General features: G+C 69.9%; 104 protein-coding genes (1 of these 104 cut by a window edge). 53 read left to right on the top strand and 51 right to left on the bottom strand.

Annotation, left to right across the window (positions count from 1 at the left end):
• From ACS5PM_RS09640 to ACS5PM_RS09615, 6 genes are all read right to left on the bottom strand, one after another.
• Positions 1-732: the 5' portion of a prolipoprotein diacylglyceryl transferase family protein gene (locus ACS5PM_RS09640; RefSeq protein WP_439387393.1), read on the bottom strand. 27 nt of this gene lie to the left of the window's left edge; the window shows 732 of its 759 coding nt (coding positions 1-732); its start codon is at positions 730-732; the stop codon falls past the left edge of the window.
• On the bottom strand, positions 729-1010 hold the full coding sequence (locus ACS5PM_RS09635; protein WP_439387392.1) for a hypothetical protein: 282 nt from the start codon (positions 1008-1010) through the stop codon (positions 729-731). Before ACS5PM_RS09635 ends, ACS5PM_RS09640 begins: the two co-directional genes overlap by 4 nt.
• The gene (locus ACS5PM_RS09630) at positions 1007-2950 is read right to left on the bottom strand and encodes an MFS transporter (RefSeq protein ID WP_439387391.1); all 1944 of its coding nucleotides are present in this window, start codon (positions 2948-2950) and stop codon (positions 1007-1009) included. The genes ACS5PM_RS09635 and ACS5PM_RS09630 overlap by 4 nt, the downstream gene beginning before the upstream one ends.
• 75 nt (positions 2951-3025) lie before the next feature.
• Positions 3026-3811 carry a DUF2145 domain-containing protein gene (locus ACS5PM_RS09625; protein ID WP_439387390.1) on the bottom strand — a complete coding sequence of 262 codons (786 nt, stop codon included), beginning with the start codon at positions 3809-3811 and terminating at the stop codon, positions 3026-3028.
• Positions 3808-4251 carry a hypothetical protein gene (locus ACS5PM_RS09620; RefSeq protein WP_439387389.1) on the bottom strand — a complete coding sequence of 148 codons (444 nt, stop codon included), beginning with the start codon at positions 4249-4251 and terminating at the stop codon, positions 3808-3810. Before ACS5PM_RS09620 ends, ACS5PM_RS09625 begins: the two co-directional genes overlap by 4 nt.
• A gap of 25 nt (positions 4252-4276) precedes the next feature.
• Positions 4277-4753, bottom strand: a complete 477-nt coding sequence (locus ACS5PM_RS09615) for a YiaA/YiaB family inner membrane protein (protein WP_439387388.1) — start codon at positions 4751-4753, stop codon at positions 4277-4279.
• Positions 4754-4950: 197 nt separating this feature from the next.
• Between ACS5PM_RS09615 and ACS5PM_RS09610 the strand changes: the two genes are divergently transcribed.
• Positions 4951-5925, top strand: a complete 975-nt coding sequence (locus ACS5PM_RS09610; protein WP_439387387.1) for a hypothetical protein — start codon at positions 4951-4953, stop codon at positions 5923-5925.
• Complete coding sequence (locus tag ACS5PM_RS09605; RefSeq protein ID WP_439387386.1) at positions 5925-6668, top strand: helix-turn-helix domain-containing protein; 744 nt, start codon at positions 5925-5927, stop codon at positions 6666-6668. The genes ACS5PM_RS09610 and ACS5PM_RS09605 overlap by 1 nt, the downstream gene beginning before the upstream one ends.
• 15 nt (positions 6669-6683) lie before the next feature.
• Here ACS5PM_RS09605 and ACS5PM_RS09600 read toward each other — a convergent pair whose 3' ends face one another.
• From ACS5PM_RS09600 to ACS5PM_RS09575, 6 genes are all read right to left on the bottom strand, one after another.
• Positions 6684-7601: an intradiol ring-cleavage dioxygenase gene (locus ACS5PM_RS09600; protein ID WP_439387385.1), complete on the bottom strand. Its 918-nt coding sequence runs from the start codon at positions 7599-7601 to the stop codon at positions 6684-6686.
• 40 nt (positions 7602-7641) lie between these two features.
• Positions 7642-7806, bottom strand: coding sequence for a hypothetical protein (locus ACS5PM_RS09595; RefSeq protein WP_439387384.1), 165 nt, complete (start codon positions 7804-7806; stop codon positions 7642-7644).
• A gap of 91 nt (positions 7807-7897) precedes the next feature.
• On the bottom strand, positions 7898-9106 hold the full coding sequence (locus ACS5PM_RS09590; protein WP_439387383.1) for an ATP-binding protein: 1209 nt from the start codon (positions 9104-9106) through the stop codon (positions 7898-7900).
• Complete coding sequence (locus ACS5PM_RS09585) at positions 9103-9822, bottom strand: response regulator transcription factor (protein WP_439387382.1); 720 nt, start codon at positions 9820-9822, stop codon at positions 9103-9105. Before ACS5PM_RS09585 ends, ACS5PM_RS09590 begins: the two co-directional genes overlap by 4 nt.
• A 52-nt stretch (positions 9823-9874) precedes the next feature.
• Positions 9875-11818, bottom strand: a complete 1944-nt coding sequence (locus ACS5PM_RS09580; RefSeq protein WP_439387381.1) for a M61 family metallopeptidase — start codon at positions 11816-11818, stop codon at positions 9875-9877.
• Positions 11819-11935: 117 nt separating this feature from the next.
• Positions 11936-13018 (bottom strand): TIGR03118 family protein, encoded by a 1083-nt coding sequence (locus ACS5PM_RS09575; RefSeq protein ID WP_439387380.1) that lies wholly within the window; start codon positions 13016-13018, stop codon positions 11936-11938.
• A gap of 167 nt (positions 13019-13185) precedes the next feature.
• Between ACS5PM_RS09575 and ACS5PM_RS09570 the strand changes: the two genes are divergently transcribed.
• The gene (locus ACS5PM_RS09570; protein ID WP_439387379.1) at positions 13186-14319 is read left to right on the top strand and encodes a hypothetical protein; all 1134 of its coding nucleotides are present in this window, start codon (positions 13186-13188) and stop codon (positions 14317-14319) included.
• A gap of 4 nt (positions 14320-14323) precedes the next feature.
• On the opposite strand, the gene ACS5PM_RS09565 is transcribed toward ACS5PM_RS09570, so the two are convergent.
• Together ACS5PM_RS09565 and ACS5PM_RS09560 are read right to left on the bottom strand one after the other, a co-directional pair.
• The gene (locus ACS5PM_RS09565) at positions 14324-15106 is read right to left on the bottom strand and encodes an anti-sigma factor family protein (protein ID WP_439387378.1); all 783 of its coding nucleotides are present in this window, start codon (positions 15104-15106) and stop codon (positions 14324-14326) included.
• Between the two features lie 13 nt (positions 15107-15119).
• Entirely contained in the window at positions 15120-15614 is a 495-nt protein-coding gene (locus tag ACS5PM_RS09560; protein WP_439387377.1) for an RNA polymerase sigma factor, read from the bottom strand.
• A 66-nt stretch (positions 15615-15680) separates the two neighbouring features.
• Between ACS5PM_RS09560 and ACS5PM_RS09555 the strand changes: the two genes are divergently transcribed.
• Together ACS5PM_RS09555 and ACS5PM_RS09550 are read left to right on the top strand one after the other, a co-directional pair.
• Complete coding sequence (locus ACS5PM_RS09555) at positions 15681-17000, top strand: S8 family serine peptidase (protein ID WP_439387376.1); 1320 nt, start codon at positions 15681-15683, stop codon at positions 16998-17000.
• Positions 17001-17104: 104 nt separating this feature from the next.
• On the top strand, positions 17105-17620 hold the full coding sequence (locus ACS5PM_RS09550) for a hypothetical protein (protein ID WP_439387375.1): 516 nt from the start codon (positions 17105-17107) through the stop codon (positions 17618-17620).
• Positions 17621-17634: 14 nt separating this feature from the next.
• Here ACS5PM_RS09550 and ACS5PM_RS09545 read toward each other — a convergent pair whose 3' ends face one another.
• Complete coding sequence (locus ACS5PM_RS09545) at positions 17635-18522, bottom strand: 23S rRNA (adenine(2030)-N(6))-methyltransferase RlmJ (protein WP_439387374.1); 888 nt, start codon at positions 18520-18522, stop codon at positions 17635-17637.
• A 130-nt stretch (positions 18523-18652) separates the two neighbouring features.
• On the opposite strand from ACS5PM_RS09545, the gene ACS5PM_RS09540 reads away from it, so the two are divergent.
• Complete coding sequence (locus tag ACS5PM_RS09540; RefSeq protein WP_439387373.1) at positions 18653-19765, top strand: alkene reductase; 1113 nt, start codon at positions 18653-18655, stop codon at positions 19763-19765.
• 125 nt (positions 19766-19890) lie between these two features.
• On the opposite strand, the gene ACS5PM_RS09535 is transcribed toward ACS5PM_RS09540, so the two are convergent.
• Positions 19891-20349 carry a BON domain-containing protein gene (locus ACS5PM_RS09535; protein WP_439387372.1) on the bottom strand — a complete coding sequence of 153 codons (459 nt, stop codon included), beginning with the start codon at positions 20347-20349 and terminating at the stop codon, positions 19891-19893.
• A 233-nt stretch (positions 20350-20582) separates the two neighbouring features.
• Here ACS5PM_RS09535 and ssuE point away from each other — a divergent pair, with 233 nt between their 5' ends.
• The 6 genes from ssuE to ACS5PM_RS09505 all read left to right on the top strand — a co-directional run bounded on the left by ssuE (position 20583) and on the right by ACS5PM_RS09505 (position 26005).
• The gene (ssuE, locus tag ACS5PM_RS09530) at positions 20583-21206 is read left to right on the top strand and encodes an NADPH-dependent FMN reductase (RefSeq protein ID WP_439387371.1); all 624 of its coding nucleotides are present in this window, start codon (positions 20583-20585) and stop codon (positions 21204-21206) included.
• Positions 21207-21337: 131 nt separating this feature from the next.
• Positions 21338-22336 (top strand): sulfonate ABC transporter substrate-binding protein, encoded by a 999-nt coding sequence (locus tag ACS5PM_RS09525; protein WP_439387370.1) that lies wholly within the window; start codon positions 21338-21340, stop codon positions 22334-22336.
• 24 nt (positions 22337-22360) lie between these two features.
• Positions 22361-23554, top strand: coding sequence for an FMNH2-dependent alkanesulfonate monooxygenase (gene ssuD / locus ACS5PM_RS09520; RefSeq protein WP_439387369.1), 1194 nt, complete (start codon positions 22361-22363; stop codon positions 23552-23554).
• A gap of 9 nt (positions 23555-23563) precedes the next feature.
• Positions 23564-24343: an aliphatic sulfonate ABC transporter permease SsuC gene (gene ssuC / locus ACS5PM_RS09515; RefSeq protein WP_439387368.1), complete on the top strand. Its 780-nt coding sequence runs from the start codon at positions 23564-23566 to the stop codon at positions 24341-24343.
• Positions 24344-24360: 17 nt separating this feature from the next.
• Positions 24361-25281 (top strand): ATP-binding cassette domain-containing protein, encoded by a 921-nt coding sequence (locus ACS5PM_RS09510; RefSeq protein WP_439387367.1) that lies wholly within the window; start codon positions 24361-24363, stop codon positions 25279-25281.
• 22 nt (positions 25282-25303) lie between these two features.
• A complete protein-coding gene (locus ACS5PM_RS09505) occupies positions 25304-26005 on the top strand; it encodes an MBL fold metallo-hydrolase (protein WP_439387366.1) in 702 nt (233 codons plus the stop codon).
• Here the strand turns inward: ACS5PM_RS09505 and ACS5PM_RS09500 are convergent.
• From ACS5PM_RS09500 to ACS5PM_RS09470, 7 genes are read right to left on the bottom strand one after another with little or no spacing between them, the layout of a single operon-like run.
• Entirely contained in the window at positions 25992-27014 is a 1023-nt protein-coding gene (locus ACS5PM_RS09500; protein WP_439387365.1) for a HEAT repeat domain-containing protein, read from the bottom strand. The genes ACS5PM_RS09505 and ACS5PM_RS09500 overlap by 14 nt on opposite strands.
• Complete coding sequence (locus tag ACS5PM_RS09495) at positions 27011-27820, bottom strand: ABC transporter ATP-binding protein (protein WP_439387364.1); 810 nt, start codon at positions 27818-27820, stop codon at positions 27011-27013. The genes ACS5PM_RS09500 and ACS5PM_RS09495 overlap by 4 nt, the downstream gene beginning before the upstream one ends.
• Positions 27817-28677, bottom strand: a complete 861-nt coding sequence (locus tag ACS5PM_RS09490) for an ABC transporter permease (RefSeq protein WP_439387771.1) — start codon at positions 28675-28677, stop codon at positions 27817-27819. The genes ACS5PM_RS09495 and ACS5PM_RS09490 overlap by 4 nt, the downstream gene beginning before the upstream one ends.
• 57 nt (positions 28678-28734) lie before the next feature.
• Positions 28735-30159, bottom strand: a complete 1425-nt coding sequence (locus ACS5PM_RS09485) for an ABC transporter substrate-binding protein (RefSeq protein WP_439387363.1) — start codon at positions 30157-30159, stop codon at positions 28735-28737.
• A gap of 16 nt (positions 30160-30175) precedes the next feature.
• Positions 30176-30409, bottom strand: coding sequence for a 4Fe-4S dicluster domain-containing protein (locus ACS5PM_RS09480; protein WP_439387362.1), 234 nt, complete (start codon positions 30407-30409; stop codon positions 30176-30178).
• The gene (locus ACS5PM_RS09475) at positions 30406-32154 is read right to left on the bottom strand and encodes a fumarate reductase/succinate dehydrogenase flavoprotein subunit (RefSeq protein ID WP_439387361.1); all 1749 of its coding nucleotides are present in this window, start codon (positions 32152-32154) and stop codon (positions 30406-30408) included. The genes ACS5PM_RS09480 and ACS5PM_RS09475 overlap by 4 nt, the downstream gene beginning before the upstream one ends.
• Positions 32151-32960 carry a GntR family transcriptional regulator gene (locus tag ACS5PM_RS09470; protein WP_439387360.1) on the bottom strand — a complete coding sequence of 270 codons (810 nt, stop codon included), beginning with the start codon at positions 32958-32960 and terminating at the stop codon, positions 32151-32153. The genes ACS5PM_RS09475 and ACS5PM_RS09470 overlap by 4 nt, the downstream gene beginning before the upstream one ends.
• Positions 32961-33291: 331 nt before the next feature.
• Here ACS5PM_RS09470 and ACS5PM_RS09465 point away from each other — a divergent pair, with 331 nt between their 5' ends.
• Positions 33292-34848 (top strand): methyl-accepting chemotaxis protein, encoded by a 1557-nt coding sequence (locus tag ACS5PM_RS09465; protein WP_439387359.1) that lies wholly within the window; start codon positions 33292-33294, stop codon positions 34846-34848.
• Here ACS5PM_RS09465 and ACS5PM_RS09460 read toward each other — a convergent pair.
• Positions 34845-35993 (bottom strand): sigma-54 interaction domain-containing protein, encoded by a 1149-nt coding sequence (locus ACS5PM_RS09460; protein ID WP_439387358.1) that lies wholly within the window; start codon positions 35991-35993, stop codon positions 34845-34847. The genes ACS5PM_RS09465 and ACS5PM_RS09460 overlap by 4 nt on opposite strands.
• A gap of 162 nt (positions 35994-36155) precedes the next feature.
• On the opposite strand from ACS5PM_RS09460, the gene ACS5PM_RS09455 reads away from it, so the two are divergent.
• The gene (locus ACS5PM_RS09455; RefSeq protein WP_439387357.1) at positions 36156-37610 is read left to right on the top strand and encodes an FAD/NAD(P)-binding protein; all 1455 of its coding nucleotides are present in this window, start codon (positions 36156-36158) and stop codon (positions 37608-37610) included.
• 21 nt (positions 37611-37631) lie between these two features.
• Here the strand turns inward: ACS5PM_RS09455 and ACS5PM_RS09450 are convergent, their stop codons facing one another.
• Together ACS5PM_RS09450 and ACS5PM_RS09445 are read right to left on the bottom strand one after the other, a co-directional pair.
• A complete protein-coding gene (locus ACS5PM_RS09450; RefSeq protein ID WP_439387356.1) occupies positions 37632-38576 on the bottom strand; it encodes a CysB family HTH-type transcriptional regulator in 945 nt (314 codons plus the stop codon).
• Between the two features lie 139 nt (positions 38577-38715).
• Complete coding sequence (locus ACS5PM_RS09445) at positions 38716-39297, bottom strand: MOSC domain-containing protein (protein ID WP_439387355.1); 582 nt, start codon at positions 39295-39297, stop codon at positions 38716-38718.
• Positions 39298-39546: 249 nt separating this feature from the next.
• Between ACS5PM_RS09445 and ACS5PM_RS09440 the strand changes: the two genes are divergently transcribed.
• The 6 genes from ACS5PM_RS09440 (at position 39547) to ACS5PM_RS09415 (ending at position 49621) form a co-directional block, all read left to right on the top strand.
• The gene (locus ACS5PM_RS09440; RefSeq protein WP_439387354.1) at positions 39547-42123 is read left to right on the top strand and encodes a S8 family peptidase; all 2577 of its coding nucleotides are present in this window, start codon (positions 39547-39549) and stop codon (positions 42121-42123) included.
• A gap of 139 nt (positions 42124-42262) precedes the next feature.
• Complete coding sequence (locus ACS5PM_RS09435) at positions 42263-43306, top strand: trypsin-like peptidase domain-containing protein (protein ID WP_439387353.1); 1044 nt, start codon at positions 42263-42265, stop codon at positions 43304-43306.
• Between the two features lie 19 nt (positions 43307-43325).
• On the top strand, positions 43326-45041 hold the full coding sequence (locus ACS5PM_RS09430; RefSeq protein WP_439387352.1) for a molecular chaperone HscC: 1716 nt from the start codon (positions 43326-43328) through the stop codon (positions 45039-45041).
• A 6-nt stretch (positions 45042-45047) separates the two neighbouring features.
• A complete protein-coding gene (locus ACS5PM_RS09425) occupies positions 45048-46403 on the top strand; it encodes a hypothetical protein (protein WP_439387351.1) in 1356 nt (451 codons plus the stop codon).
• A 10-nt stretch (positions 46404-46413) separates the two neighbouring features.
• Positions 46414-47457: a hypothetical protein gene (locus ACS5PM_RS09420; RefSeq protein WP_439387350.1), complete on the top strand. Its 1044-nt coding sequence runs from the start codon at positions 46414-46416 to the stop codon at positions 47455-47457.
• A gap of 301 nt (positions 47458-47758) precedes the next feature.
• The gene (locus ACS5PM_RS09415) at positions 47759-49621 is read left to right on the top strand and encodes a phosphoenolpyruvate carboxykinase (GTP) (RefSeq protein ID WP_439387349.1); all 1863 of its coding nucleotides are present in this window, start codon (positions 47759-47761) and stop codon (positions 49619-49621) included.
• A gap of 64 nt (positions 49622-49685) precedes the next feature.
• On the opposite strand, the gene ACS5PM_RS09410 is transcribed toward ACS5PM_RS09415, so the two are convergent.
• Positions 49686-51887, bottom strand: a complete 2202-nt coding sequence (locus ACS5PM_RS09410; protein ID WP_439387348.1) for a prolyl oligopeptidase family serine peptidase — start codon at positions 51885-51887, stop codon at positions 49686-49688.
• A gap of 203 nt (positions 51888-52090) precedes the next feature.
• On the opposite strand from ACS5PM_RS09410, the gene ACS5PM_RS09405 reads away from it, so the two are divergent.
• Positions 52091-53035, top strand: coding sequence for a CysB family HTH-type transcriptional regulator (locus tag ACS5PM_RS09405; protein WP_439387347.1), 945 nt, complete (start codon positions 52091-52093; stop codon positions 53033-53035).
• Positions 53036-53269: 234 nt separating this feature from the next.
• Here ACS5PM_RS09405 and ACS5PM_RS09400 read toward each other — a convergent pair whose 3' ends face one another.
• Genes ACS5PM_RS09400 through cysT form a run of 4 tightly spaced genes read right to left on the bottom strand, consistent with a single transcriptional unit; the run spans position 53270 to position 56702 of the window.
• Complete coding sequence (locus tag ACS5PM_RS09400) at positions 53270-53908, bottom strand: glutathione S-transferase family protein (protein WP_439387346.1); 639 nt, start codon at positions 53906-53908, stop codon at positions 53270-53272.
• A gap of 9 nt (positions 53909-53917) precedes the next feature.
• The gene (locus tag ACS5PM_RS09395; protein ID WP_439387345.1) at positions 53918-54943 is read right to left on the bottom strand and encodes a sulfate/molybdate ABC transporter ATP-binding protein; all 1026 of its coding nucleotides are present in this window, start codon (positions 54941-54943) and stop codon (positions 53918-53920) included.
• 19 nt (positions 54944-54962) lie between these two features.
• A complete protein-coding gene (gene cysW / locus ACS5PM_RS09390; protein WP_439387344.1) occupies positions 54963-55865 on the bottom strand; it encodes a sulfate ABC transporter permease subunit CysW in 903 nt (300 codons plus the stop codon).
• A gap of 3 nt (positions 55866-55868) precedes the next feature.
• Positions 55869-56702, bottom strand: coding sequence for a sulfate ABC transporter permease subunit CysT (gene cysT, locus ACS5PM_RS09385; protein ID WP_439387343.1), 834 nt, complete (start codon positions 56700-56702; stop codon positions 55869-55871).
• Between the two features lie 160 nt (positions 56703-56862).
• Here cysT and ACS5PM_RS09380 point away from each other — a divergent pair, with 160 nt between their 5' ends.
• On the top strand, positions 56863-57588 hold the full coding sequence (locus ACS5PM_RS09380) for a hypothetical protein (RefSeq protein WP_439387342.1): 726 nt from the start codon (positions 56863-56865) through the stop codon (positions 57586-57588).
• A 10-nt stretch (positions 57589-57598) separates the two neighbouring features.
• Here ACS5PM_RS09380 and ACS5PM_RS09375 read toward each other — a convergent pair whose 3' ends face one another.
• From ACS5PM_RS09375 to ACS5PM_RS09360, 4 genes are all read right to left on the bottom strand, one after another.
• Positions 57599-58609, bottom strand: a complete 1011-nt coding sequence (locus ACS5PM_RS09375) for a sulfate ABC transporter substrate-binding protein (protein ID WP_439387341.1) — start codon at positions 58607-58609, stop codon at positions 57599-57601.
• Between the two features lie 160 nt (positions 58610-58769).
• Complete coding sequence (locus tag ACS5PM_RS09370; protein WP_439387340.1) at positions 58770-59378, bottom strand: RBBP9/YdeN family alpha/beta hydrolase; 609 nt, start codon at positions 59376-59378, stop codon at positions 58770-58772.
• Positions 59379-59386: 8 nt separating this feature from the next.
• Entirely contained in the window at positions 59387-59605 is a 219-nt protein-coding gene (locus ACS5PM_RS09365) for a TOBE domain-containing protein (RefSeq protein WP_439387339.1), read from the bottom strand.
• Positions 59606-59640: 35 nt separating this feature from the next.
• Positions 59641-59937 carry a hypothetical protein gene (locus ACS5PM_RS09360; protein ID WP_439387338.1) on the bottom strand — a complete coding sequence of 99 codons (297 nt, stop codon included), beginning with the start codon at positions 59935-59937 and terminating at the stop codon, positions 59641-59643.
• 144 nt (positions 59938-60081) lie between these two features.
• Here ACS5PM_RS09360 and ACS5PM_RS09355 point away from each other — a divergent pair, with 144 nt between their 5' ends.
• The 3 genes from ACS5PM_RS09355 to ACS5PM_RS09345 all read left to right on the top strand — a co-directional run bounded on the left by ACS5PM_RS09355 (position 60082) and on the right by ACS5PM_RS09345 (position 64510).
• Positions 60082-61791: a hybrid sensor histidine kinase/response regulator gene (locus ACS5PM_RS09355; RefSeq protein WP_439387337.1), complete on the top strand. Its 1710-nt coding sequence runs from the start codon at positions 60082-60084 to the stop codon at positions 61789-61791.
• A 2-nt stretch (positions 61792-61793) separates the two neighbouring features.
• A complete protein-coding gene (otnI, locus tag ACS5PM_RS09350) occupies positions 61794-62609 on the top strand; it encodes a 2-oxo-tetronate isomerase (RefSeq protein ID WP_439387336.1) in 816 nt (271 codons plus the stop codon).
• Positions 62610-62674: 65 nt separating this feature from the next.
• Positions 62675-64510, top strand: a complete 1836-nt coding sequence (locus tag ACS5PM_RS09345) for an ABC transporter ATP-binding protein (protein WP_439387335.1) — start codon at positions 62675-62677, stop codon at positions 64508-64510.
• Positions 64511-64564: 54 nt separating this feature from the next.
• On the opposite strand, the gene ACS5PM_RS09340 is transcribed toward ACS5PM_RS09345, so the two are convergent.
• From ACS5PM_RS09340 to ACS5PM_RS09325, 4 genes are all read right to left on the bottom strand, one after another.
• Positions 64565-65320: a carbonic anhydrase gene (locus ACS5PM_RS09340; RefSeq protein WP_439387334.1), complete on the bottom strand. Its 756-nt coding sequence runs from the start codon at positions 65318-65320 to the stop codon at positions 64565-64567.
• 162 nt (positions 65321-65482) lie between these two features.
• The gene (locus tag ACS5PM_RS09335; protein WP_439387333.1) at positions 65483-67075 is read right to left on the bottom strand and encodes a GMC family oxidoreductase; all 1593 of its coding nucleotides are present in this window, start codon (positions 67073-67075) and stop codon (positions 65483-65485) included.
• 156 nt (positions 67076-67231) lie between these two features.
• On the bottom strand, positions 67232-67645 hold the full coding sequence (locus ACS5PM_RS09330) for a hypothetical protein (protein ID WP_439387332.1): 414 nt from the start codon (positions 67643-67645) through the stop codon (positions 67232-67234).
• A gap of 89 nt (positions 67646-67734) precedes the next feature.
• The gene (locus ACS5PM_RS09325) at positions 67735-69843 is read right to left on the bottom strand and encodes an ATP-binding protein (RefSeq protein WP_439387331.1); all 2109 of its coding nucleotides are present in this window, start codon (positions 69841-69843) and stop codon (positions 67735-67737) included.
• A gap of 39 nt (positions 69844-69882) precedes the next feature.
• Here ACS5PM_RS09325 and ACS5PM_RS09320 point away from each other — a divergent pair, with 39 nt between their 5' ends.
• Entirely contained in the window at positions 69883-70635 is a 753-nt protein-coding gene (locus ACS5PM_RS09320) for a response regulator (RefSeq protein ID WP_439387330.1), read from the top strand.
• Between the two features lie 2 nt (positions 70636-70637).
• On the opposite strand, the gene ACS5PM_RS09315 is transcribed toward ACS5PM_RS09320, so the two are convergent.
• The 3 genes from ACS5PM_RS09315 to ACS5PM_RS09305 all read right to left on the bottom strand — a co-directional run bounded on the left by ACS5PM_RS09315 (position 70638) and on the right by ACS5PM_RS09305 (position 73249).
• The gene (locus tag ACS5PM_RS09315; protein WP_439387329.1) at positions 70638-72248 is read right to left on the bottom strand and encodes a Do family serine endopeptidase; all 1611 of its coding nucleotides are present in this window, start codon (positions 72246-72248) and stop codon (positions 70638-70640) included.
• Positions 72249-72269: 21 nt separating this feature from the next.
• Complete coding sequence (locus ACS5PM_RS09310; protein WP_439387328.1) at positions 72270-72731, bottom strand: hypothetical protein; 462 nt, start codon at positions 72729-72731, stop codon at positions 72270-72272.
• Positions 72732-72841: 110 nt separating this feature from the next.
• Positions 72842-73249 (bottom strand): thioredoxin family protein, encoded by a 408-nt coding sequence (locus tag ACS5PM_RS09305; RefSeq protein WP_439387327.1) that lies wholly within the window; start codon positions 73247-73249, stop codon positions 72842-72844.
• 134 nt (positions 73250-73383) lie between these two features.
• Here ACS5PM_RS09305 and ACS5PM_RS09300 point away from each other — a divergent pair, with 134 nt between their 5' ends.
• Together ACS5PM_RS09300 and ACS5PM_RS09295 are read left to right on the top strand one after the other, a co-directional pair.
• On the top strand, positions 73384-73989 hold the full coding sequence (locus ACS5PM_RS09300; protein ID WP_439387326.1) for a methylamine utilization protein: 606 nt from the start codon (positions 73384-73386) through the stop codon (positions 73987-73989).
• Positions 73986-76418, top strand: a complete 2433-nt coding sequence (locus ACS5PM_RS09295) for a putative bifunctional diguanylate cyclase/phosphodiesterase (protein WP_439387325.1) — start codon at positions 73986-73988, stop codon at positions 76416-76418. Before ACS5PM_RS09300 ends, ACS5PM_RS09295 begins: the two co-directional genes overlap by 4 nt.
• Before the next feature lie 3 nt (positions 76419-76421).
• On the opposite strand, the gene ACS5PM_RS09290 is transcribed toward ACS5PM_RS09295, so the two are convergent.
• Positions 76422-76712, bottom strand: coding sequence for a metal-sensing transcriptional repressor (locus tag ACS5PM_RS09290; RefSeq protein ID WP_439387324.1), 291 nt, complete (start codon positions 76710-76712; stop codon positions 76422-76424).
• 199 nt (positions 76713-76911) lie between these two features.
• Between ACS5PM_RS09290 and ACS5PM_RS09285 the strand changes: the two genes are divergently transcribed.
• Positions 76912-77271: an ArsR/SmtB family transcription factor gene (locus ACS5PM_RS09285; RefSeq protein WP_439387323.1), complete on the top strand. Its 360-nt coding sequence runs from the start codon at positions 76912-76914 to the stop codon at positions 77269-77271.
• A 28-nt stretch (positions 77272-77299) separates the two neighbouring features.
• Here the strand turns inward: ACS5PM_RS09285 and ACS5PM_RS09280 are convergent, their stop codons facing one another.
• Positions 77300-80128, bottom strand: a complete 2829-nt coding sequence (locus tag ACS5PM_RS09280; RefSeq protein WP_439387322.1) for a TonB-dependent receptor — start codon at positions 80126-80128, stop codon at positions 77300-77302.
• Positions 80129-80440: 312 nt separating this feature from the next.
• Between ACS5PM_RS09280 and recQ the strand changes: the two genes are divergently transcribed.
• Positions 80441-82327: a DNA helicase RecQ gene (gene recQ / locus ACS5PM_RS09275; RefSeq protein WP_439387321.1), complete on the top strand. Its 1887-nt coding sequence runs from the start codon at positions 80441-80443 to the stop codon at positions 82325-82327.
• Positions 82328-82361: 34 nt separating this feature from the next.
• Positions 82362-82679 carry a YciI family protein gene (locus ACS5PM_RS09270; RefSeq protein ID WP_439387320.1) on the top strand — a complete coding sequence of 106 codons (318 nt, stop codon included), beginning with the start codon at positions 82362-82364 and terminating at the stop codon, positions 82677-82679.
• Positions 82680-82743: 64 nt separating this feature from the next.
• Here ACS5PM_RS09270 and ACS5PM_RS09265 read toward each other — a convergent pair whose 3' ends face one another.
• Entirely contained in the window at positions 82744-82905 is a 162-nt protein-coding gene (locus ACS5PM_RS09265; protein WP_439387319.1) for a hypothetical protein, read from the bottom strand.
• A gap of 219 nt (positions 82906-83124) precedes the next feature.
• Here ACS5PM_RS09265 and uvrA point away from each other — a divergent pair, with 219 nt between their 5' ends.
• The gene (gene uvrA, locus ACS5PM_RS09260; protein WP_439387318.1) at positions 83125-86019 is read left to right on the top strand and encodes an excinuclease ABC subunit UvrA; all 2895 of its coding nucleotides are present in this window, start codon (positions 83125-83127) and stop codon (positions 86017-86019) included.
• 255 nt (positions 86020-86274) lie between these two features.
• Positions 86275-88785, top strand: coding sequence for an ATP-binding protein (locus ACS5PM_RS09255; RefSeq protein ID WP_439387317.1), 2511 nt, complete (start codon positions 86275-86277; stop codon positions 88783-88785).
• Positions 88786-88880: 95 nt separating this feature from the next.
• Here the strand turns inward: ACS5PM_RS09255 and ACS5PM_RS09250 are convergent, their stop codons facing one another.
• Positions 88881-89309, bottom strand: a complete 429-nt coding sequence (locus tag ACS5PM_RS09250; protein WP_439387316.1) for an SWIB/MDM2 domain-containing protein — start codon at positions 89307-89309, stop codon at positions 88881-88883.
• 353 nt (positions 89310-89662) lie between these two features.
• Between ACS5PM_RS09250 and ACS5PM_RS09245 the strand changes: the two genes are divergently transcribed.
• The 13 genes from ACS5PM_RS09245 to ppk2 all read left to right on the top strand — a co-directional run bounded on the left by ACS5PM_RS09245 (position 89663) and on the right by ppk2 (position 100635).
• Entirely contained in the window at positions 89663-90016 is a 354-nt protein-coding gene (locus ACS5PM_RS09245) for a phage holin family protein (protein ID WP_439387770.1), read from the top strand.
• Positions 90017-90106: 90 nt separating this feature from the next.
• Positions 90107-90970: an aldose 1-epimerase gene (locus ACS5PM_RS09240; RefSeq protein WP_439387315.1), complete on the top strand. Its 864-nt coding sequence runs from the start codon at positions 90107-90109 to the stop codon at positions 90968-90970.
• A 13-nt stretch (positions 90971-90983) separates the two neighbouring features.
• Positions 90984-91895, top strand: a complete 912-nt coding sequence (locus ACS5PM_RS09235; RefSeq protein ID WP_439387769.1) for an SMP-30/gluconolactonase/LRE family protein — start codon at positions 90984-90986, stop codon at positions 91893-91895.
• Between the two features lie 139 nt (positions 91896-92034).
• A complete protein-coding gene (locus ACS5PM_RS09230) occupies positions 92035-92610 on the top strand; it encodes an ATP synthase subunit I (RefSeq protein ID WP_439387314.1) in 576 nt (191 codons plus the stop codon).
• Positions 92611-92632: 22 nt separating this feature from the next.
• The gene (gene atpB / locus ACS5PM_RS09225) at positions 92633-93505 is read left to right on the top strand and encodes a F0F1 ATP synthase subunit A (RefSeq protein WP_439387313.1); all 873 of its coding nucleotides are present in this window, start codon (positions 92633-92635) and stop codon (positions 93503-93505) included.
• A gap of 71 nt (positions 93506-93576) precedes the next feature.
• Positions 93577-93855, top strand: coding sequence for a F0F1 ATP synthase subunit C (gene atpE / locus ACS5PM_RS09220; protein ID WP_374565116.1), 279 nt, complete (start codon positions 93577-93579; stop codon positions 93853-93855).
• A gap of 88 nt (positions 93856-93943) precedes the next feature.
• A complete protein-coding gene (locus ACS5PM_RS09215; protein WP_439387312.1) occupies positions 93944-94414 on the top strand; it encodes a F0F1 ATP synthase subunit B in 471 nt (156 codons plus the stop codon).
• A 2-nt stretch (positions 94415-94416) separates the two neighbouring features.
• The gene (locus ACS5PM_RS09210) at positions 94417-94950 is read left to right on the top strand and encodes a F0F1 ATP synthase subunit delta (protein ID WP_439387311.1); all 534 of its coding nucleotides are present in this window, start codon (positions 94417-94419) and stop codon (positions 94948-94950) included.
• Positions 94951-95010: 60 nt separating this feature from the next.
• Positions 95011-96564 carry a F0F1 ATP synthase subunit alpha gene (gene atpA / locus ACS5PM_RS09205; RefSeq protein WP_439387310.1) on the top strand — a complete coding sequence of 518 codons (1554 nt, stop codon included), beginning with the start codon at positions 95011-95013 and terminating at the stop codon, positions 96562-96564.
• Positions 96565-96599: 35 nt separating this feature from the next.
• A complete protein-coding gene (gene atpG / locus ACS5PM_RS09200; RefSeq protein ID WP_439387309.1) occupies positions 96600-97484 on the top strand; it encodes a F0F1 ATP synthase subunit gamma in 885 nt (294 codons plus the stop codon).
• A gap of 58 nt (positions 97485-97542) precedes the next feature.
• Complete coding sequence (gene atpD / locus ACS5PM_RS09195) at positions 97543-98949, top strand: F0F1 ATP synthase subunit beta (RefSeq protein WP_439387308.1); 1407 nt, start codon at positions 97543-97545, stop codon at positions 98947-98949.
• A gap of 116 nt (positions 98950-99065) precedes the next feature.
• Positions 99066-99485, top strand: coding sequence for a F0F1 ATP synthase subunit epsilon (locus ACS5PM_RS09190; protein ID WP_439387307.1), 420 nt, complete (start codon positions 99066-99068; stop codon positions 99483-99485).
• A gap of 292 nt (positions 99486-99777) precedes the next feature.
• Complete coding sequence (gene ppk2 / locus ACS5PM_RS09185; protein ID WP_439387306.1) at positions 99778-100635, top strand: polyphosphate kinase 2; 858 nt, start codon at positions 99778-99780, stop codon at positions 100633-100635.
• Positions 100636-100668: 33 nt separating this feature from the next.
• Here the strand turns inward: ppk2 and ACS5PM_RS09180 are convergent, their stop codons facing one another.
• From ACS5PM_RS09180 to ACS5PM_RS09165, 4 genes are all read right to left on the bottom strand, one after another.
• Positions 100669-101187 carry a hypothetical protein gene (locus ACS5PM_RS09180; RefSeq protein WP_439387305.1) on the bottom strand — a complete coding sequence of 173 codons (519 nt, stop codon included), beginning with the start codon at positions 101185-101187 and terminating at the stop codon, positions 100669-100671.
• A gap of 165 nt (positions 101188-101352) precedes the next feature.
• Entirely contained in the window at positions 101353-101895 is a 543-nt protein-coding gene (locus ACS5PM_RS09175; protein ID WP_439387304.1) for a TPM domain-containing protein, read from the bottom strand.
• On the bottom strand, positions 101895-102836 hold the full coding sequence (locus ACS5PM_RS09170) for a TPM domain-containing protein (protein ID WP_439387303.1): 942 nt from the start codon (positions 102834-102836) through the stop codon (positions 101895-101897). The genes ACS5PM_RS09175 and ACS5PM_RS09170 overlap by 1 nt, the downstream gene beginning before the upstream one ends.
• Positions 102837-102859: 23 nt before the next feature.
• Positions 102860-103510 carry a LemA family protein gene (locus tag ACS5PM_RS09165; RefSeq protein WP_439387302.1) on the bottom strand — a complete coding sequence of 217 codons (651 nt, stop codon included), beginning with the start codon at positions 103508-103510 and terminating at the stop codon, positions 102860-102862.
• A gap of 142 nt (positions 103511-103652) precedes the next feature.
• Between ACS5PM_RS09165 and hemE the strand changes: the two genes are divergently transcribed.
• Positions 103653-104771 (top strand): uroporphyrinogen decarboxylase, encoded by a 1119-nt coding sequence (hemE, locus tag ACS5PM_RS09160; RefSeq protein ID WP_439387301.1) that lies wholly within the window; start codon positions 103653-103655, stop codon positions 104769-104771.
• A gap of 356 nt (positions 104772-105127) precedes the next feature.
• Positions 105128-107221 (top strand): primosomal protein N', encoded by a 2094-nt coding sequence (locus tag ACS5PM_RS09155; RefSeq protein ID WP_439387300.1) that lies wholly within the window; start codon positions 105128-105130, stop codon positions 107219-107221.
• Positions 107222-107290: 69 nt separating this feature from the next.
• Here the strand turns inward: ACS5PM_RS09155 and ACS5PM_RS09150 are convergent, their stop codons facing one another.
• A complete protein-coding gene (locus ACS5PM_RS09150) occupies positions 107291-107770 on the bottom strand; it encodes a GNAT family N-acetyltransferase (protein WP_439387299.1) in 480 nt (159 codons plus the stop codon).
• Positions 107771-107815: 45 nt separating this feature from the next.
• Between ACS5PM_RS09150 and ACS5PM_RS09145 the strand changes: the two genes are divergently transcribed.
• The 5 genes from ACS5PM_RS09145 to ACS5PM_RS09125 all read left to right on the top strand — a co-directional run bounded on the left by ACS5PM_RS09145 (position 107816) and on the right by ACS5PM_RS09125 (position 111504).
• Positions 107816-108673: an EamA family transporter gene (locus tag ACS5PM_RS09145; protein ID WP_439387298.1), complete on the top strand. Its 858-nt coding sequence runs from the start codon at positions 107816-107818 to the stop codon at positions 108671-108673.
• A 20-nt stretch (positions 108674-108693) separates the two neighbouring features.
• On the top strand, positions 108694-109584 hold the full coding sequence (locus ACS5PM_RS09140; RefSeq protein ID WP_439387297.1) for an NUDIX hydrolase: 891 nt from the start codon (positions 108694-108696) through the stop codon (positions 109582-109584).
• A gap of 116 nt (positions 109585-109700) precedes the next feature.
• Positions 109701-110258: a cytochrome b gene (locus ACS5PM_RS09135; protein WP_439387296.1), complete on the top strand. Its 558-nt coding sequence runs from the start codon at positions 109701-109703 to the stop codon at positions 110256-110258.
• Between the two features lie 36 nt (positions 110259-110294).
• The gene (locus ACS5PM_RS09130; RefSeq protein ID WP_439387295.1) at positions 110295-110879 is read left to right on the top strand and encodes a YceI family protein; all 585 of its coding nucleotides are present in this window, start codon (positions 110295-110297) and stop codon (positions 110877-110879) included.
• A 52-nt stretch (positions 110880-110931) separates the two neighbouring features.
• On the top strand, positions 110932-111504 hold the full coding sequence (locus tag ACS5PM_RS09125; RefSeq protein ID WP_439387294.1) for a YceI family protein: 573 nt from the start codon (positions 110932-110934) through the stop codon (positions 111502-111504).
• The last annotated feature ends 148 nt before the right edge of the window (positions 111505-111652 follow it).

Here is a 111652-nt window from a genome sequence, read left to right as displayed (position 1 = left end):
CCGACGCGAGGCGCGCCAGACGAGCGGCAGGTACACGGCGAGTGCGACGAAGCAGACCCACTGGATGCCGGACAGGCCGAAGGGATAGGGCACGCGAACGGGCTTGAGCGTGTCGACCAGGAGGCGCCAGGCTAGGTAGGCGGCCAGGAAGAGCTTGAACTGCAGGCCGGCCACGGGGGCCAGGACCTCGCGCGATCGCCACAGCAGGCCGCCGAGTCCGAGCAGGAAGACGATCTCGTAAAGCGGCGAAGGGTGCCGCGCGACGCCGTCACCCAAGTCCACGCCCCAGGGCAGCGTGGTCGCCAGCCCGTAGGTGTCGTCGTGCAAGCCGGCGAGGAAGCAGCCGATGCGACCGATCGCAATGCCCGCCACCAGAGGCAGAACCAGCGCGTCGCCGGTGCTGCGGGTCTGGCCGGTGATCCATTTCGAGAGCTCCACGCCGATGAGCCCGCCGAGCAGCCCGCCGACGACGCTCTGGCCCGGCATGACCCACTCGCCGGACAGCAGGCGCTGCCAGACGTCGGGGCGTTCGATGAGGAACACGGCCTTGTTGCCGATCGCCGCACCGAGCAGCAGGCCGACGACCACGGCGAAGTTGCCACTGTGCAGCGGGCCGCCGCGGCCCTGGCCGCGAAGGGCACGGCGGTACAGCCATACGCCCAGCGCGATGCCACCGTACTCGAAGACGCCATGCAGCGCCGCCGCCGTCGCAGCATCGAATGCGACGATCACTGCTTGCGTTTGCCCAGATAGCGCAGCAGCGTGCGCACGCACAGCCACGTCAGCGCGCCACCGATCAGCAGCGAGGGCAGCGCGATCGACAGCATGTCGAGCTCGCGGCCGCCGCCGCCGAGGCCTCCGATGGTGAAGGCGGCGCCGCACAGCGTGACGCATCCGAAGCCGCCGATGGCGACGAGCAGCAGCAGCACCACGATGAAGCGGACGAAGCCGCTGGGCCCCGAAGGGGCGACCGGCTGCTCGGTCGGCTGCAGGCTCGGCTCTTCGCTCATGCCGCGGCCTCGCGGTTCTCGAGCAGCACCCGTTCGCCATGGGCAACGAGCAGGCCGTGCACTGTTTCACGCAGGCCCTCCGGCGTGACGCGCTCGGGCGCGATCGGCTCGGCAGCCGCCACGGTCACGCGGCTGAAGAGCCCGCGCCGGAAGGGCCTGACCATCGCCCGGCCGCCTTCGGCGCGCGAGAAGAACGAGCCCCACAGGTTGACCAGAGCCACCGCCACGACAGGCACCGGCCGGCGCTCGAGGATCTTCATCACGCCGCCCTTGAAGACCTGCAGCTGGCCGTCGGAGGTGATGCCGCCTTCGGGGAAGATGCCCAGCAGGTCGCCCTCGGCCAGCACCGCGTCGGCCGCGGCGAAGGCCGCTTCGTAGGCCGCGGGATCTTCGCCGCGCGGCGCGATCGGGATGGCCTTGGCCAGCTTGAACAGCCAGCCCAGCACCGGCACCTTGAAGATACGGTGGTCCATCACGAAGCGGATGGGGCGCGGGCTCGCGGCCATCAGCAGCACCGCGTCGACGAAGCTCACGTGGTTGCACACGATGATCGCCGGGCCGGTGGCCGGGATGTGGGCGTCGTCCACCAGCCTGAGGCGGTAGACGAAGCGCGACAGCATCCACGCCAGGAAGCGCAGCAGGTACTCCGGCACCAGCAGGAAGATGTAGGCACCGACGACCAGGTTGGCCAGCGCGATCAGGCCGAACACCGCCGGGATGCTCACGCCGGACGACAGCAGCGCGCCGACGATCACCGCGCTGGCGATCATGAACAGCGCGTTGAGGATGTTGTTGGCCGCGATGATGCGGGCGCGGTGGCTGGCCGGCGAGCGCAGCTGGATGAGCGCGTACATCGGCACGCTGTACAGGCCCGCCGAGAGCGAGAGCAGGAAGAGATCGGCCAGCACGCGCCAGTGGGCACCGATCGAAAGGAACTCGCCCACCCCGTGCAGGCCGCTGCCCTCGGCCAGGCCGCGCGAGGCGAAGTACAGGTCCCCCGCGAAGACCGTCATGCCGATCGCGCCCAGCGGCACCAGGCCGATCTCCACGTGCCGGCGGCTCAGCGTCTCGCACAGCAGCGAGCCGATGCCGACGCCCAGCGAGAACACCACCAGCAGCAGCGAGGCGACCTGCGGGCTGCCGTGCAGCACGTCCTTGGAGAACGACGGGAACTGCGAAAGGAACACCGCGCCGAAGAACCACATCCACGAGATGCCCAGCAGCGAGCGGTAGACGGCGATGTTCTCCTTGGCGAGCATGAGGTTGCGCCAGGTCTCGCTCACCGGGTTCCAGTTGACCTTCAGCCCGGGCGCGTTGGAGGGCGTGGGAGGCACCCCTTGCGCCGCGATGCGGCCCAGCACCGCGAGCGCCAGGCATCCCAGCCCCACTGCGTGCGTGCCCGGCAGCCAGGCATCGGCCGGCAGGTCGATCAGCAGGCCTCCGGCCAGGTTGCCCAGCAGGATGGCGACGAAGGTGCCCATCTCGATCATGCCGTTGCCGCCGGTGAGCTCGTGCTCGGCCAGGTGCTGCGGCAGGTAGGCGTACTTCACCGGGCCGAACAGCGTGCTGTGCAGGCCGAGCAGGAAGATGCAGCCCAGCAGCAGCGCGACGAGGTTGGTGAACAGGCCGATCGCGCCCAGCACCATGATGAGGATCTCGAGGTTCTTCACCAGCCGGGTCAGCGTCGCCTTGTCGTACTTGTCCGCCAGCTGGCCTGAGGTGGCCGAGAACAGCAGGAAGGGCGCGATGAACACCGCGCCTATCACCAGGCCCGCCAGCGCCGGCGGCAGCCAGCCGACGCTCAGCTGGTAGGTCACCAGCATGGTGAAGGCGAACTTGAAGATGTTGTCGTTCGCCGCGCCCAGGAACTGCGTCCAGAAGAATGGCGCGAAGCGGCGCTGGCCTAGCAGCGAGAACTGGCTGCCGTGGGCGGATGACATGGGGAGCTCCCTCGGGTGACTTGGGGCGGATGATGCCGCAGCGGGCTGGCGCTGCGGATCGGGGTTTGCAGCGCGCTATCGGATGGTCTGCACGGGGCCGGCTCGCTGCGTGCGCTGCAGCCAGTCGAACACGGAGTCGACCGACACGGTGGCGATGCGGCCGGCGAAGCGGTCGCCGGTCGGGTGGTCGTCGAAGGCGACGTTCGCCCGCGTCAGGCGGGCGCCGAGGCGGGTGAAGGTGTCGATGCGCAGCACGCTGGGCCGGTAGCCCTGGCCGCGCAGCCAGGCCTGGGCCTCGGCGCGGCTGGCGATCCCGGACTCGGCGGCCATCGCCAGCGTCTCCAGAGCCCACTGGTTGGACTGCTGGTAGTGCGTCCCCCACGCGTAGGCCACCATGCTGTAGCGCGCGGTGTGCAGGCGGGCCACGCCGGCGTTGTCCTGCAGCAGCGGCAGCAGCCTGGCCTGCAGCGCCGCCTCCGGCACCACGTAGGCGGCCTCGTAGCGGAACGGCTTGTCGTTGAAGAACTCGCCCAGGCCCTGGCGGAACAGGTCGGCCCGGTCGCTGCCGCAGGCATTGAGCTTGTGCACCACGCGCCAGGCGCCGTCGCCCTGGCGGTAGGCGAAGCCGAAGTGCGACCAGCGCAGGCCGTAGGCCGACAGGTCCTGTCCGGCGCGGGCCAGCACCACCACCTGGGCGCCGCTCGCATCCAGTTGCCGGGCGGTGCGCGCGGCGAGTTCCATGCCGTCGGCCAGCTCGCGGGCGCTGAGATGGCCCGGCTCGCAGGTCCGGCCGGCCTGGGCCGGGGTGGCGGCCAGGAGCGCGGCGGCCAGCGCGGCGGCGATGACGAGGTGGCGCTTCATCGCGTGATCCGCTCTTCGTGCAACAGCGCGCGGCCCAGCTCGTTGGGGATGAAGGCGATCGCCTCGCCGGCAGCCGACAGCACGCAGCCCGCGGCGACCGTCGTGACGACGATGGTGGTGCCGACCACCGCCACCGAGGCGCCGGCCGCTTCGCTGCCGAAGCGGACGGAGATCCGCAGGCCATCGGAGGCGCGCTCGAGCACCCACACCGTGCCTTCGGCCAGCGCCTGCACGGCGACGACGGTGAAGACTGCGCCGCTGACCAGGACCGCGGACGGCGCGGCCACCGAGATGGCGACCGGCACCGACAGCGACAGGCCGGAGGCGGCGCTCAGGTCCGCGGAGGGGTTGGGATGGGCCTGCGAAGGCAGCGCAAAGCTGCCGAGGGCCACGGCGGCGGCCAGCACGGCCGCGCGCATCGGGAAGGAACGGCTGGACATGGTGTGCTCCTCGTTCGGTTCGGGATCAGGCGATCCGCTGTTCTTCGCGGCGCTCTTCGCCGTGGCGCAGCGTCGCCTCGGCGCGGTCGGCCTCGAAGGCATCGCGCAGCGTCTTGGCCAGCGTGAAGGCGCTGGAGATCAGGAACAGCCAGCTCACCAGCAGGTAGCCCTTGTAGGCCGGGTTGATCTGCATGCGCGCCAGGCCCCAGCCGGTCAGGCCCATGGCCAGCGCGAAGCCGCCCCAGACGACCAGGTTCCACATCGGCGTGTCGCTGCGCGGGCCGCGCTGCTGCAGGTCTCGCACATGCTTGGCCAGCGCGAAGACGGAGGTCAGGCAGAAGACGTAGCCCATCACCATGAAGGCCCGGTCCAGGTCTTCGCCCGGCAGCCAGGCCAGGCCGGTGGCGCAGACGGCGACCGCGACGCCGAACGACAGCCATACCTGGACGCGCCAGGCACGGGTATCACGACGGACGATCACGCGGGGGGACGGGGTGCTCATGGGCTTGCCTCTGGGGCGTTGTTGAAGACGGAGCGGATGCTGCGCTCGACGATTGTCGAAGTTGCTCGACAACTGTTGATGTGGTGTTTGGCACGCGGTCGGGTATCACATAGGGATACTTCTGGGCCGCGATTGCTACAGTTCACGGCATTGATCTAAGGGAGGATTGAATGCGGCTGAATCTCAAAAGAAGTGCCATGACCTTGCTGGCCGCGCTCGGCCTGGGCGTCGGCGCGGCACGGGCCGACACAGTGGTGGCCGACACCGCCATTGGCGGTGGCAAGGACGGAGGCACCTTCTTCTATCTGGCGGCCATCAATGGCCAAAAGGTGGAAGACAACGCGCTCAGGGCAAGCGTGATGGCCAGTCGGAACAACGGTCCGGACCTCGTCCTGCAGCAGAGGGAACGAACCGTGCCTGCCGGAAAGGTGCGGCTTTTGATGACCGCCCGCCATGCCTTTGCGGCGCCCGTACAGACCATGTTCCGCAGCCAGCCCGCGCCGGCGGAGCAAGAGGTAGAGGTCGAGTTGGAGGCCGACCACCGCTATCGCGTCAAGGGTGCCCTGGACGCCTACCGGAACGAGGTCTGGCTGGTAGATGAGCAGACCGGCAAACCGGTGGCATCCACGGTGACAAGGCGCGTCCAGGATCCTGCCGTCGAACAGGCCATGGCAGGCGCGTCCTACACCTGCTGCAACCTGCACTACGAGGGTGACTGGATCAGCGATGCGAATTGGAGCGACCTCCCGTTCGTACCGGCCGGTGCGCGCATCGTGCTGAAGGACTACGGCCGGCAGCGGGCGGAGGTCCTGATCGATGGTCGAAAGATGCGGATCGGACTGGACTACGGGCGCGAGCAGCAGACCCGTGAGCAGTTCGTCGGCAGCTTGATCGTCAAGGAAGATCCGCGCCAGCGCCTGGCCGCCTATCCCGCAGATCAGCAAGAGGCGATACGAGCCGGCAAGCTCCGGATCGGGATGACCAAGGAGCAGGTCATCATGTCGCTAGGCTATCCGCGTGCCGATCTGACGCGGTCACTCGCTTCGGAGCAGTGGCTCTATCACACGCTCGACGAGCAGCAGTTCGCCGTCGTGTTCGGAGCCTCCGAGACCGTCGTCCGAGTCGATGCCGGTCCGCAGGCGAGGAGCCTGATTTTGGTCGGCGCGGACTGATGTCCACCACCCAGGCCCTCGTCGACCAGATCAAGGCCGAGCTCAAGCTGGCCGGCATCACCTACGCGCAGCTGGCGCCCCGCATCGGCATGGCCGAATCCAGCGTCAAGCGCATGCTGGCCAAGGGCGAGATGCCGCTGTCGCGGGTGGACGAGATCTGCCGCGTGCTCAAGCTCGATTTCGCCGAGCTGGCGCGCAAGGTGGCCGACGCGCAGCCCTTGCGCACCGAGCTGACGCTGGAGCAGGAGCGCGCGGTGGTGGCCGACCGCAAGGTGCTGCTGATGGCCATCTGCTGCATGAGCCAGTGGACCTTCGAGCAGATCGTGGCCACCTACCGCGTGAGTGAAGCGGAGGCGGTGAAGCACCTGGCGCAGCTGGATCGCCTGGGCATCATCGAGCTGCGGCCGATGAACCGCTACCGGCTGCGCGTGGCCAAGGCCTTCCGCTGGCGGCCGCACGGGCCGGTGATGCAGTACTTCCGCGAAGAGGTGGTCACCGACTACTACGCCGGCGGCTTCGACGGCGAGGGCGAGATGCTCACGCTGGTGCACGGCCAGATCGGCCGCAGCCTGGCCACGCTGTTCAACGAGCGCTTGCAGCGCGTGGCGCAGGACTTCGCGCAGCAGCACCTGGCCGACCAGAAGCTGCCGGCCGAGCACAAGCGCGCCTACACCCTGGTCATCGCCATGCGCTCATGGCTGTTCGCGGCCTTTCGCGATCTCAAGCGCGACGGGATCGCGTGACCCCGCGGGCGAACCTCAGGCGCTGATCCCGACCGTCAGCGTGGCCGCATAGCCGGCCGAGTTGCTGCCGGTGACCGTGGCCAGCTGCGTGGCGGCCTGGGTGTCGCTGAAGACGTTGTCGCTCGACAGCGAGACGTTGGCGAAATTGCTCACGCTCGCGTCGTAGCCGGTGGCCACGCCGTAGACCTGGTTGCAGGCCGAGGCGGGCATCGCCAGCTGCGAGGTCTTGGTGGAGTTGCGCCCCGTGGTGGCCTCGTCCAGGCTCTGGTAGATCTCGAAGTGGATGTGCGGCCAGCGGCCGCTGTAGCAGGCCGGGAAGATGGTGGTGAAGGTGACTTCGCCGTTGCTGTCGGTCACTTGCACGCCGCGCAGGTAGTTCTCGTCGGTGACGCCGCTGGAGTACAGCGAGTAGTTGCCTTCGCGGCTGCAGTGCCAGAGGTAGATCGCGTAACCCTCGAGGCTGGCGCAGCTGGAGGCGGTGTTGACCAGCTTCAGCGTCACCGTCATGGGCACGCCCTCGGCCACGTTGTCGCCATAGTCGCCGAAGCTGGGGGTGATGTCGCTGCGCACGATGCCCGACATCGTCAGCACGTTGACGGTGCCGCTGCTGTTGCTGTTGGTGCCGTCGCCGGGGTAGGGGCCGCTGGTCTCGCTGGGGATCACGCTGCAGCTGTCGCTGCTGCTGCCCGAGCTGCCGGAACTGCCCGAGCTGTCGTAGCTGCCGCTGCCGGAGTCGCTGGAGGTGGTCGTCCCGGCTTCGCTGTCACTGCCTCCACCGCAGGCGATCATCGCCAGCGGCGAAGCCATCGCGGCGCCGGCGGCCAGCCAGCGCAGCGCGCCGCGGCGGGCCAGGGCGCGTTGGGCCATGGCCTGCATGTCGGCTGCCAGGCCATGCGGGTGGTCGTCGTGGCGGTCGTCGGGGTGGTGGTTCATGGGGCGGATCTCCTCGTGCTTTGGTGGGAATGAAAGAAGTTCAAGCGCTCACGCCGATGGTGAGCAGCGTGCTGTCGCGCAGCAGGCTCAGCAGCGGATGGGGCGTGTGGGCGCGGTCGGTCACGAGCACCGGCAGGCAACCTGCGCGGATGCCGGCGGGCGCGAGTGCTGCGCCAAGGGGCTGCGATGAGAGGTGGGTGACCATGGCTTGCATGGTCGCGGGGCGATGTATCGCCCGTTTGCCGCGTCTATGTCATGGGCGACACAGACATCGCGGGCCCTGGAAAGCCTGCGCGTCAGGGGGCAGGCAGCACCAGCCGCGCGCGCAGGCCGCCCTCGGCCCGATTGACCAGCGTGAGCGAGCCGCCATCGCGCTCGGCCAGGTCTCGCGCGATGGCCAGGCCCAGGCCCTGCCCACCGCGTGCCGTGCGGGCGCCTGGCGCTTCTTCGCCCAGCCGCACCCAGGGCTGGAAGGCGAGCTCGATCTGGTCGGGCGGGATGCCGGGCCCGTCGTCGTCGACCGTCAACTCGACCCGTGCGCCCTGCGGAACGATGGCCACGCGCGCGCGGCCGCCATAGCGCAGCGCGTTGCCGATGAGGTTGTCGACGATGCGGCCCAGCGCCGCCGGGTGGGCGCGTGCGCGGGCTGCCCGCATGCCGCCCAACGCCACGTCGTGACCCGCTGCGGCCAGGTCGTCGACCCGGGCCTGCACCAGCGCGACCAGGTCGATCACGGCCGCCGGCGCACCGTCACGCTGCTCTCGCAGCACCGACAGGCTGCTGTCGATCAGGCCGTCCATCTCGCGGATGTCGGAAACCGCGGCCTCTGCCTGCGGGCCCTCGAAGGATTCCAGCCGCATGCGCAGGCGGGTCAGCGGCGTGCGCAGGTCGTGCGACACGCCGGCCATGTGCAGCCCCCGCAGGTCGAACTGCTCCTGCAACCGCCCGGCCATGCGGTTGAACGCGGCCGCCGCTTCGCGCACTTCGTGCGTGCCGTGCCGTTCGTCCAGCGTGGGCGGCGTGGCACCTTGCGGCAGTCCTTCGGACAGGGTGCCGGCGGCGCGCGAGAGCCGCTTCATCGGGGCCGCGAGCCAACGGGCGCCCAAGGCCGCGCCCAGCGCGATGACGAGCGCCCGGATGCCGTAGTCGAGCCAGAGCACCGACGACGGCAGCTCGCCGCCGCCCGGGCCGCCGTCGGGCGGTGGTTCCATCGCTCCAGGGGGCGGGCCAACGGCGCCGTCCGGCGCATCCGCATCGGGTCCTGGCGCTCCGAGGCCGCCGGGGCCATCGGCCGGCCCGGCCTGCGGACGCGTTCCGCCCATCGGCCCGCCCGGCGGCAACGAGCCCAAGGTGGGCACCTGCCGTCCGCCCTGCGCACCTTCGGGCAGCGCCGGAACCGCCAGCCAGTAGGCCACCACATGGCTGCCCACCAGCACCAGCCACATCAGCACGAACAGGCGCAGGCCCAGGGTGTCGAAGCGGCGCCAGTTCCGCGGCGCCCTCACGGCCCCCCCACCGCGCCGGGGTCGAAGCGATAGCCCTCGCCTCGCACGGTCCAGATGAGCGGTGATCCGGCGTCGGTGCCGAGCTTGCTGCGCAGGCGCGAGACCGCGAGGTCTATGCTGCGGTCGCTCGGCAGCCCGGCCGCCGCGGTGCCTGACGCCGACGACAAGGCCAGCAGCTTCTCGCGGCCGAGCACCTGGCCGGGATGGTCGACGAAGACCGACAGCAGCCGGAACTCCGTCGCCGACAGCGGCACCACCACGCCCTCGGGCGAAATCAGGCGGCGCTGGATGCGATCGAACTGCCAGCTGCCGATGCGCAGCGGGGCGCCCGCGGCCTTCGCGGCCATCAAGGCGTTGCCACGCCGCAGGACGGCCTTGATGCGTGCCACCAGCTCGCGCAGCTCGAAAGGCTTGGGCAGGTAGTCGTCGGCGCCCAGCTCCAGGCCCAGCACGCGCGAGAGCGGGTCGCCTTGGGCGGTGAGCATGATCACCGGCAACGTCGGCGCGACCTTCTTGGCCCACTGGCAAAGCGCGAGGCCGTTCTCGTCCGGCAGCATCAGGTCGAGCAGCAGCACGTCGATGCCGCCTTCGGGCAGCCGGTGCCGCAGCCCGGCGCCGTCCTCCACCACCTCCACTTCGAAGCCGAAGCCGCGCAGGTATTCCTGCAGCAGGGTGCGGATCGCGTGGTCGTCGTCGACGATGAGGCAGCGGGTCATCGGGGGGCGAGGCAGAGGCGGGGAGTTTGACAGTCCTTGCGGGAACGCCCATTCAGCGGGGCCGCAGGGCCTCGGCCAGGCGATCGGGCGTGCCCTGCACGCGCTCCAGCCGAGGGTAGCGGGGGCCGCCGCGCCAGTCGACGGTGACGGTGCGGTAGAGGTCGCCGTCCTTGACGAGCAGGCGCAGCGGTGCGCGGCCCTCGCGGTTGTCACGCAGCGCCGCCTCCACCCGCTCGGGCTTGTAGGCGAGATCGTTGACGGCCACCAGCGCCATGCCCTTGGTGAGGCCGGCGTTGAAGGCGGGGCTGCCCCAGAAGACCTCGGTCAGCGTGCCGTCGCCGATCACGCGAAGGCCCAGCGAATAGGCCAGGTCCTGTGGCCGCTCGGTGCCCGAGGGGCCCTCCCAGCCTCGCTCGTGGGCCTGGAAGCGGCTTTCCTCGTCGGCCCAGGCCAGGCGCCAGCCGCTTTCGGCCAGGCCGGGGACGACACGGCCTGTGGCCTCCAGCCGCTCGTCGAAGAAGCGGCGCCAGTCGTGCCGCTGCACGCCTTGCAGGGCGGCGAGCAGTTCGTCTTCGCCGTAGGGTCGTGGCGCGATGGAGCCGTCGGCCCGGGTGGCGGTGGGGCCGCCGAAGAAGCGCCGCGCCAGGTCGTCGAGCGAGCGCCGGCCGCCGCTGGCCGCGCGCATCGTCATGTCGGCCTCCAGCCAGACCAGCGCCGCCTCGTCGTAGAAGTCGGAATGGCGCTGCCACGACTCCCACTCGCGCGACCAGCCGGGGCCCAGGGCCGGGTCGTTCACCGTGTCCTGCAGTGGCCGCCACAGCCGGCCCTGGCGCGCGCCCAGGTCGGCCAGGATGTTGGCCAGGCGGTCGCGCACCTGCTCGGGCGTGGTCAGGCCCGCGCGCGCGGCGAGCACCCGGCCCCAGTACTCGGTCAGGCCCTCGTACACCCAGAGCAGCGTGTTGCCGGTCGGCCGCTGGTAGTCGACCTGCGCCAAGCCGGCGGGGCGCGCGTGCTTGCCGTTCCACGAGTGAACGTACTCGTGGGCCAGCAGCTCGCGGCCGCGGATGGCCTCGTCCCAATCCTTGAAGTAGTCGGGGCGCAGGCCGTTCTCGCTCGATTCGTGGTGCTCCAGGCCCATGCCGCCGAACTCGTCGGACAGCGCGAGCATCAGGTCGTAGTGGCGGAAGTGCCGGGTGCCGCCGAAGAGCTTGTCGGCCTGCACGGCCAGCGCGCGATGGGCATCGAGCTGCGCCTTGCCGGCCTCGAGGCCGGAGGCGTCGTCGGCGAACAGGCTCAGGACGACCGGCCGCGCGGTCCCGGGCGGATCCAGCGGGATCTGCTTCAGGTGCCGGCCGGCGAACAGCGGCGAGTCCACCAGCGTCTCGACCGACACCTCGCCGAAGGCGACCCAGCCGTCGGCCCCCGGCTGCACCGGCTCGCCGGCGGGGCCGCGCAGCGCACTGGCCTGCTGCCAGCGCGGGGGCAGCCTGAGCTTCGGCAGGACGCGCACCGCGTCGATCGAAGGGCCGGCCGGGTACAGCAGCACCGACTCCCACTCGATGCCGAGCACGCTGCGCGCGATGCTGGCCCGGTCGCCGCTGCCGCGAACCGGGGAGAGGTACTGGAACGACAGCGACAGCTCGCCCGCATTCGAAGGGACGTCGACGACGAGGGTGAAGGGATCCGCCGATTCGCGCCGCCAGGCCAGGCGCCGGCCGCCCGCCTCGATCACCAGGCCGGCCAGGCGCGTCGCATCGCCATAAGGCCCGTGGCCGCCCGGCAGGTAGCGTGCAAAGCGCAGCGAAAGCGTGGCCGGCGCGGGCTTTGGCAAGGGCAGCGTCTGCTCCACTCGCACGATGCGACGGTCCAGGTCCGTGGCGTCCACCTTCAAGGCCATCGTGCCCGGCCACGAACCGGGCGGGCCGTCGGCTCCCAGTGCCGCGGCGCACCATGACGCGATGACGGCCAGCACGGCGGTACGAAAGTGACGGTGCATGCGCGGATCCCCATGAGCTGAACCGGGCTTGCACCATAACCGAGCCCGCCGCCTTCGCAGCGGGGCCGGTCACGCCTCGGCGCCGTCGTCGTCGCCGTGGTCAGTGTGGTTCGGCGGTCAGGGGCTTGCCGACACGCTGCCGTAGAGGCCACCCTTCTCGTCATCGACCCCGGCGGCGAAGTACAGCTTGTTCTTGTCCTGGCCGTTCACGCCGTTGCCGAAGGCCATGCCCCACAGGCCGTCGATGTGCAGCTTCTCGCCGTTGGCATCCTTGAGGTAGCCCAGGAAGCGGCCGGTCTTCGGGTTGTAGGCGGCGATGGTGCCGTTGCCGAAGCTGCCGACCAGGAAGGCGTTGCTGAAGTCGCCGAAGTCGGCCGGCGCCATCGCCATGCCCCAGGGCGCGTTCAGGCCCCGGTGCTTGATCAGGCGCCGCACGAAGTGGCCGTCGAAATCGAAGACATCGATGAAGCCCTTGGTCTTGCCGGCCTGCTCGTCCTCACCGGCCTTGTCGCGCTTGGCGTAGGCCACGTAGAGGTGGTCGCCGAAGGTCTGGATGTTGAACGGTGCGTAGTCGAAGTGCAGCAGCGGATTGACGAAGCCGCCGTCGGTCGCGACCGGCTGGAAGCTGGCGTCGAAGGCGTCGATGCGGCCGTTCACGAAGTCGGCCGCGAACAGCATGTTGCCGTGCGGCGTGGCGGCGATCGCCATGCCGCGATAGCTCGCCTCCGGCGTGGTGACGACGAGGACGGCGTTGTTCAGGTCCACGCCGGGCGCCCAGCCCGAGATCGTGCCGTCCTCGGTGCAGAAGATGAAGCGGCTGGGGCCTTCCTTGCCGTCCTTGCTGACGACGAAATCCTCCGATCCGCTGTAGACGATGCCGGTCGGCTCGCCGGTACCGATGCCACCGGCCGGTGGCACGTTGACCACCAGGGTCTGCGGAACGCCGGCACCGTCGTACAGCGTCGACGTGCCGGTGCCCTCGTTGGCCACCCAGACGAAGCCCACGGGGTTGAAGGCAATGCCCCAGGGGTTCTTGAGGTTGGGATCGGTGTGGTCGGCCGGCACGCTGCCGTCAGAGACCAGGGCGTGCACCGTGTACGCCGTCGCGGCCTGGGCCGCAGAGGCACCGAAGGCACCCACGAGCGCGACCGCCAGCGCGGCGGCCATGGGCGAGCGCATGACGAAGGAACGTCGTTGCATCTGATTCTCCTTGCGAGGTGACAAGACGATTCGAAGGGCCCGCCGGACCTCCTGGGCCCGGCAAGCCGGCACGCCGCGGCGGCAGGCGCGGTTCGCCGTCGGTGGGTGCCTCGGCGCCGGGCCGGGGTTGCATCGCTATAGTCGGCACGCCAAAGGGGGGAATGACGATGCAGGCCACTACACGCTGGGCCCGCGTACTTTGCAGCGCGGCGATCACCTTGGCCATCTCGATGATTGCGCACGCAGCCCCGAGCGATTCGGGCCCGGCCGGGACGAGCGACGAAGACCTCTGGCGCGAGGAACTCACTGCGCAGCTCGTCCCGCCCGACGATGCGCCGATGCCGACGTGGCTTCGCCAGAAGCTGCAGGAGATGGGCCGGCGGGCGGTGTCTCGACTGCTCCCGCGCTTGCCCGAGGTTGCTGCCCGCATGGGCCTGCCGAGCGGCGAGGAGCACGTCGCCCACCGGCGTGCGTTGGCCTGGTGGTTCAACCGCTATGCCATCGCCACCCTGCGTCTGCCGCTGGAAGCGAAACAGGCGCTGCTCGAGTCGCGCTATGGCGGCGAAGGCGCCACCTGCGACGTGTTTCCGTGGACCCTTCCGAACTGGTATCACTGGTCGCCCGCCCTGGCACACGCAGCGCCGGCCTGGCAGCAAGTCTGGCTGCAACACTATGAGCGGACCCTGGACGCATCGATCGAAGGGGTCGAGACGCCCGAGCGGCCGTCGCTTGAAAGGCTCGACGCGTTGGAGCGGATGATGGAGCGGGCCGTGATGCCACAAGCGCCAGCGGCATGGAAGCTGCCGCCGCCTCTCGTGGCGGCCTTGCTGGCGGACAAGCCTGACATGAGCGAGGAGGTGGGTTGTCGCCTCATGCGCTGGTGGTGGGGCCAGGTGCGCAGCCTGGGCGTGGCCGACCGCGCGGCCTACGTCGATGCCCACTTCTGGAACGACGCCGAGCAGTTGCCCGCCTTCTATATGGCGGATTTCGAGGTCGGCGCCGTCCGGGCCGTGACGGGGCCTGCGGCCTACCCTGGCGCGGCGAGGTGGCTGGAGATCGACGGCGCCACGCGGGTCCGCGTGACTCTCGATGAAGACGACAAGCCGGTGCGTGCCGAGATCACGGGCCGCCGGCACGACTTCAGCTGGCTGGGCGGCGATTCGCCGGTCATCTTCGTTCGGCTCTTCGACGAGTTGGCCATCGAAACCGCGATGCGGGTGGCGTTCGATCCGTCCCGCGTCAGGAAGGTCGACGGCGTCCGCGTGATAGACCTGGAGCTCGAGTGGCGGCTGCAGGACTGAGGCGTCAGCGCCTCCAGCCGCCCTGCATCGCCTGCTGCTCGGCGGCCGCATCGAGCGCCGGGCCTTCGATGCGCTGGTCGATCTCGGCCAGCAGCGCGGGTGGCAAGGCGCTCGCGGCCTGGCGTGCGCCTTCGGTGGCCGCCGTAGCCGGGGCCTGGACCAGCATCTGCATCGCCCAGTCGCCGCCTTCTCGGCAGGCGAGGCCGGCGTGCGCGGCGGTGGTGAAGCTGCGGCAATAGCGCCCGGACCGGTCGACGAAGCTCAGGGGAACGCCCACGTCGGCGCCCAGCGGCCGCGTGGCGGCGGTCTGCGTGTTCAGGGCCGTCTCGACCGCGCCGCGCGCGACGAGGCGGCCGCCGTCCTGCAGCGCGAAACCTTCAGGGGCGACGCCGCCCCCGGGCCAGTAGGCGTGGCCGATGAAGACCGCTGCGGCGAGGCTGGCGGCCCAGGCGCCCCAGCGGGCGGGCCCGCCCCAGCGCGGCTCGTTGGAGGCCTCGCCGGCGCGCGCCGCGGCGGCCTTGCGGTGCGAGGCCAGCGACACCACAGGCGCCGGCGCGCGCGGCTCGGCCTTCAAGGCCTCTCGCAGTCGCGCGGGCACGGGCTCGTCGAGCTCGGGCGCGAAGGCGTGGCGCACGCGCTCGCGCAACGCCTCGTGCTCGGCCAGGCGGGTGACGAGCGTTGGGTCCGCGGCCAGCGCGGCCTCGACGACTTCGCGCATGGCGGTGTCCAGCTCGCCGTCGGCATAGGCCATCAGCTGTTCGTCGGTGATCGCAGGGGTGGGGTCCATCTCGGGTCTCGGTTCAGTGGGGCGACAGGCGGGCCTGCAGGGCCTCGCGGGCGCGGGCGAGGCGGCTGGTCAGCGTGCCGATCGGGATGCCCAGGGCTTCGGCCGCTTCCTTGTAGGGCAGGCCCTCGACCAGCACGAGGGCAACCACCGCGCGCTGCTCTTCGCTGAGCAGGGCCACGGCCTTGCGGACGGCGATCGCGTCCAGCGGCGCGTCGCTGGCGCCGGAGCCGACTTCGGCGGCGGCTTCGTCATCGACGATCAGCACCTCGCCCTGGCGCCGGCGCGCGCGCAGTTCGTCGATCCAGGCGTTCTGCATGATGCGAAAGAGCCAGCTGTCCAGCCGCGTGCCAGCCTGCCACTGGGCACTGCGATTCAGCGCCCGTTCGATGGCCAGCTGCACCAGGTCGTCCGCATCTTCGCGGTGGCCGGTGAGCTGGCGGCCGAAGCGCCGCAGCCGCGGCAGCAGGGCGGCGATCTCGTCGCGAAGGGAAAAGGCATCAACCGTCATGGGAGTTGTCACGACAACGTCGGGCGGCGGGATTTTCTTCCCGTCCGGCGTCGTTATCCTCGTACCGTGAAGTTCCTCCATCGGATCCTCTGGGCGCTGAACGCCTGTCTGGCCGTCGCCTCGCCCGCTCAGGCCCAGCTCCGCCTGCCGGGCGGGGGCCTCAACCTGCCGGCCTTGCCCATCGTGCAGCAGCCGCTGCAACGCAGCGAGCGCCTGGTCGAGGATCGCCTGCAGAACCTGCGCAGGGATCTCGTCCGCACGCTGCTGCGCGATCACGCCGACGTGCTCGAGGCGGATCCTGCCGGCGAGGCGATCGTGCGTGGCGAGCTGCTGTTGCTGGCGCCTTCGCCCGAGCTGCTGGCGTCGGCTCAAGCAGCCGGCTTCACGCGACTGCGCGAGGAAGCCCCGGACGGGCTGGAGGAGCTTCGCGGCGTGGTGCTGCGCGCGCCCCGTGGCCGTTCGACGACCGAAGCGCGGGATCAGCTGCGCCAGCTCGATCCGACGCTGGTGGTCGACTTCAACCATGTGTACACGCCCGGCGGAGAAACGGGGGGCTCGGTGCCGGTGCCCTCGGGTTCGTCGCCGGCTCCCGGCGGCTCTGTCCGGCATCGCGTCGGCCTGATCGACGGCGGTGTCGATGCCAGCCACCCCGCATTGCGCGAGGCGGCCATCCAGCGTTGGGGCTGCGAAGGCCAGGCGGTCGGCAGCCCGCACGGCACGGCGGTGGCATCGCTGCTGGTGGGGCAGGACAGGCCTTTCGGCGGCGCCTTGGCCGGCGCAGCACTGTTCGCGGCCGATGTCTATTGTGGCGAGCCGGTCGGCGGCTCCGCCGAGCGCATCGCGCAGGCGCTGGCCTGGATGGCGAAGGAGCGCGTCGCCGTGGTGAATGTCAGCCTGGTCGGGCCGGCCAATCGCTGGCTGGAGCAGGCGGTGCTGGCCTTGGCCCGACGAGGCCATGTGGTGGTCGCCGCGGTCGGCAACGACGGGCCGGCCGCGCCGCCCCTCTACCCCGCCTCGTATGCCGACGCGGTGGGCGTCACCGCGGTGAACGCGAAGCGGCGCGTGCTGCCCGAGGCGGCGCAAGGGCCGCAAGTGCAGTTCGCCGCGCCGGGATTCGAGCTGGCGGCGGCGATGCCCGGCGGCTCGTCGTATGCCAGCGTGCGCGGCACGTCGTTCGCCTCGCCGCTGGTCGCCGGGCTGCTGGCGGCACAGCTGGACACGCCGGACCCGGTCGCCGCGAAGCGGGCGGTGCAAGCCCTGGCGCGGCAGGCGGTGGATCTGGGCGCCAGCGGCCGTGACCCGGTGTTCGGCTGGGGCCTGGTAGCCGAATCGAGCCGCATCGCGCCGGAGGTGGTGCATGCGAACGCCACGCTGCCGGCCCGCTGACTGAAAGGGTTTGTAAGCGCGGGAAGAAGCCCGGCGTGGCGGTCGTTGTCGAGGCAAGAGGCAGGAGATGTCACCGCCTCTGAACACCACGAAAGGACCTCGAGATGAAGACCCGACTCACCTCCATCACCGTGATCGTCGCCGCCCTGGGTGCGGCCGTGCTCTGCTCCACCGCCCACGCCGGCCTGCTGGGCGGTGGTGGATTCGGCGGCGCCGGCGCCTTGGGCGGCAGTGGCACCCTGGGCGGCTCGTTCGGCCCGCGCAGCCTGGACGCAGGCGGCCAGCTGGCCGGCAGAGTGGCCCGGCAAACTCAGGATGCGGCCCAGCAGACCCAGGACTCCGCGCAAGGCGCAGGCAAGGCGACCGGCGGTGCGACCGGCAGTGCGACCGGCAGTGCGGCAGGTTCCGCCGGCCAGGCTCCCACGGTGGCACCCTCGGGCGGCACCGCGGCAGCCCCGGCCGCTCAGCGCCCGGCGACTGCGCTGGCAGGCTCGGGCACCGGCAGCGCTGCCGCCGGCCCGGCGACGGGCAACGCTGCGGGGGCGGCCCAGGCCTCGCGAGAGGGCCGGCACGTGAATGCCGGTGCCACCGGCGCGGCCGATGCGTCAGTGCAGCACTGACGTTAGCTGGCGACTCAGGCCGGCTGCTCCTCGATGAGGTAGCTCGCCCCTTCGTACTGCGCCAGCACGTCGACCAGCCAGGGCATGACGCCCTGCAGGGTCTCGTGCAGCGTGTACGGAGGGTTGATGACCACCAGCCCGCTGCCGGCCAGGCCGAAGCCCTGCGAGTCGGTCTGCGCCACCGTCAGGCGCACGTGCAGCCAGCCCTTGGGCGCCAGGCTGATCAGGCGTTTGGGCAGCTGCTGCGACTCGATCCTGGCCAGGTGCGGATACCAGATGATGTAGACGCCCTCGGGAAAGCGCTGCACCGCATCGCGCATGGACGCGACCACCTTGCCGTAGTCGCTCACCACTTCGTACGACGGGTCCATCAGCACCAGCGCGCGCCGGGGGTTCGGCGGCACCTGGCCCTTCAGGCCGGCGAAGCCGTCCTCGTTGATCACCTGCACGTGGCGGCCGCCGAAATGCGCCGCCAGGGTGCGCGCGTCGCTGGGATGCAGCTCGAACAGGCGCATCGAATCGCCGGGTCGCATCAGCATGCGCGCCAGCGAAGGCGAGCCCGGGTACAGCGCCAGCGGCGGCGTCATGCCTTTCTCGAGCTGGGGCGGGGGCTCGCCGGGCTGGGCCTGCGGCAGGTTGAAGCGCTGGGCCAGGTGAACGTAGTCGGCCACGGCCGGCGGCAGGTCGGGGCGGCTCCAGAGCCGGTTGATGCCCTCGCGGTACTCGGCCTTCTTCTGGGCCTGCGCTCCCTTGAGCAGGTAGCCGCCGGCGCCGGCGTGGGTGTCGATGTAGCGGAAGGGCTTGTCCTTGGCTGTCATGTAGCGCAACACCTGGTCGAGGACCAGGTGCTTGAGGACGTCGGCATGGTTGCCCGCGTGAAAGGCGTGTCGGTAGGCCAGCATGGGGCGGGGGAAAGGGCGCGCTCTAACGCGAACGCGCGGGTACTGCACGAACCAGCGCCGAGAGCTTCGACGGCGTGGGGCTTTGATCCAGCACGCACTGTAGCCGCACGGCATTCGCTAGGCTCGGCCCATGACCTCCACCCTCTACGACCCCATTCGCCTCGGCGACATCGCCCTCGACAGCCGCATCGTGATGGCGCCCCTGACCCGCAACCGTGCCGGCGCCGGCCAGGTGCCCACCGAGCTGATGGCGCAGTACTACCGGCAGCGCGCCAATCCCGAGACCGGGGCCGGACTCATCGTCACCGAGGCCAGCCAGATCAGCCCCATGGGCCAGGGATACCTCGACACCCCGGGGATCCATTCGCCCGAGCAGGTGGCCGGCTGGAAGCGGGTGACCGAAGCGGTGCATGGCGAGGGCGGCCGCATCGTCATCCAGCTCTGGCACGTGGGCCGCATCTCGCACAGCTCGCTGCTGCCGGGCGGCGCGGCGCCGGTGTCGTCGACCAGCCGCGCGGCCAAGACCCGAACGTTCATTCAGGGCGGCTTCTTCCCCGTCTCCGAGCCGCGCGCCCTGCGCACCGACGAGATCCCCGCTCTCATCGCCGACTACCGTCGCGCCGCCGGCCTGGCGATGCAGGCGGGCTTCGACGGCGTCGAGCTGCACGCGGCCAACGGCTACCTGATCGAGCAGTTCCTGCGCGACAGCGTCAACGACCGAACTGACGACTACGGCGGCTCGATCGACAACCGCACCCGGCTGCTGACCGAAGTGCTCGAGGCCATCACGGCGGAAGTGGGCGGCGGCCGCACCGGTGTGCGCCTGTCGCCCATCACCCCGAGCAACGATGCGGGCCAGGACAGCGATGCGCAGGCGCTGTACGGCCGCGCCGTGGAACGCTTCGCGCCCCTCGGCCTGGCCTATGTGCACGTGGTCGAGGGCGCCACCGGCGGCGCGCGCGACCTGCAGGCGCAAGGCGTCCCGCCCTTCGACTACGTTGCTCTGCGTCGCAAATTCCCCGGCGCCTGGATGGTCAACAACGGCTACGACCGCGCGATGGCCGAAGCGACGGTCTCTGGCGGCCGCGCCGATCTGGTCGCCTTCGGCAAACCTTTCATCGCCAACCCCGACCTCGCCCGCCGGCTGCGCCAGGGCGCCCCCCTGAACGCCCCCGACACCGCCACCTTCTATGGCGGCGACCACCGCGGCTACACCGACTACGCCGCCTTGACCGAAGCCTGACGCCGCCTTTTCCCGGAGCGCGCGCAGCGCCGCTCCCTACCAGGGCGTGCGCGGATCCGGCTCTGCCGGTCCGCTGCGCGAGCCCCCTTGGGGGGCAGGCCCCGGAAGGGGCCGTGGGGGCCCTACTACGGCACCCGCAGCAGCCACCCCGGCTGCAACTGGTCGGTATCGCCCAGCAGCGGCTGGTTGGCGGCACGCAGCTGCTGGGCGCGGTTGGCATCGCGGTAGGCGTCGTAGGCGATGGCGGCCAGCGTCTCGCCAGGTTGAACGAAGCGCCAGCGGGAGACATCGGATGGCATCAGCACCGTCATGCGATCCTCGACGGCAGCGACACCGTGCACGTTGCCGCAGCACAGAACGATGCGCTCGCGCACATCCTGGCTCTCGGCGCAGCCGGACAGCAGCAGCACTCCCCGCCCGGCCTCGTAGAGCGCCTCGAAGCGCTCGGCGCGCAGGCCCAGGCGCATGACATGGGCCTCGATGGCCGGCCCGAGGGTCGCATCGCCTGGTGCATCGCCGCCTTCGTTGGCGGCCGGGGCCAGCAGTTGCGTGCCGGCCTCGCGATCGAAACTGATCCAGCTCACGGCTGTGGGCTCCCTCTGTTGTCGTTGTGAGCACGGACGAGGGTACTTCAAGTTAGGGGGGCAACTGTTCACCCTCGGTCAACACTTGTATGGATTCGATGACAGCTCCTGAGCTTTCAAGACGGATTCAGGCGTCCAGTGCGGACATGGCAGGACCAGTTGGCGCGACGAAATCAAATGCTGCGGCGAAAGCATTCGTTGGGCTGCCGGGCGTGTCGACCGAACATCGCTCCATGCCCGACTCCCTGCCCGCCCTCGACGCTCCTGCCTTTCGCATCGCCGCGCTGGCCGGCAGCCCGTCGGCCCGGTCGCGCTCCACGGCGCTGCTGCGCGAAGCCTTGCTGGCGCTGCGGCCGGCGGGCGTGCCGCAGGCCGAGATCAGCCTGCGGGACCTGCCGGCCGCCGCGATGCTGCATGGCGACGCCCAGGACCCGGCGGTGGCACGCGCGCTGGCGCAGGTCCGGGCCGCCGAGCTGGTGCTGATCGCCACCCCCATCTACAAGGCCGCCTACAGCGGCGTGCTGAAGCTGTTCATCGACCTGCTGCCGCCTGACGCCCTGCGCGGCAAGCGGGTGCTGCCCCTGGCCACCGGCGGCAGCGTGGCGCATCTGCTGGCGGTCGACTACGCCTTGCGGCCGGTGCTGGCCACGCTCGGCGCACGCGAGATCCTCGACACCGTCTATGCGACGGACGCGCAGTTCGAGACCGATCAGCACGGCGCTTGGCGGGTCGACGCGGCCGTCAGGGAGCGCGTCCGGCGCGCCCTGTCCAACAGCCTCGACGCAGCGGCCTCGGCGCCGCCGCCTCGCCGACCCGCTCTGGTCGACCGCAGCGGCGCCGCGACCGCGGCGTGTTGACGGCCGCAGTCCTCATCCCATCGATCTTCTTCAGGGTGGCTCCTGAGCCCCGCTTCGTCCGCCTGGCGCGGCGAGGAAGGGTTTCGACCCGCGCCTTGGCGCGGGTCTCTTTCTTCACTTCGACCACGACCATGACCTACGACCTTGCTGCTCGATCGACCCGCCGCCATTGGCTCGCGAGGGTCGCTGCCGTGGCGACGCTGGGCGCGCCCCTGGGCGGGCTGCAGGCACAGACCGCCGCGGCGCCGCTACGCATCGGCTACCAGAAGTCCGCCAGCCTGCTGGCGCTGCAGAAGTCCCAGGGCACGCTGGAAAGGCGCCTGTCTGGCCTGGGCGTGAGCGTGCGATGGGTGGAATTCCCGGCCGGCCCGCAGCTGCTCGAGGGCCTGAACGTCGGCGCGGTCGACATCGGCTTCGTCGGCGAAGCGCCGCCCATCTTCGCGCAGGCCGCCGGCGCGAACTTCGTCTACGTCGGCCACGATCCGGCGGCGCCCGAGTCCGAGGCGATCGTCGTGCCCAGGGACTCGGCGTTGAAGTCCGTTGCCGAGCTCAAGGGCAAGAAGGTGGCGCTGAACAAGGGCTCCAACGTGCACTACCTGCTGGTTCGTGCGCTGGAGAAGGCCGGCCTGAAGTACGGCGATGTCCAGCCGGTGTTCCTGCCGCCGGCCGATGCGCGTGCCGCCTTCGAGCGTGGCGCCGTCGATGCCTGGGTGATCTGGGATCCCTTCCTGGCCGCGGTGCAGAAGCAGACCGGTGCACGCATCCTGGCCGACGGCCGGGGCGTCGTGAACAACTACGCCTACTACCTGGCGGAGCGCACCTATGCAGAGCGCTACCCGCAGGTCATCGAGGCCCTGTTCGAGGACACGGTGGAACGCGGCCGATGGCTGAAGGACAACCTGAAGCAGGCCGCCGCGCTCATCGCGCCCCTGCAGGGGCTGGATCTGGAGGTGGTGGAGCTCAGCCTGAAGCGCCATCCGCTCGGCGTGACACCGCTGAGCCCCGCGGTGGTGGCCGAGCAGCAAAAGATCGCCGACCTCTTCGCCGAGCTGAAGCTCATCCCGCAGCCGATCCAGGTGGCCCAGCTGGTGTGGAAGCCGGCGGCGGCCGGTCGCGTCGCCGCTCGCTGAGCCTTGAATGGAGGGCATCCCGAAATGAAGATCTTCTGGTTCATCCCGACCCACGGCGACAGCCGCTACCTGGGCACGGCCCACGGCGCGCGGGTGGCCGATTTCAGCTACTTCAAGCAGGTGGCGGTGGCCGCCGATTCGCTCGGCTACGAAGGCGTGTTGATCCCTACCGGCCGCTCTTGCGAGGACCCGTGGACGGTCGCCTCGAGCCTGATCGATGCGACGCGGCGGCTGAAGTTTCTCGTCGCCTTGCGGCCCGGGCTGATCACGCCCAGCCAGTACGCCCGCATCGCGGCCACCTTCGACCGGCTCTCTGGCGGCCGCCTGCTGATCAACCTCGTGACGGGGGGTGATGCGAACGAGCTGGCCGGGGACGGCCAGTTCCTGCCGCATGCCGAGCGCTATGCCGAGGCCGCCGAGTTCATGACCATCTGGCGCGAGATCATGGCGCGCAGCCACACCGGCGAGGCACTCGATTTCGATGGCAGGCACCTGAAGGTGCAGGGCGCCAGGCTGCTCTACCCGCCGCTGCAGAGGCCCTATCCGCCGCTTTACTTCGGCGGCTCCTCGCCCGAGGCGCACGAGCTCGCGGCGCAGCAGCTGGACCACTACCTCACCTGGGGCGAGCCACCGGCGGCCGTGCGCGAGAAGGTGGCCGACATCCGCCAGCGCGCCGCCCGGTACGGCCGGACGCTGGGCTTCGGCATCCGCCTGCACGTGATCGTGCGTGAGACCGAGGACGAGGCCTGGCGCGCGGCAGCGGAGCTGATCTCGCACCTCGACGAGGAGACGGTCGCCCGCGCCCAGGCCACGTTCTCGCGGATGGACTCCGAAGGACAGCGTCGCATGGCCGCGCTGCATGGCGGACGCTTCGACAAGGCCGACGTGCGGCGCGGGCTCGAGGTGTCGCCCAACCTGTGGGCCGGCGTCGGGCTGGTCCGCGGGGGCGCGGGCACCGCGCTGGTGGGCAACCCCGAGCAGGTCGCCGCGCGCCTGCAGGAGTACGCCGACCTGGGGCTTGAGCACTTCATCCTCTCCGGCTACCCGCACCTGGACGAGGCCTACCGCTTCGCCGAACTCGTCTTCCCGCGGCTGCCCCTGCAGACGCAGGAGCGCCTCGTGGCGCCCAGGCTTTCGGGGCCCTTCGGCGAGATCGTGGCGAACACGCACGTACCGGCCGCCGATGCCTCACCGGCGCTGGCGCGCGCGGCCAGCTGAGGACTTGCGATGAACGATCGCCGACGGCTCCCGTCGCGCGCCTTGCCGTGGGCCGTGCCGCTGCTGATCCTGCTGGCCTGGGAGGCGGCTTCGGCCCGCGGATGGCTTTCGAGCCGCGTGCTGCCCGAGCCGCGGGCGGTGCTGATGGCTTTCGGCTCGTTGCTGGCCTCGGGCGAGCTGGCACACCACGCGTTCGTGAGCACGGCCCGCGCCCTCGCCGGGCTGGCGCTGGGCGGCACGGCGGGCCTGTTGCTCGGCCTGCTGTGCGGCAGCTTCCGGCCGGCCGAGACGCTGCTGGATTCCAGCCTGCAGATGCTGCGCAACATCCCGGCGCTGGCCTTGATCCCGCTCGTGATCCTGTGGTTCGGCATCGACGAGGGCGCCAAGCTCTTCCTCGTCTCGGTGGGCGTGTTCTTCCCGATCTACCTCAACACCTTCCACGGTATCCGCTCGGTCGATGCGGGCCTGATCGAGATGGCGCGCAGCTACGGGCTGTCGGGCTGGCAGCTTTACCGGCAGGTCATCCTGCCCGGCGCGCTGCCTTCGATCCTCGTGGGCCTGCGCTTCTCGCTGGGCCTGATGTGGGTGCTGCTCATCGTGGCCGAGACGATCTCGGCCCAGGCGGGCATCGGCTACCTGACGATGAACGCACGCGAATTCCTGCAGACCGACGTGGTGCTCGTGGGAATCATCCTGTACGCGCTGCTGGGCAAGCTGGCCGACGTGGTGGCACGCGGGCTGGAAAGCTGGTGCCTGCGCTGGCACCCCGGCTACCAGCGCGCGGCCTGATGGGAACAAGCTGGGGGATGCGCCGCATACACAGTTCCGAGTTCGACCTGGCGCCCTGGGGCCCCATGGCTTCGCTGCACGAATGGCTGGGGCCGGCGCCCGCTGACGAACGCGCGCCGCCAGCAGCCCGGGTGGTGGCGCGGCAGGCGAGCGATCCGGCGGGGCTGGCCGTGAGCGTCAGCCGGCTGTCCAAGCGCTACGGCGAGCGGCAGGTCCTGCGCGACGTCGACCTGACCATCGCGCCGGGCGAGTTCGTCGCCATCGTCGGCCGCAGCGGCTGCGGCAAGTCCACCTTGCTGCGCCAACTGGCAGGCCTCGAATCGGCCGATGGCGGCGACCTGATGCTGGATGGCCGCCCGGTGGAAAAGGCGCGCGGCGAACTTCGCATCATGTACCAGGACGCCCGGCTGCTGCCGTGGAAGCGCGTGCTCGAAAACGTCGCCCTCGGGCTGACGGGCCACAACGCACGTGCCCTGGCGCACGAGGCGCTGGCGCAGGTCGGCCTGGTCGAGCGCGGGTTCGACTGGCCGTCGGTGCTCTCCGGCGGCCAGCGCCAGCGCGTGGCCCTTGCGCGTGCGCTGGTGCATCGGCCACGGCTGCTGCTGCTCGACGAACCGCTGGGGGCGCTCGATGCCCTGACCCGTATCGAGATGCAGCAGCTGATCGAGCGCTTGTGGCAGCGCCATCGCTTCACCGCGCTGCTGGTCACGCACGATGTGTCGGAGGCGGTGGCGCTGGCCGATCGGGTGGTGCTCATCGAGGAGCAGCGAGTCGCCTTCGACGAGCGCGTGTCGCTGCCCCGCCCGCGTTCGCGGGGTGCGGCGGGATTCGCCACGCTGGAGGACCGCGTGCTGCGCCGCGTCCTTCGGCAGCCCCCCGCGATCGAGGAACGGCCGCCGCCCGAACCCCTGCCGCCGGGGTTACGCTTCGCGATCTGAGCTACGGATCCCGAAGCGAACGATGTTCCGCCAACTCTTCGACCCTGTTTCCTCGACCTACACCTACCTGCTGGCCTGCGACCGCAGCCGCGAAGCGGTGCTGATCGATCCGGTGATGGAGCAGCGCGAGCGTGACCTGGCCCTGCTGGGCGAGTTGCGCCTGGCGCCGCGGTGGCTGCTCGACACCCACGTCCACGCCGACCACGTCACCTCGGTGTCGAAGTTGAAGCAGGCGCTGCCGCCGGGTGCGCAGCCGACGATAGGCGTGGGCCTGGCCTGCGAAGCCGACGGCTACGAATACCCGCTGATCGACGGCGAGCGGCTGGTCTTCGGCGACGAGCACCTGGAGGTCATCGCCACGCCCGGCCACACGCCGGGCAGCATGAGCTTCCTCTGGCGCGACAGGATCTTCACCGGCGACGCGCTGCTGATCGGCGGCTGCGGCCGCACCGACTTCCAGGGCGGCGACCCGGGCCAGCTCTACGACGCCATCACGCAGCGCCTGTTCACCCTGCCCGGCGAGACGCTCGTCTATCCCGGTCACGACTACCGCGGCCGCCGCGTGTCCTGCATCGCCGAAGAACGCGAGACCAACCCGCGCCTGGCCGGCAAGACGCGGGAGGAGTTCGTCGTGCTGATGGGGGCGCTGAACCTGCCGAGGCCCAAGCTCATCGACATCGCGGTGCCGGCGAACAAGCAGGCCGGCGCGATCATCCAGGGCTAGCGCTCGAGGCCAGCTGCGCCAAGGCCAGCGCCGCCGCCTTTCGCACTTCAGGATCCGCATCGCGCCGCGCGCGGCCCAGCGCCTGGGCCGCCGCGGCATCGCCGATGCTGCCCAGTGCCAGGGCCGCCTCCTTGCGCAGGTTGGCCGCGGGATGTTCCAGGGCTTCGCAAAGAGCGGGCACGGCGGGGCGGGCGGCGAGCTTGCCGAGCGAGCGGGCGGCGCGCAGGCGCACCTGCCAGTGCGTGTCGGCCAGCGAGGCGATGAGCGCCTCGCCCGACGAGGCCACCGCCAGCTTGCCGAGCACGGTGGCGACCTCCTCGCGCACATTCCAATCGGCATCCCGCAGCGCGCGTTCCAGCGCCGTCGCCGCCCAGGCGCGTTCGCTGGCCGATTCGGCGGCGCCCAGCGCTCCGGCCGCGGCGCGCCGCACCTCGGCCGAAGTGTCGGCCGCCACCAGCTCGGCGATGCTCACCAGCGCAGGCCGGTGCTTGAGCCAGGCCAGCACGCCGACCGCCTCGCGACGCACGCGCGCATCCGGATCGGCCAGCGCGGTTTCGGCCGCGGCGGCGGCACCGGGCCAACGCAGCTCGCGCAGGGCGCGCAGGGCGGAGGCTCGAACGAAGGCGTCGGGATCGGCCGCCGACGGCAGGAGCACGGGGGCCAGGGCCGCCTCCTGCAGCGCGGCCAGGCTGATGGCCGCCGCTTCGCGCACACCGGCATCGGCATCTCGAAGCGTGCGGCACAGGCCGGCCACGGCTTCGGCATCGGCCCAGCCGGACAAGGCCTCGGCGGCCGCGCGGCGGACCTCGCTTTCCACGTCGTCGAGGCCGCGCGTCAGCCAGGGCAGGGCGGCCGGCTCCTCGGCCTCGGCCAGGGCGAGCAGCGACAGCCGCCGCACCTCCGCGTCCGGGTCGCCGGCACTGCGCCGGGCGTGGTGGGCCAGCACCGCGTTGTCGAGAAAGCCGTCGGGGTCGGGCAGGGGGCGGGCCAGGATTTCCGGGGTCGTCATGGGCGGGCAAGTTCGAAAGGGTCGGTGGCGCCGGGCTGGGGCGAGGACAGCATGCACAGGCAATGGCGCTTCAGCGCGTTGAAGGCCGGCTCGGTGGCGATCTCCGGCGGACGGGGCCGGGGCAGCTCGACCGGAACCTCGGACACGATGCGGCCGGGTCGCGTGCCCATCACGACGATCCGGTCGGCCAGGTACAGCGCCTCGTCGACGTCGTGGGTGACGAAGACGGTGGTCGCGCGCTGGCGCGCCCAGAGCTCGAGCAGCAGAGCCTGCATGCGGGCCCGGGTGAGGGCATCGAGCGCGCCGAAGGGCTCGTCCATCAGCAGCACCCGCGGGTCGTTGAGCAGCACGCGAGCGAGCTCGGCGCGCTGCTGCATGCCGCCCGACAACTCGAAGGGGAAGCGCCTGTCGAAGCCCTGCAGTCCGACCTGCGCCAGCATGGCGTGGGCGGCGGCCTCGCGGCCGGCGCGGTCGAGGCCCTGCATCTTCAAGCCGAAGGCGACGTTGCCCAGCACGCTCTTCCACGGGAACAGCGTGGGCTGCTGGAACACCAGGCCGCGGCGTGGGTCGGGCCCGGTGATGGGCGCGCCGTCCAGCATCAGCGTGCCCGCGGCGGGCGTCAGGTGACCGGCCAGCGCGGCGAGCAGGGTCGACTTGCCGCAGCCCGAAGGCCCGAGCAGGCACACGAACTCGCCCGGCTCGATGCGCAGCGACAGCTCTCGCACCGCCTCGGTCTGCTGTTCGCCTTCGCCCACACGCAGCGTCAGGCGCTCCGCCACCAGCCGGCCTGCCAGCGAGCCGCTCATCGCCGCTCCTTCAGCGGCCGGTGCCACGGCATCGCGCGGCGGCCGGCGGCCCGCAGCAGCGCACTGCTGCCCATGCCCAGCACGCCGATCAGCAGCATGCCGACGATGATGTTGGCGTAGTTCTGCACCGTGTACGACTCCCAGGTGTAGTAGCCGATGCCGAACTGGCCCGAGATCATCTCGGCGCTGACGAGGCAGAACCAGCAGGTGCCCATGCCGATCGCCAGGCCGGTGACGATGCTCGGCGCCGCGGCGGGCAGCACCACCTCGGCGAACAGGCGCCAGCCGCGGCAGCCGAGGCTGCGGGCCGAAGCCAGCAGGCGCGCATCCACGCCCTCGACACCGTGGATGGTGGCCAGCAGGATGGGGAACAGCGCACCGACGCCGGTGATGAACACCATGCTGCCTTCGGACGACGGGAACATCAGCACCGCGAGCGGGATCCAGGCGACGGCCGGGATGGGCCGCAGCACCTCCAGCGGCGGCAGCAGCGTGTGGCGTGCCCAGGCCGAGCGGCCTATCACCAGGCCCAGGCCCACGCCGATGAGCGCCGCGAGCCCGAAGCCCCAGCCGATGCGCTGCAGGCTGCTGGAAAGGTGCCGCACGAGCTTGGGCGAATGCATCAGCTCGCCGGCGGCGTGGGCCACTTCGATCGGCGTGGGCACGTTCTCGAAGGTGACCACGCCCAGATGCCATTTCTCGGCAGCGGCCACATGCCACAGCACGAGGCACAAGGCGATGGACACGAGCGCAGACCAGGCGGGATTCGCCTTGCGCACTTCGCGAGACGGGGCACGCGGCGCTGCGACCGCACCCCCTGCGTGACCGCCGAGCGGAACGGAGCGGGGGGGCGCCATCAGCGCTGCGGCATCGACGGTGTCGGGGGGGCTCATGGGTGCCTCCGGGCAGGGTCGCTAGCGGATGGCCACGAGCGCTGAGTTGCGCAAGGCCGCGTAGTCGTAGAAGCGACCCTTGTTGGCCGCGGCGTAGGCGGTGGCGGCGTCCTTCTGCAGGAAGGCGCTGAGCTGGCCCGCGGCGTCGCTGGCGTAGTAGGCGAGCGGTGCCAGCAGCTTGATGCCGTGGATCAGGTCGTGCACGTAGACGGCGCGCGCCGTCTTGCCGGCCGCCTCCTGCTTCCTGAGCTCGGCCACGGCCGCCTCGATCCCGGCGTAGTGCCGAACCTTGGCCTCGCCCTGCAGCCAGAAGCCGGCCAGCCGGCGCGTGTCGGCAATCGGCTTGCCGCTGCCCGCATCGACCAGCCTGGGCGCCGGGTGCGAAGGCGCGCCCTTGAGCTGCGCTTCGTAGTTCAGCCCGGCCTGCTGGTACGCGGCGCGGATGTAGCGCTCGTCGATCACGCCCTCGGCGGCGATGTCGGTCTCGTGGCGGCGCAGCAGCTTCAGCGTGTCGAGCGAGGTCTGCAGCGCCTGGCGGTACGCGGGGCGGAAGGCGAAGTCGCGCGACTGCAGCCCCAGCGGGCCGTGGAAGAGGTAGTTCACCGGCGCTTCGACGCCGGTCACCTTCTCGATCAGCTCGCTGTACTTCTCCGGCTCGGCGCTCATCAGCCGCTCGGCCTCGATCGCCGCGCGCAGGAAGGCGGTGACGATCTCCGGATACTTCTGCGCGTAGGCGGTGTTGACCAGACTGCCGTGGTAGGTGGGCGTGCCGGCCTGCGCGCCGTCGTAGATCTTGCGGGCCACGCCGCGGTAGGGGAAGAGCTCGGCGAAGGGCACGAAGTCGGCGTGCGCCTCGATCTTGTTCGCCTGCAGTGCCGGCCCGGCCACCTCGGGCGGCTGGGCGATGATGGTCACGTCCTTCTCGGGGTCCCAGCCCTGCGACTTGACGGCGCGCAGCAGCATGCCGTGGGCCGTGGAAGCGAAGGGCACGCTGATCGTGCGGCCCTTGAGCTCCGCCAGCGAGGTGATGGCCGAGTCCCTGGGCACGACGATGCCGTTGCCCGAGCCCAGGGTGCTGCCGGACAGCACGCTGATGAACACGCTCTTCTTGCCGGCCTTCTGGAAGGCCGCGATGTTGGCCGAGCCGGGGAAGTCGGCCATGGAGCCCATGTCCAGCTTGTCGGCCAGCATCTCGTTGGTCAGCGGCGCGCCGGAGCTGAAGTTCTTCCAGACGATGTTGTACTCCACGTCCTTGTACTTGCCATCGCGCGGCAGGTACTTCTCGAGCAGGCCGAGTTCGCGGATCAGCAGGCCGCCGGTCGCGCAGTTGATGGTCGTGTCCTGGGTGCCGATCGCGACGCGGATGGTGGTCTCGGCGGCGAAGGCGGAGGCGGCGCCGGCCAGGGGCAGGGCGGCCAAGCCGCGGAGGAAGGTGATGCGCTTCATGAAATGGCGTGTCAGTTCAACGCAGAAGGTAGGGAATGTCGACGTGGACGGCCCCGGTCGGGCAGTCCTTCTCGCAGGGCAGGCAGTACCAGCACTCGTCGTACTTCATCTCCGCCTTGCGGGTGACCGGGTTGACCGCCAGCACGTCGAGCGGGCAGACGTCTATGCAGACGGTGCAGCCCTTGTCCGCGATGCACTTGTCGGCGTCGACGATGACGGGCAATCGGGTGGGGGTGAAGGCAATGGTCATGCAACGGCCTCGGGGGTGGGAGACGAGATGCGAAGCTGCTGGTACGCCCGGCGCTGCGGGTCGTCCATGGGCACCACGTAGGGCTCGACCGGGCGCTTGAACGAGCGCCACCCGACCTCGGGATTCGACGGGTCGTCCTTGATCAGCTGGGCGTGGACGAACCAGTTGGCGTCGTCACGTTCGGGGTAATCGACCCGGGCGTGGTAAAGCCCCCAGCGGCTCTCGGTGCGGAACAGCGACGCCCGCGCCGCCATCTCGGCACAGTCGCGGATGGCGTGCACCTCCATCGCCCGCATCAGCTCGTGCGGGTCGCGGGCCGAGAGCTGCGCCAGGTCGTCGCGGATCGTCTCGAAGCGCGCGAGGCCGATCTCCATGCGCCGCGTGATCTTGGGCGGCTGCAGGTAGTCGTTGACCAGGCGGCGCAGCTTGTATTCGACCTGGCCCGGCGGCAGGCCCTCGCCGCGCTGCAGCGGCGCCGACACGCGCGCGAGTTCGCGCTGCAGCTGATCGGCGGGCACCTCGGGCAGCGAGTGGCTCGCGCACCACGCGGCCGCGCTCTCGCCGGCGAACTGGCCGTAGACGAAGGCGCCGAGCATGTAGTTGTGCGGCACGGCCGCCAGGTCGCCCGCCGCATGCAGCCCGGGCACGCTGGTGCGCGCATGCTCGTCCACCCACACGCCCGAAGCCGAATGGCCGCTGCACAGGCCTATCTCGGAGATGTGCATCTCGACCATGTCGTGCCGGTAGTCGGTGCCGCGGCCGGCGTGGAAGCGGCCGCGGCTGGGCCGCTCGTTGGTGTGCAGGATGTGCTCTATGGTCGAGATGGTTTCCTCGGCCAGGTGGTCGAGCTTGAGGAAGACCGGGCCCTTGCCGCCCTGCAGCTCCTGCCAGAACTCCCACATCATCTGGCCGCTCCAGTAGTCGCTCTCGATGAAGCGCTGGCCCTGGGCGTTGGTGGTGTAGCCGCCGAAGGGGCCGGTGACGTAGGCGCAGGCCGGGCCGTTGTAATCCTTGATCAGCGGGTTGATCTGGAAGCACTCGATGTTCGACAGCTCGGCCCCGGCGTGCAGGGCCATCGCGTGGCCGTCGCCGGCGTTGGTGGGGTTCTCGTAAGTGCCGAAGAGGTAGCCCGAGGCGGGCAAGCCCAGGCGGCCGGCGGCACCGGTGGCCAGCACGACGGCTTTGGCGCGCACGACGTGGAACTCGCCGGTGCGGCAGTCGAAGGCGAAGGTGCCGGCGATGGCGCCGTTGTCTCCCACGATCAGCCGCGTGGCGACGAGGCGGTGGGTGATCTCGACGCGGGTGCGCTTCAGCTGCCGGTACAGCACCTTCTTCACGTCGTGGCCCTGCGGCATCGGCAGCACGTAGGTGCCCATGTGGTGGACCTTGCGAACGGCGTAGTCGCCGGTTTCGTCCTTCTCGAAGCGCACGCCCCAGCGGTCCAGCTCCTCGATCATCGGGAAGCTGTTCTTCGCATAGGCCAGCAGCGTCGCCTGGTTGACGATGCCGTCGTTGGCGGCGGTGATCTCCCGCACGTACTGCTCGGGCGTGGCGTGGCCGGGGATGACGGCGTTGTTCAGGCCGTCCATGCCCATCGAGATGGCGCCGCTGCGCTTGACGTTGGCCTTGTCCAGCAGCAGCACCTCGAGGGCCGGGTGGGCCTGCTTGGCCTTGATGGCGGCCATCGGGCCGGCAGTGCCGCCGCCGATGACCAGCACGTCGACGATGCGTTCGACGATGTTCATGCCATTCCCTTCAGGTGTCGGTTCAGCCGCAGGCGCCAGCGGTAGCGGTCGGCGCGGCAGTACAAGGTTTCCCAGTCGATGGGGCGGCCGGACGCGGTGTGGGTGAGTCGCTCTATGCGAAGCAGCGCTTCACCCGGCCCGACACCGAGCTCGTCGGCGACCTCCGCTTCGGCGGCCACGGCATCGATCGACAGGTCCGCATGGCCTAGCGTGATGCCGAGGTCCTGCTCGAGCATGACGAAGACGTCGCGGCGCACCAGGTCGCCGCGGGCGATGAGTTCGCCTTGTGCGGCAGGCAGCCAGGTGAGGTCCAGCGAAAGCGGCACGCCGTCGACCAGGCGCACCCGGCGCAGGTACACGACACGCTCGCCGAGTGCGAGGCCCAGTCGCTGCGCGATCGTGGCATCGGCGCTTTCGTGCCGCACAGCGAGCACGCGATTGCGGATCTCGTGTCCCTGCGGCGCCATCGCCTCGGCCAGGCCCTGCAGCCGAGTCAGGTCCTGGCTGGGCCTTTCGGGCGCCACGAAGGAGCCCTTGCCCGCCACCTTGACGATCAGGCCCTGCTGCTCCAGCGTCTGCAGCGCCTGGCGCACGGTGATGCGCGAGACGCCATAACGCTGCATCAGCTGGGACTCGGAATCGAGCCGCTGCCGGGGCGCGAAGACACCGCGAGTGATCTGGCTGCGCAGGTCCTCGCGGATCTGGGTGTGCAGCGGCACCGGGTTGTCGCGCGCCGAGGCGCCGAGCGTACCGGCGCCGCGAGCGGAGGGCGAGTCGTCGTTGGCTGAGTCGGTCAGCAGGGTCATCGAAGCGGCAGCCCGCGAGGACTGTCAGGACTGGTGATGACCATGCTTCGCAACCCCTGTGCCATGCGAAAACCCGCCCTTTCCGCGGGCCGGCTGCCGCGAATGGGACAGCGATGCCTGTGAAGCTGTCCCGAGACCGGCGGAGCTGGGCGAAACGCGGCAGCGCGCGGGCTCCCCGGCACTGTCGGATTCGCGACAACGGTGGTTCGCCGCCCGTCGATCTGGCGCGCCAAAGCGCAGGTGCTCCGCGGATCTGCCGATGGGTCTCGCCGCGACAGTGGAGCCGAGGCGCCAAGACGCCCAGACGAACCCATCAGCGAGGTGTGAACCCATGAATATCCCAGCCCTGGCCCGCATCGGGCCGCGCCTGGCCGCGTGTTTCGGCCTGTTGATCCTTGTGTGTGCCGGCGTGGCGGCCTATGCCGTGTGGCATCTGCGCGCCGTGGATGCGACGCTCGGCCGCGTGACCGAGCAGAGCCTGGTGCACGTGCTGTGGCTGGGCGAGGTCAAGGACAACCTCAACCTCGTGGCGCGCGGCGTGCGCAACATCGCGCTGCTGGCCGGCGATGGCAGCCTCAAGGCGATCCGCGAAGAGCGCACCCGCGTAGAGACCGCGCGCAAGCGCAACAACGAGTTGGCGCAGCAGTTGCACGATGCGCTGGCGGGCACCGCGACGCAGCCGCTGTACCAGGCCTTCGTGGCGGCGCGCGAGCCGTACCGCCAAGCCCTGGACAAGGCGATCGAGCAGGCGCTGGCCAACGACCGTGACGCGGCGCGAGACACGCTGCTGGGCGAGCTGCGGCCGTTGCAGGCGGCCTACTTCAAGGCCTTGGATGCCCTGATCGACGCCGAGCGCCAGGACGTCGAAGCCTCGACGGACGAAGTGCGGCGCAGCGCGGCCCGGGCGAGCGTGGTGATGCTGGCGCTGGCCGCGCTGGCGGCCGCGGCCGGACTGGTGCTGGCCTGGTTCACCACCCGCTCCATCACCCGGCCGCTGGCGCAGGCGGTCGATGTGGCGCGAACCGTGGCCGCGGGCGACCTGCGGGCCCGGATCGCCGTGCGCGGCCGCGACGAGACGGCCGAGCTGCTGGCGGCGCTGCGCGACATGAATGAGAGCCTGGGCCAGATGGTGGGCGCGGTGCGCGGAGCCGGCGAACAGATCGCCCTCGGCGCGACGCAGATCGCGGCCGGCAATGGCGACCTGAGCGTGCGCACCGAGCGCCAGGCCGGCAGCCTGGAGCAGACCGCGGCGGCCATGGACGAACTCAACGCTGCCCTGCGCGGCAACGCCGAGGCAGCCCAGCGGGCGAGCGCGCTGGCCGAACGCGCGGCGGGCAGCGTGGCCAGCGGCAGCGCGGCGATGGACCAGGTGGTGTCGACCATGGGCGACATCGCCGGCGCCTCGCGCCAGATCGCCGACATCATCGGCGTGATCGACGGCATCGCCTTCCAGACCAATATCCTGGCGCTCAACGCCGCGGTCGAGGCGGCGCGGGCCGGCGAGCAGGGGCGCGGCTTCGCCGTCGTCGCGGGCGAGGTGCGTGCGCTCGCGCAACGCAGCGGCGAGGCGGCGCGCGAGATCCGCGGCCTCATCCTGCGCAGTGTCGAGCGGGTCGACGAGGGCACGCGGCAGGTCGGCCAGGCAGGACAGACCATGAACGAGATCCTGCGCGAGGTGGGGGCGGTCAACACCCTCATCGGCCAGATCTCGAGCTCGACGCACGAGCAGAGCCGGGGCGTGGGCGAGATGCACGACGCGGTCGCGCACCTGGACGAGGTCACGCAGCAGAACGCGGCGATGGTCGAGCAGGCCGCGGCGGCTTCGGGCAGTCTGCAGGAGCAGGCCGAGAGGCTGTCGGCGCTGGTGGCGCGCTTTCGCGTCGCCTAGCTCTGGAGATCCGCGCAGCTTGCTACAGGCTGCTCGGCGGCTTCCGGCTCGTCTTCGGCCTGCGATCCCGCCAGCAGCCCATGGCGGCGCAGCAAGGTCCGCAAGGTGTGGCGGCTCAGGCCCAGGGCCCGCGCCGTCACCACCTGGTTGTGGCCATGATGAGCGTACGCAGCGCGTAGCAGGGTGGCTTCGAGCTGGGCGTGCAGATGGGCCGGTGGATCGCGCAAGAGCTCGGCAAACAAGCTGGAGGCGCGCTCCATCGGCGTGGCGGCCGACTGCTGCGAAGCGACAACATGGGCGGCCGCCAGCGGGGACTCGAAGGACGGCGGTGCCGCCGTGAGGTTCACCAGCCGCAGGTCTCGTGTGCGGATCACGCCGTCCTGGCAGACGATCAGCGCGTGGTGGACCACGTTCTCCAGCTCGCGGATGTTGCCGGGCCAGGGATAGTCCAGCAGCGCGCGCTGCGCGGCCGGGTCGATCTCGGCCTCGACACCGCCCAGCTTGCGAGCGAACAGGCGCACGAAGTGCTGCGCCAGGGGCAGGATGTCGCCGATCCGCCGGCGCAGAGGCGGCAGGCTCACCGGGGCGACGCTGAGGCGGTAGTACAGGTCGGCGCGGAAGTGCTTCGCAGCCACCGCCTGATGCAGGTCGATGTTGGTGGCGGCCACCAGCCGCAGGTCGAGCGCGATGGGCTTGCGCGCGCCCAGCCTCACGACCTGGCGCTCCTGCAGCACCCGCAGCAGCTTGACCTGCTGAGCGGTCGGCAGGTCGCCGATCTCGTCGAGGAAGAGGGTGCCGCCGTCGGCTGCCTCGAACCAGCCCGGCCGGGCACCCGGTGCACCGGTGAAGGCGCCGGCCTCGTGGCCGAACAGCTCGGCGTCGATGAGGCTCTCGGGCAGGGCGCCGCAGTTGACCGCCACGAACGGGCCGCTGCGCTGGCTGATGGCGTGGAGGTGGCGGGCGATCAGTTCCTTGCCCGTGCCCGTCTCGCCGACCACCAGCACGGTGGCGTCGCTGCGCGCCAGCCGCTCCACCTCGTGCAGCAGCTGCAGCGACAGCGGGTCTTCGAACAACAGCGCCTTGGCCCGAACCGACAAGGGAGAGGCCGACGGCGACGGCAGGGTCAGCACGCGGGAGGACGACACAGGGCGGCAGTCTTCCAGGGCCGGCGGGCGCGGCGAACGAATCAAACCGGCTGAGCTTGGAATGGACGGTCATAACAGCGCCTTCAGATTCACGAGGCATATGCATATGCTCATGAGCAAATATCAGTTCGAGGACGACGCCCACCTCGCCAGCATCGCGTCATGCACGCTTTTTCAACGCCCGTGTCCCCCGGCGCCGATGCGCCACGCATCGCCGTCGTCGGCCTCGGCTTCAGCGGTGCCGCGGTGGCGCTGCACCTCCTGCGCGAGCTTCCGGCCGGCGCGACGCTGTGGCTCATCGATCCGGCGGCGCGGCGCGGCCGCGGGCTGGCCTACGGCACCCGCTGCGCCAGCCACTGGCTCAACGTGCCCGCGGGCCGGCTGGGCATCGAGACCGGCCACGAGGCCGGCTTCGTCGAGTGGTTGCGGGGCCAGTACGGCAGCTGCGGCGCGGGGGACTTCGTTCCGCGCCTGTTGCTGGGCGACTATCTCGCGCACACCCTCGCCGAAGCCGAGAAGGCTGCGCTGACACGTGGCGTACAGGTTCGGATGGTGCGCGCCGGCGCGGTGGACGTGGGCCCCGGCCCGGCGCCTGGTGTTCACCTCGTCCGCCTGGACGATGGGCAGGCGCTGGAAGCGGATCGCGTCGTCCTCGCCCTCGGCCACCTGGCCCCCGAGTCGCCTCGCCTGCCCGGCGCGCCGCCCTGGGGCTCGCCCGGCCTGATCGACCAGCCCTGGGACGAATCGGCCCTCGCGGCGCTGCCGGAGGACGGTGACGTGCTGCTGCTCGGCAGCGGCCTGAGCGCCATCGACATGCTGACCTGGTTGCAGGACCGCGGCCATGCGGGCCGCCTGACGATGCTGTCGCGGCGCGGCCTGTTGCCGCAGCCGCACCGCAGCCTCGAAGCCCAGCCGCGACCCGCCGGGCCGGCGGGCCAGGCACTGAGCGGCGCGCATTCCCTGCGGCAGATGCTGCGTGTGGTGCGCCGTTGGGCCGACGAGGCGGCCGAGACCGGTGGCGACTGGCGCGACGTGATGGCCAGCCTGCGACCGGACACGCCCGCGCTCTGGCAGCGCCTGCCGGTGCGCGAACGCCGCCAGTTCCTGCGCCACCTGCAGCCCTGGTGGGACACCCACCGTCATCGCCTGGCGCCGGGCATCCATTGCCGCCTTCGAGCGGCCCTGCAGGCCGGGCAGGCCGAGGTCAGGGCAGGGCGCGTGCGGTCCGTCTTGCCCCTGGGCGAGCGCAGCGGCTTCGAGGTCAGCTGGGCACCGCGTGGAAGCGACGGGCCGCTGGAGCACCGCCGGGTGGCGGCCATCGTGAACTGCACCGGGCCGTCGGCCCGTGTGGGCCATGCCGCTCGCACCGTTCCCGGCACGCTGCTGGCGGCGATGCAGGCGCACGGCAGGCTGTGCGTGGACCCGCTGGGCCTGGGCCTGGCGGTCGATGGTCAGCATCGTCTGCTCGACGCCGAGGGCAGGCCGCAGGCGGGCCTGTACTACGTGGGTCCGATGCTGAAGGCCCAGCACTGGGAGGCGGTGGCCATCCCGGAGCTGCGCGTGCATGCGCAGGCCATTGCCGAGGAGCTCCTGCAGGGCCTTGCAGTCAGCGCCTGAACCCGACCCGGCCCAGGCGGATCAGCCGGCGGCGCTGGCCTCTGCCCGCAGGGCGGCCTGCACCACCTCGCGCGTCAGCGGCGGCGCGAAAGTCCGGATGAAGTCATAGTCCACCTCGCGCAGCAGCGACTGGCGCCTGAGGGCCACGCGGGTGACATTGGCGGCGAACAGATGACGCGCGTCCAGCGCCACCAGCGGCGCGTCGCGTTCCGCCTGGTAGGCCACAGCGGCCACGATGCCGACGCCCAGGCCCAGCGAGACGTAGGTCTTGATGACGTCGGCATCCATGGCCACGAGGGCGTAGTGCGGCACGAGGCCGGCCGCCGCGAAGGCCGCATCGATCTGCGACCGGCCGGTGAAGCCGGCCTCGTAGCTCACCAGGGGATAGGCGGCCAGCTGCTGCAGGGTGAGCGGCGTTCCGACCGGCTGCTCCAGTGGATGGCCCGGCGGAACGAGCACGAGGTGGGTCCAGCGATAACAGGGCAGCGTGGCGAGGGCTGAATGGCGGGCCAGCGCCTCGGTGGCGATGCCGATGTCCGCCTCGCCGTCCAGCAGCCAGCGGGCCACCTGCTCGGGCGAGCCCTGGCGCAGCTGCAGCTGCACGTCGGGATGGTGGATGCGGAAGTCGCGCACGGCCGGAGGCAGCGCATAACGCGACTGTGAATGGGTGGACGCCACCGTGAGCAGGCCGCCGCGCTCGCTGGCGTAATCGATGCCTACGCGGCGCAGCTGCTCGGTCGACTGCAACAGCCGTTCGACGATGGGCAGCACCCGCTCGCCGGGTGCCGTCAGGCCCACCAGCCGCTTGCCCACGCGGCGGAACAAGGTGATGCCGAGCTCGTCTTCCAGCTCGCGGATCTGGCGGCTCACGCCGGGCTGCGTCGTGTGCAGCGCCTGGGCGACGTCGGTCAGGTTGTAGTGCTGGCGCGCGGTCTCTCGCACCGAACGCAGTTGTTGCAGGTTCACGCCTCGTCCTTCGCTGACGCGCCGTGGCCGGCGCTGGCGGGCATTCTGCGAAGCGGCCGCCGCGCACCGAACGAAGGAAACCGACGCAGCATGCGCTCGCTGCGCATAACGGCGAGCACCGCGCCGCTGCGGGCGCTAGCTAGAACCGCTTGCCTGCCGTGCGCGAGCGGAAGAGGTCGACCACGTTGACGTCGCGCGGGCCGGGCTGCACGGTGAACGATTCGCCGGCCTGCAGCGTGCCGGCCTCGATCACCCCGAGGTAGGCGCCGCAGTAGCCCGATTCGACCATCAGCTTGGCGGCCTTGGCGAAGCCCATCACCGCGTTGAACTTGAAGCACGGAAAGCGCGGCTCGCTGACCGCGAGGACCGCACCGTGCTCGAAGACCAGCCGGTCGCCTATCCACATCTCGCGCTCGGTCAGGCCTTCCAGCGTCAGGTTCTCGCCCATCGCGCCCGGCGGCAGCAGCGGCGCATCCCAGGCGTCCAGCCGCGCCTGGGCGCGCACGGTGCGCCAGAAGGGGTAGTGCGCCAGCGGATAGGCGTACACGGCCTTCGACGGCCCGCCGTGCACCGACAGGTCGGCCTGCTCGTCGCCCTCGAGTCCCATGCGGCTCACCGCCACCGGGCCCCGTCTCGGCTGCTTGCCGATGCCGGTGAGGACCTCCCGGTCATTGATGAGGCGCGGCGTGGCGCGCGCGGTGTTGACGCTGACGATGTGCATGCGCCGGCATTTTGCGGTGCGCGAAGGCCAGGCGAGGCCGTGGGCCCAATCCTCAACAAACCTCACACCCCAGGGCTTGCGGGGTCGACGCTGTCACCCGCCGTGTCCAACATGGAGCGATCCGCTGCGCCTGCTGCCGGTTGCCGGCATGGCGCGCGGACAGTCGCGGCCATGAGCCGCGGTTTTTTTGGGGTTCACCGTGGGCGCGCGGCCACCAGCCGGCGCCATGCAACCGAGGAGTTGGAGTTGATGCAGATCCGTCAGACGCTGCTGGCCAGCGCGGCCGCAGCCGCCTTTTTGTCGTTGGGAACCGGTGGCGCACAGGCCGCCACTCAAAGCGTGCCGGCCAAGGCCGCCGAGCAGACCCGCCACTGGTTCGTGGAGTTCAACAGCCTGCCGACCATCGAGGGCACGTCGCTCGAAAAGGTCCGCGGCGAGAAGGCCGCCTTTCGCGCCGCCGCCAAGGCTGCCGGCCTGTCCTTCAAGGAGCGCCGCGCCTTCGACGTGCTGTTCAACGGCGTGTCGATCGAAGCCGGCCCGGCCATGCGCGCCAAGATCGCCCGCCTGCCGGGCGTGAAGGCGATGTACCCGGTCGAGATCATCCAGGCGCCCAGGCCGATCAAGGGTGAGAAGCCGGCCGGCGCGAGCGATCTCGACATCGCGCTGCAATTGACCGGCGCCGACCAGGTGCAGGCCATGGGCTACAACGGCGCCGGCGTCAAGGTCGGCGTGATCGACACCGGCGTCGACTACGACCACCCTCTGCTGGGCGGCAACGGCAGCCCGGGCAGCACGGCCTTCCCGTCTTCGCGAGTGCAGTACGGCTACGACTTCGTCGGCGACGCCTACAACGCGGATCCGGCGAGCCCGAACTACGACCCCGTCCCCCACCCCGACGCCAACCCTGACGACTGCGCCGGTCACGGCACGCACGTCGCCGGGATCATCGGCGCCAACGCCGGCGGCGTCGCGCCGAACGTCACCTTCGGCGCCTACCGCGTCTTCGGCTGCGAAGGCTCGACCGAAGCCGACGTGATGATGGCCGCCATGGAGCGCGCGCTGGCCGACGGCATGCAGGTCGTCAACCAGTCCATCGGCTCGTCCTTCCAGTGGCCGGAGTACCCGACGGCCAAGGCGGCGGACCGCCTCGTCAAGGCCGGCGTGGTGATGGTCGCCTCGATCGGGAACAGCGGCACCAGCGGCCTGTACGCGGCCGGCGCGCCGGGTGTGGGCAAGAAGGTGATCGGCGTCGCGTCGTTCGACAACACCCACGTCAAGCTCAACGAGTTCACTGTCTCCGAGGACAACACGGCCATCGGCTGGCAGCAGGCCACGGGGGCGCCCAGTGCGCCGCTGTCGGGCTCGCAGCCGATGTCGCGCACCGGCACGGTGGCCTCCACCACCGACGCCTGCAGCCCGCTGCCCGCCGGCAGCCTGAGCGGCACGGTGGCCCTGATCCGCCGTGGCGGCTGCACTTTCTACGTCAAGGCCTTCAATGCGCAGGTGGCCGGTGCCGCGGGCGTCGTGCTCTACAACAACGTGCCGGGACGCATCAGCCCGACCGTCGTCGGCGTGCCGGCCATCACCATCCCGGTGGTCAGCGTCTCCGACACCGAGGGCGCGCTGATCGACTCGCGCCTGGCGTCCGGCGCGGTCACGATGACCTGGACGCCCGACCTGGGCACCTTCCCGAACCTCACCGGCGGGCTCATCTCGAGCTTCAGCTCCTACGGCCTGGCCGCGGACCTGAGCATCAAGCCCAACATCGGCGCCCCCGGCGGCCTGATCTATTCGACCTATCCGCTGGAGCTGGGCGGCTACGCCACGCTGTCGGGCACTTCGATGGCCTCCCCGCACACCGCCGGCGGCGCTGCGCTGCTGCTGCAGGCCGATCCGAAGCTCAAGGCCAAGGACATGCGTGACCGGCTGCAGAACTCGGCCGACCCGGCGATGTGGCAAGGCAGCCCGGGCCTGGGCTACCTCGACGAGGTGCATCGCCAGGGCGCCGGCATGCTCGACCTCGTCGGCGCGGTGCAGGCGACCACGCTGGTGCAGCCGGGCGAGCTGGCCCTGGGCGAAAGCCAGAACGGCCCGGTGACCCGCACGCTGACCTTCACCAACAAGGGCAGCAGCCCGGTCACCTACGACCTGAGCCACGCCCCCGCGCTGGCGACGGGCCCGAACGAGTTCAGCGTTTCGGCCTTCGACACCTTTGCCACGGTCGACTTCAGCGCCGCCAGCGTCACGGTGCCCGCCAAGGGCAGCGCGACGGTCGATGTCACGGTGACCGCGCCGGCCACCTTGGCCGACAAGGGCATCTACGACGGCTACGTGGTCGCGACCTCGCAGGCCGACGGCAAGGCCATCCGCGTGCCCTACGCCGGCCTGAAGGGCGACTACCAGGCGATCCAGGTGCTGGTGCCGACGGCCAACGGCTTCCCCTGGCTGGCCAAGTTCGACGGCACCAACTACACCAACCAGCCGGGCGGCGCGAGCTACACGATGGCGGGCAACGACATCCCGTACTTCCTGGTCCACCTGGATCACCAGTCGCGCCAGCTCAAGCTGGAGGCCTTCGATGCGGTGAGCGGCAAGCCCATGCACTACGTGAGCCTGGACAACTACCTGCCGCGCAGCGCCACCTCGACCGGCTTCTTCACCTGGACCTGGGACGGCACGACCTTCACCAAGGGCGGCCACACGACGCCGGTGCCGAACGGCCAGTACGTGGTCAAGCTGTCGGTGCTCAAGGCGCTCGGCAACCCCGACAACGCCGCCGACTGGGAGACCTGGAGTTCGCCGGTGGTGACCCTCCAGCGTCCGTAAGCCCCGCGCTGCGGCCGCCACGAGCCCCTGCCGCCCCCGGCAGGGGCTTTTCTTTGCCCGCCCAGCGCGACTTTGTTCGCTGGGCGCGCGGCACTCGCCACGAGACAATCGAGGGCTAAAAGATCGGAGGGAGAGGTTCGTGATCGTGCGCACGCTGCTGCTGACCCTGGCGCTGACCGGGGCGGCTCAAGCCGAGCCGAGCTATCGCTACGCCGGCACGGCGACCCAGCAGCTCCACGAGGTCGACGCGAACTCGATCCGCAAGGAGGGGCCGTGGATCTACTTCGACGTCAGGTCCCGCTCGCTCATCCCCGGCAGCGACTACGGCTACGAAGGCCACATCGCCGTGGATTGCGCTGCGCGCACCCGCATGGACCTGTCCAACACCGCGCTGTTCGGCGGCCAGCGCCACACCAAGGTGGTGGACTCGCCGCGCATGAAGACCGTGTTCGACGGCACGCAACAGGCCGAGGAGATGGACCTGGTGTGCGGCCTGGCCGGCGCGGCCACTGCACCGACGGCCGCATCTTCGATGCCTGCGCCGCCTCCGCCCCTGGCACCTGCCGGCCGCCCGAAGCTGCGGGCGACGACCACCGGCCTCGTCGTCTCGGCCGAGGGCTGGGTGCTGGCGCCGGCCGAAGCGGTGCGCGACTGCGGGCGCGTGGATGTCACCGCGCTCGGCGCCCACCACACGGCGGTGCTGGCCGACGGGGTTTCGACCGGTGCTGGCTATGCCGTGCTGAAGATCGACGGCGGCCCGTATCCCGCGCTGCTGCCGCGAGCCGATCCGCCGCCCAAGGGCAGTCCGCTGACGCTGCTGGGCTTCGCCGCCGATGCGACGGCCACCTCGCAGCCCCGCGTGGCCGCGGCCTATGTCTCGGGCGGGGAGCCGGCGGACAAGCCCGACGGCAAGCCGTGGATCACCGTCTCGGCCGCCGCCAGCATGGCCGTCGGCGTCGTGCTCGACGAGCGCGGCCTGGTGGCCGGCGTGATGCAGGCCCAGGCCGGCGGCAGCCCCGGTGAACTGAAGGGCAGCGTCGCCCGTGTCGAGTCGCTTCGCCGGCTGCTCGACTACCACGGCGTGCCGTGGCCCGCCCCGGCGGCGCAGGCGCTGCCGGCCAAGACCGACGTGCTCAGGCGCGCGGTCCCGGCCACCGTGCTGGTGGCCTGCTACACGAACTGAAATCGACAAAAGGCATTGCATGATCATCGGCATCGACCTGGGGACCACCAACAGCCTGGCCGCCGTGTGGCGCGAAGGGCGCGCGGAGCTGGTGCCCAACGCCCTGGGCGAAGTGCTGACGCCGTCCTGTGTCAGCCTGGACGGTGACGGCAGCGTGCTCGTGGGCCGCGCCGCGCGCGAGCGCCTGCAGACCCATCCCGAGCTGTCGGCCGCGCTGTTCAAGCGCTACATGGGCAGCCAGAAGACGCTGCGCCTGGGCCGGCGCGAGTTCCGGCCCGAGGAGCTCTCGGCGCTGATCCTCAAGTCGCTCAAGGCCGATGCCGAGGCGCTGCTGGGCGAGCCGGTGACCGAGGCGGTGATCACCGTGCCGGCCTATTTCTCGGATGCGCAGCGCAAGGCCACGCGCGCTGCCGGGCAGATGGCCGGCCTGAAGGTCGAGCGCCTGCTCAACGAGCCCACCGCCGCGGCGCTGGCCTACGGCATGCACCACCGCGGCGCCGAGACGCGCTTCCTGGTCTTCGATCTGGGCGGCGGCACCTTCGACGTGTCCATCCTCGAGCTGTTCGAGGGCGTGATGGAGGTGCGGGCATCGGCCGGCGACAACTTCCTGGGCGGCGAGGACTTCGTGCAGGCCCTGGTCGAGCAGTTCATGCAGCGCCGGAACCTGCCCGATCGGCTGCGCAAGGACGCCGGCTTCATGCAGCGCCTGGCCGCCGCGGCCGAGGGCGCGAAGCGCACGCTCAGCGTGCAGGCGGGGGCGACCATGCGCGTGCACGTGGGCGACGAAGAGCAGGTGCTCGAGATCGACGAAGCGCTGCTGGAGCAGGCCTGCGCGCCGTTGCTCAAGCGCCTGCGCGCGCCGGTCGAGCGCGCGCTGCGCGACGCCAACCTGCGCAGCAGCCAGCTCGACAACATCGTGCTGGCCGGCGGCGCCACCCGCATGCCGCTGGTGCGCAAGCTCGTCACCACCATGTTCGGCCGCTTCCCGGCGGTCGACCTCAACCCCGACGAGGTGGTGGCGCTCGGCGCCGCCGTTCAGGCCGGCCTGAAGGCCAGGGACGCGGCTTTGGACGAGGTGGTGATGACCGACGTCGCGCCGTACTCGCTGGGTGTCGGCGTGAGCGTGCGGCTGGACGAGCAGGCCGTCTCCAGCGGCCATTTCGACCCGCTCATCGAACGCAACAGCCCGGTGCCCATCAGCCGCGTGAAGACCTACGTGCCGATGCAGGACCGGCAAAGCGAGATCGAGCTGCAGATCTACCAGGGCGAGGCCCGCATGGTGCGCGACAACATCCACCTGGGCACCCTGTCGATCGCGCTGCCGCGCCTGCCGATCTCGGAGTGCGCGGTCGACGTGCGCTTCACCTACGACGTCAACGGCCTGCTGGAGGTCGAGGCCATGGTGCAGAAGACTCAAGCGCGCGAGACCCTGGTGATCGAGGGCAATCCGGGCCTGCTGACGGAGGCGCAGATCGCCGAGAAGCTCCAGTCCCTGGCCGAGCTGAAGATCCACCCGCGCGACCGCATGGACAACCGCACCCAGCTGGCGCGCGCCGAGCGCCTGTACGAGCAATGCCGTGGCGAGCAGCGCGAATGGCTCGGAGCCCAGATTCTTCGCTTCGAGCGCCTCCTGGCCACGCAGGACGACCGCGCCATCGCCCCCGGGCGGCGCGAGTTCGAGTCGATGCTCGACCAGCTCGAGCGCCACACCATGCTCGACGGCGCGCCGCGCTGACCCGCGATGGAGCACATCCCCGAATGCCTCACGGCGCTCGGCCTCGGCCTCGAAGCCGACGAGCGCGCCATCCGCCGCGCCTATGCGCAGCGCCTGAAGCGCATCGACCAGGCGGCCGATCCCCAGGCCTTCCAGTCGCTGCGCGAGGCCTACGAGATGGCCTTGCGCTGGGCCGCCTGGCAGCGCCAGCAGGCCGACAGTGGCGAGTCGCAGCCGCCTGAAGAGACGGTGACCGACGCGGGCGAGCAGCCGGTGATGCAAGACGTCCCGGCGGACACCGGGCCGGCGGAATCCGTCCGGCCGCAGGAGCCGCCGCCGGCCCCGGTCCAGGGTCCGGAGTCGATCGGCGAGGCGGTGTTTGCCGGCTTCGTCGCCCGCATGGACCAGCCCTTCAAGTCCGAGGACGAAGCGCAGGCGGCGCTCGACCAGGCGCTGGCCGACGAGCGCCTGATCAATCTCGAGGCGCGTGCCTTCTTCGAATGGCGCGTGGCCTGCCGGCTGGTGGAGGGCTGGCAGCCGGGGCACGAGTTCCTGCTGGGACCGGCCTGCACCACCTTCCACTGGGACACCGAGAGGCGCCAGCTGGCGGTGTTCGGTCGCGTCGGCGCCATCCTCAACGCCGCGATCGACGAGCGCCTGATCTTTTTCCGCCAGCCGGCGGGCGAGTTCGAAGCGCAGAGGCAGCTCATCCAGCGCCTTCGCCGCGATGCCGCGCCGCCGCCGGCGCGTCTGGCCGAGGACATGCCGCGGCTGCGCCAGCTGGCCCAGCGCTATCCGCACTGGCTGCCGATCATCACGCCGCGTGCGCATGCGTCGCGCTGGAGCGAGTCGTTCGATCAACTGCCGGCGAGCATGCGCACCCAGCCGCCGCCGGGGACGGACCTGCGTGAGTCGGTCGGTTCGGCGCCGCCGAAGCGGTCGTCCTCGGGCGGGGCGTCGTTCTGGTGGGTCGGCCTGCTGCTGTTCGCGGTGATCCGCGTGGTGAGCGGGCTCGGCAGCGAGTCTCACAGCCGCCCGGCGCGGGACTGGCAGCCGCCGACCTACGAAACACGCCTGCCATCGTCCTCGACCCGGGCGGTGCCGGATTTCGCCCTGCCCGGCGAGACAGCCCCGGAGGGACGCCAGGCGCCGCCCTGGGAAGCGCCTCGATCCGCCAGCTCGCCCAAGGTCGCCCGCGTCGCGGTGCAGCCCGCGGCCAAGCCGGCGCCTGCCCCGGTACCGCCGCCGGCGCCTGCCGACCTCTCCAGACGCCAGAAGGAGGCCGAGGCTGCGTTGCAGAAGGCCCTGCAAGAGGCGCGGCAGGCGGCGCAGGACAGCGTCACGCTCAGCGAGCCCGTCCGGGCCGGCGGCGCGGCGCCATAGGGCCGCAGCGGTGAGCAGCGAAAAGGCGATGGCCTGGCTGATCGGCCGGCTGCTCGGCGCCTGCCTGGGCCTGGCCGGACTGGCCTGCGCGGCTCAGGCGGCGCCGGTCTTTGTCGACGCCGGGAGCACCCACACGGACCGCTACGAGATCGACCTGGGCTCGCTGCGGCCCTACGGTGAGGCGTGGCGCTACCGCGTCCGCTCCTACAGCCAGGGCGACTACTACGTCGGCGCCCAGGTGACCGACGTGGTGGTCGACTGCGCCCGGCGCACCCGGGCGGAGCTGGGCAGCATCCACATCTCGACTTCGCGCGCGCTCGAGAGTCCAAGCCCCACGCCGCAACCCCGCCCGGTGTACGAAGGCTCGCGCCAGGCCGAAGAGCTGGACGTGGTCTGTCGTCCGGGGCCTCCCGAGCCGTCGTACGGCGCGGTTTCAGCGGCTTCTGCGCCGGATCGACCGGAGGAGTCGCTCGCGACCACTGCGCCGCGAAGCACGTCGATCGGCGTCATCGTGGACGCCGAGGGGCTGATCCTGGTGGCCGACCGGGCGGTCCGCGGATGCCCTCGGGTGAGCGTCGTGGCCGCCGGGCGGCGTCGTGAAGCCGTGCTGCTCAACCGAGGACCGATGGCGGGCCTCGCGGCGCTGCGGGTAGCCGGTGGGCCCTACGAGCGTCTGCTGCCCACCGACGGGCCGCCTCCTGTCGGCGACACCGTGCTGCTGCTGGGCTTCGTCTCGCACGGCTCGGGCGAGGCCGCGCTCGAGCTCGTGCCGGTGCGTTGGTCCTGGGGATGGCCCTCGCCCGCGCAACCCGTGGCGATGACCGAAGGGCTGGTGGTCGATACCTCGGCCGGCCTGATCGAGCTGCTGATGCTGGACGTCGACGCCCCGGCCGAAGAGCCCCGTGGCGAGGCCGTGACGCCGCGTGCCGTGCGCCAGGTGCTCGAATTCTTCGGGGTCGACTGGCCCTCCGGCGAAAAGCCTGCAGCGCCGGGCTCACCAGCGGCCATGCAGCGAGTGGGTCGTGCCGCCGTTCGTGTGGAATGTCGCGCGTGAGCGCTGACTCCGCATTTCTCATCGCATCTTGCTGCGCATCAGTCCATTCCGGATTTGCATAAACGTGCAAGAGGGCCTGGTTACACCCCAATTACACTGGGGTGACGGGTGACGTCCCAGTGAGAAGGCGGCTTTCCAGGGCGGTCAGGCGCGAAACCTGCCGTAACTCCAGCAGCTTCCCTCCGTGCGCCACCTGTCGGGCCCCACGGCATTGGGCGAGCCCCGCTGCACCGCCATCGGTCGCGGCGAGGTTCGCCCAATTCCGCTTCTCGATTTGTCTTTGAACTCTGGAGATCTGCCCGTGAACCGTCCCACCATGGAGGGGCTGCGCCTGAACGCGCCTGCCTATGTCAAGAACGCTCGCCTCATCGCCTGGGTGAGCGAGATCGCCGCCCTGACCGAGGCCGCCGAGGTCTACTGGTGCGACGGTTCCAAGCAAGAGTACGACCGCCTGTGCCAGCAGCTGGTCGAAGCCGGCACCTTCAAGAAGCTCGACCCGGTCAAGCGCCCGGGCAGCTACCTGGCCTGGTCCGACCCTTCGGACGTGGCGCGCGTCGAGGACCGCACCTTCATCTGCTCGCAGAAGAAGGAGGAGGCGGGCCCGACCAACAACTGGATGGACCCGGCCGAGATGCGCGCCCTGCTGCAGACGGGGGACAAGCCCCTGTTCAAGGGTTCGATGCGCGGCCGCACGCTTTACGTGGTGCCGTTCTCGATGGGTCCGCTGGGCTCGCCCATCGCCCACATCGGCGTGGAGCTGTCCGACAGCCCGTACGTGGCGGTGAACATGCGGATCATGACCCGCATGGGGCGCCAGGTGATCGAGCTGCTGGGCACCGACGGCCAGTTCGTGCCCTGCGTCCACACCGTGGGCGCGCCGCTGGAGCCCGGCCAGAAGGACGTCGCCTGGCCCTGCAACCAGACCAAGTACATCGTCCACTACCCCGAGACGCGCGAAATCTGGAGCTACGGCTCGGGCTATGGCGGCAATGCGCTGCTGGGCAAGAAGTGCTTCGCCCTGCGCATCGCCTCCACCATGGGGCGCGACCAGGGCTGGCTCGCCGAGCACATGCTCATCCTCGGCGTCACCTCGCCGGCCGGCAAGAAGTACCACGTCGCCGCCGCCTTCCCCAGCGCCTGCGGCAAGACCAACTTCGCGATGCTGATCCCGCCGGCGGCCCTGAATGGCTGGAAGGTCACCACCATCGGCGACGACATCGCCTGGATCAAGCCGCATGCCGACGGGCGCATGTACGCCATCAACCCCGAAGCCGGCTATTTCGGCGTGGCTCCGGGCACCAACAGCCACACCAACCCGAACTGCATGGCCAGCCTGGGCCGCGACGTGATCTTCACGAACGTGGCGCTCACCGATGACGGCGACGTCTGGTGGGAGGGCATGGGCGAGGCGCCCGCGCACTGCATCGACTGGCAGGGCCAGGACTGGACGCCGGAGATCGCCAAGGAGACCGGCCGCAAGGCCGCGCACCCGAACTCGCGCTTCACGGTGGCCGCCACCAACAACCCGGCGCTCGACGAGGCCTGGGACGACGCTGCCGGCGTGCCGATCGATGCCTTCATCTTCGGCGGCCGCCGCTCCACGACCGTGCCGCTGGTCACCGAGGCGCGCAACTGGATGGAAGGCGTCTACATGGCCGCCACCATGGGCTCCGAGACCACGGCCGCCGCCGCCGGCGCCCAGGGCGTGGTGCGGCGCGACCCGTTCGCCATGCTGCCCTTCTGCGGCTACAACATGAGCGACTACTTCCAGCACTGGCTGGACATGGAGCAGCGCCTCGAAGCCAGCGGCCGCACGCTGCCGAAGATCTACTGCGTCAACTGGTTCCGCAAGGGCGCCGACGGCAAGTTCGTCTGGCCCGGCTACGGGGACAACATGCGCGTGCTGCAGTGGATGATCCAGCGCCTCGAGGGCCAGGCCGGCGGCGAAGAGCACTTCTTCGGCATCAGCCCGCGCTACGAAGACCTCGAGTGGTCGGGCCTGGACTTCAGCCGCGAGCAGTTCGCCACCATCATCGACGCCGCGCCGGATGCCTGGCGCGAGGAGCTGAAGCTGCACCAGCAGCTGTTCGACCAGCTGGCCTATCACCTGCCGCAGGCTCTCAAGGACACGAAGGGCCGCATGGAGGCTCACCTGGCCGGCTGAGCGCCCGCCGCTCCCAATGAAAAGGGCCACCGCGAGGTGGCCCTTTCGCATAGGGGCTTCGCTGTCAGGGCTTGGCCGGCGCCGATGCGGCGGCGGTGGCCGTGGCCGGCGGCTGGCTGAACTGCCACAGCAGGAAGGCGTAAACGTCGGCCAGCTTGCTGACTTGCTGCTGCAAGGTGCTGCCCACGCCATGGCCGGCTTGGCCGTCCAGCCGCAGCAGCACCGGCTTGCCGCTGTAGCTCGCGGCCTGCAGCCGCGCGGCCGCCTTGCCGCTTTGCCAGACGTCCACCCGCGGGTCGTTCAGACCGTGAATCAGCAGCACCGCGGGATAGGCCACGCCGTCCTTGATCTGGTGGTAGGTGCTCATGTCGAGCAGGGCCTTGAACTCCTCGGGATCCTTCACCGTGCCGAACTCGGAGATGTTGGTGATCCCGTTGGCCGATTCCTCCGACCGGATGGTGTCCATCATGCCGACGTCGAACACCGCGGCGGCGAACAGGTCGGGGGCCGCGGTGACCGAGCGGCCGACGAAGATGCCGCCGGCCGAGGTGCCCCAGATGCCCAGCGTCTTCGGCGTCGCGTAGCCCTGGTCGACGAGGTACTTCGCGCAGGCGATGCCATCCTTCCAGGTGTTGGACTTGGTGGTCTTGAAGCCGGCGCGGTGCCAGCCGTCGCCGAAGGCGCCGCTGCCACGCACGTTGGCATAGGCGATCACCCCGCCGCGTTCCAGCCAGGCGACGCTGCGCGAATCGAAGAAGGCCTCGAACGAGAAGCCATAGGCGCCATAGCCGACGAGCAGCGTCGGGTGCGGCTCGCCGCGCTTCAGGTCCGCCCGGTGCAGGATCGCCAGCGGCACCTGGGCGCCGTCGTGGCTCGGCACCAGCACTTCGCTGACCGTGAGCTCCGGCGTGCCGGGCGGCATGCGGCGCTGCATCAGCAGGGTGTCGACCGGCGCCTGGTCGCCGCCGCGGCTGCGCAGGATCTTCGGCTGCCCGGTCCAGGAGCTGGAGACCAGCCAGGCCTCGCCGTAGGCATGGGCCGGATCGTCGATGGCGAAGCTGCTGCCGGCGCTGCCGGGGGCCACGTCGAGCGGGGCGGGGCCGCTGCCGAACTTGTAGGTGCGTGTGGTGAAGCCCTCGGAGACCTCGGCGTAAAGCGCGCCGCCGCGGCCGACCACCAGGCCCTTCAGCACGCCCTTGGTCGGCTCTTCGATCGCGACCCGGGCGCTGGCCAACGGGCCGGCCTTGCCGAGGTCCAGCGCCAGCCAGCGGCCCCGCGGCGCGTCCTTCGTGGTCCGCAGGTACAGCGTGTCCCGATACAGCTGCACGTCCGTGATCCGGTCGTCGAAGGCCGAGACCTGGCGCCACGCGATCTTCGGCTTGCCCAGCTCCGAGACCGGTCCGACGAAGAGCTTGCCTTCCGGCACGGTGGTGTCGGTGGTGCGGGCCAGCATGAAGCGGCTCGTCGGGTCGAACATCACGCCGGCGACGTCCAGCCGGTCCAGCTTCAGGTTCTTGTCGACCAGCGGGCCGAACAGCGGCTTCGCCTGCTTCTCCAGCGCGCCGGCGCGCAGCACGAACACGGTGCTGTCGAGGTAGGTTTCGGTCGGGGCCGCGTCGGGCGGCAGCGCGCGCACCTGGTTGTAGGTCAGCTGGCGGCTGTCGGGGGTCCAGTGCACGAGGTTCTCATGCACCCGCGGGATAGGCTCGCCGATGGCCTGGCCGCTGGCCACATCCAGGAGGTAGAGCGATGCGTCCTCCGAGCCGCCGGCCGACATGCCATAGGCGACGCGCTTGCCGTCCCATGAAGGCACGAAGTAGTTGATGGCGTGGGGCGCGCCCTTGGCCTTGGTCAGCGCCTCGGGATCGACCAGGACCCGCTCGGCGCCGGCCAGGCCGGTGCGCGCCATCAACTTGAACTGCGAATGGCCGGCCTCGCGCTTGAGATAGAAGAGCTTTTCACCGGGCAGGCGGACGACGCTGCGCACCGATTCGCCGGTGGCTCGCGCCAGTTCATCGATGCGCGCGGCCAGCTTGTCGCGCTCGGGCATCGTCGCGAGCACCGATTCGGCATAGGCCCCCTGGGCCTTCAGCCAGTCCAGCGTGGCGGGACTCTTGACGTCCTCGAGGTCGCGGTAGGGGTCGTGCACCGTGACGCCGTGCAGGGTCTGGGTCACATCGCGGACCGGCGCCGCGGGCGGGCCCGCAAGGGTGGCGAGGCTGGCGGCGAGGAGGGCGGCGCCGAGCGAGAGCTGGCGAATCGGCATGGGGATCTCCCGAGCTGAAGGATCAGAGGACGGCTGGTGGGCCAGGCGCTGGATGTTAAGTGGCCCGCAGGGGCCCGGCTCATGCCGGTGCCTTATGCGAAACCCGCAGAAGCTGCGTCGGCATCCATCGTTGGCGGCGCCTGGAGCGGTTTCGATAATGCGAAAAACGATGAAAGACGGCGCTCCAAGCGCGAAACTGCGATATGAACTTCCAGCAACTCCGGTCCGTGCGCGAGGCAGTGCGCCAGGGCTTCAACCTCACCACGGTGGCCGAGGCCCTTCACACCTCGCAGCCGGGCATCAGCCGCCAGATCCGCGAACTGGAAGACGAGCTGGGCGTCGAGATCTTCGTGCGGGCCGGCAAGCGGCTGACCGGCCTCACGCCCGCCGGCGAGCGCGTGCTGCCCTGGGTCGAGAAGGCGCTGCTGGACGTCGACAACCTGCAGCGTGCGAGCGACGACTTCCGCCTGGGCGACAGCGGCATGCTCTCCATCGCGGCCACACACTCGCAGGCGCGCTACGCGCTGCCGCAAGCGGTGCATGACTTTCGCGCCCTGCACCCCAAGGTCCAGCTGCAGATGCACCAGGGCTCGCCCGCCCAGATCGCCCAGATGCTGCTGACCGGCGTGGCCGACATCGGCATCGCCTCGCACGTGCTGGCCGACAACGCCGAGCTGGTGGCGCTGCCCTGCTACCGCTGGACGCACTCGGTGGTGGTGCCGGCCGGCCACGCCCTGCTGGACGGCCCGTTGACGCTGGAGCGACTGTCCGAACACCCGGTGATCACCTACGACACCGGCCTCACCGGCCGGGGCAGCATCGACGATGCCTTCGAGCGTGCCGGGCTCGCGCCGCGGGTGGTGCTCACCGCGATGGACGCGGACGTGATCAAGACCTATGTCGAGCTGGGCCTGGGCGTCGGGATCATGGCCTCGATCGCCTTCGACGACCAGCGCGACAGCCACCTGCGTGCGCTCGACGCCCGGCACCTCTTCTCGATCAACACGACCAGCGTGGCAGTGCGTCGCGGCGGGCTTCTGCGTGGCTTCGCGTACGACTTCATCCAGACCTTTGCGCCCCACCTGACCGCGGATGTGGTGCAGCAGGCGCAAGCCTCGCCGGCGGGCGTGCAGGGCGCGCCGCTGTGAAATGAGGCCCCCACGGCCCCTGCCGGGGCCTGCCCCCCATGGGGGCTCGCGCAGCGGACCGGCAAAGCCGGATCCGCGCACGCCCTGGTAGGAGCGGCGCTTCGCGCGCTCGGGGGCACGCCCCTGCCGGGGCCTGCCAGGAAGGGCTCGCGCAGCGGACCGGCGGAGCCGGATCCGCGCACGCCCGGGCAGGGGGCGGCGCTGCGCGCGCCCGGGCTGAAGCGCTGCCGCGCTTCAGCTCGCTAGCGCCATCTTGCAACGCTGAACAGACTCGCGGGCCTGCATCCGCGCGCGGTGCGCCATCACCTTCGGCAGGCGCGTGACGTCCACGCCGTCGGCTTCCAGCCACTCCGCGATGGTGAAGAGGTACGGGTCGGCGATGGTGTAGTCCTCGCCGAAGACCCAGGGGCCCTTCAGCACGTCGGCCTCGATGTGCTCGAAGCACTGGGCCATGTTGGCGGGCACCTTGCGTTGCATCGCTTCGTGGGCGGCCGGATCGTCGGCCCAGCGGGCGCCGCGGCGCTTGTGCGCGTGGGCCACGTGCACCGTCGAGCACAGGTAGCTGTTGAAGGCCTGGACCTGGGCGAGGCGGAACGGATCGTCCAGCGGCGCCAGCTTCGCGGCCGGGAAGGTCTGCGCGATGAAGGTCAACAGGGCCGGGACTTCGGTCAGCGTGCCCTGCTCGGTCACCAGCGCCGGCACGCGGCCGCGGGGGTTGACGGCGAGGTAGGCGGCGCCGCGCTGTTCGCCGGCGGCGAAGTCCAGCAGGCGAAGACGGTGCGGCGCCTCGGCGTCATGCAGGGCGATGTGGACCGCCTGGGCACAGCTGCCCGGCGCCAGGTAGAGGGTCCAGGAGGGGGCGGATGTCGTCATCCGGCGACTTTAGGCCGGCACTGAAAACCTCGTCACACGGCGGGGGCGCAGGAAGACCTTGCGGCCCTGCGAAAGGCCCAGCGACTCGCGCAGGGACAGGTAGTGGTCGCGCGGAAGTTCCACGTCGACGAAGGACCCGTCCTCCTCGCGGCGGAACTCGATGCGGGTGTTGGGGCCGACGGTCAGCGTCTGCGCCAGCGTCACGGCCCAGGTGCCGTCGCCCGGCTCGGCGACGATGTCCAGCTCGTGCGGGCGCACGTAGCTCACGCCCTCGTCATGCCCGGGCGCCAGGCCGGCGCGGCCGTGGAAGAGGTTGACGTCGCCGAGGAACTTCAGCACGAAGGGCGTGGCCGGCCGGTCGTACACCTCGTCCGGCGCGCCCACCTGCTCGATGCGGCCTTCGTTCATCACGACGATGCGGTCGGCGACCTCCATCGCCTCTTCCTGGTCGTGGGTGACGAAGACGGAGGTGACGTGCATCTCGTCATGCAGGCGGCGCAGCCAGCGGCGCAGCTCCTTGCGCACCTTGGCGTCCAGCGCGCCGAAGGGCTCGTCCAGCAGCAGCACCTTCGGCTCGACCGCCAGGGCGCGCGCGAGGGCGACGCGCTGGCGCTGGCCGCCCGAGAGCTGGTGCGGGTAGCGGCCCGCGAGGGGGTCGAGCTGCACCAGGCCGAGGAGGTCCATGACCTTCTTCCGGATCACCTGCTCGCTGGGCCGCGTGGCACGCGGTCGCACGCGCAGGCCGAAGGCGATGTTCTCGAAGATCGTCATGTGGCCGAACAGCGCGTAGTGCTGGAACACGAAGCCCACCTGGCGCTCGCGCACGTCGGCGAAGGTCGCGTCCTCGCCATGAAAGAGGACGGAGCCGGAATCGGGCTGCTCCAGGCCCGCGATCATCCGCAGCAGCGTGGTCTTGCCGGAGCCCGACGGGCCCAGCAGCGCGACCAGCTCGCCGGACGGGATGTCGAGGTTCAGGTGGTCGCAGACGGCCAGCGTGCCGAAGCGCTTGACGAGGTTGCGGATCTCGATGCTCATGTTGGTTTCCTTCGTCCTGTCATTCGTGGCCGGCGATGGCCGCGACCTTCTCGTGCTTCACGCGTTGCTCGACGATGTACTTGAGGACCAGCGTCACCAGAGCCAGGCCGGCCAGCAGCGAGGCCACTGCGAACGCTGCCGCGAACTGGTACTCGTTGTAGAGGATCTCGATGTGCAACGGCATGGTGTTGGTGGCGCCGCGGATGTGGCCCGAGACCACCGAGACCGCGCCGAACTCGCCCATCGCCCGTGCGTTGCACAGGATCACGCCGTACAGCAGGGCCCACTTCACGTTGGGCAGCGTCACGCGCCAGAAGATCTGCCAGCCCGAGGCGCCGAGCACGCGCGCGGCTTCCTCCTGCTCCTGCCCCTGGGCCTGCATCAGGGGGATCAGTTCGCGGGCGATGAAGGGGAAGGTGACGAACACCGTGGCCAGCACGATGCCCGGCACCGCGAAGACGATCTTCAGGTCGTGGTCGCGCAGCCACTCGCCGAACCAGCCCTGCAGGCCGAACACCAGCATGTAGATCAGGCCGGCGATCACCGGGCTCACCGAGAAGGGCAGGTCGATCAGTGTCAGCAGCAGGCTCTTGCCGCGGAAGTCGAACTTGGCGATGGCCCAGGCCGCGGCAATGCCGAACACCAGGTTCAGCGGCACCGAGATGAACGCGGCCAGCAGCGTCAGCCTGATCGCCGACAGCGCATCAGGCTCGACGATGGCCGCGAGGTAGACCTCGGCGCCTTTCTTCATCGCCTCGTAGAAGACGGCGGCCAGAGGGATGAAGAGGAACAAGGCCAGGAAGGTGAAGGCCAGGCCGATCAGCGACCAGCGGATCCACGCCGGCTCGCTGGTCGCGCTCAGGGCCGAACGGGTCCGTGCCCGAGGGGCGGGCAGAGGGGCGGCAAGGGTGGTGGCGCTCATGGTTCAGCGGCCCTGGCGCTTGCGGGCCCAGGCCTGGATGAGGTTGATCACGAGCAGCAGCGTGAAGGCGATCAGCAGCATCACCACGGCGATGGCCGTGGCGCCGGCATAGTCGTACTGCTCCAGCTTGGTGATGATGAGCAGCGGCGTGATCTCGCTGACCATCGGCATGTTGCCGGCGATGAAGATGACCGAGCCGTACTCGCCCAGCGCGCGGGCAAAGGCCAGCGCGAAGCCGGTCAGCAGCGCGGGGGTGATGGTGGGCAGGATCACGTGGACAAAGGTCTGCCCGCGCGAGGCGCCCAGCGTGGCCGCCGCTTCCTCGAGCTCCTTCTGCAGATCTTCGAGCACGGGTTGCACGGTGCGCACGACGAAGGGCAGGCCGATGAAGGTCAGCGCCACGAACACGCCGAGCGGCTTGAAGGCCACCTTGAACGGCAGCCACTGGCCTATCCAGCCGTTGGCCGCGTAGAGCGAAGTGAGCGCGATGCCGGCCACCGCGGTGGGCAGCGCGAAGGGCAGGTCGACCAGCGCGTCGACGATGCGCTTGAACGGGAAGCGGTAGCGAACCAGCACCCAGGCGACGAGCAGGCCGAACACGGCGTTGATGAGCGCCGCGGCGAGCGACGCGCCGAAGGTGAGCCGGTAGGAGGCCATCACCCGCGGCGAGGTCACCGTGTCCCAGAAGGAGGCCCAGGTGAGCGTGAAGGTCTTGAGGAAGACCGCCGACAGCGGCACCAGGACCACGAGGCTCAGGTAGAGCAGCGCAAAGCCGAGTGCCAGGTCGAAACCGGGCAGCACGCTGTGGCGGCGGAGCAAGGTGCGGGAGAAGAACACGGTGCGGCGGTGCGGTGCACCTGAGCACACCGCGACAATTTGTTCATGCGATAAGCGATGCTAGGCAGCCACCTGCTGGCGAGGAACGAAGCAAAACGCGCTTGCTTATGCAGGCGGGGCCCTTCAGCATGCGTGGCGACCAACTCGACCGAATGCCTCGATGGACTTCGAACGCGCGCGAAGAGCCGCCCGCAACAACGCCCGCTGGTGCGACGCGGTGTGCCGCGCGCACGGTGGCGACACGGCCTTCGGCACGACGGCCTGGTTCAACCGCCGGCCCAGTCCGCCGTACTACCCCAACCTGGTCACGCTGGACCCGCAAGCGAGCGGCGCGCCGGCGCTGGCGGCGATCCCTTCACAGGGCGAGCTGGCCGTCAAGGACAGCTTTGCGCGCTTCGACCTGTCGGCCCTGGGCTTCACGCCCCTGATCGAAGCGCAGTGGCTCTGGCGCGAGCCGGTGGTCTGCGCGGGCGGGGCGCCGTCGCTGCAGTGGTCGGTGGCCGAAAGCGAGCAGGCGCTGGCGGCCTGGGAGGCCGGCTGGTGGCGCGACGTGCAACCCGGGCCGCCGGCGTTGCGGCTGTTTCCGACCGCCTTGCTGGCCGAGCCCGGCCTGCGTTTTCTCATGGGTCGTCGATCGGATGGCACGACAGTCGCCGGCGGCGCGCTGATGCAGGGCGACGGCGTCGCCGGACTGGCGTGCACCTTCCTGCCGCAGGGCGGCGAACGCGCAGCCGCGTACCTCGAGCTGCTGCAGGCCGCGCAGGCCGCCTGCCCGCAGGAGGCCCTGGTGGGCTATGAGTCCGGCGAGGCGCTTCACCGGGCCGGCGCGGCCGGCGGCTTCGCGCCGGTCGGCCTGCTGCGCGTGTGGCTGCGGCGCCCGGGGTGAAGGGCGTCCCTTACTTGTTGGCGTAGATCGAATCGAACACGCCGCCATCGGCGAAGTGCGTCTTCTGCGCCTTGGCCCAGCCGCCAAAGACTTCATCGATCGTGAACAGGCTGATCTTCGGGAACAGCTTGTCGAACTGCGCGGCCACCTTGGGGTCGATCGGGCGGTAGTAGTTCTCGCCGGCGATCTTCTGCCCTTCGGGCGAGTAGAGGTAGTCCAGATAGGCCTTGGCCACTTCGCGCGTGCCGCGCTTGTCGACCACCTTGTCGACCACGGTGACCGGCGGCTCGGCCAGGATGCTGACCGAGGGCACGATGATCTGGAACTTGTCCGGGCCCAGTTCCTTGACGGCGAGGAAGGCCTCGTTCTCCCACGAGATGAAGACATCGCCGATGCCGCGCTCGACGAAGGTGGTGGTCGAGCCGCGCGCGCCGGAATCGAGCACCGGCACGTTCTTGTACAGGGCGGTGACGAACTCCTTCGCCTTCGCCTCGTTGCCGCCCGGCTGCTTCAGGGCATAGCCCCAGGCGGCGAGGTAGTTCCAGCGCGCGCCGCCGCTGGTCTTGGGGTTGGGCGTGATGACCTCGATGCCTGGCTTGGCGAGGTCGTTCCAGTCCTTGATGTTCTTCGGGTTGCCCTTGCGCACCAGGAACACGATGGTCGAGGTGTAGGGGCTGGAGTTGTGGGTGAGGCGCTTCTGCCAGTCGGCCGGGATCAGCTTGGCCTTGTCGGCCAGCTCGTCGATGTCGTAGGCCAGTGCGAGCGTCACCACGTCGGCCTCGAGCCCGTCGATCACCGAGCGGGCCTGCTTGCCAGAGCCGCCGTGTGATTGCTTGACGGTCACCACGTCCCCGGTCTTGGCCTTCCAGTAGGCGGCGAAGGACTTGTTGAAATCCTGGTAGAGCTCGCGCGTCGGGTCGTAAGAGACGTTGAGCAGCGTCACGTCCTTGGCGTATGCGGCCAGGGAGGTCAAGGCGAGCAGGCTGGCGGCAACTGCAGTCGTCAGCGATCGGGGCAGCATGGTGGTCGTTCCTTTGGAGGAGATGTGTCCAGGTGATGCTAGGAACACCGGTTGCGACGAGGAACGAATGAAAACGCCGCTGCTTATGCAGCGCGTGCCTCCTGAGTCCATGACTCAACCCCCTCGGGGGGCGATCGACGTGTGTCGCAGGCCCGGGGGCTCAAATCGCGAAGCCGAGGGCCGGTGCGGCCTCGCGCTGACGAGGGCGCAGATTGGCCGCCGCACGCTCGGCGTGCTGGGCCACCCACTGGCGCGCCGCCAGCCAGGGGCCGTAGCCAGTGCTGGGGTTGATGTGGCCCGCATCGCCCGCTTCGACGATGGCGCAGCCCCATCGCTGGCCGAAGTAGAGAGAGTCGGCGTGCGACATCCAGGGGTCGTTGCGGCTGACCACCAGCGTCGAGGTGAAGGGCAGCGGCTGGGCCAGCCGGCCTTCGTCCACGCCGAAGCGGGCCGGGTCGGCCGGCGCCACCATCAACGCGCCGTGAAAGCCGCGGCCGCCGCGTGCGGCGTGATGGGCCAGCGCCAGGCAGCCGAAGCTGTGCGTGACGGCCACCCAGGCCTCGGCCCGATGCCGCTGCAGGGACTCGTCGATCGCGGCCGCCCAGCGGTCGAGGTCGGCATGGCCCCAGTCCTGCAGCTCGATGCGCACCGAGCCCGGTTCCGCGCGCTCGAGCCAGGTCTGCCAGTGATCCGCGGCGCTGCCGTGCAGACCCGGCACGATGAGCAGCCGAACGCCGCGGTCGTAGGGGGTGTCGGAGTAGGCGGCCATCGTGCTGGTCAGAGGGTGGCGATCGAGACTTCGGTCGACTTCACCAGCGCGACCACGTCGCGCCCGACGCGCAGGCCCAGCTCGTGCACCGACCGGGTCGTGATCACCGAGGTGACGATCAGCCCGGACGGCGTCTCGACATCGACTTCGGAGACGACGGGGCCCTCGATGATTTCCTTGATCTTGCCGCGGAACTGGTTGCGGGCGTTGACGGCGAGGATGCTCATGGTTCGTTCGTTTTCGTGAGGAAAGGAGGCAGCGCTCAGAGAGCGATCGCGAAAGGGGTCTGCTCGTCGCGGGGCTCGGGCAGCATCTCGCGCGGCGGCACCCGCACGTACACCGGCACGCGCTGGCCGAAGGCATCGGCCACGGACGCACAGCCGTGCTCCAGCAGCGAGGTGGCCAGGGCGACCGCATCGAAGCGGTAGCCGGCGACCCGCAGGTGCCGGGTGAGTTCGTCCAGCGTGCGCAGGTCGCGCCTTTGCAGCGCGGTGCGCAGCGCCTGCCCGGTGCAGGGCAGCTGCAGGCCGGCGGGGAGAGCGGTGGCAGTCGAGTCCATGAATCCGATGGTCGGCTCGCCACTGTCCGTTGAAAACGAACGATTTCGGCATTTCATATCCAGTCACCGCATAACCAGGGGATGGACACGCGAGCCGCGCGACAATCGCGACCCGCGTCGACCGACGCTCAACACCGCGAGGCCGTGACCATCCCAGCTCCCGGTTCGGATGCACCCACCGCACTGCTCGAAAGGGCACGTGACCGGCTGGAACTGCTCTCGGCGGCAGGCGAGCGCCTGTCCGGCTCGCTGCAGCCGCAGGCGATCGTGCATGCCATGGCCGCCCTCGTGGTGCCGCGGCTGGCCGACTGGTGCCGCATCGACCTGCTCGGCGCCGACGGCCGGCTGGAGCAGGTGGTGATGCACCACCGGGATCCCGCGCGACGCGCCGAGGGCGAAAGGGCCGCGCGGGCCTTTCGTGCATCCCCCGAGACCGATGGGTCGATGGACTGGTGCATCCGGCATGGCCGCGCCCATCTGCAGCAGGCGCCCAGCGCCGACGCCCTGGTCGAGCAGAGCGCGCCGGAGCTGGTCGACGTCACCCGCCGTTTCGGCTTCAATGCCTGCTTCGTGACGCCCCTGGTCGCCCGGGGCCGCACGCTCGGGGCCTTCGCGGTGATGCAGGCCGAATCGCGACGCCTGTTCGACCCGGAGGACGTGGCCCTGGTGGCCGAGCTCGCGCGCCGCGCGGCGCTGGCGCTGGACAACGCCCGCCTGTTCGCCGAGGCCGATGCCGCGCGCCGCGAGGCGGAGGCCGCGAATCGGGCCAAGGACGAGTTCCTCGCCATGCTGGGGCATGAGTTGCGCAACCCGCTCGCGCCGATAGCGACCGCGCTGCAAGTGATGGACAAGCGAGGCGACGCCGGCTCGGCCCCTGAGCGCGCCCTGATCGAGCGCCAGGTCGCGCACCTGGCGCGCCTGGTGGACGACCTGCTCGACGTGGCCCGCATCACGCGTGGCGACCTGCGGCTGCAGCGCGAGCGGGTGGCGCTGCGGTCCGTGCTCGCCGTGGCGGTGGAGATGGCCGGCCCGGTGGTGCAGGCTCGCCGTCACCGGCTGGAGCTGAAGCTGCCGCCGGAAGACCTGGTCTGCGATGCCGATCCGCATCGGCTGGCGCAGGTCTTCGCCAACCTGCTGGCGAACGCCGCCCGCTACACGCCCGAGGGCGGCTGGATCCAGCTTCGCCATCGGCTGGACGCCACCGCCGGAATGGTGATCGTGCAGGTGCGCGACAGCGGGCAGGGCATCTCGGCGGAGATGCTGCCGCGCGTGTTCGACCTGTTCGTCCAGGGGCAGCAGGGGCCGGAGCGCTCCAGCGGCGGCCTGGGGATCGGTCTGGCGCTGGTGCGCAACCTCGTGGGCCTGCACGGTGGCAGGGTGGAAGCGACCAGCGAAGGGCTGGGCCACGGCAGCACCTTCAGCGTGCGGCTGCCCATGGCGGCAGCAGCTTCGGTGCAGGCGGCGGAGCCCGCGCCGCCGGCGCCAGCGGCCGTCTCCACGCCGCGGCGCGTCCTGGTGGTCGACGACAACATCGATGCAGCGCACTCGCTGGCCGAGCTGCTGCGCCTGCTCGGCCACAGCGTCGAGACGGCGTACGACCCGGTGCAGGCGCTGGTGCGGGGCAGCCAATCGAGCTTCGACCTGGCATTGCTCGATATCGGCCTGCCGGGGATGGATGGCTACGAGCTGGCCGCGCAGCTGCGCTGCCAGGCCTGGAGCGCGGGATGCCGCTTCGTGGCCCTGAGCGGCTATGCGCAGCCGCAGGACCGCGCCCGCAGCCTAGCCGCCGGCTTCGACGAGCACCTGGCCAAGCCGATCGAGCTGCGCTCGCTCGAGCGCCTGCTGGCGGACTGACGATGCCGCGCTTTGCCGCCAACCTGACGACGATGTACGGCGAGCTGCCGTTCCTCGAGCGATTCGGCGCCGCGGCCGCCGATGGCTTCGATGCGGTCGAGGCGCAATTCCCCTATGACCACCCGGCCGCGGAGATGGTGGCCAGGCTGGCACAGCACGGCCTGCAGCAGGTCCTGATCAACGCCCCGGCCGGCGATTGGGCGGCGGGCGAACGAGGGCTCGCCTGCCTTCCGGGCCGCGAGGCCGAGTGCCGCGAAGGCGTAGAGCGCGCGCTGCTGCTGGCCGAGGCGCTCGCTTGCCCGCGCGTGCATCTGCTCGCGGGCGTGGCGCCGGCAGGCGAGCCCCGCTCACGCTTGCTCGACACCTACCTGGCCAACCTCGAGCACGGGGCCCGGCTGGCCGCGGGAGCCGGCCGCGAGCTCCTCATCGAGCCGATCAATGCGCGCGAGATGCCGGGTTACTTCCTGCAGCGGCAGGCCGAGGCACACGAGATCGTGCAACGCGTCGGGGCACCGAACCTGAAGGTCCAGATGGACCTGTACCACCTGCAAGTCAGCGAAGGCGACGTGGCGACGAAACTGCGCCTTTACCTGCCTACCGGCCGGGTCGGCCACCTGCAGATCGCCGGCGTGCCCGAGCGGCAGGAGCCCGACATCGGCGAGCTGAACCACGCCTACTTGTTCGACCTGATCGACGAGCTCGGCTGGCCGGGCTGGGTAGGCTGCGAATACCGGCCGCGCCGGGGTGGAGAACCGGGCGGGACATCTTCCGGCCTGGGCTGGCGACCGCGTCGCAGCCCCGCGGCGGAACGGGGCTGATCGGCTACCCTGTCGTGTTGCGCGCCGGCTGCGGCGCGCGACACCTGCCTGCCACCGCCCGCTCCGTGTTCACCTACTTCGAACGCCTCGTCGACCCCTACCCGGAGCTGGTGCCGCCGCCCGCTCCACAGGGCCTGTGGCCCTTTCTCTGGGCGAACACGACAGGCGTGCGTCGCTACGTGCTGGTGATGACCGGGCTGACGGCCGTCATCGGCGCCTTCGAGGCGCTGCTGTTCGCCTTCCTGGGGCAGATCGTCGACGGCCTTTCGCACACCGAGCCGGCACGCTGGTGGACGGACGAGCGCGGGCGGCTCCTGCTGCTCGCCGCCGTGCTGATGGCCAGCCCGCTGCTGGTGGCGTGGCAGGCGCTGGCCAAGTACCAGACGCTCAACGGCAACTTCCCGATGCGCCTGCGCTGGAACTTTCACCGCCAGATGCTGGGCCAGAGCCTGGCCTTCTACCAGGACGAGTTCGCCGGCCGCGTGGCGACCAAGGTGATGCAGACCGCGCTGGCAGTGCGCGACACGGTGATGACCGTGGCCGACATCCTGGTCTTCATCGTCATCTACTTCGTCACTATGCTGGCCGTCGTCGGCGGGGTGGACCTGCGGCTGCTCGCGCCCTTCCTCGCCTGGCTGGGCCTGTACGTGCTCGCGTTGTGGTTCTTCGTGCCGCGGCTGGGCAAGGCGGCGCGCGAGCAGGCCGATGCGCGCTCGCTCATGGTGGGCCGCATCTCGGACGCCTACACCAACATCGCCACCGTCAAGCTGTTCTCGCACGCCGGCCGCGAGTCGGGCTACGTGCGCGGCGCGATGCAGGATTTCATGCGCATCGCCTACCGCCAGATGAGGCTGGTCAGCGGGCTCGAGATCGTCATCCACACGCTCAGCATGGGCCTGGTGCTGGCCACGGCGGGGGCGACGCTGTGGTTGTGGACGCAGGGCGGCGCCGGCGTGGGCGCGGTCGCGGCGGCCACCGCGATGGCGCTGCGGCTGAACGGCGTGTCGCACTGGATCATGTGGGAGATGGCCTCGCTGTTCGAGCAGATCGGCACCGTGGCCGATGGCCTGAACACGCTGACGCGCCACGCCGCGGTCACCGACCATGCCGAGGCGAAGGAGCTGAAGGTCACGCGCGGCGAAGTGCACTTCGAGCACGTCGGTTTCGGCTACGGCCGCGAGGGTGGGCAAAAGCGCGTCATCGACGACTTCGAGCTGACCATCGCGCCGGGCGAGAAGATCGGGCTGGTCGGCCGCTCGGGCGCCGGCAAGTCGACGCTGGTGAACCTGCTGCTGCGCTTCTATGACGTCGAATCCGGCCGCATCCTGATCGACGGCCAGGACATCGCGCAAGTCACGCAGAACTCGCTGCGCGCGCAGGTCGGGATGGTGACGCAGGACACATCGCTGCTGCACCGCTCGGTGCGAGAGAACCTGGTCTACGGGCGGCCCGGGGCCACCGACGAGCAGATGATGGAGGCCGCCCGGCGTGCCGAGGCGCACGAGTTCATCGAGAACCTGGTCGACCCCAAGGGCCGGCGCGGCTACGACGCCCACGTGGGCGAGCGCGGGGTGAAGTTGTCAGGCGGCCAGCGCCAGCGCATCGCCATCGCCCGCGTGATGCTCAAGGACGCGCCCATCCTGCTGCTGGACGAAGCGACCAGCGCGCTGGACAGCGAGGTCGAGGCGGCGATCCAGCACAGCCTCAACACGCTGATGCAGGGCAAGACGGTGGTGGCCATCGCCCACCGCCTGTCGACCATCGCGGCGATGGACAGGCTGGTGGTGATGGACGGCGGCCGCATCGTGGAGCAGGGCGATCACCGCAGCCTGCTGGCGCGCGGCGGGCTCTACGCGCGGCTGTGGGCGCACCAGAGCGGCGGGTTCCTCGGAGAGGAGTAGTGGAGCACCGGCGCCAGGAGTCCCTGGCGTCACCCGCTCCGCGGGCTCGTGCCCTTACTTGACCAGTACGACCTGCCGCTCGTTCAGCGGCTGCACCGGGCGGGCGTTCATCTTGTAGAGCTGGTGGAACGAGGCCAGCTGGGCGGCCGAGACCTCGACCGGCGTCTTCAGCACTTGCCAGCGCACTTCCTCGCTGCAGGGCGGCGTGGTGAGCGAGCCCGGGAACGAGTAGTAGCCATGGTCGGCGGGCAGCAGGGCGGCCACGTCGATCGTGCCCTCGAGCGCGACCTTGTCGCCTTCCTTGGCAGGCAGCTTGGCGAACACGGGCTTTAGCGTCGCGTTCTCCTTGCCTTGCTTGAACAGCACGGCGACCACGGCGAGCTTGCCGTCGGCGCTCTTGTGCACCAGGTGGGCCACCAGCGGGTAGGCCTTGCCGTCGACCTTTTCTTCGCTGGGCGTGTGGAAGTGGAACTGCACCAGCTTGTACTCGGTGCCGTCCAGCGTGATGGCGCCGGAGGACGCGAGGTTGACCTGGACGGTGTGGCCGTTGTTGACCACTTCGCCGGCGCCGGCCGTGTAGGCGAACGCGACCGGCGTGACATCGGCGGCCGGCTTCACGGCCTTGGTCACGATGTTGATCGGCGACTGGTGCTTGCCCAGCTTGCAGGTCTCGAAGGACTTGTCCAGCTCGGCCCAGTGAGCGGCGCCACCGTGTTCGGCGTAGCTCCAGTGCGGCGGCGTGCCTTCGGCGCGTGCGGTGAAGATGGTGCCGAGTGCGAGCGCGGCGATCAGGGTCAAGCGGGTTTTCATAGGGCCTCGGTGCGATGGCGAGTGAGGGAAGGTGTCGACTGCTCCTGCGCCCGGGGGTGGGCGCCAGAGCTCAGCCGGTCGACACGCTACCGCCCTGGGATGAACGCCTGTCTAGTCACCCCGAAGCCAATGGGTGAAATGGCGAAGAAACATCGCTGGCCTTCAGGCGTCCTCGCGAACCATGTCCACCGCCTTCTCGGCGATCATGATCGTCGGCGCGTTGGTGTTGCCGCTGACGATGCTCGGCATGATCGACGCGTCCACCACCCGCAGGCCCTGCAGGCCGTGCACCCGCAGTCGCGCGTCGACGACCGCTCCCTCGTCGCGGCCCATGCGGCAGGTGCCGACCGGGTGGTACACGGTGTCGGCATGGTTGCGCACGAAGGCCTCGATCTCGGCATCGCTTTGCGCAGGGGCCGAGGCGATGGACTCGCGGCCCCCCAGTGCCGCCAGCGCGGGCTGCTGCAAGATGCGGCGCATCAGCTTGAAGCCGCGGACCATGCGGGCCGCGTCGTCCGGATCGCCGAGGAAATCGGGGTCGATCACCGGCGGCGCCAGCGGGTCCGCGCTGGCCAGGGTGAGCGTGCCGCGGCTCTTGGGCCGCAGCAGGCAGACATGGCACGAGTAACCGTGGCCCAGGACCGTCTTGCGCCCGTGGTCGACGAGCTTCGCGATCGCGAAATGGAGCTGCAGGTCCGGCGTGGCGGCATCCGGGCCGCTGCGCAGGAAGGCACCGCCTTCGGCGAAGTTGGTGGTCAGGATTCCGCTGCGCTCGCGCTTCCACTGTCCGACCCCGCGCCAGGCATTGGCCAGCCCCGTCCAGGACACGCCGAAGAAGTCGGTCAGCCGAGGCGTGTCCACGACCTGGATCACGTCCGGATGGTCGTGAAGGTTGGCGCCCACGCCGGGCAGGGCATGGTTCACGGCGATGCCGTGGCGCTGCAGCTCCGCCGCCGGCCCTATGCCGGACAGCATCAGCAACTGCGGCGACTGCAGCGCACCGGCGGACAGCAGCACTTCACGCCGAGCCCGCAGCACGCGACGCTGGCCGTTCTGCAGCAGCTCGACACCGACGGCTCGGCGCCCTTCCAGCACGATGCGAAGGACCTGGGCCCCCGTCACCAGCTGAAGATTGGGCCGCGTCACCGCAGGGGCCAGATAGGCCTTGGCCGCACTGCAGCGCTCGCCGCGACGCTGGGTGACCTGGTAGATGCCGACGCCTTCCTGGTCGGGGCCATTGAAATCGGCATTCACAGGCAGGCCGGCCTGGCGACCCGCCTCCACGAACACCGAGGTGTAGCGATTGGGCTGCTGCAGATCGGCGACGTTGAGGGGGCCGCCCGTGGCATGCCACGCATCGCTCCCGCGCTCGTTGTGCTCGGCCTTCATGAAGTAGGGCAGCACGTCGGCGAAGCCCCAGCCGGGGTTGCCCTGCGCGGCCCACTCGTCGTAGTCCTCGCGCTGGCCCCGGATGTAGATCATGGCGTTGGCCGAGCTCGACCCTCCCACCACCTTGCCGCGGGGTTGGTAGCCGCGCCGGCCATTCAGGCCGCGCTGCGGCACCGTCTCGAAGGCCCAGATCGAGCGCCTGAGCTTGGCCATCATCGAGAAACCCGCCGGACAGTGGATCAGCGCGCTGGTGTCGGGCGGCCCTGCCTCGATCACCGCCACGCTGCAGCCCGGGTCCTCGCTCAAGCGGCCGGCCAGCACGCTGCCAGCCGAGCCGGCGCCAATCACCAGATAGTCGAACTCCATGCACACCCCAGACGCCAGACGGCGTGGATTGGATGCGCGGCAGGCTACCTCCGTCCATTGGGGGCTGCACCTGCGAAATCTAGAGTCACCAACTTAAGTGGAGCTCCCGGGCCCGTCCAGCAGAAGAGCCGATCCGGCAGGAGCGGCCCACGGACATCAGCGCAGGACCCAGGTTCCTCCGACCCACAGCCAGCCATGGCCGCCCCAGCGCCAGTGGCCACGGATCCAGACGTGGGCGGCGCTGGGTGGCGGGCCGGCGGGGGCCTCCTGGACCACCGCAGGCATCGGCGGCACCACCTCGTTCACCCAGTGGCCATAGATCCAGTGCCAGTGGTGCGGGCCCCAGACCCAATGGCCGGGGACCCAGTACCAGCCGCTCGCGGCGGGCGGCGGCGGTGCGGTCTCGGCGATGGGCGCCGGCATCGGGCCAGCCGGGTACTCGGCCACGACGGCGGCGTGCACGCGAGGCGGCGCGACGACACAGGCGTTCAGGCTCAGCGCCAGGCCGAGGGCCAGCGCGGTGGCGGCCAGCGGGCGGCGCCAGGGGGACGATGACATAACGTGTGACATGCAGGCCTCCATTCAGCGAGGAATGAGGCGATGCTCCGCTGGCGATGCTGTGCCCGTGTTTCTGCTCTCGTGCGGCCGGATTGCAGTTGTCACACGCCGTTGCCGGGTGGCGGAGGGCCCAGCGCCGCCGCGATGGCCCGTGCCAGGTGGGTCCGCTCCAGGGGCTTGGCCAGCACCTGCCGCACGCCGGCTGCCGCGGCCCGCTGCTGCAGCTGCGCTCCGCCGAAGCCGCTCATCAGCAGCACCGGCAGGTCGGGCCGCAAGGTGCGCAGCCGGGCCGCGAACGTCGTGCCGTTCATGCCGGGCATCACTTCGTCGGTCAGCACCAGGTCGAAACGCCCGGGCTGCGCCGTCACCTCGGCCAGCGCCGCCTCCGCGTCGGTGAAGCCGACGGGCTCGTAGCCCAGCTCGGCGAGGCTCTCCTCGGCGAGCGCGACCAGGGCCGCCTCGTCGTCGACCACGAGCACCGCCTGTCCGGCACCTTGGGGTGCCTCGCCGGTCGCCGGCGCGGGGACAGCGTCGACCGTGGGCGAGGCGGGCACGTCCGGCAGCCAGAGGCTGAAGCGGCTGCCGGCGCGCGGGCGGCTCTGCACGTCGATCGCACCGCCCATGTCCTGCACCACGCCGTGGACGACGGCCAGGCCCAGGCCCGTGCCCAGCTGGCCCCGCGTGGTGAAGAAGGGCTCGAAAAGCCGCTCCATGGTGACCGGCGACATGCCTTCGCCGGTGTCGCTCACCTCCAGCACCACCCAGCGGCCCGCGGCCACGCTGCCGTGCGAGAGCTCGCGCGGCTCGGTGAGCAGGCGGCGCTGGGTGCGCACGCCCAGCACGCCCTGCGCCGGCATCGCCAGGCGCGCGTTGGTGCACAGGTTCATCACGGCTTCGAACAGCGCGGCAGGATCGCCCCGCACGCAGGCCCCGGGGGCCTGCAACTGGCGCTCGATGTGCACGCCCGCCGGCAGCGTGGCGGCCAGCAGCGACAGGGTCTGCTCGACCACCGGCTCCAGCGCGAACACCGCCGACGGCCGGCTGGTGCCGCGGCTGAAGGCCAGGATGCGCTCGACCACGCCCTTGCCCCGCAGCGCGGCCGCGATCACCTGATCGAGCTGGCGGGCCAGCGGGCTGCCGGCCGCAGCGCCCTCGCGGGCCATCTCGCCGTAGCCCAGGACCGCGGCCAGGATGTTGTTGAAGTCGTGCGCCACCCCGCCGGCCAGCGTGCCCAGCGCCTCCAGCGTGCGCACGCGCGACAGCCGCCGCTGCAGCCGCCGCGAATGGGCCTCGGCGCGCAGCAGCCACCACAGCAGCAGCGCCAGGGTCGCGGCGATCGCCAGCAGGCCCCAACCCACGAGGCGACGGATGTCCGACCAGCGTGACAGCACCGCGCGCGCGTCGCGCGTGAGCACTATCGTCAGCCCCAGCGGCTCGACGCGGCGGCGCTGGACCAGGCGCTTGCTGCCGTCGTCGAAGGCCACCGGCTCGGCACTGTCGCCGTCCAGCTCTTCCACCGGACGCGGCTCGGGGCCGTGCGACTTCGGATCCTCGCGCAGCGTGCCGCCGAGCAGGTGGCCGTCCGCCCGCAACACCGACAGGCGCATGTCGTGCGCCGGCACCGCGCGCGGGAAGGCGCCCAGCATGGCCCCCGCCGGCATGGTGCCCAGCACCCAGCCCTGGAAGTGGCCGCGCCACCAGCGCATGGCCAGCGCGACCGAGGCATCGCCATGCTTGCTGTCGCGAAATGGCACGCTGAAGGCCACCGAGTCTTCGTCCATCCCCAGCGGGCCAGGCAGATAGTCGGCCATGGGCGGCGGCGGCTCGTTGGTGGAGGCAGCGAGCACGTGGCCGTCCGGGCCGAGCACCCACAGGTCGCGCACCATCGGCAGCACTGCGGTGCGGCGGCGCAGTCGGGCAGCGGTTTCGGCCCGGCCCTCGTCGACATCCTCGCGCGCTGCCTGCAAGGCCAGCACCACGCCTTGCACGCCACGCTGCAGCTCATCGGCAGTGGAACTCGCGACACTGGCCAACAGCTGCGACTGGGTCTGCAGGGTGTCCTGCCGAAGGTGCCACAGGCCCAGGCCGAGGGCGCCGGCCAGCAGCGCCCACAGGACGAGCGCAATGCCCACGGCCGGATGCGCCCACCAGCGGTGCGTCAGGAGCGGGCGGTCGGGGGAGGCGACGGGAGTCGGCGGCGTGGCAGGCATGGCTGGCCGTAGGATCGGGGGTTGAACGCGACTCTAACCATGACGACAGCCACCACCACGGTCACCCCGGCCGCCACGCCCCACGTCCTGGCCGTCGACGACGACCCCGCGCTGCGCACGCTGCTGGAGGATTACCTCACCGGCCACGGCCTGCGCGTGACGACCGTGGCCAGCGGCCGCGAGATGAACGAGGTGCTCGAGCGCGAGCCGGTCGACCTGGTGCTGCTGGACCTGAAGCTGCCCGGCGAGGATGGCCTGCAGCTGGCCCGTGCGCTGCGCGAGCGTGCGACGCTGCCCATCGTGCTGCTGACCGGCCAGAACGAGGAGGCCGACCGCGTCATGGGGCTGGAGCTGGGAGCCGACGATTACGTCACCAAGCCTTTCTCGCCTCGCGAGCTGCTGGCCCGCCTGCGTGCCGTGCTGCGCCGCTACCAGGTGCAGGCCACGCTGCCCGAGCGCGACTCGACCCGCCGCGCCTTCCGCTTCGCCGGCTGGGAGCTGAACCTGCGCACCCGGCGCCTGCGCTCCCCGGCCGGCGAATCGGTGGAGCTGTCCAACGGCGAGTTCAGCCTTTTGGCCGCCTTGTGCAGCGCGCCCGGCCGTCCGCTGACGCGGGACCAGCTGCTGTCCATGTCGCGCCTGCACGAAGCCGAGGTCTACGACCGCACGATCGACGTCCAGATCCTGCGCCTGCGCCGCAAGATCGAGGAAGACCCCGCGCATCCGCGACTCATCGTCACGCAGCGCGGGGTCGGGTACTTGTTCGAAACGTCGGTCGAGACTTTGTACTGACGTCAGCCGAGGCGAATAGGCACGAAGATTTTTTCGCCCTGGCGCTGGACCAGCAGCGCGACCGCCTTGTCGGCCTTGGTCACGGCTTCGCGAACGGCCTCCACCGACTTGGCGGGCTGGCCGTTGACGGCGAGCAGCAGGTCGCCTCGCTGCACGCCGGCGGCGGCCGCCGGCCCGCTGGCCTGCTCGATGACCAGGCCCTCGACCCCGGCAGCGCGGCGCTCGTCGGGCTCCAGCGGCCGCAGGGCGAGGCCCAGCCGGCCTTTGCCGGAAGCGCCGGGTTGCGAGCTGTCGCCGTCGGCGCGCGCCTGGCGCTTGCGGTGGCTGTCGGCGTCGCCGAGCGCCACCTCGACGTCGCGCTTCTCGCCGTTGCGCCAGACCTGCAGCGTCACCTTGTCACCTGGCTTGGCCAGGGTGATCACTGCCGGCAGGTCGGCCGAGGCGATGATGTCGCGCGAGCCAATGCGCTGCAGCACGTCGCCGGCCTGCAGCCCTGCCTTGGAGGCCGGGCTGTCGGGCTCGACGCTGGCCACGAGCGCGCCGGTCGGCCGCGGCAGGCGGAAGGAGTCGGCCAGGGTCTGGTTCACCTCCTGCACCGTCACGCCGAGCATCGCGTGCTGCGCCCGGCCGGTGGTGACGATCTGCTTCTGCACGTTCAGCGCGATGTCGATAGGGATCGCGAAGGACAGGCCCTCGTAGCCGCCGGAGCGGCTGTAGATCTGGGCGTTGATGCCCACCACCTCGCCCCGGGCGTTGAACAGCGGTCCGCCGGAGTTGCCGGGGTTGACGGCGACGTCGGTCTGGATGAACGGCACCGCGGCGTCGCTCGGCAGCGAACGTCCGGTCGCGCTGACCACCCCGGCGGTCACGCTGTTCTCGAAGCCGAAGGGGGAGCCGATGGCCAGCACCCAGTCGCCCGCCTGCAGGGCGTCGGGCCGGCCGAACTGCACCACGGGCAGGTCCTTGGCGTCGATCTTCAGCACGGCGACGTCGGTCTTCTTGTCGCTGCCCATGACCTTGGCCACGAACTCGCGGCGGTCGGTGAGCTTGACCACGACCTCCTTCGCGCCCTCGACCACGTGGGCATTGGTCAGGACCACGCCATCGGCGGTGACGATGAAGCCCGAACCCTGGCCACGCACCGGCACCTGGGCCGATCCGCCAGGCAAGCCCGGCATGCCACGGCCGCCGCCGAAGCGGCGGAAGAATTCGGCCATCGGATCGTCGGGCCCGCTGTCTTCGTCGTCGTTCTGCGCCGCCCCGTCGTCGTTCACGTCCGCGCCGATGCGGCGCGTCCCGACGACGCTGATGTTGACCACCGCTCCGCCCCAGCGCCGCGCGATCTGCGCGAAGTCCGGCGGCGCGCCGGGCACCACCGGTAGCGGCGAGGTCGACGGCCCGGTCGCCGCGGGCGCGGGCTGCATCGTGGCCGCGGCCTGGCTGTTGGCAGCCGCCACGGCGGGCGTCGCGTCCTTCTGGTGGGCGTTCTGCCAGGCGGTGTGCAGGCCGAAGCCGCCCAGCACGAGCACGGCGGCCGTGGCAACGGCCGCGCGCCGGGCCCGGCCGCCGTAGGGGGCCGCGGGGGTCACGGGGTTCATGTCAGGCGTTTGCATGGTTGTCTCGTCCTTTGAAGATCACAGGCCGGCCGTCTCGCCCGGCGAGGGCACCGTCTGCGGGGTCTGGCGGGGGTAGTGCATGAACAGGTCCACCGGCGTGCCGGGCTTGACGTCGATGACGTGTCGCCGCTCCTGGCTGCCGTAGCGGGTGCTGACCGCATAGCGGCCGGGCGGCAGGCGGACGTTGGTCAACGGGCCGGCGTCGTCCAGCGCGAGCACGGTGTGGCCCCGGTTGTCGGCGATGCGCAAGGTGACGTTGGCCACGTAGTCGTTCTTCGGCCCTTCGGAGAAGACCATGCGCACGTTGAAGGCCCCCTCCTGGGACTCGATCTGGTGCGCCTCCTGCTCGCCTATGCCGCCGGTGACGTAGGGCGGATCGCCCTGCGGTTCAGCCGCGAGCGCGGCCAGCGGGCCGAGCACAGCCGCGGCAGCGGCCAGGGTGGCGAGCGATCGGGTGAGGCGTTGCGGGACGATCGTCATGACAGTCTCCTTGGCATGGGGTATGCCCGGAGCTTCCTGCCCGGTGATGAGCCGCCTATGTCAAGCGGCGGGCCGACGATGACAGTTGAAACGGAAGGCGGAGCCGTTCGTCAGCCGGCCAGGCGCACGTCGGCCGCGCCTTCGGCCCAGAGGCGGCCCGCCGCCTCGGCGATGCGGGTGCTGCGCGCATCGCCCAGCACCGGCAGCTGTGCCACCTCGGCCTGGGCCAACAGGCGAGCCAGCACGCCGGCGTGTGGCAGCACCGGCCCGAAGAAGCGGGCCTGGCCGCCGTACGCCACCAGCAGTGTGGGAAAAGTCTCGATGTCGTCTGCCGCGCCCTTGGCATCGTCGAGCGCGTCGGCATGGTCCTCGATGTCGACCCAGGCGAAGCGCCAGCCCGGATGCCGGCGGGCCGCTTCCTCCATCACCTCGCGGTAGCCGTCGCAGGTGCGGCACCAGCCCGCGCACAGGCAGGCCACCAGCCAGGAGGGCGTGTCGGGACGGGCGCCGGAGCTCATGGCGGGGCAGTTTGCCATCGGGTGGCAAATCGGGCCGGGCCGCCCGGGCGTGGGGTCTCGCTCAAGTCGGTGTGGATTGCTGCCGAAATCCGCGGCGACAGCCCTTCCTGCTGCCACTAACCTGACCCCTGCCCATGTCCCACCGCCTCGTCCTCGCCTGTTCGCTGAGCGCCCTGCTCGGCAGCGTCAGCGCACAGGCCGCCACGGTGCAGGTGCTGGTGCAGGGCGAGGCCGGCCAAGCGCTGGCCGACGCGGTCCTGCTGCTCGAGCCGGTGGGGGGCAAGCCGCCGGCGCTGAAGCCCTCCGCGCAGGTCGAGATCGCCCAGAAGGGCCGGCGCTTCGTGCCCACGGTCACCGTCGTGCCGGTGGGTACCAAAGTCCAGTTCCCGAACCAGGACACGGTGCGCCACCACGTCTATTCCTTCTCGCCGGCCAAGAAATTCGAGCTCAAGCTGTACGTGGGCCGGCCGGAGAACCCCGTCGAGTTCGACCGGGCGGGCGTGGTCGTGCTGGGCTGCAACATCCACGACACCATGGTCGGCTGGGTCATCGTGAGCGACACCCCCTGGTACGCCAAGACCCCGGCGGCCGGCCGCGTCACGCTGACCGACGTGCCGCCTGGTGCCTACCTCCTGCGCAGCTGGCATCCCGACCTGCCGGCCGGCTCGACCGGGGTCGAGCAGCCCGTGACGGTAGGCGCTGCCGACCTGGCCCTCACGGCCCGGATGCCGGTGAAATGACGGCCCGCCGCGCCTGGCTGTCCGGCCTGGCCGGGCGCATCGTGACCCTTTTTCTCGGCCTTCTGCTGGCGGTCCAGGGGGTCGGCTTCTTCGCCATCCGCCACAGCATCGATGCCAACGCGCGCTCCGGCCTGGCTCATCAGCTGGAGACGGGCGAGCGGCTGCTGGGCCGGTTGCTGGAGCAGAACGCCCAGGCTTTGAAGCAGGCGGCCACGCTGCTGGCTTCGGACTACGGTTTCCGCGACGCGGTGGCCTCCGACGACAACGAGACCATCCGCTCGGCGCTGGACAACCACGGCGCTCGCATCGGCGCCAGCGTGACGGCCTTGCTGGACCTGGACCTGACCTTGCGAGTCGCGGGCAGCCGGGGCGGCGAGGCCGTGCAGCCGCTGCGCGAACGACTCTCATCCGCGGCCGCCAACGGCCAGCCGCCGGCCAGCGGGCAGCTCACCCTGGTCGGCGACCGGGCCTACCAGTTCGTCGTGGTGCCCCTGAAGGCGCCGCGCGAGATCGGCTGGGTGGTGATGGGCTTCGAGCTCGACCACAAGCTCGGCGATGACCTGCTGGCCCTGTCCGGCCTGCACCTGGCGGTGATGGCCCAGCCCGCAGGCGAGGCGCTGCGCATCGTCCAGAGCACCCTCGAGGGGGGCTGGTCCGAGGGCCTGCCCCCGCTGCCGCTTCTGGGCCCGACCGAATTCGAGGCCGGCGGCGAGCACATGGAGGGGCGTGTCAGCCTGCTGGCGCACGCCGCGGCCGGCGACCTGCGCGCGCTGCTGATGCGTTCGGTCGACGACGCCGTGGCCCCGTACCGGCGTCTGCAGGCGCTGCTGCTGGCCATCACGCTGGTCGGCGCGGGCGTCTTTGCCGTCGGTGCCGTCGTCACCGCGCGGCGTGTCACCCAGCCGCTGCAAGCCCTGGTCGACGCCAGCCGCCGCCTCGGCCAGGGTGACTTCGACACGCCGGTCGAGCATCCCCCCCACCGCGACGAGCTGGCCGAGCTCGCGATCGCCTTCGACGGCATGCGCGAGGTGACGCGAAGGCGCCTGTACCTGGACGACCTGACCGGCCTGCCCAACCGCGGTCAGTTCGCGCGCCGGCTGGCGCAGGCCCTGCAGTCCGGCCCCGCCGCCGTGCTGATGCTGGACCTGGACCGGGTCAAGCAGGTCAACGACAAGCTCGGCTATCAGATGGGCAACCGGCTGCTCGTGCAGGTGGGTGAACGCCTGTCAGACCTGACGGACCTGCCTGAGGGCGCGGTGGTCGCGCGCCTGTCGGGCGACGAGTTCGCGCTGATGTTGCCTCGCGCCGGCCGCGCCGAGGCCGAGAGCGCCGCCCAGGCGATGCTGGCGGCGCTGGAGCAGCCGGTTCGCCTGGACGACAGCGCGGTCGATGTCGCGGGTGGCATCGGCATCGCGTGCGGACCCGAGCATGAGGACAGGGCCCCCAGGACCGCCGACGGCGTCCCACCCCTCGACGAGGTCGAAGGTGCAGGCGGCGGCCCGTCGTCCTTTGAACGTGCCGAGTCGCTGCTCAGCCGCGCCGAAGTGGCCATGTACGAGGCCAAGCACCGGCGGGCCGGGTGGCTGGTCTACGACCCTGCGTTCGACCATGGCAGCTCCGCCACGCTGACGCTGCTGGGGGAGATGCGACGTGCCCTGCAGCGCCACGAGCTGAGGCTGTTCATCCAGCCGAAGCTGCATCTGCTGGACGGCACGCTCGTCGGCGCCGAGGCGCTGGTGCGGTGGCAGCATCCGGAGCGCGGCCTCGTGCCGCCACTGGAGTTCATCCCCTTTGCCGAGGAGACCGGCTTCATCCACGAGCTGAGCCTGTGGGTGGTAGGCGAGGCGGCCCGGCTGCTCGCGCAGTGGCTGCCGAACGGCGTGCTGCCCCGCTTGTCGGTGAACCTGTCGGTGCACGACCTGATGAAGGTCGACCTCGTCGAGCGGCTCGAGCAGCGGCTGGCCAGCCACGGCGTGCCGCCACAGGCCTTGTGCCTGGAGATCACCGAGAGCGCCATCATGAGCGACCCCGAGCGTGCGATGCAGACGCTGCACGCGCTCAAGGCGCTGGGCTTCAAGCTCTCGATCGACGACTTCGGCACCGGCTACAGCTCCTACGCCACGCTGCGCAACCTGCCGGTGGACGAGCTGAAGATCGACATGTCGTTCGTCCGCGCGATGGACCGCGTGCCCAAGGACGCGATGATCGTGCGCTCCATCATCGAGGTGGCGCACAACCTCGAACTCAGCGTCGTCGCCGAGGGCGTCGAGAACGAACAGATTTCGCAGCAGCTGGCGCGCCTGGGTTGCGACCAGGCCCAGGGCTGGCACATCGGGCGGCCCATGCCGGCCGAGGCCTTCCAGGTCTGGTCGAGGGTGCACCGGGCGGTCCAGGCCGAGAGGCAGGAGCCCCGGCCGCTGGCGGTCTGAGCGTCAGCGCACTTTCGCCAGCAGCGTCTGCACGTCTTCCAGCACGTCGGCCAACTGCTTCTGGTTGCGGCTGTCGGGTGCGACGCGGGAGCCCAGCTCCTGCTGCATGAAGCACACCGTCATGCGCACGTAGGTGCTCTCCAGCGCCTTGCGCACCGCGGCCATCTGGCCCGCGACCGCCAGGCAGGGTTCGCCCTCCTCGATCATCCGCTGGACACCGCGCAGCTGGCCTTCGGCTCGCCGGAGCCGGTTGAGCAGGTCGGTGCGGGTCTTGTCGTCGGTCAGCGTGGCCATGGAGCGGAACTTTCGGGGCAGATCGCGGGATGCGGACGGGTCTGCATTGTCGTCCCCCCGCGCGCTGGCCCGGGCGCCGGATTTCACGCCCGGCCTGCTGTTCAACCAGATGGCTAAGAAGCCAGATAGCCATGTATCCACGCTTTTGCGCGCTTCAGGCATGATTCGCGGCACCGAGACCCCTACGCCCTGCACGAGCATGGATGGACTGCCCCCCGAAGCGCTGGACCAAGTCGCCGCCTATTTCCAGGCGCTGTCGGAGCCGACGCGCCTGCAGATCCTGAACCTGCTGCGCTCGGGTGAGCGCAACGTGGGCGAACTGGCGCAGGCTTGCGGCTATACCTCGGCCAACATCTCGCGCCACCTTTCGCACCTGATGCAGCGCGGCCTGGTGGAGCGCGAAAGCCGCGGCACCGCCGTCTACTACCGCATCGCCGACGAATCGGTCTACGCCTTGTGCGACCTGGTGTGCGGCAACATCGCGCGGCAGCTGGAACGCAGCGCCGCCGGCTACAAGGCCTTCGCGCGACGTGCTGCGCCCAGGAAAAAGGCGGCCTGAGGCTGCCTTGGACAGGGTTGGGCAGGCTTCAGAAGCGGTATGAAGCGCCGGCAGTGAACGCACGCCCGGTGGGGTCGGCGTAGCGGCCGTCGTAGCCGACCTGGTTGCCGCCCACCAGCTTGAGCGAGCGCGGAGGCTCCTCGTTCAGCAGGTTGGTGATGCCCACCGTGAAGCGAAGGTCCTTGCTGTACTGCCAGCGCGTCTGCCAGTCGATGGTCGTGTAGGACCTGACGCGGCCGTTGTAGGCGACGCCCTCGCCAGTCTCTTCATTCACCACATTGCCCGAATCCGCCGTGAACGCCTGATCGGCATAGCCCGACCGGTACTTCACGATGGCCGTGTGGGTGAAGTCGCTGTGCTGCAGCCCCAGCACCAGGCGGACGATGTTGCGGAAGACGACGTTGTTGTCGCCACCGAACTTGCCGAGGTCGGTCTGCTTCCCGCCCGGAAGCTCGTAGTCGGCCTTGAGCATGTGCGTGCCGCTCAGGTTGGCCGTCATCTTTCCGATCGGCGTGGCGGTCCGGAAGTCGAACTCCCAGTCGATGCCCTGGTAAGTGGCCTTGCCGGCATTGAACGGCTTCTGGAGCAGGGCCACCGTGATGGGGCCGGCCGGGTCCCGGTACGGGATGATGAACAGGTCCTGCAACGAGGCCGCGTTGGCGAACGCGTAGCCCTCCGGCATGCCGTTCAGGATCTGGTCCTTCAGCTTCACGGCCCAGAAGTCGAGGCCCACCGAGAGCATCTGCGCGGCGTCCCAACGACCGCCGATGGTCCACTGGCGGGACGTTTCGGCCTTGAGGCCGGCGCCTCCGCTGGCCGGATTGCCCGCCGAGACGAGGTCCCATTGAATGGGTTCCGTGCCGTTCGCTATGCAAGTGGGCGTGGTCGGGAACGGGCAGACGTAGGAGCCCGAGGTGTTCGTGGCGAACGCGAGGGGGGCCGCGATCTGGTTGACCGAAGGCGCCTTGAACCCCGTGCCGAGCGAACCGCGCAGCAGCAGGCCATCCAACGGCTGCGTGCGGAAGCTCAACTTGTAGGTGGTGTGGCTGAAGGTGTCGCCCTCGTCCTCAGCCGGCAGGGGCTGCAGATTGTTCGGGTCCTGGGTGAAGGGCATCTTGTTGTGCACCTTGTCGTAGCTGTCGTAGCGGACCGAGGCGGTGATTTCCGTCTTGCGTGCGACCGGCATCAACAACTCTGCGAACACGCCGTAGTTGTTCCGGCTCGCCTCCATGGGGACATAGCCATAGAAGCCCCCGACCGCGTAGTTCGTCTTGCCGACCTGGCCTGGCGTGCCGTTGCCGAACTGAGCGAGATCGCTCGTCTCCTGCTTGAGGCTCTGCTGGGCGTAGTCGAAGCCCAGGCCCAGGACCGAGTTGCCACCCGGCAGCGAGAACATGTCCTTCGAGGCATGCAGGTTGAACACGTTCTGCGACACGTTGGTCTTCAGGAACGTGCCTTTCAGCAACGCGGCATCGAGGTTCTGACCTTCGATCGGCACCAGGGGATCGTACTGGCCGTCCTTGATCAGGTTCACGAACGTCGCGAAGTCGAGATAGCCGCCGGCGAGCTTGTCCTCGTTCTGGCTCGACGAGAACGTCAGGCTGGTGCTGTAGTCCCAACCCATGGCGGTGCCTTCCACGCCCAGCACGTAGTGCTGCGTCTTCGTCACGTAGTCGTCCGTGCGGTTGCCGGCCTCGAAAGCGCGGTAGGCCATCTGGGCGCCGGTGCTGGTGTCGCCGGTCTCGGCCTGCCAGGGCACGACGTACTTGTTCCAGAGGATGTCGAGCGGACGGCCGGGCAGGTCCTGATCCCCCAGGCCCATGGGCTGCGCGGGCGGCGCGAACGCCGCGGTCATGGCGAACTTCGAAAACAGCGCCTCGGCGAAAAGGATGTTGTCGCCGCCCAGCTTGAGCCGTCCGCTCAGGTAGAAGCTGTCGCGCTCGGAGTCCGGGATGTCCTGCACGGTCGCCGCATAGTTGGTACGGCACCGGTTGTTGGACGCGAACACCGCGGGATTCGTCCCGCAGTTGCCGTTCAGGTCGAAATAGGGGCTGAAGGCGCCGGTGTCCAGGAAGAGGCTGGCCGGCAGGGAGTTCCGGGAGGTCTGGTCGAAGACCACCGGCTGCCCGTCGAGCGTGAACCTGATCAGGCCGCCGCGCTTGGAGACATCGCGCTGGCTGGCCATCAGGACTTCCTGCACGTCGTGGCTGTAGGACGCCAGGATGTTGAAGCCGTCGGCCTCGAGGTCCCCGAATCCCTTGCTGATGCCCGCGCTCCACTTGCTGCCGCCCTCCTGCTCGGGCAGGCTGCCGTTGAAGAAGACGCTGGCATCGGTCACGTTCTTCTTGGTGATGAAGTTCACCACGCCGGCGATCGCGTCGGAGCCGTAGAGCGCCGAGGCACCATCAGTGAGCACTTCGACCCGCTCGATGGCATCCAGTGGAAGGCTGGACAGGTTCACCGAGCCATCGCCGCCCGAGGCGCCGAAGCCACCGAAGGGCGCCACTCGCCGGCCATTCAGCAGCACCAGGGTGTATTTCTGGTCCAGGCCGTGGATGGCCGCCGTGGTGTTGCCGAACCCGTTGCCGTTGACCGAGCCCGAGGACTGCTGGAAGTTGCCGCCCGTCATCGCGGGCAGGGCCTGGATCAGCTCGGGGATCGAGTTGACATTGCTCTTGTCGATCGCGTCGCGCGAGATCACCGTGACGGGCAGCGCCCCCTCGGCCTCGATGCGGCGGATCGCGGAGCCGGTGATCTCGACCCGCTGGGTCGAAGGCGGGGCGTCCTGGGCGAATGCCACGGGGATCACGCCGAAGGCCAGCATCAGCTGAGTGCAAAGCCTGGTGCGCTTGAACATGGGAACCTCCTAGCTAGCTTCATTCGCGGCACTGCGAATGGCCCCGGTGAGCCGCAAGCGCCGCCCCTAACGTCGATGGCCGACGGTCGCTGGTCCTCGCAAGAAGCCTGCCACCGCGCACCCCCGCCGAATCCGCCGGATTGTTCGGGCCTGTCAATGGCGTCGCTGCTGGGGCCAACCCGCGAGTTGGCGCTTTCGCCACAAGGCAAGCGACGAACTGCGCCCTGGGCCGACGAAACGGACCCCCACGTTCGCGGGAGCGGCTTGTCTAGCCAGGTGTGCTAGCGGGGTGAGCCGGTACCATCGCGGGCAATGCTCACCGTCTCTCCCGCCGTCGACCCCGATGCCCTGCTGCACGAGGTGTTCGGCTATGCCCGGTTCCGCGGCCACCAGCGCGACATCGTCGATCACGTCATGGCGGGCGGCGACGCGCTCGTCCTCATGCCCACGGGCGGCGGCAAGAGCCTGTGCTATCAGGTTCCCGCGATCGCCCGCCACCGCGTCGGCCAGGGTGTCACGGTGGTGGTGAGCCCGCTGATCGCGCTGATGCACGACCAGGTCGGAGCGTTGGAGGAGGCGGGCGTCCACGCCGCCTTCCTCAATTCGACGCTGGACTCGGCCGGCGCGCAGGCCGTCGAGCGCGAGCTGCTCTCGGGGCGGCTGGTGATGCTGTATGCGGCGCCCGAGCGGGTCACCAACCCTCGCTTCCTGGCGATGCTGGATTCACTGCGCGAGCGGGGCCGCCTGAGCCTGTTCGCGATCGACGAGGCCCACTGCGTGAGCCAGTGGGGGCACGACTTCCGCGAGGAGTACCTGCAACTGGCCCTGCTCGCCGAGCGCTACCCCGGGGTGCCCCGCATCGCCCTGACGGCCACCGCCGACGATCACACCCGGGCCGACATCGTCCACCGGCTGCAGCTGGAGTCGGCCCGCGCCTTCGTCGCCAGCTTCGACCGGCCCAATATCCGGTACACGATCGTCGAGAAGGACAACGCCCGCACGCAGCTGCTGCGCTTCCTGCGCGACGAGCACGAGGGCGATGCGGGCATCGTCTACTGCCAGAGCCGGCGCAAGGTGGACGAGACGGCCGAATGGCTGGCGGGCGAGGGCTACACGGCCCTGCCTTACCACGCCGGGCTGGAGGCGGACGTGCGACGGCGCCACCAGGACCGCTTCCTGCGCGAAGACGGCGTGGTGATGGTGGCCACGGTCGCCTTCGGCATGGGCATCGACAAGCCCGACGTCCGCTTCGTCGCTCACCTGGACCTGCCCAAGAACATCGAGGGCTACTACCAGGAGACCGGCCGTGCCGGGCGCGACGGCGAGCCGGCCGACGCCTGGATGACCTACGGCCTGGCCGATGTGGTGAACCAGCGGCGGATGATCGACGAGAGCGCGGCCGAGGAGGAGTTCAAGCGCCTGCAGGTCGGCAAGCTCGAGGCCCTGCTGGCCCTGGCCGAGAGCCTGGATTGCCGGCGCCAGCGGCTGCTGGCCTACTTCGGCGAGGCCAAACCCACGGGCTACCGCTGCGGCAACTGCGACAACTGCCTTCAGCCGCCCGAGCGCTGGGACGCCACCGAGGCGGCGCGCAAGGCGCTGTCCTGCATCTACCGCTTTCGCCAGCACTCCGGCATCGGCTATGGCGCGGGCCACCTGATCGACGTGCTGCGAGGCAAGTCGACCGACAAGACGCGGGAGCGAGGCCATGAGCAGCTCAGCACCTTCGGCATCGGGGCCGACCTGAGCGAGGCCCAGTGGCGGGGCGTGATCCGCCAGCTGATCGCCCTGGGCCACCTGGCCAGCGAAGGCGAATACAACACGCTGGCCCTGACCGACAGCGCGCGAGCGGTGCTGCGCGGCGAGATCAAGATCGAGCTGCGAGAGGCGCGCGAGCCCGCGCCCAGGGTGCGGGGCAGCCGGTCCCGCGGCAGCGGCAACCCGAAGGTGCCCCGGGCTGCCGCCGTGCTGGACGACGCCGGCCAGGCCCGTTTTGCGGCGCTGAAGACCTGGCGCAGCGAGGTCGCCAAGGAGCACAACCTGCCGGCCTACATCGTCTTCAACGACGCCACCCTCGCCCAGATGGCATCCGAATCGCCCGATTCGCTGTCGGCGCTGGCCAGCATCAGCGGAGTCGGATCCAAGAAGCTGGAAGCCTATGGCCGCCAGATCCTGCGGGTGCTGGAGCAGGTCGACAGCTGACGGCACCCTCTCGTCCCAGAGAAAGGAGTACCCCATGCCACCGCCGCCCACCTGCCTGGTGGTCTTTCACTTTCCCGGCCCGGCATGGGTCTCGGGTTTGCGGATGTTCGAGCAGCCCGGGTTGCAGGCCCATGTCGACTACTACCGCGCTTTGCTCGAAAGCGGGCAGCTCGGCGCGGGCGGGCCGTTCCTTGATGGGGATGGTGGCGGGATGATGATCGCCCGCCCCGGGATGCCGCTGGACGAGCTGGTGGCGTTCGCGGAGAACGACCCGGCGGTGCGCAGCGGGCTGTTGCGGGTGGCCATTCGGCCGTGGATGCCCGCGATGCGCGCCCGCGAGGGCCTGGGGTAGTAAGCGCAGCCCAGCCGCTGGCCTGGCCGCGGTCGTGGCCACCCTCCCGGGTGGCGAAGCGCCTTCAGCGCTTCTGGTCGGACTTCTGCTGCCGCGCCAGGCTCTGGCGGTCGCTGCCGAAGGCGGCAATCCAGAAAGGCTCGTACTTCTGGCCCTTCTCCGGCGCCGGCAGGACGTGCTTGTCGTGCGGGTGCGGTTGACGGTTTGTGTGCGCTGACTTCTGCATGATCGTAAGCATTTCGGGCCGGGTTCTCTCCCCAATGGGGCAATCTTGCTCGGTCAACGCGGCCGCTTCCGTCATGGATGACAAGCAAATGGCACGAACGCAAAAATTTGTGAACCTTCCGGCGGGGGCGGAATCGCGCGCTTCAGGCGGGGGCCGGCCCCTGGGTGGCGGACAGGCCGCCGCGCTCGCTATGATGACCGGTTGCCTTTTCGAGCCCCCATGCCCCGACCCGCCCCGCCGATCGGCGCCGACGCCCCCGCGATCCGGGTTCGTGGCGCCCGCACCCACAACCTCAAGAACATCGATCTCGACATCCCGAAGTACGCGCTGGTGGTGATCACCGGCCTGTCGGGCTCGGGGAAGTCCAGCCTGGCCTTCGACACGCTGTATGCCGAAGGCCAGCGGCGCTACGTGGAGAGCCTGTCGGCCTACGCCCGGCAGTTCCTCCAGTTGATGGACAAGCCCGACGTCGACGTGATCGAAGGCCTGTCGCCCGCCATCTCGATCGAGCAGAAGGCCACCAGCCACAACCCGCGCTCGACCGTGGGCACGGTGACGGAGATCCACGACTACCTGCGCCTGCTCTATGCCCGCGCCGGGACCCCGTTCTGCCCTGAACACGACCTGCCGCTGGCCGCGCAGAGCATCAGCCAGATGGTCGACGCGGTGCTGGCCCTGCCGGAAGAGACGCGCCTGATGGTGCTCGCGCCGGTTGTCCGTGACCGCAAGGGCGAGTTCGTCGAGGCCTTCGCCGACTGGCAGGCCCAGGGTTACGTTCGCTTTCGCGTCGACGGCCAGGTCGTCGAGGCGACCGAGCTGCCGAAGCTGAAGAAGACGGAGAAGCACGACATCGACGTCGTCATCGACCGCCTGAAGACCCGGCCGGACGTCAAGCAGCGCCTGGCTGAGAGCTTCGAGGCCGCGCTGCGGGTGGCGGATGGCCGGGCCATCGCGCTGGAGATGGATTCGGGCGTCGAGCACCTGTATTCGTCGCGCTTCGGCTGTCCCGTCTGCAGCTATTCGCTGCCCGAGCTGGAGCCGAGGCTGTTCTCCTTCAACTCGCCCGTCGGCGCCTGCCCGCACTGCGACGGCCTGGGGGTGCAGACGGTTTTCGATCCCGAGCGCGTGGTCGCCTTTCCGTCCCTGTCCATGGCCGCCGGGGCGGTCAAGGGCTGGGATCGCCGCAACGCCTACACCTTCTCGCTGCTGGAAAGCGTCGCCCGGCACTACGGCTTCGACATCGAGGAGCCCTTCGAGTCGCTGCCCGAGCAGGCTCGCCAGGTGCTTCTGTTCGGCTCCGGCGAGGACGAGATCGAATTCCTCTACGAGGCCGAAGGCAAGGGCGGCCGCACCCGGGTCGTCAAGCGCTCGCACCCCTTCGAGGGCATCCTGCCCAATTTCGAGCGGCGCTTTCGCGAGACGGATTCGGTCGCGGTGCGCGAGGACCTGACCCGCTACCAGAGCGCCAAGCCCTGCGCTCACTGCCACGGCACGCGACTGAAGCGCGAGGCCCGGCATGTCTTCCTGCCGGGTACCGAGAAGCAGCGAGGCAAGCCGATCTACGAGACCGAGCACCTGACGCTGGCCGACGCCCTGGCCTGGTTCGAGGGCCTGCAGCTCGAGGGCGCCAAGGCCGAGATCGCCGACAAGGTGGTCCGCGAGATCCGCTCGCGGCTGAAGTTCCTCAACGATGTCGGCCTGAAGTACCTCAGCCTGGACCGCAGCGCCGACACGCTTTCGGGCGGGGAGGCGCAGCGCATCCGCCTGGCCAGCCAGATCGGCTCCGGCCTCACCGGGGTGATGTACGTGCTGGACGAGCCTTCCATCGGCCTGCACCAGCGTGACAACGAACGCCTCATCGGGACGCTCAAGCACCTGCGCGATCTGGGGAACTCGGTACTCGTCGTCGAGCACGATGAGGACATGATCCGGGCGGCCGACTGGTGCGTCGACATGGGCCCCGGCGCCGGCGTGCACGGCGGCCAGGTCATCGCCGCCGGCACGCCGGACGAAGTGGCGGCCGCGCCCGAGTCGCTCACCGGCCAGTACCTCGGTCACGTGCTGAAGATCGCCTTGCCGCCGCGTCGCGCCCGCGAAACCGAGGGCAACGGCGCCGCCGCGCTGAAGATCGTCAATGCGAGAGGCAACAACCTCAAGGGCGTGACCGTCGAACTGCCGGTGGGCTTGTTGACATGCGTCACCGGCGTGTCGGGCTCCGGCAAGAGCACCCTCGTCAACGACACGCTCTACGCAGCAGTCGCCCGCAAGCTCTACAACAGCCATGCGGAGGCGGCGCCGCACGATGCCATCGAGGGCCTGGAGGCCTTCGACAAGGTCATCAACGTCGACCAGAGCCCCATCGGTCGCACCCCGCGCTCCAACCCGGCGACCTACACGGGCCTGTTCACGCCCATCCGGGAGCTCTTCGCGGAAGTGCCCGCGGCCCGCGAACGCGGTTATGGCGCGGGCCGCTTCTCCTTCAACGTCGCCGGCGGGCGGTGCGAAGCCTGCCAGGGCGATGGCGTGCTGAAGGTGGAGATGCACTTCCTGCCCGACGTCTACGTGCCCTGCGACATCTGCCACGGCAAGCGCTACAACCGCGAGACCCTCGAGATCCTCTACAAGGGCCGCAACATCGCCCAGGTGCTGGACACGACAGTCGAGGATGCCTTCGGTTTCTTCAGTGCCGTGCCGACGATCGCGCGCAAGCTGCAGACACTGCTGGACGTGGGCCTGGGCTACATCACCCTCGGCCAGAGCGCGACGACGCTCTCGGGCGGCGAGGCGCAGCGTGTCAAGCTGGCGCTGGAGCTGTCCAAGCGCGACACCGGCCGCACGCTCTACATCCTGGACGAGCCGACCACCGGCCTGCACTTCCACGACACGGCGCAGCTGCTGAAGGTGCTGCACCAGCTGCGCGACGCCGGCAACACCATCGTGGTGATCGAGCACAACCTGGACGTGATCAAGACGGCCGACTGGCTGATCGACATGGGCCCTGAAGGCGGCGCCGGCGGCGGCAGGGTGGTGGCCGAGGGCACGCCGGAGACGGTGGCCGCCCACCCCGACAGCCACACCGGACGCTTCCTGCGGCCGCTGCTCGAACCACGCTGAGCGTCGGCACGAAGCATCTGGCGGCCTATCGCCCGTGGATCGGATCGACCTCGTCCACGAGCAGACGCTCAGGGACTGGCGCGAGCAGGGTTCGACTCAGCGAGTCTTCACCGCGCCGGGCCAGCCGAAAGTCGGCCATTTCTCACCGCGCCGCAGGCGGCCGTGGGCCACAATCAACCTTTCGCTGGCGTGTCCCCTGCTTGCCGCAGGCGGGTCGTCGCCAGACCGCCCGAGCATCCCGCGGAGAGTTGGACGATGGCATGGCGACCCGCGCCCTTGCCGGCTGACGAGCCCCAGCGTCAGGCGGCGTTGCGCGACCTGGGCTGGTTCAGCCCGCACACCGAAGCCTTCAGCGATGCCGCCCCGCTGGACGCCTTGCGCGCCCTGGCCGACGCGGCGCGCCGCCTTTGCGACTGCCCCGTCGGGCTGGTCACCCTGGTCGGTGCCGAGCAGGGCTGGCAGGTCGGCGTCGACGGCCCGGAAGGTGCCCCACCACGGCTGCGCTGCGCGGAGCGGGCGCAGCTGATCTGCGCCCACGCGATAGCCGCCAATGACTTCCTGGAAGTGCCGGACATCCAGGCGGACACGCGCTTTTCCGGCGCCGTGCAGCATCCGGCGAGCGAAGGCTGGCGCTTCTACGCGGCGGCGCCTTTGCGCCTGCACGGTCACGCGGTCGGGACGCTCTGCGTGGCGGCGCCTCGCGCGCACTCGCTGGACGCGGGCCAGCGCACCCAGCTGGTCCAGCTCGCCGCTGCGGTCGAGGCGCTGCTGGCGGCGCGACATGCCGGGCAGGTGCTGATCCGCGAGAGGCGCCGGCTGGCCGATCTGGCGCGCGCGTCCGGCGATTGGCTTTGGGAGCTGGACGAACAATTGCGTCACCGTTGGCTGTCCGAGGACTTCGAGCGCCTGGCCGGCCTGCCGGCCGCATCGCTGGTCGGCCAGCCCTTGACGGACGAGCCCTGCGTGGATGCGATGGGCGAGCCGCTGGGCTCTGGGGCCACCTTGCGCCATCGGCTGACCGAGCGGCTGCCGCTGGCCAGGGTCGTGACGCGCCTGGACTCGCCTCGAGGCCGGCTGTTCATCTCGCGCAGCGCCGTTCCGGTGATCGACGAACAGGGCGTCTTCGACGGCTGGCGAGGCAGCGCTCGCGACGTGACGAGCCAGGTGCTTCTCGCGCGGGCGAACCGTGAGCGCGACCAGCGCATGCGCACGCTGTTTGCCCAGTTGCCAGGGGCTGCCTTTCAGCTCCGCCTGCAGGCGGATGGCAGCCAACCGCACTATCTCTACGTCAACCCTGGCCTGCACGAGTTGTTCGACCCTGTCCGCGATGGCGCGCTGCCCACGCTGCGGCGTGTGTGCCGCGAGGACCGTTCAGGCCTCGTGCGTGCAGTCCTTCGCTCGATCGAGACGCTGGAGCCGATCCGGCTGGAATACCGCTACGAGCGCGGCGATGGATCGCTGCGACGGTTCGAAACCCGTGCCACCCCCGAGCGTCTGGCCGATGGCGGGGTCGTCTTCCATGGGTTCACCTGGGACGTCACCGAGCGGCACCGGGCCCAGGAGGCGTTGCGTGAGCATGAAGCGCTGCGCCTGGCGCACGACAGCGCCGAGCGGGCCAGCCGGGCCAAGAGCGCGTTCCTCTCGCGCGTCAGCCACGAGCTGCGCACCCCGCTGAACGCGATCCTCGGCTTTGCCCAGCTGATGGGGCTGGACCGCGAGCATCCGCTCATGGGCGCACAGCGCCATCGGCTCGAAGGCGTTCGCCAGGCGGGCCATTCGCTGCTGGCGCTGGTCGATGACGTGCTGGACCTGTCGCGTATCGAACAGGGCGTTCTCACGCTGCGCGACGAGCCGCTGGAGCTGCATGTCCTGCTGCGGGCCAGCCTCGGTGCCGTGCAACCGCTGGCCGACGCCCGCTCGGTGCAGATGACGCTCGCGGTGCCTGCCGGGGCGCTCGTGCGTGGCGATGCAGCCGCCATAGAACAGGTGCTGGTCAACCTTTTGTCCAATGCGATCCGGTTCAATCGGGTCGGCGGCCGCGTGGCGGTCGAGGTCGCGGGCAGTTTCGAAGAGACGACACCCTTGATGATTCACGTGCATGACGACGGACAGGGCCTGCAGCCGGATCAGCTGGCTCAGCTCTTCCAGCCCTTCAACCGCCTGGGCGCCGAGCGCAGGCGAATCAGCGGTACGGGTCTCGGGCTGGTGATCGCGCGGGGGCTGGCGCGCGCCATGGGTGGCGACATCACGGCCCAGAGCACGCCCGGTCGCGGCAGCTGCTTCAGCCTGCAGCTGGCCGCCGCAGGTTCAGGCCATGGGGCGAGTCAGGCTGAGCCGGCCGGCAGCGCACTCGGCAGCGATACGGCCGGTTCGAGCGGCCGCGTCGTGCTCTACATCGAGGACGAGCCGCTGAACGTGCTGCTGATGGAGGAAGTCTTTCGCACCCAGCCCGGCTGGACCCTGCACGTCGCCCACGATGGAGCGAGTGGCGTCGAGCTGGCGACGAAGGTGCGCCCCGACCTCGTGCTCATCGACATGAACCTTCCGGACATGAACGGCCTCGAGGTGCTCGCCCGGCTGCGTTCGCAGGCCACGACGATGGGGCTGCTTTGCGTCGCCCTGTCGGCCGATGCGATGGGCGAGCAGATCGCCGCCGCCCGCGCGGCCGGCTTCGACGACTACTGGACCAAGCCGATCGACCTCACACGCCTGCTCGACAACGTTCGTCGCGTGATCGACGAGCGCGGCCGCGACAGCCGCGCCTGAACGCCCGTACCGGCCCGGCACGGGCAAGAAAAAAGCCGGCGCATGCCGGCTTTCTCGGATGAGGACACGGGCGGCGCGAGGGCCGCCAGCGCTCGTCAGCTCAGGTGGCTGTTGATCAGCTTGGTCATCTCGAACATCGAGACCTGCGCCTTCTTGAAGATCTCCTTCAGCTTGGCGTCGGCGTTGATCATGGTCTTCTTGGCCTTGTCCTGCAGGCCGTTCTTCTTGATGTATTCCCAGACCTTCTTCGTCACCTCGGTGCGCGGCACGGCCTTGTCGCCGATGACGGCCGCCAGCGAGGGGCTGGGGGTCATCGCCTTCATGAAGGCCGCATTCGGGGTGCGCTTCTTGGCCGGGGCGGCCTTCTTGGCGGCGGCCTTCTTGGCCGGAGCCGCCGCCTTCTTCGCGGGGGCCGCCTTCTTCGCGGCCGGGGCCTTCTTTGCCGGCGCCGCCTTCTTGGCGGGCGCCGCCTTCTTGGCCGCAGTGGCCTTCTTGGCCGGAGCGGCCTTCTTCGCAGTTGCCATGTCGATTCTCTCCATCAAGTGAACAGTTGATGTGCCGGGCCCGGGTGGAAGCCACGTGGACTTCCATTTCTCGCAGATCCGCAGCGACACGAATGGTACTGCGTGTACGAGGGGCTGAGAAGCCGGTTTCCCTCGTAAAACCCCCTCGAATGCCCCGGAGAGACCCGCATTTGTCGCTCCTGGGCATCACCTGGGAGTGTTCATATACCGTCACCCGTATTTTTCAGAGGGAGCGTCGCGCCGCATTCGATGGTCGTGCAAAAAACTGTTGCGCCCATCGGCATCATTCGCACAATGCCGCACGGCCGCGAGCGCATCGCCGCGGCCACTCGTCGAAAGGATCCGCGCCCGTGTTGAAGCTCATCGTTCGCTGGTTGTTGCTCGCTGCCGCGCTGCTGCTGGTGGCGCATCTGTACCCCGGTGTCACCGTCGCCAGCTTCGGTTCGGCCATGGTCGCGGCCTTCGTGCTGGGCCTGCTCAACACGCTCGTGCGCCCTCTGCTCGTGCTGTTGACCTTGCCGGTCACGCTGTTGACGCTCGGGCTGTTCCTGTTCGTGATCAACGCGCTGATGTTCTGGTCCGCGGCTTCGCTGCTGGAGGGCTTCGCGGTCACCGGCTTCGCAGCGGCGCTGATCGGCTCGCTCATCTACAGCGCCTGCGGCATGGTGATCGATGTGGCGGTCGAGCACCTGTTCGCCCGCGAGTGAGCGGCGTCGCCCGGAGAGGGTGACGCCGCCCGGCGTAGCATTGGCCCGCCGGCCGCCAACGGCCTCCCGACTTCACTGGCGCGAAAGGACATGGCCATCGCCTCGAACCCCGCTTTCCTCGAGCTTGCCGCCGGCGAGCTGAGACTGGCCCTGCGGCCGGACCTCGGTGCCAGCATTGCCGGCCTGTGGCTCGGCTCGCTGCCGGTGCTGCGCAGCACCGAGCCGCAGGAGCTGCAGAGCTCCCGCCTTTCGGGCTGCTATCCGCTGGCCCCGTACTCCAACCGGCTCGGCTTCCGGCGCTTCCGGTGGCTGGGCGAGGAGTACTCCACGCAGGCGAACTTCGACGACAACCCGCATTCGGTGCATGGCGTGGCCTGGCAGAGGCCGTGGACCGTGCAGGGCAGCGACGGCGCGAATGCTGAGCTGGCCTATGAACACGCCGGCGACGCGCATTGGCCGTTCGCCTTCGCGGTGCGCCAGCGTTTCGAGCTGACGCCGGAGTCGTTGACGCTGCGGTTGCACATCACCAACCGAGCTCCCATCGCGCAACCGGTGGGGCTGGGATGGCACCCGTATTTCCCCAAGCGCAGCCGCAGCCGCCTGCACATCGAGCTGACCGACCGCTGGGAGCCCGACGCCAGCGGCCTGCCCACCCGCACCCACCCCCAGGCCGGCATCGACGGCGACATCGCGCACCTCGACTTCGATCACTGCTTCGAAGGCTGGCGCGGCGATGCGCTGGTGCGCGACGAGAAGATGCGGCTCGCCCTGCGTTCGTCGCTGCCGTACCTCGTCGTCTTCACGCCGCAGACCAAGCCCTACTACTGCGTGGAGCCGGTCAGCCACGTGAGTAACGCCATCCACTTCGCCGATCCGCTGGCCCATGGCCTGCGCAAGCTGGCGCCAGATGAATCCTTCGAGGCATGGATGACGCTGGATGTCGCTGCGGTATGAGCCGGGGGCGCCCATGAGCGAAGAGGTGCTGTTCGACCCGCGCCCGCTGCCGGTCCCGCCGTCCCTGCTGGGCGAGTCGCCCTTCTGGCATCCCTCCGAGGCGGCGCTGTACTGGTGTGACATTCCGGGCCGGCGACTCAACCGTTTCCACCCCGCCAGCGGCGCGCATCAATGGTGGGACTTCGAAGCCGAGCCCGGTTGCGCGGCGCCCGTGCTCGGCGGCGGCCTGCTTCTGGCGATGCGTGACGGCCTGTGGCGTTTCGACCCGCGCGACGGGCATCGGCACCGGCTCGCCGAGCCGCCGTACGACCCGCAGCGCGAACGCTTCAACGACGGCAAGGCGGATCCCCAGGGGCGCTTCTGGGTCGGCACGATCTACGAGCCGCGTGATGCGGCGCAGGCGGCGTTGTACCGTTGGTCCGATGGGCAACTGCAGCGCGTGGCGGGCGACGCGACCGTGAGCAACGGCCTCGCGTGGAGCCCCGACGGCAGCAGGATGTACTGGAGCGACACCAAGACGCATCGCATCGACGTGCTCGACTTCGAACCCACCGACGGCTCGCTGTCCAATCGCCGTCTCTTCGCGCAGTTCGAACCCAGGCAGCCGGATCAGCCGTTGAACACCTACGGCGGGCGACCCGACGGCGCGGCGGTCGACAGCGAAGGCGGCTACTGGAGTGCGATGTTCGAAGGCCAGCGCCTGCTGCGCTTCTCGCCCGAGGGCCGCGTCCTGCGCGAAGTGCCTCTGCCGGTGCGCTGCGCGACCATGGCCTGCTTCGGCGACGAGGACCTCAGGACGCTCTACATCACCACTGCCCGAGAGAAGCGGCCGCCCGACGAGCTCGCGGCCCAGCCCTGGGCCGGTTGTGTACTGCGCATGCGGGTCGACGTGATCGGCCTGCCGGTCAACTTCACCCTCGGCTGAGGCGCTGCGTGCCCGTGCGCAGCGCACGGTAACCACGCCGTAACCGCCGGGTGCGTCGGGGATGCTTATGCGTTCCATATCCCGCCAGAAGTAAGGCGTCATGGGATAAGCAGGGGTTTGACCCTATAATCCCGAGGCTTTGCCGACCCCACCCCCCGAAAGACCCCAGACCGCCGCGCTGACTCCAGAACTGAGGCCAGAGCTGAAGCCAGCTGGCCTGGAGCCAGGCAGGCCGCGACCCGACCGGTCGGCGTCCTGGGCCGATTGGGGTGATGAGGTCGACAAGCCGCCGTTCAAGACCCTGACCCGTGAAGAGGCGCGGGTCCTGGCGGCGAAGAATCCCGCCGTCTCGCCTTGGCGGGTGGTCGCGGCCCAGGCCGCGGTCGGAGGGGTGACAGCCGCGCTCGCGTGGCTCGTCATGGGTGAATCGTCGTATTTCTGGTCGGCGCTGTATGGCGCCGTCACGGTGGTGGTGCCGGGGGCCTTGATGGCGCGCGGCATGACCAGCCGGCTCTCTAGCCTGTCGCCCGGCGTCTCCGCCGTCAGCTTCATGTCGTGGGAGTTGGTCAAGATCGGAGTCTCGGTGGCGCTGCTGGTCGGCGCGCCGAGACTGGTGCCGCACCTGAGCTGGCCGGCGTTGCTGGTGGCCCTGGTGCTGTGCATCAAGGTGTATTGGGTCGCGCTCGCGTGGCGCGGGCGCAAGACGACAAGTTGAACGTAGAACACGGGACAGATCCATGGCAGCCGAAGGTCACGCCGCAGACGCCGCAGAACACGCCCCCACTGCGGGCGAGTACATCGTTCACCACCTGAGCCACGCCCGCAACAAGGAGCTCCACGGCCCGTTCGACCTGTCGGTCGTGGCCTGGGACTCGATGTTCTTCTCGATCCTGCTGGGCGTGGTGGGCTGCTTCTTCCTCTGGCGCGCCGCACGCAGCGCCACCTCGGGCGTCCCCGGCCGCTTCCAGGCCGCGGTCGAGATCCTGTTCGAGATGGTCGAGAGCCAGGCCAAGGGCATCGTGCACAACGCGCAGAGCCGCAAGCTCGTCGCGCCGCTGGCACTGACCGTGTTCCTCTGGATCTTCCTGATGAACGCGATGGACCTGCTGCCGGTCGACCTCCTGCCCTACATCTGGCAGACCATCACCGGCGACCATGAGGCGAAGCTGCGCGTAGTGCCGACTGCCGACCTGTCGGTCACGATGGGCCTCTCGGTGGGCGTGCTCATCACCTGCCTGATCTACAACGTCAAGATCAAGGGCTTCGGCGGCTGGGTCCACGAGCTGTTCGCCGCGCCGTTCGGCAACCACTGGGCCTTGGCCCCGTTCAACTTCCTGATGCAGATCATCGAGTTCGTCGCCAAGACGGTCTCGCACGGCATGCGTCTGTTCGGCAACATGTATGCCGGCGAGCTGATCTTCCTGCTCATCGCGCTGATGGGTGGCGCGATCGGCAGCGTGGGGCTGGGCACCGGCATCGGGCTGGCCATCGGCCACGTCATCGCCGGCTCGGCCTGGGCGATCTTCCACATCATCATCATCACGTTGCAGGCCTTCGTGTTCATGATGCTCACGCTGGTCTACATCGGCCAGGCGCACGACTCGCATTGACGGCGCCGCGTTTCCCTTTCTCTCTCGTTTCCGTTTTCCCCTCCAACACAACCTATCGACTAGGAGTCACCATGGAAGTCATCAGCTTTGTTGCCCTCGCCGCCGGCCTGATCATCGGTCTCGGTGCCGTCGGTGCCTGTATCGGCATCGGCATCATGGGCAGCAAGTACCTGGAGTCCGCCGCTCGCCAGCCCGAGCTGATGGGCGAACTGCAGACCAAGATGTTCCTGCTGGCCGGCCTGATCGACGCGGCCTTCATCATCGGCACCGGTATCGCCCTGTGGTTCGCCACCGCGAACCCGTTCTTGGGCCAGATCGCCCAAGCCGTGGCCGCGCAAGCCGCCAAGTAAGAACCGGCACGGTCGTGTTTGGAGGCTGGGTGGGCGGCAAGCCCGCGCACCCAGGCCGAATGTCCCCGCCACCGTTCGAGGCAATCAAGTGAGCATCACCGGTACCCTCATCGTCCAGATGATCGTGTTCCTGATCCTGGTCTGGTTCACGATGAAATTCGTCTGGCCGCCGATCACCGCCGCGCTGGACGAGCGCGCGAAGAAGATCGCCGATGGGCTGTCGGCCGCCGACAAGGCCAAGGCCGAATCGGCCGCCGCCGCCAAGACCATCCAGGCCGAGCTGTCGGCCGCCAAGGATGACGCGGCCAAGCGTCTGGCCGACGCCGAGCGCCTGGGCCAGCAGCTGGTCGAGGAAGCCAAGGCGCGCGCCACCGATGAAGGCGCCAAGATCGTCGCCGCTGCCAGGGCCGAGGCCGAGCAGGAGTCCGTCAAGGCCCGCGAGGCGCTGCGCGAGCAGGTCGCCCTGCTGGCCGTCAAGGGCGCCGAAGCCATCCTCAAGCGCGAGGTCAACCCCGGCGTCCATGCCGAGCTGTTGACTCGCCTGAAGACGGAGCTCTGACCATGGCCGAGCTCGCCACCATCGCCCGCCCCTACGCCGAGGCCCTGTTCAAGGCCAGCGTTGGCGAAGACGCCCGCACCCTGGCCGACCAGCTCGAGACGCTGGCCCAGGTGGCCGGCCACGCGCAGCTGCGCCAGTTCGCCGACAGTCCCAAGGTCAGCGCGGCGCAGGTGTTCGAGCTGGTCACCGGCGTGGCCCGCCTGGCGCTCGCGCCCAAGGTCGCGAACCTGCTGCAGACCGTCATCGACAACGGCCGGTTGTTCGCGCTGCCCGAGATCGCCGCGCAGTACCGCGCGCTGGTCAACGCCAGCTCCGGCGTCTCGGATGCGCGCATCGTCAGCGCGTTCCCGCTCGATGCCGGCCAGCTGGCCGACGTCGTCGCGACGCTGGAAAGGCGGTTCGGCCGCAGGCTCAATGCCACGGTCATCGTCGACGAATCCCTCATCGGCGGCATCCGCGTCGAGGTGGGCGACGAGGTGCTGGACACCTCGGTCAAGGCCCGACTCGAGCAGATGAAGGTCGCACTGACCCACTGACCCCATTCACTGGCGACCGGCCCGACACGCGCTAGCGCCCACAAGCTTTCGGAGAAAGCCATGCAACTGAATCCCGCTGAAATTTCCGAACTGATCAAGAGCCGCATCGAAGGCCTGGGCGCCTCGACGGACATCCGCAACCAGGGCACCGTGGTCTCGGTGACCGACGGCATCGTCCGCGTCCACGGCCTGTCCGACGCGATGCAGGGCGAGATGCTCGAGTTCCCCGCCGGCAAGGACGGCCAGCCCTCCTTCGGCCTGGCGCTGAACCTGGAGCGCGACTCCGTCGGCGCGGTGATCCTGGGCGAGTACGAGCACATCTCCGAAGGCGACACCGTCAAGTGCACGGGCCGCATCCTGGAAGTGCCGGTCGGCCCCGAGCTGATCGGCCGCGTGGTGAACGCGCTGGGCCAGCCCATCGACGGCAAGGGCCCGATCAACGCCAAGATGACCGACGTGATCGAGAAGGTCGCGCCGGGCGTGATCGCGCGCAAGTCGGTGGACCAGCCGGTGCAGACCGGCCTGAAGTCGATCGACTCGATGGTGCCCATCGGCCGCGGCCAGCGCGAGCTGATCATCGGCGACCGCCAGACCGGCAAGACCGCGGTGGCGATCGACACGATCATCAACCAGAAGGGTCAGAACATGACCTGCGTCTACGTCGCGATCGGCCAGAAGGCTTCGTCGATCAAGAACGTGGTGCGCTCGCTGGAGCAGGCCGGCGCGATGGAGTACACCATCGTCGTGGCCGCCTCGGCCTCCGAATCGGCCGCGATGCAGTACGTGTCGGCCTATTCCGGCTGCACGATGGGCGAGTACTTCCGCGACCGCGGCCAGGATGCCCTGATCATCTACGACGACCTGTCCAAGCAGGCCGTTGCCTACCGCCAGGTCTCGCTGCTGCTGCGCCGTCCGCCGGGCCGCGAAGCCTACCCCGGCGACGTGTTCTATCTGCACTCGCGCCTGCTCGAGCGTGCCGCGCGCGTCAACGCCGACTACGTCGAGGCCTTCACCAAGGGCGAGGTCAAGGGCAAGACCGGTTCGCTGACGGCGCTGCCGATCATCGAGACGCAGGCCGGTGACGTGTCGGCCTTCGTGCCGACCAACGTGATCTCGATCACCGACGGCCAGATCTTCCTGGAGACCAACCTGTTCAACGCCGGCATCCGCCCCGCGATCAACGCCGGTATCTCGGTGTCGCGCGTCGGTGGTGCCGCGCAGACCAAGCTGATCAAGTCGCTGTCCGGCGGCATCCGTACCGACCTGGCCCAGTACCGCGAGCTGGCCGCCTTCGCCCAGTTCGCGTCGGACCTGGACGAAGCCACCCGCAAGCAGCTGGATCGCGGCGCCCGCGTGACCGAGCTGCTCAAGCAGGCCCAGTATTCGCCGCTGCCCATCAGCCTGATGGCCGCCACCCTCTACGCGGTGAACAAGGGCTTCCTCGACTCGATCGACACCAAGAAGGTCCTGGCCTTCGAGCACGGTCTGCACCAGCACCTGCGCTCCAGCCACGCCGCCCTGCTCGCCAAGCTGGAGGCCGACAAGGCCATGGACAAGGCCGCCGAGGAAGAGCTGTCGAACGCCATCGCCGCGTTCAAGAAGTCGTTCGCCTGATCGAGCCCTGACAGCCCCAACCTAGGAGAACCGTCATGGCGGTCGGCAAGGAAATACGCGGCAAGATCAAGTCGGTGGAGAACACCAAGAAGATCACCAAGGCGATGGAGATGGTCGCCGCGTCGAAGATGCGCAAGGCCCAGGAGCGCATGCGCTCGGCGCGGCCCTACAGCGACAAGGTCCGCAACATCGCGGCCAACCTGTCGCACGCCAACCCTGAATACCAGTCGCCCTACCAGCGCAGCGGCGGCAACGCCAACGCCGCCGGCTTCATTGTCGTGACGACCGACAAGGGTCTGTGCGGCGGCCTGAACACCAACATCCTGCGCGCCGTCACCAACAAGATGCGCGAAGTGCAGGGCGGCGGTGGCCAGATGCAGGCGGTGGCCATCGGCGGCAAGGGCAACGGCTTTCTCAACCGCATCGGCGCCAAGGTCGTGTCGCATGCGCTGGGTCTGGGCGATGCGCCGCAGATCGACAAGCTGATCGGCCCGGTCAAGGTGATGCTGGATGCCTTCGTCGAGGGCAAGGTGGACGTGGTGTACCTGTGCTACACCAAGTTCATCAACACGATGAAGCAGGAGCCGGTGGTCGAGCAGCTGCTGCCGCTGACCGACAGCAAGCTGGAGCAGTCGGCCGAAGAGAAGAAGGCCTACGGCTGGGACTACATCTACGAGCCCGATGCCGTCACCGTCATCGACGAGCTGCTCAAGCGCTACATCGAGGCGCTGGTCTACCAGGCGGTGGCCGAGAACATGGCGTCGGAGCAGTCCGCGCGCATGGTCGCGATGAAGGCCGCGACCGACAACGCCGGCACGCTGATCGGTGAGCTCAAGCTCATCTACAACAAGACCCGCCAGGCGGCGATCACCAAAGAGCTCTCGGAAATCGTCAGCGGCGCGGCCGCCATCGGCGGTTGATCACGGCTCGGCTGCCGCCACTGCCATACGAATCGAATAGAGATTGAAGGACCTGGAAATGACTCAAGCCCAAGGCAAGATCGTTCAGTGCATCGGCGCGGTCGTCGACGTGGAGTTCCCGCGCGACCGGATGCCCAAGGTGTATGACGCCCTGAAGATGGAAGGCTCGGCGCTGACGCTGGAAGTGCAGCAGCAGCTCGGCGACGGCATCGTGCGCACCATCGCGCTGGGGTCGTCGGACGGCCTGCGCCGCGGCGTCACGGTGGTCAACACCGGCAACCCGATCACGGTGCCGGTGGGCAAGGCCACGCTGGGTCGCATCATGGACGTGCTGGGCAACCCGATCGACGAGCGCGGCCCGGTGTCGAGCGAACTGACCGCCTCGATCCACCGCAAGGCCCCGGCCTACGACGAGCTGAGCCCCTCGCAGGAACTGCTCGAGACCGGCATCAAGGTGATCGACCTGATCTGCCCGTTCGCCAAAGGCGGCAAGGTGGGCCTGTTCGGCGGCGCCGGTGTCGGCAAGACCGTGAACATGATGGAGCTCATCAACAACATCGCCAAGGCTCACTCGGGCCTGTCGGTGTTCGCCGGCGTGGGTGAACGCACCCGCGAGGGCAACGACTTCTATCACGAGATGTCCGACTCGAACGTCGTCGTGCAGGAGGACCTGTCGCAGTCGAAGGTCGCGATGGTCTACGGTCAGATGAACGAGCCGCCGGGCAACCGCCTGCGCGTGGCGCTGACCGGCCTCACGATCGCCGAATCCTTCCGCGACGAAGGCCGCGACGTGCTGTTCTTCGTCGACAACATCTACCGCTACACCCTGGCCGGTACCGAAGTGTCCGCGCTGCTAGGCCGCATGCCCTCCGCCGTGGGCTACCAGCCGACCCTGGCCGAGGAAATGGGTCGCCTGCAGGAGCGGATCACGTCGACCAAGGTCGGCTCGATCACCTCGATCCAGGCCGTGTACGTGCCGGCGGATGACCTGACCGACCCGTCGCCCGCGACGACCTTCGCCCACCTGGACGCCACCGTCGTGCTGTCGCGTGACATCGCCGCGCTGGGTATCTACCCCGCGGTGGATCCGCTGGATTCGACCTCGCGCCAGATCGACCCCAACGTCGTCGGCGAAGAGCACTACACGACGACCCGCACCGTGCAGGCCACGCTGCAGCGCTACAAGGAACTGCGCGACATCATCGCGATCCTGGGCATGGACGAGCTGTCGCCGGAAGACAAGCTGGCCGTGGCCCGCGCTCGCAAGATCCAGCGCTTCCTGTCCCAGCCGTTCCACGTCGCCGAGGTGTTCACCGGCACCCCGGGCAAGTACGTGCCCCTGAAGGAAACCATCCGGGGCTTCAAGATGATCGTCGCCGGCGAGTGCGATCACCTGCCCGAGCAGGCCTTCTACATGGTCGGCACGATCGACGAAGCCTTCGAGAAGGCGAAGAAGATTCAATGACCCACCCCCGAAGCGCCTTCGGCGCTCCCCCTCAAGGGGGCGCCACTGGCGGACTGGCGAAGCCAGATCCGCGGTGGCAGATGGGTACGGTCTGAGGCACGCAGCGGAGATTTGACATGGCAACCATTCACGTCGACGTGGTCAGCGCTGAAGAGTCCATCTTCAGTGGCGAGGCCAAGTTCGTCGCGCTGCCGGGCGAGAACGGCGAGCTCGGCATCCTGCCGCGGCACACGCCTCTGATCACCCGCATCAAGCCGGGCGCGGTGCGCATCGAGCGAGCCGACAACGGCGAAGAGGAGTTTGTCTTCGTCGCCGGCGGCATCCTCGAGGTTCAGCCCGGGTCGGTGACCGTGCTGGCCGACACGGCCATCCGCGGCCATGACCTCGACGAGGCCAAGGCCAACGAGGCCAAGCGGGCGGCCGAGGAAGCGCTGAAGAACGCCAAGAGCGACATCGACCTGGCCAAGGCCCAGAGCGAGGTGGCCGTCATGGCCGCCCAGCTGGCCGCGATCCAGAAGCTGCGCAAGGCAAGGTAAACAAGGCCCCCACGCCCCCTCCGGGGGCTGCCCCCCGAGGGGGCTCGCGCAGCGGACCGGCAGAGCCGGATCCGCGCACGCCCTGGGTGGGAGCGGCGCTGCGCGCGCTCAGAAGGACGGAGGGGCGCGGCGGACCGGGCAGAGTCGGATCCACGCGCGCCCTGGAAGGAGGCGGTTCCTGCGGAACGCCTGATCGATACGCCTCCCACCCGACCCGCCACTGGCGGGTTTGGTTTTTTCGGGCGTCGCGCGACACAATCGCCGCCACTTCAGCAACGACGGTGGGGGGCGAATGGCCAAGGACAAGAAGGCTGCAGCCGAGGCGTCGAAGAGCAGCAAGCATTCGCACGGCGGCTCGAACGGCCCCAAGTCCATGGACAAGGCAAGCTATGCCGAGCATCTGGAGGGGCTCGAACTCGAGCTGAATGACATGGCCCGCTGGCTGCAGGCGAGCGGGCGCCGAGTCCTGGTCATCGTCGAAGGCCGGGACACTGCTGGGAAGGGCGGTGTGATCTCGGCCATCACAGGCAGTCTCAATCCGCGCCAGGTGCGTGCCGTCGCGCTAGGAAAGCCGGCCGAGCGGGAGCGCACCCAGTGGTACTTCCAGCGCTACGTGCCGTACCTACCGGCCGCCGGCGAGATGGTTCTGTTCGACCGCAGCTGGTACAACCGCGCCGGCGTCGAGCGGGTGATGGGCTTCTGCACCGAGGCCGAGGTCAAGGCCTTCCTGCGGCAGGCCCCGGTGTTCGAGAGGCTGCTGGTCGACGACGGCATCCTGCTGTTCAAGTACTGGCTGACTGTCGACCAGGCCGAGCAGGAGGCGCGCCTGGCCGAGCGGCTGGCCGACCCCTTGAAGCGCTGGAAGCTGTCACCGATCGACCTGGAGGCGCGCCAGCACTATGCGGACTACGGCCGCGCGCGTGACGCCATGCTGGAGGCCACCCACACGCGGCACGCGCCCTGGACATTGGTCGACTTCAATGACCAGCGGCGAGGTCGCCTCACGCTCATCCGTCACCTGCTCGACCATCTGCCCGACACGCAGGTGCCGCCTGCGCAGCTCGAATTCCCGCCCCTGGGCCACCCGCCTCGCAAGGAGCGTTTCAGCGGAGCGCCGATCAAGCCCCTGCGGCCCTGGCCACGCGATTGAGCGGCCGGCCCGCCGAGCCGTCGCACGGGGCTGTCAGCCCAGCCAGCGATTCAGCATCGTCATGGCTTCGGCCAGCTCCCGGTCGCGCCGGGCCTCGTCGAGACAGACGGCTCCCGGTGCCACGACGGCCAGCCACAAGGCCTGCAGGCGCAAGCGCTGGTCGCCCGCCAGGTCGCCGTCGAACAGGCGCCTGTCGAGCGCCTCGTGCAACGGGGAGCCGGCCAAGGCGTGCCACTGGGCCGCCCGCATCTGATCGCGCAGCCAGTCCTCACGCTCGGCCACCGGCCACAGCTCCAGCAGGCGCAGGAACCAGTTGATGCGCTGAGGCAGCTCCCCCACCCGCAGGCCCAGGCGCAAGGGCTCGCCGCTGGACATCAGGGCATGAGCGGCATCACGCAGCTGGCCCCGCCATTGCGGCAAGGGCGACGCTGTTGCGGCGTTAGGCGCGGCGAGGTAATCGAGCAGCGCCTCTCCCGAATGGAGTGGCTGCGACGGCGAAGGTGCCGGCCGATGCCGCTGCATGCGACGGTGGGCGCGGGACTGCAGGCTCATCGCGCACCTGAGGGGGCGATGCCGGCGGACGGACACGTCGACGGGGCGCGCATGCAAGCTTTGTAGGCCGAGCCCCCGGGAACCACAGCCCCCCGATCTAGGGGACGCGGGGCAACTAGGGGGAGGTGTTGCCCCGATGGGCAGGTGCCTCGTCGCGCCTTGGGCTCACTGCAGGTGAGCCCGGTCGGGCAGTTCGTTAGGATTGGCTTCGCCCTCGGCCAGCGCGAAGCGCTCTCGCAACAGCTGGTCGACCTCTTCGATCGCCTTCGCAAGCCCTTGCTCGAACTGCCCCGCGCGCAGCGAGTCACCGAGGCTGTCGACGATGGCTTGCCAGCGCTGCGGAGGCACGGTACGCGCGAGTCCTCGATCGGTGACGAGTTCGATCGCGTGTTCGGCCAGCAGCAGATAGATCAGCACACCATTGTTGGCCTCGGTGTCCCAGACGCGCAGCTTGCCGAACATGGCCAATGCGCGCTCGCGCGGCACCGCATCGCGCCAGAGGTAGGACAGCGGAAGGCCGGCCTCCACGCACAGCCGGATCTCGCCGGAATGGTGCCTCTCGCTCTCGGTCACCTGGGCCTGCAGACGGTCGAGGGCGGCAGGCGGCAGGACGCGACGGACGTCGGTTTCGTCCCAGAGGCGATGCTTCAGCAGCCGCCACAGTCGGCTAGGCCATGATCTCTTCACGGCGGGGCGCGGCTGCACCATCACCAATCCCCCGAGGCGCCACCGCCTCCGAAGTCGCCGCCGCCACCGGACGAGAAGCCACCGCCGCCGCCACCGCCGCCCCAGCTTCCTCCACCGCCGCCGCCCCAGATGATGGGCGGCACCAGGCCACCGCGGCCCCCACGGCCGCCGCCGAGCGAGCGTCTGGCGGCCGAACCTATTCCCAGCACCCCGACGAGCAGCAGCGCGACGAGGGCCGCGGCCCCGGCGATCAGCAGCGGGGCACCGAACCACCAGGCGACGGCGCCGGCGGCGCCGCCGGTGGCCAGGCCGCCGACCTTGCGCCCCAGCACGCCGGTCAGCACCGCACCGATGACCGGCACGCCGAGGAAGAAGAACATGGCCAGCTGGTCCCAGCCGAAGCCGCTCTTGCGCTCGCGCGAAGGCTGCTGCGCCGGGGTGGGCAGCGCCTCGCCACGAACCCGGGCGGCCAGCTGGTCGATGGCCGCGTTGAGGCCGCCGGCATAGTCCCCGGCCTTGAAGGCCGGCCTGAGCGCACCATCGATGATCTGCCGCGCGGCCAGGTCGGGGATGGCGCCTTCCAGCGCCTTGGCGACCTCTATGCGCACGCGGCGGTCCTCCTTGGCGACGAGGACCAGCAGCCCGTCGCCGACGTCGCGGCGGCCGACCTTCCACTGATCCGCCACGCGGTAGGCGTAGGCCGCGATGTCCTCGGGTTTCGTGGTGGCCACGATCAGCACCACGATCTGCGTACCGGCCTCGCGCTCGAAGGTGGCCAGCTTGGCTTCGAGCGCCTCTCGCTGGCCGGCCGTCAAGGTGGCGGTCTGGTCGGTGACCCGTGCCGAAAGCGCCGGGACCTGCTGCAGCTCCTGCGCCTGGGCGCCGGCCAGCGGGCCCAGGCCCAGCGCGGCCAATGAGAGCACGGCCATGAACAGCCGCCGCACGATGCGCAGGCAGGACATGGCCGTCGGCGTCGCCGCCGTCCCTACTTCGACGCCGCGGGCGCGGCCGGGGTCGCGGGGGTCTTGTCGAAGTTCACTGTCGGCGGAGCGGAAATCGCCTTCTCGTTCTCGACGGTGAAGTTGGGCTTGACCGAGTAGCTGAACATCATCGCGGTGAGGTTGGTCGGAAAGCTGCGCGCCAGCACGTTGTAGTCCTGCACCGTCTTGATGTACTTGTTGCGGGCGACCGTGATCCGGTTCTCGGTCCCTTCGAGCTGCACGCGCAGGTCCTGGAAGCCCTGGTTGGCCTTCAGGTTCGGGTAGTTCTCGGTGACCACCAGCAGCCGGCTCAAGGCGCTGCTCAGCTCACCCTGGGCGGCCTGGAACTTCTGGAAGGCCTCGGGGTTGTTGATGAGCTCCGGCGTGGCCTGGATGGACGTGGCCTTCGCGCGGGCCTCGATCACCCGGGTCAGCGTCTCCTGCTCGAAGTTGGCCTCGCCCTTGACGGTGGCCACCAGGTTGGGCACCAGGTCGGCGCGGCGCTGGTACTGGTTGAGGACTTCGGACCAGGCGGCCTTGACCTGCTCGTCCAGGCGCTGGAAGTCGTTGTAGCCGCAGCCGCTGAGGGCCAGGACGGTGGCCAGCATGGCGGCCGCCCACAGCGGGCGCGCGAACCAGTTCAGCAGGAGCTTCATCCGGACAATCTCCATTCGTTGAGGGGTGCACCAGCAGGGCGCGGGGCATGTTACCCGCCGCCCGTCGATGCGAGTGCGCAGATGGGGCGGACTTGCGTGAGGTCAAGGGGCGGCGCCCTGGCACGGAACGGATAATCCGCCGATGCCTGCCCCGCTCCAGAACGATTGCTTCCTGCGCGCCTGCCTGCGCCAACCCACCCCGCACACCCCTGTCTGGCTGATGCGCCAGGCGGGCCGCTACCTGCCGGAATACAACGCCACGCGGGCACGGGCCGGAAGCTTCATGGGACTGGCCACCAACGCCGACTTCGCCACCGAGGTGACGCTGCAGCCGCTGGAGCGCTATCCGCTGGACGCCGCGATCCTGTTTTCGGACATCCTCACCGTGCCCGACGCGATGGGCCTGGGCCTGAGCTTCGCGCAGGGCGAAGGCCCGCGCTTCGCGCGGCCGCTGAGGGACGAGGCCGCGATCCGCGCGCTGCAGGTTCCTGATCTCGAGCGGCTGCGCTACGTCTTCGACGCCGTCGCTTCCATCCGGCGCGCGCTGGCCGGCCGGGTGCCCCTGATCGGCTTCTCGGGCAGCCCCTGGACCCTGGCCTGCTACATGGTCGAGGGCAGCGGCTCGGACGACTACCGCCAGATCAAGAGCCTGATGTACAGCCGCCCCGACCTGATGCATCACCTGCTGGCCATCAATGCCGACGCGGTGGCGGCCTACCTGAACGCGCAGATCGATGCCGGGGCGCAGGCCGTGATGGTGTTCGACAGCTGGGGCGGGGTGCTGGCCGATGGCGACTTCCAGGCCTTCTCGCTGGCCTACACCGCCCGCGTGCTGGGCCAGCTCAAGCGCGAGCACGAGGGACAGCGCATCCCGGCCATCGTCTTCACCAAGGGGGGCGGCCCGTGGCTGGAAGAAATCGCCGGCATAGGCGCCGATGTCGTCGGTCTCGACTGGACGGTCAACCTCGGACGCGCGCGCCGGCGCGTCGGCGATCGCGTCGCCCTGCAGGGCAATCTCGATCCCATGGTGCTGTTCGCGCCGCCCGAGGTCGTGGCCACGCAGGCGCGGCGCGTCCTCGACAGTTTCGGGCCGCCGCAGCGTGACGAAAGCCTGGGCGGCGGCTGGGACGGCCACATCTTCAACCTGGGCCACGGCATCAACCAGCACACGCCACCGGACCACGTGGCGGCGCTGGTCGAGGCGGTCCACAGCCACTCCCGCGTGTTGCGTAAACGCTCCCATACGCCCAAGTCTTTCTGAGGGGGTATGGGGGATTCCACCCGGTGAGTGCGCGCTCAGGGCTTGACTTATCCCCATAACTCGGGGTGCGAAGAATCACCGGATCCGCGGCTGTCACGAAACCATCAAAAATCGCGGCGATTCGTGGCAAGTGTTTGATCAGAAAGCATTTTTCGCCTCTGCCTCAGAATCGGGCAAGTCAACTCCCGGCCCGGCGGATCAAGCATTTAGCGCGTCCGCCTGCAGCTTTCCCACAATGTTATCCACAGGAACGGTGGGCAAGTCCGAAAGCTGTTCTGAATCATGGACTTAAAGCTCCTTTCTCAACGGATGCTCGTAAAAGCGCCTCGCCGCGCGCCTGAAAGTCCCGCCTGACGATGAGCCGCGTCCTCGTGGCGGTCGAGACGCCGGCCCATGCCGGCCTGGGGGCCACCCTCGACTACGAAAGTAAGCAGCCGCTCGCCGCCGGCACCTTGGTCCGGGTGCCCCTGGGGCGCAGGGAGGTGCCAGGCATCGTCTGGCCGGGAAAGGCGGATCAGCCAGCGGCCCTCACCGCTGGCGCTGAAGACCCGCCGGGCGACGCCGGCTTCGCCTTGCGCGAGGTCACCGAAGTGCTGGCCAGCCTGCCGCCGCTGCCGGCGGCGTGGTGCCGGTTGGTGGAGTTCGCGGCGCGCTACTACCAGCGTGCGCTGGGGGAGGTCGCCCTCGCCGTGCTGCCGCCGGAGTTGCGCAAACTGGACGACGCGGGTCTGGCCAAGCGCATGCGGCTGCAGGACAAGCGCGCCGCAGCCCATTCGGATCCTCCGACCCCGGTGGAACGGCCGGCGCTGACGACCGAGCAGGCGGCCGTCCTGGGTGCGATCGGAGCCGCCGGAGCGGCTTGCCACCTCCTGCACGGCGTGACCGGCAGCGGCAAGACCGAGGTCTACCTTCGCCTCGCCGAGCAGGCACTGGGCCAGGGCAGGCAGGTGCTGGTGCTGGTCCCCGAGATCAACTTGACGCCGCAGCTGGAAGCCCGTTTCGCCGCCCGCTTCCCGGGCCGGCGCCTGGTCTCGCTGCACAGCGGCCTCACGCCGGCCCGGCGCCTGGCCCACTGGCTGGCCGCTCACAGGGGCCAGGCCGACCTGGTGCTGGGCACGCGGCTGGCGATCTTCTGCCCGCTGCCCCGGCTGGGGCTGATCGTGGTCGACGAGGAACACGACCCCAGCTACAAGCAGCAGGATGGCGCCCGCTACTCGGCGCGCGACCTGGCGGTCTACCGGGGGCGGCTGGAGACCGCGCCGGTGGTGCTGGGCTCCGCCACGCCGTCGCTGGAGACCTGGCAGCACGCCAGCACCGGACGCTACCGCCTGCACACCATGGCCGAGCGCGTGGGGTCCGGGCCCCTGCCGGCGGTGCGGGTGGTGGACATGACGCAGCAGCCGCGTCCCGCGCCAGGCGAGCAGTCGCCGGCGCTGTCGGCCGCGCTGCGGCAGGCGGTGCAGGAGCGCATGGAGCGCGGCGAGCAGACCCTGCTGTTCCTGAACCGCCGCGGCTTCGCGCCGGTGCTGCATTGCACCGCCTGCGGCTGGAAGAGCGCCTGCCCGAACTGCAGCGCCTGGCGCGTGTTCCACAAGAACGACCGCACGCTGCGCTGCCACCACTGCGCCTTCACCGAGCGGGTTCCTCGCGCCTGCCCCGAGTGCGGCAATCTGGACATCCAGCCCGTGGGCCGCGGCACGGAGAAGCTGGAGGAACAGGTCGCCGAGCTGCTGCCCGGAGCGCGCGTGTCCCGCATCGATGCCGACACCACGCGGCTGAAAGGCACGCTGGAGCAGCAGCTGGCGGCCGTCCACGCGGGCGATGTGGACGTGCTCGTCGGCACGCAGATGGTGACCAAGGGGCATGACTTCCGGCGTGTGACGCTCGTGGCCGCGATCGATCCCGACGGGGCCCTGTTCACCGCTGACTTCCGCGCCCCGGAGCGCCTTTTCGCCACGCTGCTGCAGGCCGCCGGCCGCGCGGGGCGCGCCGCTGAAGTCGCGCGTCAGAGCGAGATGTGGGTCCAGACCGGCAACCCCGCCCACCCCCTGTTTGCCGCCCTGAAGGCCCACGACTACGTGCGATTCGCCAACAGCCAGTTGCGCGAACGCGAGATGGCGGGGTTGCCGCCGTTCGCGCACCTGGCCCTGCTGCGGGCGGAGGCGCGTGAGGCCGCGGTGGCCGAGGGCTTTCTTCGAGCGGCGCGCGAACAGGCGCAGCTGATCGCGGCGGCTCTCGGCGTGTCCGATGCCGTGACGCTCTACGCGCCCGTGCCGCCCTACATCGCCCGCGTGGCAGGCCATGAGCGCCGGCAGATGCTGGTCGAATCGGCTTCCCGTGGCGCGCTGCAGCGGCTGCTGGCGGACTGGGCCGCCGGGCTGCCAGCGCTGCGCGCCGCCCACAAGGGCATCGTGCGCTGGGCCATAGACGTCGACCCGCTGGCGATCTGAGGCGGCCCGTCCCCCCAGGGGACCAAGGCCTTGAGAGCGGCCCGGCGTTCCTTGAGAGCTGCAGTCTCTTCAGGCCAGCTTCTTGTGCATGTTGATGCCGGTCGGCTCGTAGCCGAGCGAGCGGTACAGCGCCTGCGCGCCTTCGTTGTTCCAGAACACGTGCAGCCCGATTTCGGCCAGGCCCATCTCGCGCCCCAGGGTCTCGAGGGCGACGAAGGCCGCGCGCGCGTGGCCTTTTCGCCGGTGGGGCGGGTAGATCGCCACGTCGTACACGTAGCCACTGGGCAGTCCGCCGGGCTGCTCGGTCACGGCGAGCCACAGCACGCCGACGGCCACCGCCTGCTCGTCATCATGGATGACGAACAGGTGCTGCCCAGGCGTCTTCAGGCCCTTGGGCAACAGGCGGTCATAAGCCTCCCGCGAGCGCTCCAGCGCGGCCTGCACCGGCCATCGCCCGGCGTCGATGTTCGCCTGCGCGTACTCGCTGATGGAGGTCTCGCGAAAGCGCGCGTAGTCCGCCTCGTCCATCCTTCTCAGCTGGATGCCCATCGGCGCATTCTGCCGACGACCCACGGGCCTGCCTACACTGCCCGGATGCCGGTTTCGCATCTCGCCCTTGCCCTGGCCGTCGTTGCCGTCTGGGGCACCAACTTCGTCGTGATCAAGTGGGGCCTGGCCGAGCTGCCTCCCTTTCTGCTGGCGACCCTGCGCTTCGCCATGTCGTCGCTGCCGCTGCTGCTGTTCATCCGCCGTCCGTCCACGGACTGGTGGCGGCTGGCGGCCTTCGGTGTGCTGCTGGGCGCCGGCCAGTTCGGCTTGCTGTTTCTCGCGATGAAGGCCGATATCTCGCCCGGCCTCGCCTCGCTGGTCGTCCAGGCCCAGGTCTTCTTCACCATCGCGATCCACGGCCACCGCATGAAGCCGGCCCAGGTGGGCGCCTTGGCGCTCGCCGTGGCCGGCATGGCCTGGATCGGCTGGCAGGCCTGGCGTGGTGGCGCCGGCATCAGCCCGACGGGCTTGTTCCTCGTGCTCTCGGCCGCACTGTGCTGGGCGGTGGCGAATGTGGTGGCGCGCGGAGCGGGCAAGGTCGACGCGTTGGGGTTCATGGTGTGGTCCAGCCTGTTCGCGGTGCCGCCGCTGGTGGTGCTTTCGGTGGCCTTCGATGGGGGGGCGGAGGTCGTTGCGCACGCCCTCGCCGCTGCAGGCCCCGTGGCCTGGGCGGTGGTCTTCTGGCAGGCCGTGGGCAACACGCTCTTCGGCTACGGAGCGTGGAACTGGCTGCTGGCCCGCCATCCGCCGGCCACCGTCACGCCGGCAGCCCTGCTGGTGCCGGTGTTCGGCATGGGGGCGTCCGCGCTGGCCCTCGGCGAGTCGTTGCCGCCGTGGAAGCTGGGCGCTGCCGGGCTGGTCATGGCCGGGCTGGCACTGAACCTGTGGGCGGCCAGCCGATGACGGCGGCGTGGCCTTGCCTGGTGGACGCTCGGCTTGACGAGCGCGGCACGCGCTGGCCGGTGTGGATCGATGGCCGGCGCGCCGGCTCGGTAAACGCGGCCGGCCGCGCGGCACTGGCGGCGTGGCCGCAGTGGCTGAACGCGGGGGCCGATGGCGGGCTGGAGCTGGTCGTGCCGCGAGGCGAGCGCGATGCCGCCTTGGCCGAGGTCCATGCCGCGCTGCGTGCGCAGGGCCTCATCCACGCCTGGCGCGAGGAGCCCTTCGCCTGGTGGGACGACCAGGGTGCGCTCGCTGCCGTGATCGAGCGCGCCTGTTCGCGTTTCTGGGGCGCACTGACGCTCGGCGCCCACGCCAACGGCTATGTGGCGGATCCGGACACCGGCCGCCCCACGCAGCTGTGGATAGCGCGCCGCGCCTTCGACAAACCCACCGACCCCGGCCGGCTCGACAACCTCATCGGCGCCGGCGTGCCTCATGGCCAGACGCCGCTGCAGGCGCTGCATCGCGAGGCCTGGGAAGAGGCAGGCCTGCTGCCCGATGAGGTAAGGGAACTTCGTCCAGGGCGGGTGATCGAGCTGGCCTGCGACATCCCCGAAGGCTGGCAGCATGAGTGGCTCTACGTCTTTGACCTGGCGTTGCCCGCGGGCCGCGTGCCGCAGAACCAGGACGGCGAGGTGCACGAGCACCGGCTGATGAGGGTGGATGAGGCCCTGCGCTGCGCCGCCGAAGGCGAGATGACGACCGACGCCGCGCTCGCGACGCTGGACTTCGCGCTGCGTCACGGCCTGCTGCCGCCCGAGCAGGCTGCGTCGCTGGCGCCGCGCTTCGGAGCCTTGTGCGTGGCGCCCGCCCGCGCCGCCCGCTTCGAGCCCTCGCTCCGGTCGCCGCCGGCGCGCAAGTCGGCCGACTGATCCGCGCCGGGGCCGCGGATTCGCCCGCCGGCGATTTGACATTCAGCAATTCTGAAGCGCCGCCTCAATCGGCCTGAACCGATGGAGCGATTCGGCTGCACACACTGCCGTCCAAGATGAACGACTCTTCCGCCACCTCTCCTGTTGCCGCCCGTTACAGCGGCATCGCGATCGGCCTGCACTGGTTGCTGGCTCTGATGATCCTCGTCAGCATCAGCGTGGGCTGGTACATGAGCGACCTGCCGATGTCGCCGACCCGCCTGAAGCTTTTCAATTGGCACAAGTGGGCCGGCGTGACTATCCTGACGCTGTCGGTGCTGCGCCTGCTGTGGCGCCTGACGCACCGACCGCCCGCGGACCTGCCCGCGCCGCGCTGGCAGCTGCGCCTGGCGCACTTCACCCACGGGGCGCTCTACGCGCTTTTCTTCCTGGTCCCGCTCGCCGGCTGGGCCTACAGCTCGGCCGCGGGCTTCCCGGTGGTGTGGTTCGGCGTGCTGCCGCTGCCCGACTTCGTCTCGCCCGACAAGGCGCTCGCCGAGATCCTGAAGGAGAGCCACGAGATCCTGGCCTGGACCCTGGCCGCGCTGGTGGCGATGCACATAGGCGCGGCGCTCAAGCACCACTTCGTCGACCGGGACGGCCTGCTGAACCGCATGCGCCCCGGCCGCGGCTGACCTGACCTTTCCATTGCACTGACTGCCATCCACATCATGTCCGTGACCACCCTCCTCACCCGCCGCCTCGTCCCCTCCGCCGCGCTGCTGCTGTCGGCTTCGCTGGCTGCGGCCCAAGGCCCCCAGCAGGTCGTCCCGGCCCAGAGCGAGATCGGCTTCACCTCCAAGCAGATGGGCGTGCCGGTGGACGGCAAGTTCCGCAAGTGGGACGCCCAGATGAGCTTCGACCCGAAGAAGCTCGAGGCCAGCCGCGTGGCCTTCACGATCGACACCGGCAGTGCCAGCTTCGGCTCGCCCGAGACCGACGCCGAGGTCCCCAAGGCGGCCTGGTTCAACGCCGCCAAGTTCCCGCAGGCGACCTTCCAGTCCAGTGGCATCAAGGCCGTGGGCGGCAACAAGTACGAAGTCGCCGGCAAGCTGACCATCAAGGGTTCCGTACGCGACGTCGTCGTGCCGGTCGCCCTGGCCCAGGCCGGCGCCGTCACCACGGCCACCGGCGCCTTCACCATCAAGCGGCTCGATTTCAAGATTGGTGAAGGCGAGTGGGCCGACACCTCGATGGTCGCCAACGATGTCCAGGTCAAGTTCAAGCTGGCCGTGACCGGCATCGGGCCGCTCTGAGGCCCGTCTTCCCTTTCCCCGTTTTTCCCCGTCAACTCAGGAGTTCCTGCGCATGAAGACCCCGCTGATCGCTGCCGCCGCGCTGATGATGGCCGCCACCGGTGCCCACGCCGACGTCGCGACCTACAGCATCGACCCGACGCACACTTTCGTCACCTTCGAGATGGCCCACTTCGGCACTTCGACCAACCGTGGCCGCTTCGACAAGAAGGAAGGCACGGTCCAGTTCGACCGCGCCGGCAAGACCGGCAAGGTGGACATCACGATCGACACGACCTCGATCAACACCGGCGTCGAGCCCTTCAACAAGCACCTGAAGAGCGCCGAGATCCTCAACACCGAAGCCTTCCCGACCGCCAAGTTCGTCAGCGACAAGTTCGCCTTCAGCGGCGACAAGGTCTCCGAGATCAGCGGCCAGCTGACCCTCAACGGCAAGACCAACCCGGTCACCTTGAAGGCCAACAACTTCAACTGCTACCAGAGCCCGATGCTCAAGCGCGAGGTGTGCGGCGGCGACTTCGAGACCACCATCACCCGCAGCCAGTTCGGCGTCAGCTACGGCCTGAACTACGGCTTTCCCGACGCGACGAAGCTGATCATCCAGGTCGAAGCCGTCAAACAGTGACCCCCACGGCCCCTGCCGGGGCCTGCCCCCCGAGATGCTATGGGGGAGGACCGCCTGCATCGGTATGCCCGTTGGTCTAAAACGGGCGTTCCGTGGTCTTCCATCTAGCGTGAAGGAGGTCGGCAATGAACGCGACGCAAGCAGCCCT

Source organism: Ideonella flava (assembly GCF_051857595.1).
GTDB lineage: Bacteria > Pseudomonadota > Gammaproteobacteria > Burkholderiales > Burkholderiaceae_C > Ideonella.
This window is presented reverse-complemented; position numbering and strand designations above follow the sequence as displayed.

Bases quoted from the DNA above. Each gene is read 5' to 3' on its own strand.
- ACS5PM_RS09635 (WP_439387392.1), bottom strand. From the start codon at position 1,010: ATGAGCGAAGAGCCGAGCCTGCAGCCGACCGAGCAGCCGGTCGCCCCT.
- ACS5PM_RS09630 (WP_439387391.1), bottom strand. From the start codon at position 2,950: ATGTCATCCGCCCACGGCAGCCAGTTCTCGCTGCTAGGCCAGCGCCGC.
- ACS5PM_RS09625 (WP_439387390.1), bottom strand. From the start codon at position 3,811: ATGAAGCGCCACCTCGTCATCGCCGCCGCGCTGGCCGCCGCGCTCCTG.
- ACS5PM_RS09620 (WP_439387389.1), bottom strand. From the start codon at position 4,251: ATGTCCAGCCGTTCCTTCCCGATGCGCGCGGCCGTGCTGGCCGCCGCC.
- ACS5PM_RS09615 (WP_439387388.1), bottom strand. From the start codon at position 4,753: ATGAGCACCCCGTCCCCCCGCGTGATCGTCCGTCGTGATACCCGTGCC.
- ACS5PM_RS09610 (WP_439387387.1), top strand. From the start codon at position 4,951: ATGACCTTGCTGGCCGCGCTCGGCCTGGGCGTCGGCGCGGCACGGGCC.
- ACS5PM_RS09605 (WP_439387386.1), top strand. From the start codon at position 5,925: ATGTCCACCACCCAGGCCCTCGTCGACCAGATCAAGGCCGAGCTCAAG.
- ACS5PM_RS09600 (WP_439387385.1), bottom strand. From the start codon at position 7,601: ATGAACCACCACCCCGACGACCGCCACGACGACCACCCGCATGGCCTG.
- ACS5PM_RS09595 (WP_439387384.1), bottom strand. From the start codon at position 7,806: ATGGTCACCCACCTCTCATCGCAGCCCCTTGGCGCAGCACTCGCGCCC.
- ACS5PM_RS09585 (WP_439387382.1), bottom strand. From the start codon at position 9,822: ATGACCCGCTGCCTCATCGTCGACGACGACCACGCGATCCGCACCCTG.
- ACS5PM_RS09580 (WP_439387381.1), bottom strand. From the start codon at position 11,818: ATGCACCGTCACTTTCGTACCGCCGTGCTGGCCGTCATCGCGTCATGG.
- ACS5PM_RS09575 (WP_439387380.1), bottom strand. From the start codon at position 13,018: ATGCAACGACGTTCCTTCGTCATGCGCTCGCCCATGGCCGCCGCGCTG.
- ACS5PM_RS09570 (WP_439387379.1), top strand. From the start codon at position 13,186: ATGCAGGCCACTACACGCTGGGCCCGCGTACTTTGCAGCGCGGCGATC.
- ACS5PM_RS09565 (WP_439387378.1), bottom strand. From the start codon at position 15,106: ATGGACCCCACCCCTGCGATCACCGACGAACAGCTGATGGCCTATGCC.
- ACS5PM_RS09560 (WP_439387377.1), bottom strand. From the start codon at position 15,614: ATGACGGTTGATGCCTTTTCCCTTCGCGACGAGATCGCCGCCCTGCTG.
- ACS5PM_RS09550 (WP_439387375.1), top strand. From the start codon at position 17,105: ATGAAGACCCGACTCACCTCCATCACCGTGATCGTCGCCGCCCTGGGT.
- ACS5PM_RS09545 (WP_439387374.1), bottom strand. From the start codon at position 18,522: ATGCTGGCCTACCGACACGCCTTTCACGCGGGCAACCATGCCGACGTC.
- ACS5PM_RS09540 (WP_439387373.1), top strand. From the start codon at position 18,653: ATGACCTCCACCCTCTACGACCCCATTCGCCTCGGCGACATCGCCCTC.
- ssuE (WP_439387371.1), top strand. From the start codon at position 20,583: ATGCCCGACTCCCTGCCCGCCCTCGACGCTCCTGCCTTTCGCATCGCC.
- ACS5PM_RS09525 (WP_439387370.1), top strand. From the start codon at position 21,338: ATGACCTACGACCTTGCTGCTCGATCGACCCGCCGCCATTGGCTCGCG.
- ssuD (WP_439387369.1), top strand. From the start codon at position 22,361: ATGAAGATCTTCTGGTTCATCCCGACCCACGGCGACAGCCGCTACCTG.
- ssuC (WP_439387368.1), top strand. From the start codon at position 23,564: ATGAACGATCGCCGACGGCTCCCGTCGCGCGCCTTGCCGTGGGCCGTG.
- ACS5PM_RS09510 (WP_439387367.1), top strand. From the start codon at position 24,361: ATGCGCCGCATACACAGTTCCGAGTTCGACCTGGCGCCCTGGGGCCCC.
- ACS5PM_RS09505 (WP_439387366.1), top strand. From the start codon at position 25,304: ATGTTCCGCCAACTCTTCGACCCTGTTTCCTCGACCTACACCTACCTG.
- ACS5PM_RS09500 (WP_439387365.1), bottom strand. From the start codon at position 27,014: ATGACGACCCCGGAAATCCTGGCCCGCCCCCTGCCCGACCCCGACGGC.
- ACS5PM_RS09495 (WP_439387364.1), bottom strand. From the start codon at position 27,820: ATGAGCGGCTCGCTGGCAGGCCGGCTGGTGGCGGAGCGCCTGACGCTG.
- ACS5PM_RS09490 (WP_439387771.1), bottom strand. From the start codon at position 28,677: ATGGCGCCCCCCCGCTCCGTTCCGCTCGGCGGTCACGCAGGGGGTGCG.
- ACS5PM_RS09485 (WP_439387363.1), bottom strand. From the start codon at position 30,159: ATGAAGCGCATCACCTTCCTCCGCGGCTTGGCCGCCCTGCCCCTGGCC.
- ACS5PM_RS09480 (WP_439387362.1), bottom strand. From the start codon at position 30,409: ATGACCATTGCCTTCACCCCCACCCGATTGCCCGTCATCGTCGACGCC.
- ACS5PM_RS09475 (WP_439387361.1), bottom strand. From the start codon at position 32,154: ATGAACATCGTCGAACGCATCGTCGACGTGCTGGTCATCGGCGGCGGC.
- ACS5PM_RS09470 (WP_439387360.1), bottom strand. From the start codon at position 32,960: ATGACCCTGCTGACCGACTCAGCCAACGACGACTCGCCCTCCGCTCGC.
- ACS5PM_RS09465 (WP_439387359.1), top strand. From the start codon at position 33,292: ATGAATATCCCAGCCCTGGCCCGCATCGGGCCGCGCCTGGCCGCGTGT.
- ACS5PM_RS09455 (WP_439387357.1), top strand. From the start codon at position 36,156: ATGCACGCTTTTTCAACGCCCGTGTCCCCCGGCGCCGATGCGCCACGC.
- ACS5PM_RS09445 (WP_439387355.1), bottom strand. From the start codon at position 39,297: ATGCACATCGTCAGCGTCAACACCGCGCGCGCCACGCCGCGCCTCATC.
- ACS5PM_RS09440 (WP_439387354.1), top strand. From the start codon at position 39,547: ATGCAGATCCGTCAGACGCTGCTGGCCAGCGCGGCCGCAGCCGCCTTT.
- ACS5PM_RS09430 (WP_439387352.1), top strand. From the start codon at position 43,326: ATGATCATCGGCATCGACCTGGGGACCACCAACAGCCTGGCCGCCGTG.
- ACS5PM_RS09425 (WP_439387351.1), top strand. From the start codon at position 45,048: ATGGAGCACATCCCCGAATGCCTCACGGCGCTCGGCCTCGGCCTCGAA.
- ACS5PM_RS09410 (WP_439387348.1), bottom strand. From the start codon at position 51,887: ATGCCGATTCGCCAGCTCTCGCTCGGCGCCGCCCTCCTCGCCGCCAGC.
- ACS5PM_RS09405 (WP_439387347.1), top strand. From the start codon at position 52,091: ATGAACTTCCAGCAACTCCGGTCCGTGCGCGAGGCAGTGCGCCAGGGC.
- ACS5PM_RS09400 (WP_439387346.1), bottom strand. From the start codon at position 53,908: ATGACGACATCCGCCCCCTCCTGGACCCTCTACCTGGCGCCGGGCAGC.
- ACS5PM_RS09395 (WP_439387345.1), bottom strand. From the start codon at position 54,943: ATGAGCATCGAGATCCGCAACCTCGTCAAGCGCTTCGGCACGCTGGCC.
- cysW (WP_439387344.1), bottom strand. From the start codon at position 55,865: ATGAGCGCCACCACCCTTGCCGCCCCTCTGCCCGCCCCTCGGGCACGG.
- ACS5PM_RS09380 (WP_439387342.1), top strand. From the start codon at position 56,863: ATGGACTTCGAACGCGCGCGAAGAGCCGCCCGCAACAACGCCCGCTGG.
- ACS5PM_RS09375 (WP_439387341.1), bottom strand. From the start codon at position 58,609: ATGCTGCCCCGATCGCTGACGACTGCAGTTGCCGCCAGCCTGCTCGCC.
- ACS5PM_RS09370 (WP_439387340.1), bottom strand. From the start codon at position 59,378: ATGGCCGCCTACTCCGACACCCCCTACGACCGCGGCGTTCGGCTGCTC.
- ACS5PM_RS09365 (WP_439387339.1), bottom strand. From the start codon at position 59,605: ATGAGCATCCTCGCCGTCAACGCCCGCAACCAGTTCCGCGGCAAGATC.
- ACS5PM_RS09360 (WP_439387338.1), bottom strand. From the start codon at position 59,937: ATGGACTCGACTGCCACCGCTCTCCCCGCCGGCCTGCAGCTGCCCTGC.
- otnI (WP_439387336.1), top strand. From the start codon at position 61,794: ATGCCGCGCTTTGCCGCCAACCTGACGACGATGTACGGCGAGCTGCCG.
- ACS5PM_RS09340 (WP_439387334.1), bottom strand. From the start codon at position 65,320: ATGAAAACCCGCTTGACCCTGATCGCCGCGCTCGCACTCGGCACCATC.
- ACS5PM_RS09335 (WP_439387333.1), bottom strand. From the start codon at position 67,075: ATGGAGTTCGACTATCTGGTGATTGGCGCCGGCTCGGCTGGCAGCGTG.
- ACS5PM_RS09330 (WP_439387332.1), bottom strand. From the start codon at position 67,645: ATGTCACACGTTATGTCATCGTCCCCCTGGCGCCGCCCGCTGGCCGCC.
- ACS5PM_RS09325 (WP_439387331.1), bottom strand. From the start codon at position 69,843: ATGCCTGCCACGCCGCCGACTCCCGTCGCCTCCCCCGACCGCCCGCTC.
- ACS5PM_RS09320 (WP_439387330.1), top strand. From the start codon at position 69,883: ATGACGACAGCCACCACCACGGTCACCCCGGCCGCCACGCCCCACGTC.
- ACS5PM_RS09315 (WP_439387329.1), bottom strand. From the start codon at position 72,248: ATGCAAACGCCTGACATGAACCCCGTGACCCCCGCGGCCCCCTACGGC.
- ACS5PM_RS09310 (WP_439387328.1), bottom strand. From the start codon at position 72,731: ATGACGATCGTCCCGCAACGCCTCACCCGATCGCTCGCCACCCTGGCC.
- ACS5PM_RS09305 (WP_439387327.1), bottom strand. From the start codon at position 73,249: ATGAGCTCCGGCGCCCGTCCCGACACGCCCTCCTGGCTGGTGGCCTGC.
- ACS5PM_RS09300 (WP_439387326.1), top strand. From the start codon at position 73,384: ATGTCCCACCGCCTCGTCCTCGCCTGTTCGCTGAGCGCCCTGCTCGGC.
- ACS5PM_RS09295 (WP_439387325.1), top strand. From the start codon at position 73,986: ATGACGGCCCGCCGCGCCTGGCTGTCCGGCCTGGCCGGGCGCATCGTG.
- ACS5PM_RS09290 (WP_439387324.1), bottom strand. From the start codon at position 76,712: ATGGCCACGCTGACCGACGACAAGACCCGCACCGACCTGCTCAACCGG.
- ACS5PM_RS09285 (WP_439387323.1), top strand. From the start codon at position 76,912: ATGGATGGACTGCCCCCCGAAGCGCTGGACCAAGTCGCCGCCTATTTC.
- ACS5PM_RS09280 (WP_439387322.1), bottom strand. From the start codon at position 80,128: ATGTTCAAGCGCACCAGGCTTTGCACTCAGCTGATGCTGGCCTTCGGC.
- recQ (WP_439387321.1), top strand. From the start codon at position 80,441: ATGCTCACCGTCTCTCCCGCCGTCGACCCCGATGCCCTGCTGCACGAG.
- ACS5PM_RS09270 (WP_439387320.1), top strand. From the start codon at position 82,362: ATGCCACCGCCGCCCACCTGCCTGGTGGTCTTTCACTTTCCCGGCCCG.
- ACS5PM_RS09265 (WP_439387319.1), bottom strand. From the start codon at position 82,905: ATGCAGAAGTCAGCGCACACAAACCGTCAACCGCACCCGCACGACAAG.
- uvrA (WP_439387318.1), top strand. From the start codon at position 83,125: ATGCCCCGACCCGCCCCGCCGATCGGCGCCGACGCCCCCGCGATCCGG.
- ACS5PM_RS09255 (WP_439387317.1), top strand. From the start codon at position 86,275: ATGGCATGGCGACCCGCGCCCTTGCCGGCTGACGAGCCCCAGCGTCAG.
- ACS5PM_RS09250 (WP_439387316.1), bottom strand. From the start codon at position 89,309: ATGGCAACTGCGAAGAAGGCCGCTCCGGCCAAGAAGGCCACTGCGGCC.
- ACS5PM_RS09240 (WP_439387315.1), top strand. From the start codon at position 90,107: ATGGCCATCGCCTCGAACCCCGCTTTCCTCGAGCTTGCCGCCGGCGAG.
- ACS5PM_RS09235 (WP_439387769.1), top strand. From the start codon at position 90,984: ATGAGCGAAGAGGTGCTGTTCGACCCGCGCCCGCTGCCGGTCCCGCCG.
- atpB (WP_439387313.1), top strand. From the start codon at position 92,633: ATGGCAGCCGAAGGTCACGCCGCAGACGCCGCAGAACACGCCCCCACT.
- atpE (WP_374565116.1), top strand. From the start codon at position 93,577: ATGGAAGTCATCAGCTTTGTTGCCCTCGCCGCCGGCCTGATCATCGGT.
- ACS5PM_RS09210 (WP_439387311.1), top strand. From the start codon at position 94,417: ATGGCCGAGCTCGCCACCATCGCCCGCCCCTACGCCGAGGCCCTGTTC.
- atpA (WP_439387310.1), top strand. From the start codon at position 95,011: ATGCAACTGAATCCCGCTGAAATTTCCGAACTGATCAAGAGCCGCATC.
- atpG (WP_439387309.1), top strand. From the start codon at position 96,600: ATGGCGGTCGGCAAGGAAATACGCGGCAAGATCAAGTCGGTGGAGAAC.
- atpD (WP_439387308.1), top strand. From the start codon at position 97,543: ATGACTCAAGCCCAAGGCAAGATCGTTCAGTGCATCGGCGCGGTCGTC.
- ACS5PM_RS09190 (WP_439387307.1), top strand. From the start codon at position 99,066: ATGGCAACCATTCACGTCGACGTGGTCAGCGCTGAAGAGTCCATCTTC.
- ppk2 (WP_439387306.1), top strand. From the start codon at position 99,778: ATGGCCAAGGACAAGAAGGCTGCAGCCGAGGCGTCGAAGAGCAGCAAG.
- ACS5PM_RS09180 (WP_439387305.1), bottom strand. From the start codon at position 101,187: ATGAGCCTGCAGTCCCGCGCCCACCGTCGCATGCAGCGGCATCGGCCG.
- ACS5PM_RS09175 (WP_439387304.1), bottom strand. From the start codon at position 101,895: ATGGTGCAGCCGCGCCCCGCCGTGAAGAGATCATGGCCTAGCCGACTG.
- ACS5PM_RS09170 (WP_439387303.1), bottom strand. From the start codon at position 102,836: ATGTCCTGCCTGCGCATCGTGCGGCGGCTGTTCATGGCCGTGCTCTCA.
- ACS5PM_RS09165 (WP_439387302.1), bottom strand. From the start codon at position 103,510: ATGAAGCTCCTGCTGAACTGGTTCGCGCGCCCGCTGTGGGCGGCCGCC.
- hemE (WP_439387301.1), top strand. From the start codon at position 103,653: ATGCCTGCCCCGCTCCAGAACGATTGCTTCCTGCGCGCCTGCCTGCGC.
- ACS5PM_RS09155 (WP_439387300.1), top strand. From the start codon at position 105,128: ATGAGCCGCGTCCTCGTGGCGGTCGAGACGCCGGCCCATGCCGGCCTG.
- ACS5PM_RS09150 (WP_439387299.1), bottom strand. From the start codon at position 107,770: ATGGGCATCCAGCTGAGAAGGATGGACGAGGCGGACTACGCGCGCTTT.
- ACS5PM_RS09145 (WP_439387298.1), top strand. From the start codon at position 107,816: ATGCCGGTTTCGCATCTCGCCCTTGCCCTGGCCGTCGTTGCCGTCTGG.
- ACS5PM_RS09135 (WP_439387296.1), top strand. From the start codon at position 109,701: ATGAACGACTCTTCCGCCACCTCTCCTGTTGCCGCCCGTTACAGCGGC.
- ACS5PM_RS09130 (WP_439387295.1), top strand. From the start codon at position 110,295: ATGTCCGTGACCACCCTCCTCACCCGCCGCCTCGTCCCCTCCGCCGCG.
- ACS5PM_RS09125 (WP_439387294.1), top strand. From the start codon at position 110,932: ATGAAGACCCCGCTGATCGCTGCCGCCGCGCTGATGATGGCCGCCACC.